Origin of the sequence: Pseudoalteromonas sp. GCY, assembly GCF_016695175.1 — a bacterium.
GTDB lineage: Bacteria > Pseudomonadota > Gammaproteobacteria > Enterobacterales > Alteromonadaceae > Pseudoalteromonas.
Genome location: NZ_CP068023.1, coordinates 3,882,501 through 3,997,843 on the forward strand (window position 1 = coordinate 3,882,501; position 115,343 = coordinate 3,997,843).

The window sequence follows — 115,343 nt, forward strand, 5'->3', positions numbered from 1 at the left end:
CAGATGATTGCTTCATATTTTTAAAGAACGTTTCGAAACATTTCGCTGTTTCGAGGGATGTGCATTCTAAGCATTCCCGATTTTTTGTCAACACTTAATTTTGAATTTCTTTAGAAGAAGCTTCTAATTTAAGTTTTACTTGACGCCAACTCGTTGCTGCTTTGCTTTTCAGCGTAGCGCCCCGTGTCAGTGGGGTCGCATTATAGGGCGATCCGATTTTAGTGCAACCCCTTTTTTAAAGAAAATTGCGAAAAAACGTTTGTTCGGGCAAAAATGAAGCGAAACGTCCATAAACCGCACTAAATGATGATTAAATGGACCTTCATAATGTCATTTTATGGCAGCTTTATACAGTTAACGCATTATCTGACGCTAGCACCTCTATATAGTTACAGTATCGTAGTACTGGTTCTCCTTAGATGTTTACGTGATTGGCTCATCTACACTCACCATAATCGTTAACTAAGAGACCCTCGTAACCAGAGAAGTTTATTCACCAAGTTTTAGCTAATCTGCGCGCTTAAATATATCCAATCAAAAGCTTGAACTTAGATAATGCTTGATGAGAGGTTAATTTTGTAGAGTTTGAGTATTATGGTGTGGGTCTATTTGCTTATGTTCATCTGCATATTTACGAAAATAAGCTGTGGTTTAAATCTAAGACTAGAGGTTGTACTGTGCGGGTTATGAAAAAGAAAAAGCCGAGCTATGCTCGGCTTTTTTTGTGTCTTTAATAAGACTAATTACTCTGCAGACTGCGCGTCTTCTTGAACTTCTTCAGTCGCTGGGCGATCTAGTAGTTCAATGTAAGCCATTGGCGCGTTGTCACCTGCACGGAAGCCACACTTAAGAATACGAGTGTAACCACCTGGACGATCCGCGAAACGAGGACCGATCTCAGTGAACAATTTACCAACTACTTCTTTATCACGCGTGCGAGCAAACGCTAAACGACGGTTTGCTACGCTGTCAGTCTTAGCCAGTGTGATTAAAGGTTCAATTACACGGCGCAGCTCTTTTGCTTTAGGCAAAGTAGTTTTGATGATTTCGTGCTTCACCAAAGAACCAGCCATGTTGCTAAACATCGCTTTGCGATGGCTGCTGTTACGGTTTAATTGACGACCACTCTTACGATGGCGCATGACCCTATCCTTCTAACTAAACTAATATAGTAACTTAGATTACTCAGCTAGACTTGCAGGCGGCCAGTTTTCTAGGCGCATACCTAGAGATAGACCACGTGAAGCTAGCACGTCTTTAATTTCAGTTAGAGACTTCTTACCAAGGTTTGGTGTTTTCAGAAGCTCAACTTCAGTACGCTGTACTAAGTCACCGATATATTGAATTTGCTCGGCTTTCAGACAGTTTGCAGAACGTACAGTTAGTTCTAAGTCATCAACTGGACGAAGTAGAATCGGATCGAACTCCGGCTTCTCTTCTTTCTCTTCTGGCTCAGAAACATCACGTAGGTCTACGAATGCATCTAACTGCTCAGCAAGGATAGTTGACGCACGGCGGATCGCTTCTTCAGGATCTAAAGTGCCGTTCGTTTCCATATCGATGATTAGTTTATCTAAGTCTGTACGCTGCTCAACACGAGCTGACTCAACCGAGTACGCAATACGCTCAACCGGGCTGAATGATGCATCTAGCAACAAACGGCCGATTGGGCGCTCATCGTCATCAGAGGATAAACGACTAGACGCCGGTACATAACCGCGACCACGCTCAACACGAATGCGCATGCTGATTTCGCTATTGTCAGCAGTTAAGTGACAAATGACATGCTCAGGGTTGGCGATAGTCACATCTCCGTCGTGCTGGATATCAGCCGCAGTCACAGGGCCTACACCAGACTTAGTCAGGGTAAGGAAAACTTCATCTTTACCTTCTAGAGATACCGCTAGACCTTTAAGGTTTAACAGAATTTCAATGATGTCTTCTTGTACGCCTTCTTTCGCGCTGTACTCGTGCAATACGCCGTCAATTTCAACTTCTGTCACAGCACAACCAGGCATAGATGAAAGAAGTATACGACGTAGAGCATTACCTAGTGTGTGGCCAAAACCACGCTCTAGAGGCTCTAAAACTACTTTAGAACGCGTTGAGCTTACAGCGTCGATATCGACTAATCTTGGTTTTAGGAATTCGGTTACAGAACCCTGCATTTTATCCTCTCTTAACTCTTAACTTTACTTCGAGTAAAGTTCGACGATTAGTTGTTCGTTAATGTCCGCAGACAGATCAGAACGCTCTGGTAGACGCTTGAAAGTGCCTTCCATTTTCTTACCGTCAACTTCAATCCAAGTTGGCTTTTCACGTTGCTCAGCCAACTCTAGAGCAGCGATGATACGCGCTTGCTTTTTAGACTTCTCGCGAATTACTACTACATCTTCAGGAGTAACTACGAAAGAAGGGATATTAACAACACGACCATTAACCATAACCGCTTTGTGGCTTACTAGCTGACGTGCTTCAGCACGTGTGCTTGCAAAACCCATGCGATATACAACATTGTCTAGACGTTGCTCTAGAAGCTGTAACAAGTTTTCACCTGTGTTACCTTTAAGGCGAGCAGCTTCTTTGTAGTAGTTACGGAATTGCTTTTCTAGTACACCGTAGATACGACGAACTTTTTGCTTTTCACGTAGCTGTAAACCGTAATCAGATAGACGACCTTTACGTGCGCCGTGCTGACCAGGTGCTGTTTCTAGTTTACACTTAGAGTCAATTGCTCTTACGCCGCTTTTAAGGAACAGGTCAGTACCTTCACGACGACTCAGCTTGAGCTTAGGGCCCAAATATCTTGCCATGTTCTTTCTCCTAACCTATTGTTATACGCGACGTTTCTTCGGTGGACGACAACCATTGTGTGGAATTGGCGTCACGTCAGTGATGTTAGTGATACGGTAACCAGCAGCATTCAATGCACGAACAGCAGACTCACGGCCTGGACCTGGACCTTTGATGAATACTTCTAGGTTCTTAAGACCGTACTCTTGTGCAGCAACACCTGCACGCTCCGCAGCAACCTGTGCAGCGAATGGAGTAGACTTACGAGAACCACGGAAACCTGAACCACCTGCAGTCGCCCAAGAAAGAGCATTGCCTTGACGGTCAGTGATGGTCACAATCGTGTTGTTGAAAGATGCATGAACGTGAGCCATGCCGTCAACAACCTGCTTTTTGACCTTTTTACGACGAATTGGTGCTTTTGCCATAACTTACCCCACCTTATTTCTTGATAGGCTTGCGAGGACCCTTACGAGTACGCGCGTTAGTCTTAGTACGCTGACCACGTAGTGGTAGCGAACGACGGTGACGTAAGCCACGGAAACAACCAAGGTCCATAAGACGCTTGATGTTTAGTGTAACTTCACGACGAAGATCACCTTCAACAGTGTACTTGCCAACTTCTTCACGAAGGATGTCAAGTGTTTCGTCATTTAACTCGCCGATTTTAGTAGTTTCAGCGATACCTGTCGCAGCTAAGATCGCCTTAGCGCGAGTTTTACCTACACCATAGATGCTTGTTAAACCGATAACAGCATGCTTATGATCAGGAACGTTAATGCCTGCGATACGGGCCACTAACATATCTCCTATAAATAAACTTGATTATCATCTTGCTGGAAAGCCCGTATAGGATACCCAACCGACATTCAAGTTTTACCAAAGAAACAGGCTAAGTAAAGTTACTCAGCCTGCACGACTTAATTTGCTTAGCCTTGCCTTTGCTTGTGCTTTGGCTCACTGCAGATCACACGTACAACACCTGCACGCTTGATTACTTTGCAGTTACGGCAAATTTTCTTAACGGAAGCACGTACTTTCATTACTCAACTCCGTAAACTGACCTTAACGGCCGTAGCCTTTAAGGTTCGCTTTTTTCAGCACAGAATCATATTGATGTGACATCATATGAGTCTGTACTTGTGCCATAAAGTCCATGATGACAACAACGATAATCAGAATCGATGTACCGCCGAAGTAGAATGGCGTTTGCCATGCCATAGTCATAAACTCGGGCACCAGACAGATAAAGGTTATATACAAAGCACCTGCCAATGTCAGGCGTGTCATCACTTTATCAATGTATTTAGATGTCTGCTCACCTGGACGAATGCCTGGAATAAAAGCGCCAGATTTTTTCAGGTTATCTGCTGTCTCACGCGGGTTAAACACCAACGCAGTGTAGAAGAAGCAGAAGAAGATAATAGCCGCAGCTAATACCATCGCATACAGTGGTTGACCTGGAGTCAATACTGCTGAGATAGCTTGTAGCACATCAGCGACCGGACCTTCACCTTGGCCAAACCAGCTTGCTATTGTACCAGGGAACAAAATGATACTGCTAGCAAAGATTGGTGGAATAACACCCGCCATGTTAACTTTTAGTGGTAAGTGCGTGCTTTGAGCAGCAAATACCTGACGACCTTGTTGACGCTTCGCATAGTTTACAACGATACGACGTTGACCACGCTCGAAGAACACAACTAGGTAAGTTACGGCGAATACGATTACCGCAATCAATAACAATGCTAAAATATGCAGATCACCTTGGCGCGCCATTTCTGCTGTCGAACCAATTGCAGACGGCAGGTTAGCTACAATACCAACAAATATTAGAACTGAGATACCGTTACCGATACCACGCTCAGTGATTTGTTCGCCCAACCACATAAGGAACATAGTTCCTGTGACTAAGCTCACTACAGCTGTGAAATAAAAGCCGAAGCCTGGATTCACAACTAGGCCTTCCATCATGTTAGGTAGACCAGTAGCGATACCTATCGATTGGAATGTAGCAAGCACAAGCGTACCATAACGCGTATACTGGCTGATTTTCTTACGCCCTTGCTCACCTTCTTTCTTAAGCTCTATCATCGCAGGATGTATGTGCGTTAATAGCTGCATAATAATCGAAGCCGAGATGTACGGCATAATACCTAGCGCCAATACCGATGCACGCTCAAGCGCACCACCGCTGAACATGTTGAACATCTCAACAATGGTGCCCTTTTGTTGCTCGAAGAATTCGGCAAGTACAGCGGCGTCAATCCCAGGGATTGGCACAAAAGAGCCCAGACGGTAAATAATGATAGCACCCAATACGAATAGTAATCGGCGCTTCAGTTCCGCAAGCCCACTTTGTGCACTTTGCATATCTTGACCTGGTTTAGCCATAGCGTACTTCCTTAGTCTTCTACCTTGCCTCCGGCAGCTTCGATAGCTTCGCGTGCACCTTTAGACACTTTCATGCCTTTAACAGTAACAGCGCGTGAAACTTCGCCAGATTTTACAACTTTTACGAACTGGATGTTCTTTTTAACGATACCAGCTGCCTGTAACGCGTTTAGATCTACCACATCGCCTTCAACTTTAGCGATTTCGAATAGATTCACTTCTTTAGACACAAGAGACTTGCGTGAAGTGAAACCAAACTTAGGTAGACGACGTTGCATAGGCATTTGACCGCCTTCGAAACCAACGCGTACTTTACCGCCAGAGCGTGACTTTTGACCTTTGTGACCACGGCCACCAGTCTTACCAAGACCAGAACCGATACCACGGCCAAGACGCTTACCAGCTGTTTTTGAACCTGCAGCAGGTGAAAGTGTATTCAAGTTCATCGAATTACCCCTCAACCTTAACCATGTAAGAAACTTGGTTGATCATACCGCGAACTGCTGGCGTATCTTCTAGCTCAACAGTGTGGTTGATACGACGTAAACCAAGGCCACGTAATGTAGCTTTATGCTTCGGTAAACGACCGATTGAGCTACGTACTTGAGTTACTTTTACTGTGTTTGCCATGGTGTCTTACCCCAAGATTTCGTCAACGCTAAGACCACGCTTCGCAGCAATACCTTCTGGAGAATTCATATTCTCTAGTGCTGCGATAGTTGCGCGAACGATGTTGATCGGGTTAGTTGAACCGTATGCTTTAGATAGTACGTTCTGTACGCCAGTTACTTCTAGTACTGCACGCATCGCACCACCTGCAATGATACCTGTACCTTCAGATGCAGGCTGCATGTAAACTTTAGAACCCGCGTGGCGACCCTTGATTGGGTGCTGTAGCGTATTACCTTTAAGTTCAACAGTGATCATGTTACGACGTGCTTTTTCCATTGCTTTTTGAATAGCAGCAGGAACTTCACGTGCTTTACCATAACCAAAACCTACTTTACCAGCGCCATCACCAACTACTGTTAGTGCAGTGAAGCTAAAGATACGACCACCTTTAACCACTTTAGACACACGGTTTACCGCGATTAGCTTTTCAGCCAATTCAGGCTGTTGTGCTTTTGCTTCTACGTTAGCCATTGTCTACTCCTAGAATTGCAGACCGGCTTCGCGCGCAGCATCAGCTAGCGCCTTCACACGGCCGTGATATTTAAAGCCACTGCGATCAAAAGCGATTTTTTCAACGCCTTTGTCAGCTACGCGCTCAGCGATTGCTTTACCAACTGCTTGAGCCGCTTCGATGTTGCCTGTGCCTTTAACTGTTTCAACAATTGCTTTTTCAACAGTAGAAGCAGCAGCCAGTACATTACCCTCAGCATTAATTACTTGAGCGTAAATGTGACGTGGCGTGCGGTGGATAACAAGACGTGTTGTGCCTTGTTCGATAATATTTCTACGAGTGCGCTTAGCACGACGTAGACGAGCTGTTTTCTTATCCATCGTCTTACCTTACTTCTTCTTAGCCTCTTTACGACGCACGTGCTCATCAGCGTAACGTACACCTTTACCTTTATAAGGCTCTGGTTCACGGTATGAGCGGATGTTAGCAGCTGTTTGACCAACTAACTGCTTGTCTGCGCCTTTAACAACAATTTCAGTCTGGCTTGGAGCTTCGATAGTGATACCTGTTGGGATCTCGAAGTTCACTGGGTGAGAAAAGCCAAGGGTTAAATCTAATGAATTACCCTTAACTGCCGCACGGTAACCAACACCTACTAGCTGTAGTTTCTTCTCATAACCATCGTTAACACCAACAATCATGTTGTTGATTAGCGCACGTGCAGTACCAGCTTGAGCCCAAGCATTAGCAACTTCACGAGGAGCTGTAGTGATAACGTTGTCGTTTAGTGAAACTTCAACCGCATCGTTGATTGTGCGAGTTAATTCACCGTTCTTGCCTTTAACTTTGATGTCCTGGCCGTTAATTGTAACTTCAACACCGGCAGGAACATTGATTGGAGCCTTCGCTATACGAGACATAGTTCCCCTCCGATTAAGCTACAAAGCCAATGATTTCACCACCAACGCCAGCGGTACGCGCAGCGCGGTCTGTCATCAGGCCTTTAGAAGTTGATACGATAGCGATACCTAGACCACCCATTACCTTAGGTAATTCGTCACGTCTCTTATAGATACGTAGACCAGGGCGGCTAACACGCTGGATGTTTTCGATTACAGCTTTGCCTTCGAAGTACTTAAGTTCGATAGTCAATTCTGCTTTTACGTCACCAGATACTGCGAAGTCAGTGATATAACCTTCGTCTTTAAGTACCTTAGCTACAGCTACTTTCAGCTTTGAAGTTGGCATTGAAACAGATACCTTCTTCGCAGACTGACCGTTACGGATACGTGTGAACAAATCCGCAATTGGATCTTGCAAGCTCATGTCTTACTCCCGTGATTCTATTACCAGCTAGCCTTTTTAAGGCCAGGAATTTCACCGCGCATCGCTGCTTCGCGAACTTTAATACGGCTTAAGCCGAACTTGCGAAGGTAACCATGAGGGCGGCCCGTGATGTTACAACGATTACGTTGACGTGAAGGGCTAGAATCGCGTGGTAAAGACTGTAGCTTTAACACTGCATCCCAACGCTCATCATCAGATGCATTAACATCGCTGATGATAGCTTTTAACGCAGCACGCTTTTCAGCATACTGAGTAACTAATTTAGCACGTTTTACGTCACGTGCTTTCATTGAATTCTTTGCCATAACCCTACCCTTACTTTTTGAATGGGAAGTTGAACGCTTCTAACAACGCACGGCCTTCGTCATCTGTTTTCGCAGAAGTAGTGATTGTGATATCCATACCGCGAACGCGGTCTACTTTATCATAATCGATTTCTGGGAAGATGATTTGTTCACGTACGCCCATAGAGTAGTTACCGCGACCGTCAAAAGACTTTGCGCTAACACCGCGGAAGTCACGAATACGTGGCATCGCGATAGAGACTAAACGCTCTAGGAAATCCCACATACGCTCGCCGCGTAGGGTTACTTTACAGCCAATTGGGTAACCTTCACGGATCTTAAAGCCAGCAACTGATTTGCGTGCTTTAGTCACTAGAGGCTTCTGACCAGAGATTGATTCTAGGTCTGCTACTGCGTTTTCTAGAATTTTCTTGTCAGCTAGGGCTTCGCCCACACCCATGTTAAGTGTGATCTTTTCGATCTGAGGGACTTGCATGACAGAGCTGTAACCGAACTTCTCTTGAAGCTCTTTTACCACTTTGTCTTTGTACACTTCATGCAGTTTCGCCATCGTCTACTCCAACTATTAAATAGTTTTACCGGTAGACTTGAAGAAACGGACTTTTTTACCGTCTTCAAATCTAAAACCTACACGATCCGCTTTGCCAGTTTCGGCATTGAAAATCGCTACGTTTGATACGTCGACTGACGCTTCTTTCTCAACAACACCGCCAGCTTGCTGTAGTTGTGGTACAGGCTTCTGGTGTTTCTTGATGATGTTAACGCCTTCAACAAATACTCGGCCAGTTTCAGTAACAACTGAAAGCACTTTACCGCGCTTACCTTTGTCTTTACCGGCTAGTACGATTACTTCGTCATCACGACGGATTTTTGCTGCCATGATCGACTCCTTATAGTACTTCTGGTGCTAGTGAAACGATCTTCATGAACTTTTCAGTACGAAGTTCACGAGTCACAGGGCCGAAGATACGAGTACCAATAGGCTGTAAGTTATCATTTAAGATAACAGCCGCATTGCTATCGAAACGGATTAAAGAGCCGTCTGGACGACGTACGCCTTTTTTAGTACGCACTACTACTGCGTTTTTAACATCACCTTTCTTCACTTTGCCGCGAGGAATCGCTTCTTTAACAGAAACTTTAATGATGTCGCCAACCGCTGCGTAGCGACGGTGCGAACCACCAAGGACTTTTATACACTGCACTTTGCGAGCGCCGCTGTTATCAGCAACGTCCAGCTGAGTTTGCATTTGGATCATCTTAATGACCTCCGGTGTAGTTACAACTCGCCTAGATTTCGTTCAAAATCAAGGCATTTAGGTTAAATTCCACTCAAAAAACTGTGATTATGTCTTTCAAGGGCGGGCAATTGTATCAGCAATGTCGCATCAAAGATAGTTCAATTTTTAATTAATTTAACGCGTTAACATGACGTACCGATTACAGTTTGGGGATATGGCGGCAAGCAATCGAGAATTCAACCACTTGCGCAAATATTAAACAAAGTTTACAGCGGAAATTTTATTTCGATTATTGTTTAGGCATATCGCTTAGTAGGCTGTGAACAAGTATTTTTCATCCTTTTCTCACAAACAAGCTCAAGCTTTGAGCAAGCAACCATATAGAGCGACGAGAGAATTTTAGAAACCGTGAAGTCGAGATAAATCTCGACCTACGGCTCTCTTTTACTTTTGATGTAATCACCCACACAGCTTACGGTGTCTAACCAATAGCCATTTTTAGGGTCCTGTGAGAAGTCGAGATAAATCTCGACCTACGGCTCTCTTTTACTTTTGATGTAATCACCCACATTGCTTACGGTGTCTAACCAATAACCATTTTTGGGGTCCTGTAAGTAAGGTATAAGCTCGTCTAACATTTTGGTATCAACGGTGTACATGCCTTTTTCGCCCACCTCATGTCCAGCAAGAATTATCCAACTGTTATTTGCCCTAAGGTGCTCCAGTAGCCCTTTTAGTTCTTCAAAGCTAACACCGTCCATTCTCACTCCTGTGAGCTGCGCAAAGTCAGTATAAGTTGGGTGGTTAGCGGTTTCATCTAACCACGTGCGGCCACTGTCAAAATGCTTCGCAATCACCGGCACATAACTTTTTACTTCAGCGCCGCGACCAACAAAGGTATTACCGCAAGGATATGCGAAGCTTCTGGGTGTTACGCCTAAATGCTTTTCAATATATTTTGTGGTGCTTACTACATCGCGTTCTATGTAAGCCAAATCAACCTGTTCGAGTCCTTTATCCTTTTCCCTTAGCCAAGCAAAGTTACCCGTACATAAGTGTTCACTGGTGTGATTGCCTATTTCGTGCCCCTGCTTCACCGCGGCTTGCCACAATGCGAGCTTTTCCTTCACCTGTGGTGGCATAACATAAAATGTGCCTTTCACCTTGTGGCGATTGAGTAGCGGCACTCCCACCTCAACTTGGCTTGGCCTTGCATCATCAAACGTAAGGCTTATTGCGTTACGAGCGTTATTGGGGTAACTAAAGGCTTGGTTGCTATCAGCCGCTATACTAGACGTATTCACGAGCAGAGCGCTTACCATCATGGCAGCCAAACTGAAGTGAGAAACTAAATTAGAAGATAACTTTGCCATTTGCTTTTCCTTATTGTTATTTATCCTTATAACCTATATGAGGCCTTGAGTATGACAAAGTGTTAAATTTTCAACTTGTTATTTGCGACTAAGTCCAACGCAAATGGTACTAATTTAATATTTTTAGCGATACACTAACCCCAATAATTAAAGAGAAAGACAGCGCTGTGTTGAAGTTAGAAGAATACTATCAGGACGTGATCTTGCTCGCCGAAGGCGGAATGAGCAAAGTGTACCTTGCGACCGACAAAAAACTAGGCCGCCGAGTTGCGGTAAAGGTGATATCACTAACTCAGCACACGCAATCAGATGCACTCAACGAAGCCCGCCTGTTAGCGCGTTTTAACCATCCAAACATAGTACAAATTTATGATGTCTTTGAAAGCGATGGCCAAATGGCTTTGGAAATGGAATATGTACAAGGTGCGACTCTACAGCACTACACTAAAACACACGTATTAAATACCGAGCAAAAAGTCGAGCTACTGAGCCATATTGCCGATGGCCTAGCCTCAGCCCATGGCCAGAACATTCTTCACTTAGACTTAAAACCTGGCAATATACTGGTTAATGAACAGAGCATAGCCAAGATAGCCGATTTTGGCATTTCACAATTAGAAGACAACCAAGCCTCTCGCCCACATACCAGTTACGGTAGCCTCACAGCAATGTCACCAGAGCAACTTCGTGATGAGACGCTAGACAGTCGCAGTGACTTATTCTCATTTGGAATAATTGCTTATCAACTGTTAGCAGGACATCATCCTTATTTCGAACAAGCTGACGATGGCAGTGACAAGTCTATTGCTGAACAGATCAAGTTTCAGCCGTTAAAAGCCAGTGCTAAACGTATTTTAGATATTCCCCCTGCACTTGCACAGCTCATTGACCGTTTACTGCAATACGACAAAAACGCTCGCCCAAGTAGCGCTAATGAAGTCAGTCAGCAGCTAAAGCAAATTTTACACGCCTTTAGCTACGATAATAGCGAAGCGACACTGTCACTTGAACAAATAGAGCTACGAGATAGAGCCAGAGAGAAAGCCAAAGCACGTAAAAAGCAATTAGGTATTGCAGCACTTTTCACCTTTTTAGTGTGCTTAGCCGTTGGTGGGTACTGGTATTGGCAGGAAACCAAACCCAAGATCTATATTGCAGCGCTACCAGTAGAATTCAGTGAAAGCACGCAAATATTGAATGCTCACAAACAAATTATTGAATTGGCTATCCAAGATGCAATAAAGCAGTACTTTCTCGACGATTCTAGTCACGTATTGATTGCTAATAGCGAAATAAGCCAAACACAAAAGCTACTCGGTGATACCGCGCCTTTAAAAGAAATCGGCGCAGCTTTGAATGCTGATATTCTAATATCATCCCAGTTAGTCTGTGATGTGAACAGCTGTGACATTGAGTTAAGCACCATCAATGGAGCCAATGCTACGTTAACCAATAGTGTTCGAAATGTCACTTCTAGTGAAAGTTACGGCGATGTTTTTAATGTCACATTATCCTCCTTATACTCATTATCAAAAGAAGAATCTGCACCTGAATTGACTGACAGAAACTTTTTGAACCAATACGCAGAGCTCTATCGTGAAGCACAGTCTGTTAATATTGAAAATCGTACAACGATTAAAAAAATAGAGTCATTAATCCGAATCTCTCCCGACTTTCTTCCGCTTTATTCGATATATACAAAGACTGCCATCAACGCGTTCAAAAATAGCTCAGACAATTTAATCTTACATTCGCTGAGTGAAGTGCTTGAATCTGCTCCCGAAAAGCTTAGAAATACGCCACTTTACCAAACGCATCTTTTGCAACTTTATCAATACTCTCAAAATAATCGAGAAGCCAAAAAAGTATTAGAAACTATCCACAGTTCTTCATTAGATGAGTTCGAAAAACAAGGGCTTCTCAGCTTTTATTTGGATTTACAAGGCGACTACGAAGCGGCATTAATACATACCACTAATGCATTCAAGCTAAGACCAACTTTAAGTATCACAAGAAATGCCGCTTTTCTAAACATACGCTTGGGTCGCTACGAACAAGCACTCAGCTACCTCGAAAAAGCACAACAATATGCACCCAATGATTTTAAAACACTCAAAACAATTGCGGATATTTATTCATTTTTGGGCAAACTCGACGAAGCCAGTACAGCGTATAAAAAGCTAATAGAAAACGAAAAAATCAATACGGCTACCCTGAACAATTACTCCGTTGTTTTAATGCTAAAAGGAGAGCTTATCTCCGCATTAGAATATACATCACAAGCCGTTGAACATGCGCCTAGCAAAGCTGAGTTTTTGATAAATCATGCTGATTTACTAACTTTAACTAACCAACAGCAAAAAGCGGAAGAGGTTTATTTACGGGTGCTTACTCTAGACAACTCAAAAGTCACAAAATTGGTAAAAGCACAAGCACTGGCACATTTGGGGAATTTTCAAGAAGCATTATTACTGGTAGAACAGCAAATTGCGTTAGAGCCAAATTCAGCGGAAGCCTACTATGTTAAGGCGTTGATACAAACTTTATTGCACGAAACCTATTCTGCTATTTCTTCATTACAACGTAGTTTAAATTTAGGCTGGAGTGCCGTATTTTATAGACTAGCGTGGTTCAAACCACTTTGTAACCAACCAGATTTAGCAGCACAGATAGGTCAGCTAAACTATTCCTATCTATGCCAAAAAACTTAAATCAAGAAGGTGGATCAACGTCTTCGATTACAATAACTGGATCTTGAGAAAAATAACGCATTTGTGAATCATTCTTATGTTTTGCTATGAGTCGATAAGCAACCTTAAAGTTATTGTTAGACTGCAAAGGGATTGCAAACCCAGAGTCTAAGTGACCCGCCATTTCCTGAGCAGCGCCTTCTAGAATCGTTTTAGACGATTCAATGCTACTGATACTTACAATCATACTACGACCATCGTTGGCAACAATGCTGCTCACTTGATAGTTAAAGTTGTCTTGTGCATTAACAAATAGCGTACCGTTATCACCGAATTGCCAACCGCTATCAAAGCTTCCAGAGTCAAGTTCATAATATAAGTTAACCGACTTTCCTGATAACTCAGAAACGTCTATAACAACTTCTTCTACATCCTCGTGTTGAAGGTTAGTGATTTTCCAAGGGGCAGTTTTCGCCGCCTCTTCAGAGTGTTCTACAGGTGGTAAAAAACCAGGAGTAACTATATAACTGAGCGACTGTTGCGTCATCTTTAATATCCTTCGTTTGTTTGCAGAGCTATTCGCACTTAATATAAGCACATCAGCTGCACCAATGCCATTACAATAGGTTACAGCAAGCAAAGCGACTACAGTGATTCACCAAAGCCGAAACCATAATCAGCAGGCTCAACTCGATGAGAAGTACTATAAAAGTCATCCGCAATACAGCCTTGCCCAATATGAAGCAAACAAACTCTACTAAGCTCTAGTTAATCGCTCATATACAAGTACGGCTACCTTTAATAATTATGCCATTGTATTGATGCTCTTAGGTGATTTAGAACGGGCACTCGCATTTGCTGAAAGAGCCACTCAGTTGGCGCCCAGCAATGTAGAAATCTTACTTAACTATGCAGACATTTACTCCCTAATGGGTGAGAAGGCGAAAGCCAGTGAAGTGTATCTGCAAATTTTAGCCAGTGCTCCAGCAAGCCAAGTTGAAGTCGTGCGCATTCAAGCTTTGGCACACCTAGGTCGGAACCAAGAGGCATTAATAGCAATTGATGAATATTTGGCAGAGTATCCCGATTCAGCTGAGGCTTTTTACGTAAAATCGTTAATTCAAACGCTGATAGAAGAAAAGTATTCTGCGATGGCTTCACTGAAAAAAAGCATTGATTTAGGCTGGAGCCCGTCTTTTTATCGCCTGTCATGGTTCAAGACACTATGTCACTCACCATCACTTGAATTAAGAATTGGCACAGAACACTTTACCTATCTGTGCCAAGTGCAAATTACGAATTAACCTGGACCATCTGGGTTGTCAATAATCACCCTTGGATCTTGAGAAAAATAGCGCACGGCACCATTTGCAGAATCATTTTGAGCAACAAGTCTGAACTCAATATTTGAGCTGTTATTCCTCACTAGTGTAACAACCCTCGCACCGGGGTTAGCTGAAAGCCCTTTGATATCATTTTCACTTAGCGTATTCGCAACATTCAATGCCTCAATCTTAACCTCAACCGTTAACTCATCTTTTAATGTGCTTGTAAGGTTATAATTGAAGTTATCTTGCGCCTCGATAAAGTAAGTACCGTTTTCAGCAAAGCTCCAGCCAGCTTCATCGGTAACGAGCTTATAGGTTAGAACAGCGCTTTCACCCTGAGCTAATTTAAGTTTAACTGGCTTATCGTCATATATCCAGTTTCCCTCAGCTTTTGGGGTCACCATGTATTCGAGTAAATAAGTAGGTGTACTCATTATTTTATCCTTCCTTTGTTTGTAGAGCTATCCGCATCCATTTAAGCACATGAATAGCAGTAATACTATTGCTGTAGATTACAACTTATAGGCATAAGCCAGTCATAAGCTCACTATAACCGCATATAGATAATTAACTCGCGATGAATATAGAACAAGGGCTACCATCGGCAAGCCCTTGTTAAGCTGAAATGGATTTAAAACAAACAGATGAGCTGATTATTGAAGCGTCATAGAGATCTATCCACCAAACAAACCTTTAAGTTTGTCTTTTACCTTATCCTTAACCTTGTCTTTGGCTTTGTCTTTTGCCGCTTCTTTTAGGTCTAGGTTAGTTTCAACTTTGTGGAATGGACCTTTGATCCGCACTGGAATTTTAAAACCGGTACTGTCATCGCTGCTGGCTTGCCCTTCAATGGTATCAACAATTCCAGTCACCACACGGTAATCAACTAAAGTTTGTGGTAAATCAACGGTGCCCTTACCTGTCACTCGTAGTAACGGGCTTGCCAACGAGAAGTCATCATTTTGACCTACGCCTTTGGTAAAGACAAAGGTGCCAGTCATGGCTGAGAAGTCGGTTTTTTGATCTGGGTCGAAATTGGCATTGAGTCCTTGCGATACCGAAGAGAAATCGCCTTTGAGCATCTCTTTGCCTTTACGGATCATCTCAGCAAGGTTTGCGCCTTTTACGCCACCATCTTTGAACTCAAAACCTAATTTACCACCAAGGGCATTCACAAATTGCTTTTGACTGACACCTTGTGTGTTTAACGCCCAATTAAGACTACCTTTACCCAATACTTTGTCAAAGCCAATGGCATCGGTCAGTAGAGGCTCAGCATTAATTGCCGTTAACGCAAAGTCAGTACTGATGGCATAAGGTTTTGCTGCTGTATTTACAACAACCTTACCTTTACCCTGACCTTCATAGGCTTGGAATTTATCTAGGCTCAGTGTCGCCTTACCTGAGTTAAGTACTAAGCTGATTTGGTTTTCGCCAAGCTTAATTTCTCTCGCACGTAGCCCTGTAGAGGTGATCTTCACATTCGCATTGAGGCTATTAAGTGCTGACAAATCAATTGCAGTGTCATCCCACACGATAGGCTGTGCTGGTGCGCCTTCTGACTCAGGTTGCGTTTGTGGTTTTTCCACAGGTTCTGGCAAATAAGGGTTAAGATCTAACATGCCAAGGTCAACGCTCGCGGTAATATCAGGCTTACCTGAGAGGGTGACTTTGCTTTGACCTTTTATTACCAATTCGTCCAAGGTCGCTTCTAAGGCATTGAGATTAAAGACTTGCCCTTGCATCGTCATTTTAGCGTTTAGGCCAAAGTCGTTGAACGCATTTTCTTTGGCTTTTAGGTCAACCCCCTGCCACTTAGCTAGCGCTTTTACCGAGTCGCCAGTCAAGGCTAATTGACCGCGAATGGTTTTACCTTGCTCTGCAATTTCACCTTTATAGTCAAGGTTGAACAGCACTGATTTTACTTGTTGTTCAACATTAAAGGTTTCACCTTCTACCGCCTTTGCTGGATTATCGAGTGTAGTAACTAGGTTAAAAGTTTGACCTTGAAAAGTCAGCTTACCGTCGACTTCTAGTGGTTGGTACAGTGACGATAGCATCACGCTAATGTCTAAATCAGTTACCTGATATTCAGCGCCTGTCACACCATCAAGGTAAGTCACCGAGCCACCATAAATCGCCACTTCGCCAAGGCTAACATCTAAGCCTTGTGGTAACTGCATATTACCTTGTGAACTGGTTTGCGCCGTTGGCGCGCTTTCTGCACTGGTGGGTAGCAACTGCCAGTTAGCATTACCTTGTTTGTCGGTTTCTAGAATAATTTTAGGATTATTGATCACAAAGCGCTCAAGCTTAGCTTCACCAGACAGCGCACTTAACCACGGAATATGCACGGCAAGTTGCTCCATGGCAAACATATCTGGGCGACTGCCCGTTGCCATGTTGGCAAATCGCACTTGGTTTAGCTCAATGTGCAGCGTTGGGAAAATACCGATGTCAGAGTCGCCATCGATCGACAGTTTTCTACCTGTCACTGACTCAACCTGTGACGTGACTTGGTCAATAATTGCCTGTTTGGGGATTAAAAACGGGGCTGCGATAACAAGAATAATAATAAGCGCGACAATGGCGCCTACGATTTTAACTAGCCGGTTCATTGCTTTTCCTTCGTAAGGCTTGGTTCTCTTTATGATAACGGCTGTAGTCGAATATACCATGAATAAAGGCAAATAATTTGTACTGAGCGATTGCAACCTTTTGACTAATCGGTATGATCCTCGCCCTTGCCAGTTTTTAGCGTCATTAGCTATATTTTACTGGTTGGTTTATTAATCAAACTTGGAGTATCTAACCCGCATGAAGAAACTGCTCATATCACCGTCAAACATGGCCTTGGGCGAACAAGAAAGTCAGATTTATCAAAATATCCTCAAACAGGCCACGGAGATCAGCCTTAATCTGATGGCGGTTAAAGTGGAAAATCACCCTGAAGATTTTCTTGGTTGGTGTTATGAACTGCTTGATGTGGCGAAAAATCGTATCAATTTTGATTTACTGGATGACCATCAATTACCCACAGTGAAAAAGCTACAAGATCTGCTCATCGCAGCGATTAGCTTTTTACAACTCAAAACGTTACGCATTGCGCCTTGGCCTATGGTGGCCGCATTTATTGCCAGTCACAAAGAAGTGATTGCACTAGATGAGCAATTAAAACTGATTGAATACCTTAAACCAATGCGCAGCACTCCACTTAAAGACATGATCAAAGAGGACCGCCTTGCCTTTAGCGGTAAGCATGCTGCAAATTTAGATACCAGCGTGTATCAGTTTGACGTAGAGTGGTTTGCCTCCACCAAAAGTGCAAAAGGCTTTCACCAGTTATTAGACGACCTTCCGGGTGCTTTTGATGAAGCGTTAGCCGCAATCCCGGCAGAAGGTGACGTGACGCTCGAGCATTACCAATCATTTATGGTCGGGTATTTAAGTGCCTTTGCTGGCAGCGAGGAGAAGCCAACGCTTGCACCAGCTACTCGCCTATTAGCAATGCGTCGCCCTGATGTGTTCACGCCAATAACCTCGAGCAAACTTGACGCTTTGTGCCAAGCGCTTGGTGTTGCTAAACTTAACAATCGCGATTTTGAGCGTTACTGGACCGATGTCGTCAGCACCATTAAAGCAATGCCATGGTATACGATGGCTGCTCCTGTGGATGAGTTTGAAACGCAACTTGCTGAAATTAAAGCGCTGCTACCATGCCTGTTTTATTACGCGGATAAAGACACCGCCACTAACTCCAATTACTTTAAGCTACTGCATAAACCTCAGCGCAGCGGCACCAGTGGTGGCAAAAAAGCAGTACGCCGCGGTAAAGAGTCAGCAGAAGTGTTAGTCGACCGCGCACTCGCGGATGAGTCTATTCCAGAGCATATTCGCGCCAAACGTGACTCGATAGTCGCTGAAGTGGAAAAAGGCCGCAGTGTTGATGAAACCATCAGCCTAATGCGCACCATCTTTGGATAACTAACCTAAACTTCAATAACGGCTAGCGCAATCCATAGCTTGCATTAATACTGTGCAAGCTATGGTTCTTTGCACCAGCCATGTGCAACATTTATGCAAATCACTCTGTCCTACTTTCGAAACTCAGAAATTAAATTCCAATATTTTTAATAACATAGAATAAATTCTCCGCCATTTCCTGACATTGGCCTCCCCCTTGCACTTACTCTTTGCAGAAAATGCAATGACAACAACCGAATAATAACTCTGCGTTCAATGGGGAAAACAGAATGAAAAACAAACCTTTGCTTATGCTACTCGGCGGCCTGACTGCGTGCTTTTGTGTCTCTGCTCAGGCGGAAGTGACAGCGAATATTGCGGCAAGCTCAAATTATTACTGGCGTGGTATCACCCAAACTGATGACGGCGCAGCGGTGTCTGGCGGCTTGGATTATAGCAATGAGTCAGGGTTTTATGCAGGCACTTGGGTCTCTAACATCGACTTTGGCGACTCCGCCAGTTACGAAATGGATCTGTACGCAGGTTACGCTGGCGAAATCAAGGGCATGAGTTTTGATTTCGGTTATATTCACTACGCCTATCCCGATGCCAGTGGAGATATTGATTTTGGCGAGATTTACGCCGCGCTTGGCTGGCAATACTTTACGTTTAAACTCAGCCACCTAGCTACAGCGCAAAGCGACTCAACCACAGAAGAAGACATGCTATATGCCGAAGTGTCGGCCAGCTTCCCCATTTTTAAAGATAGTGAATTAACTCTACACATTGGTCGCTCCAGCGGAGACACAGTGCTTGAGTGGACAGGAGAAGACGACGCTTATATGGATTACGGAGTGAGTTTATCTACGCAAGGTTTTACCTTCGGATTAGTAAAAACCGACCTAGACAGTAGCGACGATATTAAAGCATATGTAAGTTATGGATTAGATTTTAATCTGTGATGACCAAAGGTGAGCGGTCCTGTGACAGCCGCATCACCTTATTTTTTACTTGCTGCAACACGTAGGGCCGAAAGGCCCTTTTTTATACTTTATATTATTAGTAATTCAAAAGTTTCCAAGCAAGGCTTTCACCGTCTCCCTCAGTAGTCAGCAGCTTGTTTTATAAATCAAAACAGGATCTTAATCCTTTTGCTCGATTGAACTAAATTCTAACCACACCTAATAAAGACTTAAGATAAGTGAAGCGCGAATAAGCTGTTCAGCAGTGAAGCAAACAAAAAGTTTACACTTAAAAAAACAAGCGATAACATTCAGACCCCGTTTTAGGAAAAAGGATATTAATTAAATGAAATCATTAATAGCTACCGCTTTTGTGACTCTCGCATTAACGTTTGCCCATAGTGCACTTGCAATGTCGTGTCATTGCAAGTCAGGGTCATGACAGTTGATCATGGCTCTATCAGCTTCTCGTGTTCAGGTGGTGGCCAAATTCAGTGTGTTTTAAATCCTCCAATGAATATAGACTAAAACTATCCCATATAGCGCTGCTATATGGCATATAAGGATTATGATGAAAGTAAAATTAACCTTAGTATTGTCTCTTGCTATTGCTATCAGTGCAGGTGTTTATGTCTTGAGCTCTGAGACAAACTCCCCCATGACGTCAATTAGCCAAAATACTGAAATAGCACCCAGCCTAAACTATTCACCAAGTGAATCCAGCACAAAAATAGCAGTCTCTAGTACTCAAGAAAATAAGATTAAAAATGATCCCCTTGATTCAGCTACACAAACAGAAGCAGTAGTTCAAGAAAATATCACGGAACGCGCTGCCCAACCACTAAGTCTCGTCAGTTTCAATGGGCAATTTATCAATAATAACACACAGCAAGAAAGTCTTTATCGGTCTCGCTTAGAATCTTTCTTTAGGGCTGATACCAATGAAATACTCAAACAGATGAGCCTTGTCGAGTACTCAGATTTAGCAAATAACCGTGAAGCGAAACTTCAAACTTTTATACAAACACGGTTAGAAGCAGTTCATATACTAGATGAAACATTCAAATGTGCAGCAAGAGTTTGTATGTTAGAACTTGTGGTCGGTTCTGATAGCAATACTGATGTGCTCAGCAATATGTCTGAGTTCGATAAAAACTATTCATTTCAGAGCAAACAAACAAACGAGTATGGAGAAACGACTTTTAAAGGGCTATACATTGCAACCGATGATCCCAGCAAATTGACATTAACAGACTAACCTGGGATTCGGGTTACTACTGTTTTTAATAAAAAGTTTTAGTCCTAACAGCAGTGAATTCACTTTCAAAAAGTTTTAAGCATTTTTCAGAACGTGTATTCACATCAACGATCTGGTGTTGGTGAGATGACTTAACGATCCGTCAACTTTATCGCCAACACCTATTTTCCAACGTTTGCTGCTCTACCCTCTATCAACAGCGGCATTTGAGTATAGCTGCACTTGCTTAATCGTACAGTCTATCCTCAATAATTCTTAAGGCGCTGATTTATGGCACGCTATGCCCGGTAGACGCCGTCCAAATGCGATACCACTGCTCGCGACTCATGCTAAGTGACTGTGAAGCAAACGCGCTGGCAACTCGAGTAATATTTCCCGTTCCAAGCACAGTAGCAGGTTTCGATGGATGCATGGCAAGCCATGCGTAGATCACTTGATCAATTTCAGTGCTACCAATCTCTTCACCCACTTGCTTTAGCACCGCACGCAGTCGTTTGGCTTTTTCATCTTCGCTGGTGAATATCCTGCCCCCTGCCAGCGGCGACCACAGCATAGGGTTCATACCTAGTTGTTGGCACTGATCAAGCGTGCCATCGTCAAGCGCTTTCATCTCATAAGGTGAAAACTCAATTTGGTTGGTCACTAAAGCGAAATCGAGCCTCGATTGCAATAAGCCAAGCTGGCTGGGTGTAAAGTTCGAGACCCCAAAATGCAGCACATCGCCGTTTTGTTTGAGGGTATTAAACGCATCGGCAACTTCATCAGCATCCATCAGATAATCCGGGCGATGAATCAACAGCACATCTAGCCTATCCGTGCCGAAATGCTTTAGTGACTGCTGCGCTTGGGCAATGATATGCGCCTTACTCGAATTATAGTGGTTCGCCTTTCCCGCTAATCCCAAGCTCGGAAATGCGGGCTTAATGCCACATTTAGTGATGATCCGAATGTGCTCTCGAATACTAGGCTCAAGCGCTAAGGCTTTGCCAAACTCCGCCTCACACTGATACTCACCGTAAATATCAGCATGATCAGTATCGCGTATTCCAAGCTCAATCGCTTGCTTTAAAAAGCGTAAATTTTCTTGCGGCGTAATTTGCCAATCTAATAGCCGCCAAAACCCCAATACTAATGGGTCAAGTACGCGGGTGTTTGCGTTCATAACGTAATTCCTACTTTTGCAACCACTTGCTTGGCTTTCTCGACAGCACTTTCAGCCGAGTCTGAGCGCGCTAACGCCACACCCATTCTGCGCTTGCCACTCACCTCTGGTTTACCAAACAAACGAATATCCGTTAGTGGCTCTGCAAGCGCTTGTGCAAGATTGTTGAACTGTAATTGTGTTGATCCCCCTTCGACAAGGATCACGCTAGATGCTGATGGCCCATAGAAGTGAATAGTGGGAATAGGCAAACCTAAAATTGCCCGAGCATGCAGCGCAAACTCACTTAAATCTTGCGAGATAAGCGTGACCATGCCGGTATCATGTGGCCTTGGTGAGACTTCGCTGAAGTAAACTTCATCACCCTTAATAAAGAGTTCAACGCCAAACAGACCCCGACCGCCCAGTGCTTCCGTGACTTTTTCAGCCATCGCTTTACTGCGCTCTAGCGCGAGTGCTGACATCTGCTGCGGCTGCCAGCTTTGCTGATAATCACCGTCTTGTTGCACATGTCCAATTGGCTCACAAAAACTCGTGCCATCGATATGGCGTACGGTTAGCAGCGTAATTTCATAGTCAAAATCAACAAAACCTTCCACAATCACTCTGCCCTGACCTGCACGCCCACCCTCTTGAGCGTAGTGCCAAGCCGCTTCGATATCCGCGGCACTTTTAATCACACTTTGCCCTTTACCTGACGAGCTCATGATAGGCTTAACCACACACGGCATGCCGATACGCGCGACAGCAGCATTAAAGTCTGCCAAGGTGTCAACAAATTGATAGGGTGAAGTGGCAAGCCCAAGCGTTTCAGCGGCAAGACGGCGGATCCCTTCGCGATTCATGGTCAGTTGAGTCGCTTTGGCGGTTGGCACAACCGTGTAACCTTCAGCCTCTAATTCCACCAGCTTATCCGTCGCAATGGCTTCGATTTCCGGCACGATATAATCAGGTTGCTCTTGTTCAATAATCGCTTTGAGTTTTTCACCATCCAACATAGACAAGGTATAGCTGCGATCTGCCACTTGCATCGCTGGCGCATTGTCGTAGCGATCTAAGACTATCACTTCAGCACCTAAGCGCTTAAATTCGATAACGACTTCCTTTCCTAACTCGCCACCACCGCAGAGTAATACTTTGCAAGCAGTTGCCGAAAAGGGCGTGCCCAGAGGTTTGATTTTCATGATGATTCCTTGGTTGGTTTGATGCCCCATGGTAGCGACTTTTTGTCATATGCAAAAGCTGAGAAGACGGCAATCCAATTCAAAATCACAAAATACACATTTCAAACACATTCTTTACATATTGTACACAAAGAGTATTTTTATATTTAAAGGATTACTTCAATGACCGCCCAGTCTCCTATTGATTACAGCACTCAGCCGCAGATCTTATTAACGCAAGCATTCAGCCAATACGCCAATAAAGTCGCACTGGTATTTAACGGCACGCAAGTCACCTATCAAACACTTGAAGAGCGGGTAACACGAGTCGCCGCGAATATTCAGCAACAAGCGAACCTGAGCCAATCTCAATCGCCTTATGTGGCACTATATCTCGAGCGTGGCATTGATATGGTCGTGGGGATCTTAGCGGCAATCAAATCAGGATTGGGTTATATCCCTATTTCCACTGAGGCACCCAAAGCTCGCTGCGAGTTTATTCTTGAAGATAGCCAACCGGCGCTTATCGTCACCCATGGGCATTATCAATCGCTGCCACAATTTGGCCACACACCTCAAGTGTTGATCGAATCTCCTGCAACGCAATCCTTTGTTACTCCTGATTATAAAATGAGTGATATTGCCTATGTGATCTACACCTCGGGCACCACTGGCACGCCAAAAGGCGTAGAAGTACCTTACCAAAACTTACTTTATTTAGCCGAGTCACAAATTGGCCGCTTTGAACTAGACCAACTTGACCGCGTTATGATGTTTGCCTCTTATATTTTCGATGCCAGTGTATTTGAGCTGCTCGTGCATATCATGTTGGGCCAAACTGTATTTGTAACGACAGAAACCGAGCGACGAGATGCCAAAGCGCTAAGCCGATTGATCTCAAAAAATGCGATTCAATTTGGCGCTATCCCTCCTGCATTGCTGGCTTTGATGGATCCCCGAGATTTGCGCTCTATGCGCAAATTAATCGTCGCTGGAGAAACCCCAAATCTAGAAATGCTATCTCGACTTTCAGAAGTCACGCGAGTGTTTAACGGTTATGGTCCTACCGAATATACCGTGTGCACCTGCGCCAATGAATATACCAATGCCGACTCCGAATTTAATATTGGTCAACCCTTTGTGAATACCAGACTTTATGTGCTAGATGAGCAATTGCAACAAGTAGCCGATGGCGCTATCGGTGAGCTCTATATTAGTGGTGCGGGTTTAGCAAAAGGATACTTAAACCGTCCAGAACTCACAAAATCTCGATTTATCGCAAACCCCTATTATCAAGCAGAAGTAGACCCTGTGCACTTCGCTAGACTTTATAAAACTGGCGACTTAGTAAGTTTTGACGGTGATAATTATCATTTTGTTGGTCGTAATGACAACCAAATTAAGCTACGCGGATTTCGTATTGAGTTAGGTGAAATAGAAAAAGTTGTTGTCCAACATGAGGCGGTAAAACTTGCAAGCTGCCAAGTAGTACAACGAGGTAATGCTAAGTTCTTGGTGGCATTTATCGTTCCTCATAGTAAACCTACAGCAGACCTTGGACAACATATCAACCAGTTAGCAGAAAAGTTACTGCCAGACTATATGCTGCCTGATCACTATCAATGTTTAGACGCACTACCCATGACCGAAAATGGGAAGGTAGATAGCCGCGCACTCGCTAATTACGAATTAAGTAGCCAACAAGACCAAGCGCAAGATCAGCTTAGCCAAGAACAACAAGCTTTTTTAGCACAGTTTCAAGGTTTCTGTTTGCCAGGCCTTGGCTGGCAACAAGATTTTTTCCAACAAGGTGGTGACTCCATCTCTGCAATCAACCTTAGCAACCAGTTATTTCAGCAGCTCGGCTTAAGCGTGCCAACACACCTAATTTATCGCTATCGTAGTGCTGGACAAGTATGGCAGGCAATGCAAACTCAACACTTTGAAACCATTGCGATTCCAAAGCGCGGTGCTGATTTTGAGGAGGTCGCCCCGCTATCACTGCAACAACGCGCGATTTGGTTTTTAGCCAAAGCCGACCCAAACGATAAAGCCTATCATGCAAAGTGTACAATCACCTTCAGTGGCGATCTAAATGTACCTGCACTACAAGGTGCATTACAGGATATCGTTGATAACCATGCGATTTTCCGTACTAGCTACGACTTACATGAGCCGCTGCAGTATATTGCAAAGCACTACCAGCAAGACGTGCCTTACTTTGATTTTAGTGAGTATCAAGAAGCACAAGCATTAGCTGAGGTCGACAAACTCGTTAATGGTCATATGAATGATATTTTTGCGATTGACCAATTACCGCTGGCACGCTGGGCAATTGTAAAAATTAGCGAATCTAAACATGTACTTATTCATATTGAACATCACTTAGTACATGATGGTTGGTCTTCTAACATATTCCTTGATCACCTCTTTAGTTGTTATAAACAGCGCTTGCATGGCGCAAGCCAAGGTACTTTGCCTGAAATCACACAATACGCCGATTACGCGGCCTATCAGCATCAATGGTTGGGAACAGAGCAAGCCGAGTTGCAACGTCAATTTTGGAAAGCACAACTACAAGATGCACCGAGCCGTATTAACTTGCCAGTTTCTCGCCTCGGCGAAACCGCAACCGAACGTGGTCGCGCACACCGGGTTAAACTGCCTCGTTCGCTATGGAACAATTTAAAAGCCTACAGCCAAGCGCATCAGATCACGCCATTCGCCGTTGCCCTTGCGGCATTAAATATTGTCCTTTCGCGCTTTAGTGGCGATCAGGATATTTGTATTGGTTCTGGCGTTGCAAACCGAGGCTACACCAATGTGGATGATACCATTGGTATGCTCGTCAGCACCGTAGTGGCGCGAGTTCAGCAAACACCAGAAATGTCTGTTGAACAACTGGTACAGCATTGTTTCGAAGTCAGTAACGACATGCTGGCCAATCAAACCCTACCATTTACCGAAGTCGTCGCGGACGTAAACCCTGAGCGCATCAAAGGCGTCAACCCGTTATTCCAGATCTGTTTTAGCTTCCATGATTCACCACTGCCAGAGCTCACGCTTCCGGGGTTAGATGATATTGAGTATTTCGAGGCGATCAGCAGTCAAGCGGCTAAGTTTGAGATTAATATCGTGGTGCTTACCCGTATGGGGCAAGATCAGGATGATTCGGTCACTATGTTATGGGAGTTTGACTTAAACCGCTACGATCCTTGGTTTATCGATGCCTTAAGTGACAACTTTAGTCATATTCTCGCGCAACTTATCAGCGTTGATGGGCAATTACCACTTGAGCAGTTGAGTTTACAAAGCCATATTGAGCACGATGTTCAAATAGCGCAGCACCAAAGCCAAGATTTGCTGTCACTATTTACGCATCACGCGCAGTCTCGCAACCAGCAAACTGCACTTATCACCAGTCAAACGGAGTTAAGCTATCAGGAGTTAAGTACTCGATCAGACAGCCTTGCGGCACGTATTCTTCAGCAGTATGGTACGCTTGAGTATATCGGCCTATATCTGCAGCCCGGCATTGACACTGTGGTTGCAATGCTCGCCATCATGAAAGCTGGCGCCGCTTATGTGCCGCTATCGCCAAGAGCGCCAGCTGCCCGCAATGCTTTTATTATTGACGATGCTCAGCTCAAGTTAGTATTAACTAACACCATAAGTCAGCAAAGCTTGAGCGAAAATGAGCAATCAAATTGGCCACTGTTAAACTTGGATAATACATTCGCGCCTTGCGATATTGCACTTTACCAACCGTCGCCTGATTCTGCAGCCTACATAATTTATACCTCAGGTACGACAGGCCAACCTAAAGGCGTTATTCAAAGCCATAAAAATGTTGCGCGCTTGCTATCTGCCAGTCAACCGCTTTACCACTTTAATAGCGAAGATACTTGGGTGCTTTATCACGATACGATTTTTGACTTTAGTGTTTGGGAAATATGGGGAGCACTGTGTCATGGCGGTCGGTTGTTTATTCCAAGCTACGAAGAAGCAAGAGACAGTTTTGGTTTTGTAAAGCAGTGTGAGCAATTTGCTGTCACCGTGCTTAACCAAACTCCCAGTGCATTCTATAATTTTAGTGACGTTGCCATTTCTGCGGCGGCGTCGCTCGATAGCCTTAGCACTGTGATCTTTGGTGGTGAGCAGCTCAACTACGATAAACTGAGCCCTTGGTGGCAACGCTTTGGTCAGCGTATTCAATTGGTCAATATGTACGGTATTACTGAAACCACGGTACATGTCACCTATCAACCTTTACACCCTAACATGAATACCCAGATTGCTGACATTGGCGTGCCGCTCAATGATATGCAGGCTTGGGTGCTGGATAGTCAGTTACGTCCCGTACCTGTGGGTTGTCCTGGAGAGCTGTTTATCTCTGGTGCAGGTTTGGCGATTGGGTATTTGAATCAACCAGAGCTGAGCGCTACTCGCTTTTTCGAGCTAACGCTCAATGGCAAACTCACCCGCGTTTACAAAACCGGTGATAACGCCAGATTATTACCAAGCGGTCATTTAGAATACCTAGGTCGTTTGGATAACCAAGTGAAGATCAGGGGTCATCGTATCGAGCTTGGTGAAGTCGAATCCCAATTGCTCAGCTGTAGCGGTGTTAAAGAAGCAGCAGTGATCACCTATACACGCCAAAATCAAACAGCGCTAAGTGGCTATGCTGTGATGGAAAACCATGCTTATTTTGACGCCGAGCTATTACTTAACCATCTACGAACGCAGCTGCCAGCATATATGGTACCGGATAGCATCATCCAACTCACGGCGATGCCACTCACCGTAAACGGAAAGCTAGATAGCAAAGCACTACCGCTACCGCAGATGTCATCATCAAACCAATACGCTGCTCCGCGCACAGCGCTTGAACAGACGCTTTGCCAAATTTGGCAAACCACATTAGAACTGGAACAAGTCGGTATCCATGATAATTTCTATCGTCTAGGTGGTAACTCCATCTTAGCAGTGCAGCTCGTGCGCAATGCCCAGAAATGGCACCAGATTGCGATCCCGTTATCAGCGATCATTGCCAACCCATCGATTGCGGCTCTGGCGCAATACCTAGACACCATAGAGCTGGGTGATATCACCCAATCTCAAGACGCACCTGCCACCACCTCTTCGCAGGTGATGGAGCTATAGTCATGGAGTTAACATCTTTACTGAACGACCTTCACGCGCAGCAGTTGCGCGTGTGGGTGTCTGAGCAAAATACCTTGGCACTGGGATATGAGGGTAACGTAGCGCCAACTTTGCTCACGACACTCAAAGCGCATAAAGCTGAACTATTGGCGCTACTAAGCGCCCACCAGATCTGCTCCGAAGCCGCCTTTTTAAGTTGGCCATTATTAAAGCCAGTGCCGCTTTCCAATGCCCAGGCAAGGTTGCTGTATGTAGACAAACGTGCACCAAAGTCCTGTGCTTATCATATTCCAATGCTGGTTGAGTTGAATGATCCAGCGCAGCAACAAGGCATAATCTCGGCACTAGCACAGCTGCTTGTCCATCACCCTATCCTAACAAGTGTGATTGAAACCGATGCTGAGCATTTTAACTGCCGAGCAACCTTACAACCTCTTGCGGTCGAGTATCACCGAGCAACCACTTTGGCTCATGTACAAACACTGGTAAGAGAGCACATTCACACGCCGTTTGATCTCCATACTCAAGCTCCCTTTAGAGTCTGTATTATTGAGCTTGAGCAAAGGCGTTTTATGCTTTTCCTTTGGCATCATATCGTCTTTGATGCTTGGTCAATGCGAGTCATGTTGCGCGACCTAGTTAGCTTGCTACAAGGAGAAAGCATTAAGCCATTAAGCTATTTTGACTTTGCCAAGTGGCAACAAAGGCAAGAACAAAGCGCTGCACACTGTTATTGGCAAACGCAACTTGCAGGCGCTCATGCCACACAAATTGCACCGCTGTTTGCTACACAAACACACGAAACCGAATCGCTCACGCACTATTTTGCACTTTCACCACGGCAAAGTCAGGCATTACGTGCCCTAGCAAAATCATTAAACACCACAGTGTACAGCGTGTTGCTTGCCCATTACTGTTATATTTTGGCACTTCATAGCGGTGAAACAGACATCGTGATTGGTGCGCCATCGGATAATCGAGATCACCCGCAAACGCAAGAAATGATTGGCTTTTTTGTCAACACCTTAGTGCTTAGAGTGAAGCTCGATTATCGCCAAAGCTTTGCCAGCCTCGTGCAACAAGTTCATGAGACCGTGCGCGCCGCAAAACAATACCAAAGTTATCCTTATGATCAACAAGTTGCCTGTTTGAGTGAGGGTAAACACTCACCTCAGCCAAGCCTGATGTTTAGTGTACAGCGGTTCGCCAGCGAGCTTATGGACGAGTTTGCATTACCATTTTCAGCGGTTGATGCTTTTACTAATGAGTCTTTATATAACCCGATTAAATGTGATTTCCGTCTAGCATTTGATGATAGCAATACAAATTTGCAAGGACAGATAAGTCTCGATCCCAATAAGTTTGATGATGCATTTGCACAGCAATTTGCCCACACCTATCAGCAATTATTGGTACAGCAGGCAGAACACAGCGACGTCGCCCTTGAGCAATTATCAACTTCTCACCCAATTACAAAGCCACCAGCGACCACCGTTAAGCAAACTTCAACCCTATCACTATATCAACAATTTTTGGCCTGCGCCTCAGCAGCTCCAGATGCACCAGCATTACAAATCAACGATGAGGTCATTACTTACCAAACGCTCGCTGCGCGTGTTCAGCATCTGATTGTGCAACTCCAAGCACAGTTGACCCACGAGCAAAATCCTGTTGTCGCGCTGATGTTTGAGCGCAGTCCAGAGATGATAGTCGCCATATTAGCAACGCTTGGAGCCGGTGCTGGATATTTACCACTCAATCCAGAGCAAGGCCAAGCACGTAGTGAGTTTATGTTGCAAGACAGTGGTGCTAACCTGCTACTTTGTCATCAAGCAACCTTGAATACGGCTATGTGTTTTAGCGCAATCACTGAGGTGCAAAACATTGACGAGTTAGCGCAACAACCAGCTCCTGTTTTCAATTCAGATCAAGCACACTCACCGTGCCATTCATCACTTGCATATATTATTTATACTTCTGGAAGTACCGGCAAACCAAAAGGCGTTATGGTAGAGCAGCGGCAAGTTCAGGCTTTGGTTCAAAGCGCAACTGCGGCTTACGATTTTAACTCAAGTGAAAAAACACTGAGTCTGGCTCCATACTTTTTCGACGCGTCCGTGGAGCCACTCTTTTTAACGCTGCTCAATGGTGCTTGCTGGGTGATCATGAATGAGGCAAGAGCAAAGTCGCCAGCCATGATACGTGACGCGCTCGTTAGCCAAAGGATCAGTCACTTAGTCACCGTTCCAGCATTTTTAAGTGCCATCGGTACGCCGCCCGACCACCATGCCCTACGGCGTGTGATCACGGGTGGCGAGTCTTGTGACCGTAATCTCATGGAGGCATGGACGCCTCTTCTTCATATTGAATATGGTCCGACCGAAACCACAGTAACAGCAACAGCAAACCACCAGCCGCTGCAATCACGCTATTTCAATAATATTGGCGCACCACTGGCTCATGTTGATATTCAAATCGTTGATGCCAATCTCAAGGCGCTGCCACTCTTTTGTCAAGGAGAGATCCTTATTGGTGGCGCGAGTGTCGCACGAGGCTATGTTAACCTTGCAGAGCAGACGGCATCGCGCTTTATTAACTGGCACGGAACACGTATGTATCGCACGGGCGATCAGGCGCGGTATCTGGCAAACGGCGAGATCCAATTTTTAGGACGTGCCGATGAGCAGGTAAAAATTCGTGGATATCGCATCGAGCTACAAGAAATAGAACACTTACTTAACCTGCACCCGCAAATCAACCAAGCTTGCGTCAAAGTACAGCAAAACAACTACCTCATTGCTTATTTCACTGGCGACCAAACGCTCTCTCACACCGAGATTGTGAAGTGGCTACAACCACAATTGCCAGATTATATGCTGCCAAGTGCTACGTGTTGGCTAGAACAATTGCCTGTGCTGGCCTCTGGTAAAGTGGACAGCCGCAGCTTACCAAGCGTCGCTCTAGTATCACAGACACCATACCGAGCACCACGCACGCCATTAGAGCAGCAACTTTGTGATCTATGGCAGACGCAACTTGAAGTTGAGCTAGTAGGTATTGATGATGACTTTTTTGCCTTGGGCGGCCATTCTCTAAGTGCAATGACATTGGTCGCTAAAATGCACTCTAGCTGTAACGTTAACATCAGTTTGAGTCAATTTTTGCAAAGCAAAACGATAGCGCAACTGGTATCACAACAAGCTAGCAACGCCAGCGAGCCTTTAGCGGTCACATCAACATCACAATCACTTGATGAAATCATCGTGCCCGCGCAGCAGCAAGCGATGCTCACCAGCGAGCAATTAGCGACACAATCTGGCGCTTTTCATATTCCTTTACAGCTTAAATGCCCAAGTGAGCTACAACAGCAAGCCTTACAACACGCAATCTATCAACTGGTTGAGCGTCATGCTATTTTGCGCACCCGCTATACTCAACAGCAACAAGGTCGCTGGGCATATAAAGATGAGCAAGGCGTGCCAAAATGCGAAACTCTAATACACACGCCGCATAGTGAATTTATCGCTCAGACATTTGACCTTGAAAATGATGCACCGCTGCGGCTCGGACTGTACCACCAAGATGATGAATTTGGCGTGTTACTGGTATTTCATCACATAGCCTTCGACGGCTGGTCTACACAAGTATTGTTGGATGAGCTGAACACGCTGCTATCGGGACACACGCTTACCCCAACCTCACTGCAATTTCGCGACTATGCATATTGGCAATCAACACAACAATACGACGATGCCGCAGCGTTTTGGCAGCAACACTTGATTGATATTGATGTCACCCCATGGCCAAGCGATGAGCCAAGACAGGCTTTGTTTGACCATCAAGGTGAAGCATTCCCCTTTACTCTCTCAACAACACTAACTGCTGAGTTAAGGGGGCTGGCAAAATCACATCAGGTATCTATGTACAACCTACTACTGTGTGCTTTTCAGCTCGCATTATGTGCATGGGATAGTCGTGAAAGTGTTGTCGTTGGCTCCCCCACTGATAACCGCGATTCGGCATTTAAAGATACGCTAGGTTACTTTGTTAATACCTTACCGATGCCGCTGCGTGTCGACTTAAATAAGAGTTTTTCTGACTATCTAAGACAAAGCCAAACGCTGTTACTTGCGGCAAAATCTCACCAACAATTGCCACTAGAGTCAATTGCCGCGCAACTTGGGGTGATCCGAGAGGTGGGTGTATCGCCACTGTTCCAAGTGTTTTTTACCTTTGATCAGTTCTCACTACCAACAGCGCAATATCAACATTTTGAAGTCGCCAGCGACACCGCCCAGCAAAACCAATATCACCCAGCCAAGTTTGACTGGAATTTGGTGATTAAAGATATGCCAGACCAACTGATTGGTCAGCTTATTGTTGCTCGCAGTCGTTATCAGTCTTCCCGCTGCCAACAATTTGTGCACTTTTTCTGCCGTTATCTTGAAAATCTCTGTCAGTACAACGAGAAGCCTTTACTGCAATGCCCTTTGGTTAGTACTGAGTATCTACAGCAAGTCATCTCAAAAACTCGATTATCACAACCAAATGACGCTTTTTTAGTGCAATTTGCGAAGACAGTAGCAGCGTATCCAGAACGCACAGCATTAAGCTTCACCGAGCAAACCGTGAGTTACCGCGAGCTAGACTTGTTTTCTGATCACTTAGCAGCACAGTTGATTGCAACCAATGACGAAAGCGAGCCAGTTGCACTTTATTTTGATAAAGGTATAGAAGCCCCCATTGCAATGCTAGCGGCGCTAAAAGCGGGCATGCCCTTTGTCTCACTCTCAGCCAATCATCCAGTTGCTCGTCGCCAAGAGATTATGGCAAAAGCGCAGGCAAAACTGCTCCTTAGTCGCACACCACTCAGCTGGAATACATTGCCAACACTGACTCTTGATGTACAGACATTACAGCAAAGTGCTCAACTACGGCCATTCTCAGCCAACAATCATGCAACAGACAAGCTGGCTTACCTCATTTTTACTTCGGGGACGACGGGAGAACCAAAAGGGGCGATGCTGTCTTACCAAGGCCTTGCTAACCTCTGCACCGAGAAGTGCAACATCCATAAATTAGAGGGAAATACTCAGGTAGTCACTAGTCAATATGCTGAATATGTTTTTGATGCCTGTATTTGCGAGATATTTCCAGCCCTAGCTGCCGGCGCTAAACTGGAAATCATTCCAGAGCCAATACGCAAAGATCCACAACAGCTGTGCCGCTATCTCAAAGCTAAACAGGTCAACGTCGCGTTTATTCCTACTGTATTTATCAATCAGTTTCCAAAGTGGATAGCGGATATTAACTTAACCGTATTGTATTCCGGTGGTTCTCGTTTAGACCCAGTCAGCCACAAGTTGGCAGAGCATCATTTCAATGAATATGGATTAAGTGAAACAAGTGTCACCGCAACACTTAGTGAAGTGTACCCCAATACACCTATTACTATTGGTAAGCCTATTCGTAACACTCGATGCTATGTGTTGGACCCTTTTATGCGGATTTTACCGGACGGCGCGTTAGGTGAGCTATACATCGCCGGTGATTGTGTCGGTTTGGGCTACTGGCAGTCACCAAAGCAAACGGCAAAACACTATATTGACTATCACCTTCGCTGTGACAACAACCACTTTTCTGACGAAAAGCTCTACCGCAGCGGAGACTTAGTGCGTAAAAATCAGCAAGGTGAATTCGAGTTTGTTGCCAGAGCTGACAAACAGTGGGATTTACATGGTCACCGCGTCGAGCCAGGCGAAATTGAATATAAACTTAAAGCGCACCCAGATGTTGACCATGCCGTTGCACACTTATATTTAAGTGAAACAGGCAAAGTGCTGTTGGGTTATGTCGTACTTAACGCCAACACTGAGTGTGATGTAAACGACCTTCGCCAATGGTTGAATCAACAACTCCCAAGCTATATGCAGCTTGCTGCGATATCACAGATTGACGCACTTCCAATGACAGTAAATGGCAAACTTGATACCACACAGCTCATCATTCCAACGCTGCAAGATAGTATTACCTATATCGCGCCAGAGACGGAACTACAACAACAACTCGCCAATGCTTGGCAGCAAGTACTTGAAGTCTCAGAGATTGGCCTACAACACGACTTTTTTGCTTTGGGTGGCTCATCCATACAGGCAGCACAAGTTACCGCTCTGTGTAGTCAAGCGCTCGGCAACGAAATTGCCGTTGCGACCTTACTGACTTACCCACAACTTGACGCATTTGCCACGCAAGTAGAACAACAGCTAAACGCGTTCGCCAGTAGCGAAGACTGCGAATTTGAAATGGAGTTATAACGCATGATCGAATCATTTATTTATGAACTAAAACAAAGTGGGATAAGCGTTTGGCAGCAAGAGGATAAATTAAAAATTGCTAGCAACGTGAATTTACAAGGCCAAGCAATTGTTGAACAGCTAAAACAGAATAAGCCACAGTTGTTACGCTACCTCACAAGGCAAGGCATAGATAGCAAAGCTCGTTTTGATGAACTGTCTATCTTGCCATTGGAAACGCGATGCGCTCCGCTTACGCTTGGGCAGCAACAACTACTGTTTACGCAAGAAGTGAGCAACGCGGCAAGTACTTATCATATTCCATGCCTACTCAAAATCGCCAAGCACTGCGATATTGAAAAACTCACAGCAGCAATAGAACAACTGGTGATCCGCCACAGTGCGCTAGATATGGTTGTGGCCTACGATCACCAAGGAAAAACGATACAACAGCCTGCCAATGAGGCGTTTGTCGTGACGCATCACGAGCTTGGTAATCTAAACTTGTTTGAGCAGTGCGAGCATTTCTTTAACGAGCCGTTTAGCTTACAGCATTCTCGACCATTTCGTGCCTATGTCATCACCTCGAAGGAGCTGCAACATGTGTTTTTTGTCTGGCATCATATCGCCTTTGACGGATGGTCTTTGGGACTGTTTTTACAAGAATTGACGTCACTCTATGAGGGAGAGAATCGACCTCTGAGTCTACAATTTAGTGATTATGCTTATTACATGGCAACACCCGGCCAACTTGAACGACAAGCAACAAGTCAACGTTATTGGCAAACTCAATTGGCTGATTACGAACCATTAAAACTTGCGCAAACTCAGTCGCGTCCAGCCACCTTTGATCATCGCGGTGCGGTACAGAGCATTGTGCTAGATGAAAATACGACGCTAAAGTTACAACAAACAGCGAAAACGCACCGCATTAGTATTAATACACTTGGGCTTGCGGCCTGGTATCACACCCTTGCACTGCTCAGTCATCAACGTCAATTTGTTGTTGGTATTCCTAGTGAAAACCGCCCTACGGCACTGCAACAAAACATACTTGGATATTTTGTTAACTCATTGCCGATTAAAGCGGATATCGACATGACGATGTTACTTGAGCGCTGGTTCACTCAAGTTAATCAAGTCGTTAATCAAGCCAAGCAACATCAGGCCTTGCCGTTTGAGGCCATTAAGAATAGCTTAGACGTACCGCTCGACACTAGTATGCACCCGATATTTCAAACGTTGTTTAGCAGTAGTCAGTTTGCCCCTGAGCAACATCATACCTTATGGCAAAGCGTTGACCTTGATCTAACCCAGCAATGCCAAGCGAAGTTTGATTTAACATTACACTTGAGTGCAGGGAAGACCACAGAGTTAGGGTTAACTTATGCCACGGCACTTTTTTCCAGCTCATACGCGCAGCAGATCCTCGAGTTATATCAAACGGTTTTACAGGCATATCTAACAGTTGAAAACGCCCAACAGCCTCTTTATAGCCTACCTTTATTGAGTAACACGGCGCAGCAAAAACAATATCAATTAAGTGGAATGCAACACGCTTATCCGAGCGTGGCAAGTATCACCGACCAGTTTGCTGAAATAGTAGCGCGCCATCCAGATAAAGCCGCTATCAGTAATCGCCATCAAACCTTGAGCTACCAAGCGCTTGATAATCAAGCCAAGCAACTTGCCAATGCAATCTTGGCAGTCTGCCCTGAACCCAAAGTCGTTGCACTCTACATGCGAAACGACATTGAATTTGTGATTGCCATGTTGGCGGTACTAAAAATCGGCGCTGCATACACAACACTATCGCTCAAAGACCCAGTAGCGCGTCATCAATATCAACTGAGTGATAGTAATGCCGACGTAATAGTCACCTTGCATGAACATAGCCAAACATTGGCAACATTCAACCACAACAATATCACTGAAGTTTTCTGTGATACGAGTCTGGCAGATACTGATATCACGGCGGATTTTGAACCTATGTGCATCGCACCTAGCGAAGTCGCGACGATTATTTATACCTCAGGTACGACAGGAAACCCTAAAGGCACATTGCTTTCTCATGCCGCAATTAGCGCTTTGGCACTCGATAATCATAGTTACCAGCATCAGCCCCAAGATAGCTTTATTCAACTCGCAAACCCTGCCTTTGATGCCACCTTATTTGAAGTATGGAGCGCATTACTCAACGGTGCCGAGGTTCACTTGGGCTATCAGGACAGCCTTAATTCTGCAGCACAGCTCAGTGCAACATTGCAGACGTTGAATATTACTTCGCTGTTTCTGACCCGCTCACTCTTCGACACTTTGTTGCTGCAAGACGAGCATATTTTTGCTTCTCTGACTCATTTACTCGTGGGTGGTGAAGCATTAACAGAGTCGATGGTAAATAAATTGCTGGCGTCTACATCTTGTCCTAAACACTTTATCAATGTTTATGGTCCAACTGAGTGCACCACATTTACCACAGTGCAAACGATGTCTAAGCAGCAATCGGAGATAGCAATCGGCAAGCCAATCCCAGGGCGAGCGGTGGCTGTAGTCGGTCGCAATAACGAATTACTGCCACTTGGTTGCCCTGGCGAGTTAGTGGTCTGTGGGCATGGCGTGGCTGAGCGTTACCTCAATAACCCAACACTCAACAGCGAAAAGTTTGTATCCCTCAATCTGTTTGGCTCAATGCAAAAGTACTATCGTACGGGCGACTTAGTGTATTGGAATGCACAACAGCAACTGTGTTATATCAACCGTGGCGACCAACAAGTCAAAGTGCGTGGCTTTAGAATTGAGTTGGCAGAGATCGAGCATCACCTTAATCAGCTAGCGGATATAGATACCTGTGCAGTTATTGCTAAAAAGCAGCAGACTCAGACCTTGCTGCATGCTTATTTGGTAATCAAACCCGCGGCCGATCAAGCTGCGGCACTCAGCCACTGTAAAACTCAGCTTACCAAGTTACTTCCTAGTTATATGATGCCACATAGCTTCACTGTACTTTCGGCGTTACCGTTAACGCTCAACGGCAAACTCGACAAAACTAAGCTGCCAGAACCTGAGCTAAAGCAGCATCAACTCGTTGTGCCACAAACCAACACAGAGAAGGAGGTACTGGCCATTTGGAAGGATGTTTTAGGCCAGAATCCACTTTGTTGTGCGACGGCAGTAACTGAGCAAGGTGCCGACTCCATTAGTTTATTAAGCTTTTGTGGTACGGCAAGCAAGCGTAATTGGCAGCTAACTCCACAACTTATCCTTGAACACCTATCAGTGCAGCAACTGGCAAGATTTATTGATAATCAGACCCGACTTGATTTTGCCACCATGAGTGAAGACCAAGCAATTGACGCTGCACTTGCCCATGAGCATTTCGCTCCTTCACGTTTTTTCAATGCACCGCAGAGTGAGTTTCTGCTTCACCTCATGCCCGCAGCAGCAACCGCAGATAGCTTTGCACCTCTGTGTGAAAAACTTGCGCCCGACCTGCGCATTCACGCATTAGAAAATATCAAACTGTTCACAGGCAAACACATCAGCTTGCATACTATGGTGCGCTATTATGTTCAGCGTATTACGGAGGTATCGCCAACTGGCCCACTTTACTTGGGCGGCTTTTGTGAAGGTGCGGCATTGTCACTGGAAGTGGCGCGTTACTTGGCCGAAATGGGTAGAGAAATTGTCCACTGCTTTTTGATTGATCCCGTCTTACCAAGACTTACTTCAGCAGCGCGTCAGGCCGCCGAAGAAGAGTATATCCGCTCGCAAGACGATGACGCTAAACCCATCGCCCGAGCATTTTTAGACTTTACCCAATACTTTCAAACCGCGACGGCGTTTACCTTCCCTGTGAGCTTCTTTATCGCCGATCATGTCAGTGATGAGGCCATTCCACTTCCGGCACTGAGGTTGATCCATCAAGTGGAAGACATACCTGCGCTGTATAAGCGGACGTTTGCAAGTGACAGAAATGGTTTTGAAAATTTACTTGCCAATGCAGACTATATTGCGCTTGAAAGTGCACACGATGAAATCATGACCGACGCTAAAGACTTATCCATCATCGCGTCACACATTAATGCGTTAATGCAGCAAACGAATAGCGCCGCAACCACAGTGGAGCAACGCGCATGACTCGTTCACAATTTGCTACACGATACGGTATCCACCTTGGATTAACTATGTTTGCCAGTATGCTGGTGCTCCCTATTTTTACGCCTTACATGCTGAACTTAGGCCTAGCATTGCAAGATGTGGCCTTAGCTATGGTGGTCATGGCTATCACTATCGTGGTGTTTGAAGTACCTAGTGGTATTACGGCAGATGCCATTGGTCGCCGCAAAGTATTTTTAGCTTCTTTAGTGTTTGCCGCTGTATGCAACTTACTTTTATTGTTGAGTGAAGACTTTTGGCACGTCTGCTTAGCCATGGCATGTTGGGGATTAAGTCAGGCGTCGTTAACTGGCACGCTCAACGCATGGTTTGTTGAAACTTATCAAAAGCTTGAAGGAGACGAGCCATTGAATAAAGGGTTCGGTAAAGTGTATGGTATTGGCTATCTTATCGGCGCCAGTGCCGCTTTATTTGCCGCCCTCTTTTTGGCGTTTGCGACTAGCCCAACACAACAACTCAACCACTTGTATCAAGCCTTAATCTTGATTTCGATAGCGGTATTGTGTGTGGTATTTGCATGTACTTTTGTCGTGGTGAAAGAGTCAACGAGACCTCTGCAAGACGTAGTTGAGAAAGGACTGATTAGCCAAGCTAAGGCCATGCTGGCAACTTGTAAGCAAAGTGGTATGCAAAGGCTGCTGTTGGTGATTGTTTTTGCAATTCCTGTTGCCAGCAGCATAGAGAAGTTTTGGCCTGCCCTAGCAGAGCGCTATAGTAGTACACCAGTTGACTCTATTGCGTGGATATTCCCAGCAATGATGGCAGCTGGATTTGTATTAAATGGCGTCGCTGCTGCGATCAGCGCTCCGATCTGTTCTCTATTTGGTCAACGCTTAGGGTATGTAATGGCGTTCGCTCATTTGGCCAAATTCGCTTTTGTGCTGCTGCTTGCTTGGGTTACGTCACTACCATTACTGATTGTAGCTCTGCTGTGCTTTTATCTTTGTATGGGGCTAGCGCAACCGGCACAACTGCAACTACAACATCAACTAAGTAGCGATAACGTGCGAGCCAGTGTGGAGTCAATAATGTCACTGACCACTCGCTTTGGTGGCTTGCTCGGCTCTGCATTAACCGCTTTACTGTTGGGCTACGTCAGCCTGACTATCAGCTGGATAATATTAGGCGCAATTTCACTCGTTGCTATTATGCTGTGCTGCTCGAGCACAATCAATCAACCGGAAGCTGAGCTCGTTGCTGCGCAGTCGTAACAGACTACGCAGCGATACACATAAAAACGAGAATCTAATCTATCGCAACTTTGCCATGCCAAGGAGTATGGCTTTTCAGCTGCAGTGTAAGTTCATCGCCATGCGCTAGGCTCCCTACCCCTTTTGGCGTTCCTGTTAAGACAATATCTCCTGGCTGAAGCGTAAAGTAACGAGCAATGTCCTTTAGCAACTCAGTGATTGGAAAAATCATTAAGCTAGAGTCGCCATGCTGTTTAAGCTCTCCATTTTGCCAAAAACGATATTCAATACACTCAGCAAAGGTGTTTTCATCACATGGTACAAAAGGCGTCATTGGGCAACTATTATCATAGGCCTTTGCCCGCTCCCATGGGTGCCCTTGTGCTTTTAGCTCACTTTGTAAGTCTCGTAATGTCAAATCGAGTGCCAGCCCAATTCCAGCGATATGCTTGAGAGGCGCAGGGGTTTTTGCATCAATTTTGGTGCCTACCAATAGTGCAAGCTCGGCCTCATAATGATGTTCGCCAAGTGCGGCGTCCAACATCATTTTATTATTAAATGGTACTAAGCTCGTTGCTGGTTTGATAAACAACAACGGACTGCTTGGAATGGGATTATCTAGCTCTTTGGCATGCGCTACGTAGTTTCTACCAACACAAACGATTTTTCCCGCTGGTAGACTTATTTTATTGTTTTCATTATCAATATGTTGATACATTTCACCCTCTCTGTACTGCCATAAGCTCCGGTTATGGAGCGTACCATAACCAAAGCGTCGTGCTAGCAAGTTATCATATAAACGGTATTATTCCGGTTTACAGACCCAGCGCACCATATCCTTAATTGAGGGTTCCTTGCCATACATCACCATACCCGCTTTAAACAATCGTCCTGCGGCAACACGGATAAGGTAGCAACCAAGTAATGCGCATAACACTTGCTTTACCGAAACATATTGCTTCGACACCCCTGTTACTTGCAATAAATCTGGCATAACTTTCCTTTAAAAACGAATGAGGGCTTTCGAAAAAGCCCTCTCCTACCTATGTATCGATTAGAGTGACTTGATGTTATCGGCGGTTTTCTTATCAATCAGTTTTACAAACGGATCAACTCCCGCAAATTTCGGTAACTCTGTTACTTTCAACTCAATCTTATTTTCACCCGATGTGATCGCGTGTTTTTGTAGATATAGCAGCGTTTCGTCACTTTGAATGTTGTTCGGATCGGCAGAGAATAAGGCTATATCAATCTCTTGATTAAGCGGGATTTCTTCTTCGTTACCTTCCCCATCTGCATGCTTTTTCGCCGCCTCAACCGTTAAGGTCACCGTATGTAGCTCTCCCGCTTGCGTCGCTTCTTGCACTTCAACACCCGCAAGCTTAAGCTCATACAACGTAATCGCATTGAACTGATCTTCGATAAATACTTGTTCTTGCTCTGAAGCCCCCGCTTTTAAGTAAGTCAAAAAGTCGAGTGTCGTTGGGTAGATATCTGTTCTAAAACGATAGTCATTTAAGAAGCTTCTTAATGCGCTATTGAGTCGCGTTTCTCCAAGTAAATCGTGCAGCGCTAACATCACAACAGAACCTTTATTGTAGTGAATGTACTGCTGACCGACGGTTCTGGATAGCGCCCGCTCTTCATACGGATCAGAACCTCGTCCACTTAAATAGGTGTCTAGTTCATACTTCAAGAATTTACGAAGATTATGCTCGCCGTACTTTTCTTTCATCACCATAATGGCAGAATATTGCGACAACATTTCCGACAGGATATTTGACCCCTCCACATTAGCACCAATCACCTGATGCGCCCACCACTGGTGTGCCAGCTCATGTGACGTCACATAGTAAGGTACATTGATATTGTCTGGGTTACGGGTGTCCGTCAAAAAGCCAATATTTTCCGAGTACGGCACTGTATTGGCAAAGCTTTGCGCAAAGTCTCGGTAACGAGGAAACTCAATAATACGCATTTGCTTGTGTTGGTAAGGCCCAAACTCTCGAGTGAAATAATCAATAGAGTCTTTAGTCGACTGCAGCATAGTGTCGACATTCCAAGCATGATCTTTATGGTAGTAAACCTCGAGCGCAATGCCTTTGTACTCTTCTCGTTTCACCTCAAGATCCATCGACAAGATGTTATAGAAGTGCAGCATTGGAGCATCCATTTCATAGACATAGGTCGTGCGGCCGTCTTTGCTGTGTTTTGATTGCAAATAGCCCGGCACCATCGCAACTTGCGATGCATCCGTCGTCACTGTTGCGGCGAATGTGACAAAATTTTCCGCAAACAATGGCTCATGATGATAGTGTGTTTCTTCAATCTTATTACCACGTTTTAGTGGTTCAAGGCCGCGCTGGCGACGCTCACTTTTGTCTTGAATTTGCTTATAGATGCTATAACCAAATGTCGGGAACAACGTCGCGTTATCGATGAAAGTACCATTGTTCACCAAGGTTTCATCATTGCTTCTATCTACAAAGCCAAGTGTTTGCCGTACAACTGACATCGTAATTTCACGCTGCTCACCCGGTGTCATTGGTTGTGAGAGCTCAAGCCAAGCATGCTTAAAGGTTTTATCCTCTTCACCAAGCGTAGCGCCAGCCATTTCAACTTGCCACTCTAATGTATGATCAGGTTTATTGACCAAGAAGCGAGTAATCTCTTTATCTGAGCGGTTTTCAACCAACAGCTTTACCTGCGCTTCAATACGACGTGTCTTTGGAAATATCTCAGCATTGAGCTGTACATCTAACGTGACTGGTACAGGGTCATCTCGATACTGGGCAAATTGTTGCTCATATTGCTCTGCGATATCTTCAGCTTCATCTTGCGTAATAAACTCATTGACCACTTGCGTGTTGTAGTAAATATAGCCACCACTACCCACGAAGATTAAAGCACCACAAGCCAATAACGCTTTACCAGCGTTACCTAACTGATAGCCCATCAGTGCAATACGTGCTTTCAGCGTTTGCCCCGCACCACGAGGCCAAAGTGCATAACTTAGTGTCGCTAACATCATGCTAAAACCAAACCAGTACAAATTGTACCAATGTGCCGCACTGAGGAAATGACCATAACCATTAATATCTGAGTACGGCACTGAGGAAGTTTCGCCTAAGTGATACATATTGTGCTCAAAGCCAAAGTTGCTCAGGACTATCGAAATAATGAAGTAAACGACATATATTCCCATACCCATATATTTGCTTGGACTCATCACCTGAATCAAAAATGCTAAGGTGGTTTGGAAGGCAAAACCTAACACATATAAATATCCCAAGCGCACAATATACTGGGCGAGATCTATCTGTGTCACACCCGACAATAATTGATAGCTAATGGTGATCAAGCTACCAAATACACATAGCAGCGTCATCACCGCTACTAAGGCTATGTATTTAGAGCCCCAAAATACCCAGTTTGCAACAGGATAAGAGTCAACAATATCTCCCATTCGCGAATCACGGTCATGCCATACCAGCTCAGCGCTGTAATACACCAACACAATGACCAATAATTGCCAGAAGCTGCCGTGGATAAGCTCCACCATTCTAAAGGTCACTGGCCATACTTCTGTGCCATACCAATTAAATGAGCCAACCAAGGCAGGTATTAAGGTTGCCACCGCCAAAATTAATAACACTAAGAATGGATAGCTTTTAAGCACTTGCTTTACTTCAAAAGTGGTTCTGGTGCAAAAGTGCACCCAACTACTACCTACGCTCGCTTTAAAATCAAAACGATTCAGCAATGCCGACGCTTGGCTACCATCTTCTTTGGCTTTACTCTTAGTTTTTTGTTTTTGCGGTAAATAATGAGAAGTATTTAAGGCTAAAGCACCTAAACTGAGCAGTGCAACTGACATCCAAATTAAGCGGTTATAGAGCAGTTCATCAACTAGGCTAATGACTGACGTATTGCGATCTGCAATGGTCCAATATTCTGATTGCGCCGAAATAGCTGATAGGCCAAACATGTCTAAATACGCAGCAATAGTACGGTATTCAATGTCTGAAAAAATACTATTTGCCACAAGATAAGTCACAAACAAACCCACAGCAACTAAGTACATTGCTATCATGGTTCTAAATTTTTGCGCCACCAGCGCAAATAGGCTCGCCATAAAGAACAGTGAAGGGGCCGCGATGACAAATAGTGGCGTTAGGTAATAGTTGAGTTTATTAGGCCCAATCAGTTCGGTATCTAGCCAACCGACTAAACCACCAATGCCTGAGCCTACCCAGATCCCCACTAAACACATTGAAAATACTAGTAAAGTAACAAGATAAGCGCCGAGAAAACGACCCAATCGGTACTGAGCTAAGTGCAAAGGCTTACTCAAAATAAGCTCACTGAACTTACTTTGATCGTCTCTTATTACCGCACTACCAACAAAGTTAACCACCAAAAAGATGGAAAAAATGGTCATGATGGCAACGGTTTGCAAGATGGCATAGGGCGAGTTTACATTGACGTTACTGCCACCACCAATCTGTACTGAGTCCGAAACTGACGCAAAAAAGGTGAGTAAAAATAGAATCAGAGAAGTCACATAAAAGGAAGGCTGACGGACAAAGTACCGTAGCTCAAAACGCATCATTTTAAATAGCATCTGCCTACTCCTTACGCTGCTTGATTATTTCGATGAGTATGCAGAGTAGAAAAATAGACGTCCTCTAAATCGGCTGGTACCGCTTCAAAGCCTTCAGGTGCTTGATCAGCAAATACATTAAGTAAGGTCTGGCCCGCGAATAAGCGCTTAGAAATAACCGGTAAGTTTTGCTCTACTTCTTTCGCTTCTGCAAGTGTGACCGACTTACGCCAGATTTTCCCCTGTAGCTGCTCAGTGAGTGCAATAGGATTACCTTCAAGTAAAATTTGTCCGCTCGCCAATACAGCCATATTCGGACATAGCTCAGACACATCCTCTACAATATGCGTTGATAAGATAACTACTTTACTCTCACCTAAGCCAACGAGTAGGTTGTGAAAACGATTACGTTCTTCTGGGTCTAGTCCCGCCGTCGGTTCATCCACAATGAGTAAATCAGGGTCGCCAAGCAGTGCCTGTGCAATACCAAAGCGTTGACGCATACCTCCAGAAAATCCGCTTACCGCATTTTTACGGTGATCATATAAGTTAGTTTGTGCGAGCAATCCGTCCACGGCTTCTTTACGTTCTTTTTTATTATTCAACCCTTTTAAAATTGCCATATGATCCAATAAATCATACGCACTAACACGTTGGTAAACACCGAAATCTTGCGGCAGATAGCCTAGACGTGCGCGAAGTGCCTTGGGCTCTTTTAAGACATTCACACCATCGAACTGTATGGTGCCAGCATCCGCCGACTGTAATGTGGCAATCGTGCGCATCAACGATGATTTTCCAGCGCCATTAGGTCCGAGTAAACCAAACATTCCCTTTGGAATAGTCAGGTTTACACCTCTCAAAGCATGAACGCCATTGTCATAGGTTTTTGAAAGTCCTGAGATTTCGAGCATTTTTATTTCCTGTCCGGATTTTTATTATTGTCCTTTTTATAACATTTCCCTAGGTTAGTGACAATTAACATAAACATATCAATTGCAAATAAAAGTAAACACTGAAACACTAAGAAGCATTCTTAGTTTACAACACCCAAGGAAAACTAATATGCAAGATCACGCCAACCACCCATTGACGGATTTTATTGAATACCCTCACGAGGAAATGCTAAGTCGTGCGGAAGCATTCTTGGAGAACAGTAAGAGACGTCATAGTATCCGTGCTTTTAGCGACCGCCCAGTACCGCAAGAAATCATCGAAACTTGCATCAAAGCAGCGGGCACTGCCCCTAGTGGTGCAAATCACCAGCCATGGCATTTCGTGGCGATTGGCAGCGCAGAAAAGAAAAAACAGATCCGAGCTGCAGCCGAAGACCTCGAGCGTTCGTTTTACCAAGGCCGTGCGGGAGATGAGTGGCTGGACGCGCTAAAGCCTTTGGGCACAGATGCACAAAAACCCTACTTAGAACATGCACCTTGGCTTATCGCTATTTTTAGTCAGAAAAAAGGTGGGATCCACGCGGAAGACAAAAATACCAACTACTATGTCCATGAATCGGTTGGGATAGCTACTGGGTTTCTTATCCAAGCTCTGCATAATGCAGGACTTGCCACACTGACCCATACACCTAAACCTATGAGCTTTTTAAGCGAGTTGTGCGGTAGAGATAAAGATAACGAACGTCCTTATATGTTATTGATTGCGGGTTATCCAAGTGATGATGCAACTATTCCAGAGCACGCAACAGTGAAAAAATCACTCGCCGAAATCGCTTCGTTTATTTAAAAGTTTGGATCAGCTAACTATCGCTGTACAGCTAGCTGATCGCCTTCGTTTAGGCCACTGATAACAATCGTTTTATTACCAGTCTCTTCGCCCAACCTGAGGTAGCGTTTGTGAAGCTGGCCACTTTCTATTACCTCAACCATCGCCAATTGACCATACTTGCTGATCATATTAGTTGGAATTTGGATAACCGCCTGCTCGCCAAGCACAAGTTCAACCAGCGCGTACATGCCAGGCACCACATTTTTCAGCAAAGGCATATCCAATTTAATAATAAAGCTGCGCGCTTGACTGTCGGCAATCGGCACCATTTCCGACACACGCGCGGTTTGGCTTATGTCTAGCGCAGGTATGCGTACCTTAATCTCGCTTCCTAACTGAATATGCTTAACTTGGCTCTCGCGAATTGGCGCTTCAATCTGTAATTGTAATGGATTGAATAGCGATATAATGGCGCCACCGGGACTGACCATGCTGCCCGGCTCTTGTAAGCGCGCCACCATTTTACCCGAAATAGGGGCTGTGATTTGCGTGTAACCCAGCGCGACTTCAGCGCTACGATACGCTTCTTGCAATGCCTTATCTTGCGCTTGTAACTCGTTCACTGTGGCTTGCCACTCATCCACTTGGTTAATCGCGATAAGCCCTTTTTCATTAAGAGATTTATTGCGTACTAACTGCTTAGTTGCTTGCTCTAGCTTGGCTGAATTTGCCGCTTGCTGCGCTGCCACTCTTTGCAGCTCTGCTTTAAGCTCTGCATCATCGAGTGTTGCTATCAGCTGTCCCGCAGTGACTTTATCACCGGCTCTGACGTTAAGCGTTTTAAGCTCCGCCAATAACCGACTGGACACTAACGTATTTTCTTTTGCGACTACGCTCGCAGGTACTTGTTCAATCATCGCAATCAGCGACTTTTGCACGGTATAACGTGCTCCTTGATAAGCTGGAAGTTCGGACTTATTGCCCGGAGCTAGCTTATTTTGGAATCCACCAGCAAGCCATACGACCATCAATAATAGGCAAAAAATAGCAAGAACAGGAATAAAGATTTTATTACGAGACATGAGAAGACTCCTGAACTGATGAGGTATTAAGGGGTTGATTAGGTGTCGATGATGATTTGAATACTAAATAGTAAACGATAGGCACGACCAACAGTGAAAATAACGTTGAAGCAATGATCCCGAAGATAATAGCAAGGGCGAGGCCACTAAAAACGGGATCTAAGATAATCACTAAATTGCCTAATAACGTCGTACCTGCTGTAAGTAATACCGGTCGCATTCTTACACTTCCCGCCGCAATCAATGCATCGATAAGTGCCATACCAGCCGCTCGAGACTGATTAATAAACTCCACCAAAATCAGGGAATTTCTCACCACTATTCCGGCCAGCGCTATCATCCCTATCATCGCGGTCGCTGTAAATAACACGGGCTCTGGCGCACCTGAAACCACACGCTCACCAAACTGGTTGAGTAACCAAAAACCCGGCATAATCCCTATCATAGTGAGGGGAATAGCCGACATAATGATAAGTGATAAGCTACTAGATGCCGTTTGTACCCGCAGGATGATAAATATCGCCACCAGTGCAAATGCAAATGCGATCCCCATATCTCTAAACACATCTATGGTAATGCGCCATTCACCTTCGCCTTTAAAGGTATAATGGGTTCCCTCAAACATTGACCAAGTGACTCCTCCGCCACTGTGTAAAAAGGTGCGAGATGCCCAATTGCTCGGTGTTATCTGTTGGTTTTCATCCGCAACCACATCGGCAATCACCTCAGCTGGCGTGCGGCCATTTAGCTCCGCAAACACATAAATCACCTCTTGTAGGTCTTTTCGAAGGATCACGGGAGCCGTAGGAATAGATGTTAATTCGCCCAGTTCACCAATCGCCACAAGGGGTCTCGCAGCCTGCTCTAAGCCGTATTCTTGAGTGGTTTTAGCCAACTCCTGACGACCACGAACTTGCATCGCCAATACGTTTTGCCATTGATTACGCTGCGCGTAACTCACACCTAACTCGATGGGCACCGTTGCGACCTCACCTTGAGTATATAAAAAGCCTGCTGACATGCCGCTGCTTGCAACCACTAACGATTGATTAATATCCTCTGTGGCCACACCTGATAACGCAGCCTTTTGTTTATCAACCACAAACCGCTTTAGCCATGTTGGCGAAGCCATTGAGGTGTCAACCTCAACCACATGTGGCTCCTGCCTTAAACGATGTGCTAACCTCTGGGCTGCTTGCTCTTGCGTTTCACGAGCAACAAACGGATCTGCATAAACCTCAGCAACGAGTGTACTTAATACCGGAGGTCCCGGCGGCACTTCCACCACTTTTACTTGCGTCAAAGTTTGGTTAAAAGGCTGAAGCTTTTCACGCAGTCGCATGACGATGGCGTGAGATTGATGTTCGCGTTCACGCTTATCCACCAGTAACACCCTAAGTTCGGCAAGATGCGTACCACTACGACGATAATAGCCTCGCACCATACCATTAAAATCCATACTGGAAGGCTTGCCGACAAAAGCGGCGATGTCGGTCACTTCAGCTTCTGACCAAACGATTTGCTGTACTTGCCTCGCCATTGCGGCCGTTTGCTCAAGGCTGGTTCCCTCTGGCATATCTATCAGTACTTGGATTTCACTTTTATTGTCAAACGGCAGCAATTTCAGTGGTACGGCCCTAAAAATAGGAAGGCTCACACTCGCAACAAATAACCCTAACACGCCCCATAAAAACCACTTGGCTTTGCGTGGGTTTTGTAAAATTGGCAGCATGATTTTGCTGTAGTACGAGTCTTGAGGCGCGACTTCACTTGTTTTTGAATCCGCTTTGAGTAACTTTTTAGACAGCCAAGGCGTCACTAAAAAAGCCACTAACGTCGAGGCAATGACACTAATGGGGACGTTAAATGCCATGGGTGCCATATATGGGCCCATCATGCCAGTAATAAACGCCAATGGAATAAACGCCATGATGATAGTTAACGTTGACATCAAAAGCGCAGATTTGATCTCGACCATAGCAGCAACAATATTATGATCTGTATCAGCCGCCGCGCCGCGATGAATAAAGCGGCTAATATTATCAATCCCAGTGATTGGGTCATCGACTAACAATCCCAGCGACAAAATAAGCGCAAACAAGGTGACCCGATTAATGGTGTAACCAAACGCAAAGTCCAACCCAAGTGTAATGCCATAGCAAATTGGCACTGCAAGACCAACAACGATGGCAGGCCGCCAACCTAAAAATACACCGACAAATACCACAACGGTAAATACCGCAAAGGCCAAGCTAGAGGTAAGATTATTGACTTTGTCATTGGCCGTCTCGCCATAGTTTCTTAGTACTTTTACCGATACCTCAGCCGGAAGGAGCTCCTGTTGTAGCTGGGTTACAAGCGCTAAACTTTGCTCTGCAACCGTTACCGCATTACTTCCCTTTTGCTTCGCCACGCCAATCGTCACTAATGGTACATCAGCCTGGCTGTCGCTGCTTGTTAACCACTGATAGCTATCGGGCTCACTAGGACCATCAATAACCCGAGCAACTTCTTTTAAAACAATGGCACGACCATTAATTACATTCACCGTGAGACCTTCAAGTGCCGACTTATTACGAAGGACATCACCTGATTCAAAGGCAATTGTGTTACTACCTGCCGTTACTTGCCCGACTCGTGTCACTAGATTACTACTTTGGATAGCACCTAAAACATCCATTGGTGTTGTTTGATGTGCGGCAAGCGCAGCTAAGTTCAACTCAACCCTAAGTGCTCTCGTGCGCCCGGTAATAACCGTAACCTCGCTGGTATCTGCAATGCTCTGTAATTGGATAGATAGCTCTTGTGCAAAGCGCGTTAGCGCGTAGTCATCATATAGTTGTGGCTTTGAACTTGTCAGTCCCAGCATAAGAATCGGAACGTCATCGACTTCTATCGGACGGATCTGCCACTGAGTGACAATTCCGGGCATAGTATGCTGGTTGGCATACAGCTTAGTGTAGGTGTTGAGGATGGCTTTTTCTCTGTCTTCACCCACATGAAATCTTAAAGTAACAACCGTACCGCCGGTTTGGGTCGTAGAATAGACGTGTTCAACGCCTGGAATTTGCAGCAGTAACTTTTCAAGTGGAGTGGTGACCAATCGTGCCACTTCTGGTGAGGCAGTATTTGGTACCGACACATGAATATCCAGCATAGGCACCACTATTTGTGGTTCTTCCTCTCGTGGTGTCATTTGCAATGCAAATAATCCAAGTACCACAGCGCACAAGAAGATAATCGTTGGCAAGCTGCCTTGTAGAGCATACCGAATAACACTATCTAACTTTTGCATCTTAGTCGTTCCTGTTACTCTGCACTTGAGGCGCAGAACAGCTGATATAAACTCTCAAGTAGTACAGCGACTCGGCTATCTTTAACATGATAATAAATCGTCGCTCCCTCACGCCTAGTCGCCACGATTTGTGCCTTTCTCATGCTTGCTAAATGCTGTGATAAGGCAGACTGCGCTAACGGCACCATTTCATTAAGCTGGCTAACACTGAGCTCTTGCTTTTGCAATGCACACAAAATCATCAAGCGATTTTTATTCGCCATAAGCTTTAACAAGGCTTCTGCCTGTTCGGCATTTTGCGCCATTTGCTGCAGTTCCATGTTGACTCCCAAAAAAATAATGCGCTTAAAGTATAGACACAAACATTAGCAATGTCTAATATTAGAAATATCTAATATTAAAGGTAACACTCATTATGACCTTACATCCGCTACTTAGATTAATCGCTGGTGTTATGTTTGCCATTTCTTTGCTGCTCACACATTTTGTCAGCCCACATTGGGTTTGGTTTAGTGTGTTTATTTGTGTCAATTTAGTGCAGTCTGCTTTTACTAACTGGTGCCCTATGATCGTTATATTGAAGAAACTTGGCATTCAGGAAAGGTGAGTCATAATGAAACCGATAACCCAATAAGGAGCTACATATGCTGATATCTGCCCAAGATGTACTAAAGACAGTAAAGCCTAATCAACGCTGCATTGACGCGGTACAAGCAAAATCAGAGATTGCACAAAACAATGGTCTGGTTATCGACGTGAGAGAGCCAGCTGAACATAGCCAAAAGGCAGCCAACGGCGCAGTAAATATCCCAAGAGGATTGCTAGAGTTTAAGCTTCCAGAGCTGGAAAAAGACGCAGACAGGCCAATTTATTTACACTGTGCCGCTGGTGGCCGTGCTATTTTTGCCGCAGAGCAACTAACTCGTATCGGTTACACCAATGTCAGCGTAATTACCTGCAAAGCTGAAGTGGTGTGTGACACTTTATAAAAAAGGAGTGCTGTGCAGCACTCCTTGCACTTTTCTTATGCGCGGTTTGGAATAATTTTTATTTCTACTCGGCGGTTTTGTGCCTTACCTTGCTCGGTGCTATTGCTCGCGATTGGCTGAGACTCACCCATGCCCTCTGCGTATAATCGCGCAGGTAGTACTTGCTGTGATAATAAATACTGCTTTACGCTATTCGCGCGCTGTTCAGACAAAGTCTGATTGAAGCTCGCTGAACCAGTAGAGTCTGTATGCCCGACAATCGTTAAGAATGTCTTATCGTACTGCTGCATCACGCGTGCAATGCCTTGAAGTGTATTGTAAAAACCAGGGCTGATAGCTGACTTACCTGTCGCAAAGGTTATGTTTGATGGCAACACTAAGCGCATTTGGTCACCCTCACGAACCACCTCAACACCCGTGCCAGCAAGCTCTTGATTAAAAGCGGCTTCCTGCTTGTCCATATAGTTCCCAATCGCGGCACCTGCAATTGCCCCAACCGCAGCACCAATGGCAAGACGCTTATCTTTGTGGTTACCAGTAGCTTTACCTAACACCGCACCGGTTGCAGCACCAATCGCCGCACCTTTACCTGTGTTATTCATTTCACATCCAGACAAAGCAACCACAACGGCTGCACCAATTAACATATTTCTAGCAATCATCTTCCCACCTGAGTTCGTTTCAACTTGATTGTCTATATTGTTGCAATAAACAATTAACTCTGGCTGAAGCCTTGTTGGTTTTTTTAAGGATGAGCAGGGACTAAGTCGCTTATATGCTCAGAAACTGGTGGCAGTTTATATTTTGCAACCACAGCATCAAGCTGCTTTCTCTCAGCCAATTGCTTCATCGTTAAACGAATGGTTTGTGCAAGCTCGGTGCCACTGAAGCGTTTGCTCATCGCCATATGTCCATAAATCGGCTGAGCGTGGTGATAGGAGACTTTTTTCAACTTTTCAATGGGCTGACCAAGCACTTCCATCGCCACCTCAGCGGTGTCTTCAACTGCGATCACAAGGTCAACACGTCCTTTAAGCAATAAATCAAACGCGACTTGCTCACTAAACACAGGGACTTTATTGAGCTGACGGTCTTCATCAAAGCGAGGGTAAAAAACGCCGCCACGCATCACCGCAATCCGCTTGGTATAAAGATCCGTATATTGTTCCACCCGAATATCGCTGTCTTGCTTAGCATAGAACACAAACGAAGATGTCAGCGCCATGTAGGCGGGTTCGACAAAGTCGATTAACTTTTCTCGTTGAGGCGTACGGATCAAGCCACCCATGACGTCTACCTCACCTTGCGCTATCATCCGCATACAGCGTGAGAAAGGACAGGGAACGGCATTTATTTGATAATCAACACCAGCCTGAGCCTGCACCGTTGCTAATATATCTAAGATTAAACCTTGCACTTCACCATTGTCTTCAATAATGCTATACGGTGGTGCGTGATCAACAGCGACATTAATTTGCTGAGCAAAACAAGAGAAGTTCGCCAACAAAAAAAGTAAACACGGCGATAAAAAAGTCATTCGCATAATACTTATCCAACTGAGGCGCCCCAGCACCAAAAGTCATAAATATGTCATATAAAAGTGTGAAGATATAAGGTTAACAATATCACAAGGTACACTATGTTTCTGAAAATATTTTACCAGTTTTTGTTATTAGGATGTACGAGCTTTGGAGGACCTGCAGCCCACCTTGGGTTCTTTAAAAAACACTTTGTCGATAACTTAAAATGGCTGAGTAACGAGCGCTATGCCAGTATGATCAGTTTGTCACAAATACTGCCAGGACCAGGTTCTAGCCAAGTCGGATTCGCGATTGGTTTAGAAAAAGCTGGAATACTAGGAGGGATCGCCGCCTTCTTAGGGTTTACGCTACCGTCTTTTTTGCTCATGATCATGCTGGCATTAACCGCTGAGCAGCTTTCTGGCACTGCGTTGAATGTCATTGATGGGTTGAAATTGTTTGCTGTTGTTATCGTTGCCGATGCAGTACTGAGTATGGCGAAAAGCTTTTGTAAAACCACAGCACTCAAATTCGTCGCATTTTTCGCCACACTCACACTGTTGATGCTGCCGAACTTAAGCGCGCAATTGGGTGTGCTTATGGTGCTTGTCGTCGCGGGTTACTTTTACTCATTCAGCAATGCGCCAAGTAAACCGAGTCAATCAAAAAGCCAAATCAATTGGTCTGTATTTGCGCTATTTATTGGCCTATTCACGTTAACCTTTGCCGCGCTACCAAATCAACTATTTGCCGAGTTTTATCAAGCAGGTGCTTTGGTTTTTGGCGGTGGTCACGTCGTGCTGCCGCTACTACAAACCAGTGTTGAGGGAGTCGCGCAAGAAACCTTCTTAACGGCTTATGCTGCCGCGCAGGCCATTCCAGGACCTATGTTTACCATCGCAAGCTTTTTAGGCGCCGTTGTCGACAATACCCATCCCATTTTGGGCGCAGCGATTGCAACGCTCGCTATTTTCTTGCCGGGCCTACTGTTAATGTGGGCTTTTAACCAACAGTGGCAATCGCTTATTGCATTACCACGGTTTGCGAGCATTAGCGCGGCCTTAAATGCCGGTGTTGTGGGAATTTTAGCCGCCGCATTTTATCAACCGATTTGGCTTTCTGCGGTGCATAGTCTGCTCGATATCATCGCGGTGGTATTAGGGTTTGTAGCACTCAAATGGCTAAAGCCCGCTATATGGCAGTTGCTTATCGCCTTTATGGTGTTTGGGGTTATCGCTGGAAGTATGTAGGTCACGCTTGGGTGACCTAGCTGATTATTCTGAAGTTGCGTCAGGTTTGCTACCGGCGCGTACTTTCACGCGGTGTGCGCCAAAGTAATCACTCACGCTTTGATATGGACGTAACCCAAATGCTGGCATTACGCTTAACATGTAGTCCAAAATATCGGCTTGTAGGTGCTCATAAAACACCCAACGTTTATCGCGACTAAAACAGTAAAACTCCAGAGGCAAGCCATGTTGCGTGGGGGCAAGCTCCCTGACCATACATAAACAATCTTGATTGATGGCATCATGCTGCTTCAAGTAGGCCTCTGCATAGCGTCTAAATAAACCTAAATTGGTGATATCGCTTGGTACCTCTTCAAGCTTTTCCAGTAGTGGATATTGCTCGGTTAGCGATGTTCGCTTTTGCTCAGCCAACGGCTCAATGCTAGTAAAATCAATATGAATGGCGCGTTTGATGCGGCGTCCTGCTGACTCTTGCATTGCACGCCAGTTTTTAAATGAATCAGAGATCAACATATAGGTTGGTATGGTGGTGACGGTGTTATCCCAGTTACGTACCCTAACGGTATTTAAACCAAGATCAATCACCTCGCCGTCTGCACCAAATGCGTCAACTTGGATCCAGTCACCAGTGGTTACCAGTCGGTTGGCTGCTATTTGAATACTCGCAACCAATCCCAAAATCGTATCTTTAAATACCAAAATAATGACTGCCGCGATAGCACCAAAACCGGAAAGAATATAAGTCGGTGATTTATCCACCAAGATACTCACCACCAATATAGAACAAACTATAAATATCAGTAGCTTAATTACTTGAATAATCCCTTGGATCGGCACCTCTTTGGCGAATGGAAAGAGGTTATAAACGCCATTACCTAAGTTGACTAAACTGCTAAATAAAAACCCTGATGCCACCACCAATATGACATACACTAGTGTTTCCATGACTACAAATACCCAAGCTGGCGCGACAAATAGACGCTCGTGGTAGGCGGAAAAAACCAGTAAACACAATACAAAGGCAAAGCGGCCGCTAAATTTACTTAACTGAGGGGCAAGGTGACCAATTTTACGCGGTGAAATATGGCGCGCGAGGTTCTCTACATTGGGTAGCACTAAACGGCGGATCACCCAATATAAAAACAATAACCCAACAACCGCGACACCATTGGTGAATAAAGCACTGATCACAGTGCCTTGCGGTAACTCTTTTAACCACGGTTGAACGACATCATGAAGGTGATCAAACTTCATAGCTGTTTTAGCTCCTCATTGAGCGTGTCATTTGGCTCAGTCGAATGCAGCCAATGCGCTTCGAGTTGGCAATCTTTGCGTTGCCAAACTTCATTCATAAAAGATTGAAACTGTACACGATAAGCTTTATCGGCTTGATAGTTACCAAGTGGCACTTTCTCCATCGCGATGTAGTCTATTTTTACATCAATTGCATCCAAGCGTCCAAGCGTAAATGCACGGCAAATATGCTCACCCTCTAACTTATAAGCCAAAGTCGCGTTGAGCATGCCGTCAAATTGCTCAGATAACACTTCTAGGGCAAACGCTACACCACCCGCCTTTGGTTTGAGCAGATGCTTGAACGGACTATTTTGATGCGTATGTTTGGCTTTAGTATGACGAGTACCTTCCACAAAATTAATTACCGTTGTGGGATGATCACGAAAATTGCGACAACTGGCTTTGGTACGCTCTACATCCATCCCTTTAAGCTTAGGGTTTTTGGCGATCTGCGCTTTACTCGCACGTTTCATAAATGGCATACCCATCGCCCATGCACCAGTACCAATAAAAGGCACGTATTTTAATTCATCTTTTAGGAAAAATTTAGGTGCAGGTAGTACCTCCATGGCACTCAGCACAACGATATCAAGCCAGCTAAGATGATTGGAAATTAACAAAAACCACCCTTGAGCGTGTAATTCTTTTGGCAAGCTCACTTGTATTTTGTCGCACGCGATGCGCAAACCAAGGTAATTGCCTTTACACCACATACCGTAAAAAAAGTGCAGTGCTGTAGAGATAAACTTAACTGGCACAAGCAATTTTATGATGCCAAACAATAGCACCAATAAACCACACACAAAGGTATTCACCAGCAGCCACACACTGGCCGATAGCCCGAGAAACCACTTAGGTAGTATTTGTTTTAACATCACAACATCCTTCTACTACTTTTTATTGGCAAGCTCCACAAGTTGTGCGTCTTTGGCTTGCCACAAGGCGTTTAATTCGGATTGGAAACGCACTCTAAATTCGGGATCATTCGTGTAGTCGCCAACCAAGTTTGCACTGACCGGCATTACTTCCACCTGAACATCTACTGACTTCACTTTACCGGCGATAAAGTCTGCAAAAGTTGGTACACCACCGGGGTAGTAAATGGTAACGTTCACTACTTTGCTGATTTGCTCACCCATGGCTTGCATCACAAATGCGATGCCCCCTGCTTTTGGTTTAAGCAGATGCGTAAATGGGCTTTTTTGCTTACTATGCTTGGACTCGGTGTAACGCGTACCCTCAACGAAGTTTACAATACTCACAGGCATTGTTTTAAACTTTTCGCATGCTTTTCGCGTCGTTTCTATGTCTTTACCACGCAATTTAGGGTTTTTCTTTAATTGCGACTTGCTGGTTCGCGTCATAAAAGGAAAATCGAGCGCCCACCAAGCAAGACCTAGAACAGGTACGTAAAGCAGCTCTTTTTTCAAAAAGAAATTCAAAAACGGGATTTTGCCATGAAGCACTCGCTGCAACACTAAGATATCCACCCAACTTTGGTGATTGGCGATAACCAAGTACCAGTCTTTGCGTTTTAGCTCATCCAATCCGCTAACATTGAGCGTATACGGCGCAATGAGGTTTTGGCTCACTGAATTACACGCGACCCAGTTGTTTGCGCACGCTTTAGCGATGTAGCTCATGGCTTTTTGCAATGGTGGGATGGGCAGTAGCTTAATCAAGCCACAAATAAAGATCGGTATAAACCAAAATATAGTGTTAACGGCATACAGCAAGATGCTGATCACTTTACGAATAAACGACATTCATTCCCTCATCGTGTTTTACGGCAGAGCTGTATCATACCTTGAAAATCACACACAATTAAGCCGACCAGTTGGTCGGCTATAATTTATTCCATTTCACTATTTGAAAATCAATCTTCGAAGTAAGTATAACCTTCAAGTCCAGCGTTTAACTCTTGTAGATACTGAGCTTTGATTGACTCTGGCAACGACAAGGCCGCGACCTGCTGTGCATAGTTCTCAGATAGCACTGCTTTGTCATAATGAACAAAGCGCAGTACATCTTCAACACTGTCGCCCTTGATTGCATTAGTGAGTTTATAGCCCTCATCACAAAGCTCAACGTGTACTGAGTCTGTGTCACCAAATAAGTTATGTAAATCACCCAATATTTCTTGATAGGCCCCCACCAAGAACATCGCAACGTGATATTGCTCTCCCGGCACATACTCAGGAATGGGTAAACTTGACTCGATACCTGCGCCCTCAACATAACTGTTGATTTGACCGTCTGAATCACAGGTAATATCCTGAATAATCGCCCTTTGTGTCAACGGCTGATTGAGCTTGTCGATAGGCATCACCGGAAATAGCTGGTCAATACCCCAAACATCCGGCAGTGATTGGAACAAGGAGAAGTTCACAAACAGTTTATCAGCCAGCTTTTCATTGAGGTCGTCTAGTACTTCTCGGTGTGCTCTCGCATTCTCATTTAAGCATTCACGCACTTTATGAAGTGTCGTGAAGTAAAGCTGTTCAAGCTGCGCCCACTCTTGCATGCTGATCAAACCATGTACGTATTGGTCGTGTGCATCGCTGAACAAGTGCATAGCGTCATGATAAGTTTCTAAGGCCATGCGAGGAGTCAGTTGTGACAGTGAATGCCATAACTCTTGTAATACCAATGGGCTGGTATCTTGTGGTTGCACCGGTTCGACTTGATTTGGCGCTTTTTCTACGTCGATCACATCCGTGATAAGCATCGCGTGATGGGCAGTTAATGCTCGGCCAGATTCAGTAATAATATCCGGATGCGGAATGTTATTGAGCTCCGCAATATCATGAAAAGCATGCACCACATTTTTCGCGTATTCCGCCACCGTATAATTCATTGAGCATGAACTACGAGAACCTGAGCCTTCGTAGTCCACTCCGAGGCCACCGCCAACATCAACGATACGCAGCGGAACACCTAGTTGGTATAGTTCAGCATAGTGACGCGCACACTCTTTAAGCGCACGTTGAATATCGCGAATATTGGCAACTTGCGAGCCGATATGGAAGTGTACTAACTGCATTAGGTGCAAACGATTATGCGACTTAAGTAGCTCAACCGCTTGCAGTACTTGGCTAGCAGTAAGACCAAACTTGCCTTTTTCACCACCGGTATTTTGCCACTTGCCTTTACCAACTGAATTAAGACGAATACGAATACCAATCGACGGTTCAATGCCTAAATCGTCGATTTCCTGTAATAAGGTATCCAGTTCAGAGAGCTTTTCAACGACTATGTTTACCTGATGGCCCATCGCTTGACCAATACAAGCTAAGCGCAAGAACTCACTGTCTTTGTAGCCGTTACAGACAATGGTAATAGGTTGATGTGCCACACCCAAAATTGCCATCAGCTCAGGCTTAGAACCGGCTTCAAGACCAACAAGACCGCTTGGGTGAGCCAATAACTTACTGACAACCGAGCGCTGCTGATTCACTTTTATTGGGTAAACGCAGGTGTACTGACCTTGGTAATCACGTTGAGTTCGTGCGGCAGTAAATGCTTGAGTCAAGGTATCGACACGATGTTTTAAAATGTCGGTAAAACGCACCAAAACCGGCAAAGTTAGCCCCTGCGCTTTAAATTGCTCAGTTAACTCTGGAAGAAGAATTGGTGGCTTAGTGCGATCACCATCAGGAAACGCCACTAACTGGCCCTGTTCATTGATATCAAAATAGCCGTCACTCCAGTGGGTAACGTTATAGATAGAACGTGCTGTTTGCAGACCCCAAGTCATTGCTGCTCTCAATTAATTCTTTATAAAGCTTCATTCTAATACGCGAGGCAAGTCAATGCGACCTAAAGTTGCGTTTTCATTAGCTTACAAACCTGATAAATAGCCCATGCTTGATTAGGGCTAATATGAGGCAAAGTACAAAATGTTGACTAAAATTGATTGAGCAAAGGCGCAAGCACTGGCAAAATTGCCTTAATTTTTATCAAGTGTGAACACAATCATGGCAAACTTAGAAGCAAACCGTTGGTTTACAGAAATTAGCGACCGCGATGGCAGCGCTTTTTCACTTAGAGTCAACAAAAAATTAGACGAAATCCAATCACCATTTCAAAAAGTAGAAATGTTTGAAACGACGGATTTTGGTAACCTGATGATCATTGACGGTTGCACTATGGTGAGCACGCGTGAAAACTTTTTCTATCACGAAATGATGAGTCACCCGGCGCTATTCTCACACCCTGCACCTAAAAATGTTGTGATCATTGGCGGCGGCGACTGTGGCACATTGCGTGAAGTATTAAAGCACCCTGGCGTTGAAAAAGTAACGCAGATTGATATCGACGAAGTTGTAACGCAAATGTCTTTGAAATACTTCCCTGAGCTTTGTGAGTCTAATGACGATCCTCGTGCAACTGTGATGTTTGATGATGGCATCAAATATATGCGTGAAGCCGAAGCAGAGTCTATCGACGTTATCATCGTTGATGGCACCGATCCTGTTGGCCCTGGTGAAGGTTTATTCAACCACGCATTCTACAAGAGCTGTTTAGCAGCGCTTCGCACTGGCGGTATCATGATCCAGCAGAGTGAATCACCACTGATGCACATGCCGTTGCTACTAGAAATGCGCGATGCAATGTTGGAAGTAGGCTTTGTTGATCTGCAAACCCTGCCTTTCCCACAGCCAATCTACCCAAGCGGCCTATGGTCAGCGACGATGGCACGTAAAGATGAAAAGTTTGCCGGATTCCGCGAACAAGACGTTGATAACGCAACATTTGATACTGAGTACTACAACACAGGTATTCATAAGGGTGCATTAGCAACACCTAACTTTATGAAGCGTGCTTTCGAAAAGTAGACCGAATCAAAACATAAACTTAATTGTTAAAGTGTAGTAGCTCATACCTGACTCTGCAGCCTTGATGATTAGGTTAATATTTCACCTACCTTGAAGTTATGAGCGAACAGCAGACGTTCGCTCTAGCTCGTTTTTAGACAAAAACGTTTTAGGTCGTCGGCTGTATTAGGCGAATTTCGCATAGAAATTTCTATGGGTTAGCGCCGCCAGCACGCGCGGCTTTGTAGTGAAGGTGAAGCCGCAACAGAAAAGCCGTCGCTGTGCCTGACCTTGTTATGACTACTTCGCTCGCTTGATGACACATGTTCCAGACCTAACAACGACATTGGTAGCTCGTTTTGCCATAACTGCTCAAATATATCTTTTTGCAAAGGCAACAACTTTAGAGCGCCTTGCCCAGAGATGAGCCAATAATTACTCCAAAACTCATGATAAGAGCTGCCGCAACAAATGCCGCTAACACAATCAGGCCAGTTTTCTGGGCTTTTGGTACTGAGCTCCACCAATTTTTAATTTCATTAATCATAAATCTTCCTTAAAACAACCGCACGCGAAGTTACTTAGCCATAACATTTTAGTATTTATGCGACACGCAGTTTGTGTTGCATAATCACTTGTTGGACTGAGCCGCTACCTGCTCGGTGTGACAGAGTTGGTGTTGTTTATGCTATAGCTTACTTAGAAAAAATAGGCTTTTTGGAGGCTCTCACTTTCCTAGCTAGTGTTATGTAAGCTTTCCCTGCATTGCTCAGCGCTTATTATGTATTCATTACACCTAAATTTGCCTTAATAAGCAATTATATTTTTTACTCGTACAGAGGCAGCTAGCCTGAGCAATTAAGCAGGTTAACTAATTGATTTTGAGCAGCTATCGAGCTGCTAACTCGTTCGGTCTACTTTGGTCGTTGTTGCATCTAACTTGAATACGCCAATTAGCCGCAAGATACCTGCTCGACAATGCTGCAAGGCCAATGCTGTATCAGCGTCACGTTTTCTGTCTTTGCCTTCTCAACTTCACCTGTGTGTGATTCTTGTGACTTTATTAATGCTAACTTTCGCTTGCGACATGCATTAGCTACTCATTTACTACAAAGTGGTGCAGATATTAGAACTGTGCAAACTCAACTTGGTCATTCCGATGTGAAGACAACGCAAATATATACTCATGTTTTACAGCAAGGCGCAAACGGTGTTGTTAGCCCTTTGAGCAAAATTTTCTAGCTTGTTTTGGGGCAAAAACGAGTTACGCCTGCGGGTTCGTTTCTGACTCATACACAACGGTCCTATTTGATTGAATCTCGTTAATAAAGACTAATAGATCACATTAAGACTTATTCAGATAAAGGGCTTAATTGCCCTTTATTTTTTCCAAAAACAACCGCTTTTGTTCTGGGGTTGCCTGTTGCCACCAATAGTCCAACATGCCAACCACATCTGGATGTGCTGATTTAGGCGCCGCTGGCGTAATTGCTCGTGTGGCAGTGCTTGGCGTTGAATAACGAGGAGCAGTGGGTGTTGAAGGCTCACTTGCTATCATCGCCGTTAATTTAGGTCTTTCTTGTGTCACCACCAATGTTGTCGCTAACGATTCGTTGGGTGCTTGCAACATAATCAACGGCTGATCTGCAAATGCCTTTGCCGCAACCACATTGTCAGGTCGGTTAAATTCAACCTGATACTCGCCGTCTTGATCGATACTTACTTTCGCCCAGAATGGCTTCGACTCTATGGTTTCGTGGTCGTCATAGCCCACTTCATACAAGTCGGTGTAACGCATTTTGACCGCATACTCCCCTTTTGCTAAGTCCAACTCTCGCACTTTGGAGAAGAATGAGTGTTCAATGGTTTTATCATCAACTTGCAAGGGAATAATTTCTTCAGGAAAACTTAGCAACGCAGCCTGTGAAAGCGGTGACAACAGTAAAACAGCGGTCGCAAGCGTATATTTTAAGCGCATCTATTCACTCCTTCGTGAGTACCAAATCATTATACCTTGATGAGATTACTGCATACCTGCTTATATCTCTACCCTTTTAATTGATGCGCTTTAGAATAAGGCATCAAATCTATTGAGTCTCCTTGAGAGTTAGCTATGCTAGAGCAATTCAATATGCAGATAAGGAAGGACCATGAGTTCAGAAACTATTTTTACCAAAATTATTAATCGAGAGATCCCAGCAGACATCGTTTACGAAGATGAACAAGCACTCGCGTTTAGAGACATTAATCCACAAGCACCATTTCACGTCTTGGTTATTCCTAAAACAGCAATTGCGACCATCAACGACGTGACTGAAGAAAATGCTCATCTTGTTGGTCATTTGTATGTTGTTGCCGCCAAATTAGCGAAAGAGCACGGCTTTGCAGAAGATGGTTATCGTGTAGTGATGAACTGTAATGATCACGGTGGTCAAACCGTATATCACCTTCATCTACATGTATTAGCTGGAAAAGAAATGGGCTGGCCGCCTTATCAAAATACGAAAAAAGTACCAATTTAGATTATTCTCTGTTAAGCAATGTAAATGAGTAAGTTATTAACGAAAATCGTTAAAAGCTTACTTATTTCAACAAATTACATTTAAATACATATTCTGTACATAATTTCGATTTATTATTTCACTTTGTTATATAGCGGATTTCTCTATCTTGTACTAAAAATTCTAATACAAAAGGTCTGAATCCCATGTTAGCATTGAGAAATCGGAAAAATTAGAGTGTGTCCTAAAATGAGCAGTAGTGCTTTTTTGTTATTAGATAAAGAACCGGTTAACACCATTGGTATCAATGTGTTACAACCTTTGTTAAAAACTCAGGGGTTGGATGTTACGACTGGAACTGATATCTCAGATGTGCCTGAAGGCACTCGATTACTTTTCATCGAAACCGCAGTGAACGATTCTTGGGGTAAATTAAAAGAACAACTAGTCAACCTCAAAGTTAAATGCGATATCGTACTATTCAACTTAGATGAAAATCCGGAGCTGGCCAATCGTGCGCTGCTAAGCGGGATTCGTGGTGTATTCTACACGACAGATAATGCCGACGTGCTAATGAAAGGGATCCGTTTGTTGCTTGAAGATCAACTGTGGTATCGCCGTGACGTGATGTGTAATGTGTTAAATCGCATGCTGCAATTTAATAAAGATGCATTACATAAACTAACCGAAGGTGATATCGAACCTGTGAAACTCACTAAGCGAGAAAAAGCAATTATCGCGCTGATGAGTAAAGGTGCGAAAAACAAAGAGATCGCTGAAGAGCTAAATATCAGTCCACATACGGTGAAAACGCATTTGTACAGTGCATTTCGTAAAACCAAATGTCGTAACCGTATCGAACTCCTTTCGTGGGCTCAGCAGAATATTCCTGACGAGATCCGCTAAGCTTCATATGTCTTTAACCTGCTGACGTAAGTTGGCGGGGAAAGACAACGCTGACATCGCGATATCGAGGCTTCAGCTTCATACAGGCTTTACTGCCTTGGCGAATACCTCTATGCTAAGTTTTTTCGCAACTGAAAGCAGCCTTAGGTACATGCTCGACCCAAAAACCCTCTACCTAACTAGTCTCGTCATGACGGCAATGATGGCGCTCCTTACCTTTTTAACGTGGCGAGCAAATAAAAGCACACCCGGAACGCTGCTCTATATTTTTTACCCTTTGGTTTTGCTCTGTGCGATTTCTTCCTTTGCATTACACGGCTATTTTGACAACTGGGAAACTATTCCCATTGCTAATACCTTGCTGTTCGCGGCTTCCATTATCCACTGCATGGCGATAAGGCAATTTTTAGGGATTAAAGGCCCATCCTTTAAAGTGTTTCTCGGCGTTACTGCTGGGCTTTTCATTTTGTTGATGTACAGCAGTATTTTCTCACCAAATTTGAGAGATAGGATCCTTATCTCGGACTTACAACACTTAGCTGAAGCGACACTCCTGCTCTATTTCTTTAGCCGCTTTGCACGAAATAAATACCCTAACGGCAGCATAGTCTATATCACTATTTTACTTATTATATTAGTGATCTTTACTGGCAGAACCCTATTAATGGGAGAAGTAACGCATTTCACGCTTTTCAAAGAGAACTGGTTTACCATCACTATTTTCTTCAATGGCGTCCTTGCCCCTATTTTTTATGCCACGGGCATGGCGCTGTTATGTAACGAGCAAAGAGAACAAAACCTTAATAAACTGGCATTAAAGGCACAACAAGACCTTGAGCTACGCGGCATGTTTTTATCAACGATCAGTCATGAGATACGAACTCCGCTTAACGGTATCTTGGGTAGCGCCCAACTGGTATTGGGACGCACCAAAGATAGTCGCAACAAGGCCTACTGTGAGGCCATCGTAAACTCGGCTGAATCGTTAAACTTACTGATTGATAAAGTACTAGACTACGCCAGTTTGGAGCAAAGTGATGAAGCCTTATACGAAGAGGACGTTGAGCTTAGAAGTTGGCTACAAAACCTTTGCTTATTGTTAAGCCCGCTTGCCGAGCAAAAGAAGCTGCACTTTGAACTGGTGTACGAACTGCCCGATCAGGTGTGCTATTACTTTGACCAACAAAAGCTGAGACAAATTCTTATCAACCTTGTTGGTAATGCCATTAAGTTCACCGACAAAGGGGAGGTAAAGCTCAAAGTTGAGATTTTAAAAGACCAACAAATTGAGCATAAAGTGCGTTTTAGTATCACGGACTCAGGGCCAGGTATTGATAGTGAAGATATTAATAAGCTGACCGAGCCGTACGTACAAAGTAGTGCAGGTAAAGTTAAGGGTGGTACCGGCTTGGGGCTTGCCATTACCAGTCGCCTACTCAACCGTCTGAATTCACAGCTAAATATCCAAAGTGAGCTTAACAAAGGCAGTACATTTAGTTTTGATTTACTGCTAAACATTGGCGAACTGAGCTTAGTGGAGCAGCGTCCGCAGCACGATAACTGTATCACCGGTTTAAAAGTACTGTTGGTAGAAGACCTAGATCTCAACCAAAAAATCGCTATTGAGTTTATGGCAGAAGATGAGCATAAGGTTAAATTGGCAACCAATGGCAAAAGCGCCATCGAGATGCTAATACAGCATCATTTCGATGTGGTGTTGTTAGACATGAACTTACCCGATCTTTCCGGGCAAGAAGTATTAAAGCAGCTACAAAATTGTGAGCATAAAAACAAACGCACTCCTTTCCTAGCCTTTACCGCAAGCCTTAGTCCTGACGAGGTTAAAGAATATTTGGCGCTTGGTATTCGCGATATTGTTGGCAAACCGATAAAGCAAGAAAAATTACGCCAAGCGCTTAGTGAGTCACAGTCTCCGAAAAAGGCCAGTGTGAGCGTGGAATTGCCCGATATCCTATATGATGAAACGGCTGTAAACGCCCTAAAGTCAGGATTTAGTGAGGATGAAGTCTCTTCGATTTACAATGAATTTGTGTTGTCAGCCCGCAATAAACTCATCCATATTCAGCAGTTATTGGAACAGGACACAGATCAATGTATCAGGCAGCTTCACCGCCAAGCCAGCACCGCCTTACAACTCGGGTTTAATCGCTATGGTTCAAATTTGAAAAAAGCAGAACGCCGCTTACTGGATGGCAAATCTTGCCATGATGAACTCACAGAAGCCATGACGCTATGGCAAGACAGTCTCGCGGCCTACCTTCAGTTTGTCCGCAAAGAGGCTATGGGTTAAGCGTCATTAAACGCATGTTGTTCGACATCATAATAAAACTTGTTCATGCTTAGTAAGCATTTACATTAACGCTAATTTAACCGAGGCAAACCGCTCGCCTTGGGCAATAACTATAAAATTAAGGGAACATCTATGTCATTTTTTAAATCACCATTAGCCATTGCTATTGGTGCTGCTGTGATTGGTTTGACTCAGCCAGCCAGCGCTGATGATGCCGTTACAGCCACGCAAACAGAAGAGAAGTCAACCAAAGGCTGGGATGTGCTCAACCCACCAGGTGAAAAGCAAACCATCACCATCGATACCAACGAAACCACATGGAGTAACTTAGATGTTAGCCCTGATGGTAAAAGCATCGTCTTTGATATGCTTGGCGACCTTTACATCATGCCAATTGGCGGTGGTAAAGCAACAGCCTTAACATCCGACATGGGCTGGAACATTCAACCTAAGTTTTCGCCTGATGGTAAACACATCGCATTTATCTCCGACCGCGCAGGTGGCGATAATCTGTGGGTGATGGACGTGGATGGCCAAAACCTGCGTCAGGTGTCAAAAGAAGTGAATAATATTGTTCACAACCCTGCATGGTCGCCTGATGGTCAATACATTGCAGTTAAGCAAGGTCAAGTAACGGGGCGTACCATACCAGGTGGCTCTATTCGTATGTATCACATCAGCGGTGGTAAAGGCGTGTTGGTCCGCGAGCGTCTACATGGTGCAAAATCGCAAAAGAACGTTGCAGAGCCTGCTTTTTCTCACGATGGCAAGAAAATCTATTACTCAGTTGATGCTACCTCTGGCGTGCGCTGGGAATATAACAAAAACTCGCTCGACGCTGTTTTCGAAATTCGTAGTTGGGATTTAGCAACCGGTGAAGAAGAGACCGTGATCCGTGGTGCTGGCGGTGCTATTCGTCCAACCGTAAGTCCTGATGGTAAATCTATTGCGTTTGTTAAACGCGAAGATAACGGCAATGAAATGATCGGTGCTTTGTATATTAAAGATTTACACTCTGGCGTCGAAACTCGTGTTTATGCTGGCCTTGATCGCGATTTACAAGAAGCCAATGGCGCACATGGTAACACGCCTTCTTTTGCTTACACGCCGGATGGTAAATCTCTCGTTTTTTGGGCGAAAGGGGTATTCAACCGCGTCAATATTGCATCGCACGAGGTCAACGTCATCCCTACTCGCGTTGTCGCTGAAAAACAAATCACACCGGCACTACGCTTTGCGGTAGATGTCGCGCCTGACACCTTTAAAGTCAAACTTGCACGCTGGTCTCAAATTTCTCCTGATGGTGAAACTGCACTATTCCAAGCGCTTGGCTACCTTTACGTAAAAGACATTGCGTCAGGCAAAGTAAAACGCCTCACTAAGCAAACCGACCACTTTGAGTTCTACCCAAGCTATTCTCGCGATGGCAAGTCTATCGTTTACACAACTTGGAGTGATAAAGATTTAGGCGCAATACGTGTTGTATCTGCAAACGGTGGTAAAGGTAAAGTGATCACCCAAGAACCCGGTCACTATATCTCACCTAGCTTTTCACCAAATGGCAAAAATGTGCTATTTAAAAAGGTAACCGGTGGCTACTTGCTAAGCGGTGACTGGTCAATGCATCCAGGTATTTATCTAGTTAATGCTAACGGCGGTGAAGCAAAACGCATTATTAAAAGCGGTGACAATCCGCACTTTGGAGCAGACTCTGAGCGCATTTACTTCTCAACCATGAGTGATGAAACACATCGCGAACTAAAAAGTGTTAACCTCAATGGTCAAGAAGAACGTAGCCACTTCAAAGGTGATTACGTCTTTGACTTTAAAGTCTCTCCAAATGGTCAATACGTTGCGTTTATCGAGCATTTCAATACGTTTGTTGCACCTTTTACCAGTACAGGTAAAACCCTATCAATTAACAAGGGTGAGAAAGCTTTCCCAGTTAAGCAAGTGTCAAAGTACTCTGGTGACTTCCTAAATTGGAAAGCGGACAGCAGCGCGCTAACTTGGGCATTTGGTCCCACACTTTATCAGCGCAAACTGACTGATACTTTCGCTTTCGTCGATGGTGCATCTGACAACACCGACGAGCTAACCGCTGAAGGCATCGACTTGAGTTTTGAGCAAAAAGCAGATAAGCCTGAAGGTATGATTGCGCTAGTTGGCGGTAAAGTAGTGACCATGCGTAACGCTGAGAACGAACAAGAAATCATCGACAATGGTGTGATCCTAATCAAAGAGAATCGAATCGTTGCAGTCGGTAAGCAAGGTGAACTAGACGTTCCTAGCACAGCTAAAGTAATGGATATTAGCGGTAAAACCGTGATCCCAGGCCTTATCGATGCTCACGCACATGGCAGTTACGGTAGTTATAACCTACAGCCACAGCAAAACTGGAATCAGTATTCTAATCTTAGCTTTGGTGTAACGACTATCCATGATCCATCAAATAACTCTGCCGAGGTATTTTCTATGGCAGAACTACAAAGAACGGGTTTAACGGTCGCGCCACGCACCTATTCTGTTGGACGTATTTTATATGCTGGCCACGCGCCGGGTTATAAAACACCAATCAGTAACCTTGAAGACGCAGAGTTCCACGTTAAACGCCTAAAAGACGCTGGTGCTATTTCAGTGAAGAGTTACAACCACCCTCGCCGTGAGACACGTCAGCAAGTATTGGAAGCGGCGAAGAACATGGAAATCATGGTTGTGCCTGAAGGTGGTTCAAAATTCCAACACAACATGAACATGATAGTCGATGGTCACACCGGTGTTGAACATGCCCTACCGATCCCGAATATTTACTCTGATATCGAACAAATGTGGGGACAAACAAACGTTGGCTTTACGCCAACTTTCGTTGTTGCCTACGGCGGCATCTCTGGCGAAGAATACTGGTATCAACACACTAATGTATGGGAAAACGAGCGCTTGATGAGCTTCGTTCCTGAGTATGTGGTAAAGCCAAGATCAATTCGTCCAAGCAAAGCACCTGAGCGTCACTATAACCATATCAATGTCGCTAAAACTGCGAAACAGCTTCGCGATAAGGGTGTTACTGTACACATTGGTGCTCACGGTCAACGTGAAGGTCTAGCAGCACATTGGGAATTATGGTCAATGGCACAAGGCGGCTTTACACCTTGGCAGGCGCTTCGCAGCGGTACAATCGATGGTGCCAGATATTTAGGTATGGACCGTGACCTTGGTACAATCGAACAAGGAAAACTAGCCGATCTTGCCATCATTGATGGTGACGTGCTGTCTAACATCCGTGATTCAGAGAAAGTTGCCTACACCGTTATCAATGGCCGTATCTACGAAGCGGCAACCATGAATGAAATCGGCAACTATGACAATAAACGTCAGCCTTTCTTCTTTGAAAATGGCGCGCAAACCCAAATGCACCCAGCAACGGCTGAGTATATGGAAGAAAAGGCCCATACCTATCATTGGAAACACTAACACGTAGCACGATTGAAGAGTGAAACGTTAAGTTTACAAGCCCGGCTATCTAGATAGCCGGGTTTTTTATTTTTTGTCTAGATCTTAATCAATACTGTTCTATGCTGTTATAGGTACTTCCATAGCAACAGGGAATTAGGTTATGTCTGGGTTTTCGCAATTCTTTAACTCTCTTAATTTAACTAAAAAGCTGATTTTTGCATTTCTAATCGTCGCGCTCGTGCCATTGATAGTAATTATTTCCATCGCACTCAATACCGCATCGAATGCCATGACAGCGCAAGTATATTCACAACTTGGTGCCGTTAGTGAGATCAAAAAAAGCGCGGTTAATCGCTACTTTAAGACCGTTGAGGATAAACTCGATGCCTTTACGGCAAACCCATTGCTTCCTGTGATTGCACAAGAGTTTATTACCAGCTTTCCTAGCGCTCAGGCCGATATTAACTATGCCAAATTATCTCGATTTTATGATGAAGTGTTCGTACCTAAATTCAATCAAGAAAATCCCGAAGATACGAGCACAGCAAAGCTACTTAGTGACATTTCAGAGTCTGGGCTTGCGCTGCAAGCACGTTACTTAGCAAGCAACCCCTACCCAGTTGGTGAAAAGTACAAATTTTTTGAAACCGGTCACTTAGATAGTTATGACCTTGCTCACCGCAGTTACCATCCATATATGCTTAATATCGCCGACATTTATGAGTTTTACGATATCTTTATCATCGACCCTAGTAATGGAAATATTGTCTATTCTGTATTTAAAGAGGTTGATTTTGCCACGTCACTGGAATCGGGTCCTTATGCCAATAGTAATCTAGCTGCTCTTTATCGAGAACTGAAGGACTCAGCAGATCCGACAATCAGCGCTTTCGCAGACTACAAACAATACCTCCCCTCCTATAATGCACCCGCTAGTTTTATTGCCAAACCTATCGTGGTGAATGGCCAAACCGTTGCAATTGTAGCTGCACAGCTATCTATTGATGCCATCAATGCCATTATGACCGAGCGAGAAGGCTTAGGAGAAAGTGGTGAAACCTACCTAGTCGGTCCCGAAGGACTTATGCGTTCAGACTCCTTCTTAGATCCACAACATCATTCCGTGGTGAATTCATTTCGATACCCTGAGCGCGGCAAAGTGGCAACATTTGCTGTCTCTCAAGCATTAAATAATCAATCTGGACAACAGGTTATTGAGGACTATAACGGCGAAGCCGTGTTATCCGCCTATACACCAGTAAAAGTCTTTAATACCCGTTGGGCACTGCTTGCTGAAATAGACGAAGCGGAAGCATTTGCTCCCGTTACCTCGCTCTCTCAATACCTGATGATTATTTTGGCGGTTACTATAGTGTTAGTGCTAATCGTCGCTTATTGGTTCTCAAAAACGCTCACCAAACCTGTTCACGAGTTGGTAGAAACCATGAAATCAGTTGAACAGGAAGGTAACTTTTCATTGCGAGCGCCCATTCGTAGTCATGATGAAATAGGCAACAGTGCACAGGCATTTAATTCACTACTGGATGCCTTACAGCTTTCTATCACAGAGGCTAATCGCGTCATGAATCAAATGGCCTCGGGCAAGTTTGACGACCGCATCAAAGTACCGTGTCGGGGCGAGCTAGAAACCCTAAAAGAAGCCACTAACCACTGTGCCAATACGTTAAGTCGAGCTATTTCTGAGCTGAATGAAATTTCGATTGATATGGCAAATGGTCGCTTCGATACCAAACTTAATGCCCCCATGTCAGGTGACTTAGAAAAGCTCAAAAATAATATTAACGATTCTTTGGCATCGATTAATTCGACTATGAACGGTATTGTTCATGTGATGACCAATATTGAGCAAGGTAACTTTAAGGAACAAGTCACCGTGCCCGCTAAAGGAAAATTAGCGCAACTTAAAGATTCGGTAAATAATTCCGTACGCAGCCTTAGCAGTGCGATTGACGGTATCAGCACGATTATGTCTGCGCTACGCCAAGGCGACTTTTCTGCGCAACTTGATGCCCCTCTCGCTGGCCAATTGGATACCTTAAAACAAGATATCAACTCCAGCATGGCAAACCTAGACAGAGTAATGAAAGAGATAGGCACAGTGATGGCTGGCGTCAGCAACGGCGACTTTAAACAACAAGTGGACGTGGCGGCAACGGGTCAGCTCGCGCAACTTAAAGATAATATCAATGCTTCTGTGACCGCCGTTGATGTTGCTATCTCGGAAATCTCTACGGTGATGATGGCTATTAGCCATGGTCGATTTGACCGCACCATTCAATCTGCGATGTCTGGCCAGCTCGATAATCTCAAAGGTGATATTAACCGTTCGGTCGAAAACCTCAATCAAGTCATTGAAGAACTCGGCAGCGTAATGGGCGCAATGTCCGAAGGAGACTTTAGTCAAAAAATAGAGTTGCCATTACAAGGTCAACTGCAGCAGCTTAAAGAGAACGTAAATGACTCGACTTTACAGGTCTCTGGGGCTATCTCCGAAGTCAGCAGTGTGTTGGCTAACGTTGCTCAAGGTGACTTAAGTAATCAAGTAAAGGGTGAATATTTTGGCGTGTTTAAGTCTCTTCAGAATGACACCAATACCACAATTAAAAAACTCACCAGTGTAATCGAAGGGATCCAAGCCGCAGCAAATTATGTTGCTCAAAGTGCCGGTGAAATAGCGGCGAGTAACACTGAAATCAGCCAACGCACAGAAGAGCAAGCAGCAAACTTAGAAGAAGCCAGTGCCAGCACCGGCAATATGTTGGACGAACTCACTAAGGTTTCAAACCAATCTGGTGATGCCGTAGGACTGGCAACAAACGCAGAAAACATAGCCAAAGAAGGAGGCCGTTTATCTGCCCAAACCGTAGCTGCAATAATTGAAGTGAACAAAGCCAGTAAAGACATTAATGAGATTGTATCGGTGATTGATGGACTTGCGTTTCAAACCAACCTGCTGGCACTAAATGCTGCCGTTGAAGCGGCACGAGCGGGAGAAAATGGCCGTGGCTTTGCTGTCGTTGCAAACGAAGTACGAGAGCTGGCAGGGCGTAGCGCGGCTTCAGCAAAGCAAATCAAAGAAATTATCTCAAACAGTAATCAAAAGGTAGAGCAAGGGACTGAACTTGCCAATAGTTCCGGTGAAAAGCTGCAACAAATCGTTGGTGCCGTGAGTGATGTAAATAACAACATCATTAAAATCAATGAGTCGACTTCAATGCAGCAACAAGCCATTAAAGAAGTGGATTTGGTGGTGCAAAGGCTAACGGATCTTATTCAAGAAAACTCTGCAATTACCGAAGAAACGATGGCTGCGGCAAGACAAATGGCTGAGCAAGCCCATGAAATGCGCACCCAGTTGAGCTATTTCCGTTTATCAAAGAATGATTACAGCGCCACTGGCAGAGAAGGTGAATTGCTTGTGCATCAATATAATGCATCTTAGGGCCTGTTGAGTTTCGAGTTAGAGCATGCCCAACCAAGTCTTTTAGTTGGGCATATTATGCATGTACCAATGTGTATTATGCCAGCGTAAATTTATCCGCATCGAGGTGGGCTGGAAATTTAGCTTTGTACTGCTGCAAGTCGCTCAGTTTTAGCTTTACGGTAATAACTTCTGCTTGGTCATCTGCTGCCGAAACAAGACTATTACCATTGAAGTCAATCGCTTTAGTACCACCATTATGCGCAGTGCCATACCCATCTTCGCCTACGCGATTTACCGCAAGCACAAAGCACTGATTCTCGATTGCACGAGCAGCCAGTAAAGTATCCCAATGATTTCGGCGTGCCGCTGGCCAGTTTGCAATATTAATCATAACCTCATAATCGTTCTGATTACGCTGAAATACTGGAAAACGTAAGTCATAGCAAATCTGCGGTAAGAATTTAATGCCTTTTAATTCGAACACTTCACGGTGCTCACCAGCAACCACAAAATCGCCTTCATTACCCAAACAGAATAAGTGCCTTTTGTCGTAATGAAGTATCTCTCCATCCGGCTGGCACCACACCATACGGTTGGCCTTTTTATCTCCATGCGGAACCAGTATGCTGCCCGCTACAACAGCCTGAAAGCGCTGAGCGCATTGCTGTAAAAATTCGATGGCTGCATCAGCATAGCGCTCAACATCCAGCTCTTTTACGGCGAAGCCGGTAGCAAATGTTTCTGGTAGCAAAATTAAATCGCTTGGCTCGACATTTTCTAGCAAACGCTCAATATGGGTAAAGTTGGCCTCCGGTGAAAGCCACTGGATATCTGTTTGAACAAGGGTAACGGTTAAAGTTGACATAAGCGTTTTGCAGCCTCTTCTAATGTCTGGTTTTCCTTAGCAAAGCACAATCGAATGACCTTGTCTTCAGGTGCTTGTTGATAAAAAACGCTGAGTGGCACTGCCGCAACCCCAACCTCTTCCACCAGATAGCGACAAAAGGCAACATCATCGAGATCAGAAATTTCACTGTAATCCAAAAGCAAAAAATAAGTCCCTTCACTTGGTAATAGCGTAAATCGGCTTGACGCTAACGCCTTAACCAGTACATCGCGTTTTTGTTGATAAAATCCACTCAGTTCATCAACGTGCTCAGGGTGTTCAGCAAGCATATCTGCCAATGCAAGTTGTGCCGGAGTGAAGCTTGAGAACGTTACATACTGATGGATCTTTCTAAACTCAACAGTCATTTGCTTTGGCGCCACACAGTAACCCATTTTCCAGCCTGTACTATGAAAGGTTTTACCAAAGCTAGAGATCACAAACGCACGCTCAAACAATGCTGGATCAGTTAATGCGCTCAGATGGGGCAAACCATCAAAGGTAATATGCTCGTATACTTCATCACTGATCAATAACAAGTCATGCTGATTTAGCAGCTGTTTTAGTTGCTCTAAATCTGACGACTTCAGCGTTTTAGCCGACGGGTTATGCGGTGTATTGATGATAATAGCACGGGTATTTGAGTTGATACTCGCTGCGACTTGTTGCCAATCAATTTGGTAATGCGGCGCAGTCAATGCAATATGCACGGCTTTTCCGCCAGCAAGTTCAATTGCAGGCTCATAAGAGTCGTAAGCCGGATCGAATACAATGACTTCGTCCCCTTCAGATACTATTGCCTGAATTGCCACGAAGAGTGCTTCCGTTGCACCCGAGGTCACCGTGATCTGCTCTTGTCCTGAAACACTCACCTGATAACGACGTTCAATTAATGCCGCAACTTGTGCTTGCAAGCTCGGTACGCCGGCAGAAGGCGAATACTGGTTTTGACCTTCGCCAACATAGTGGCTCAGTTGTGATTTTAGGTAATCAGGAGCATCAAACTCCGGAAAGCCTTGCGATAAGTTGATCGCACCATGCTCGTTCGCTAATGCCGTCATTTGGCTAAATATACTAATTCCAACCTGAGGTAACTTACTTTTCACTGCAACACTCTCTTTCTTATGGTGCTAATCGTGAGTGGATGCTATCATTGCTCAAAATAGATGTATAGCCGTCCAAACGCATTTAATTTATAGGTGTTAACTATGCACACACAAGCCGCAAAACTCGCGCTTATCGAAGCAGGATCTTGGGTTGCTCAGCAAGGCTGGGTTCCCGCGACTGGTGGTAATTTCTCTATCAAAACAGACTCTGGCTTTGTTGTCACGGCCAGCGGCTTTGATAAAGGTAAATTAACACCAGAACAATTTCTGGAATTAGACACCACAGGCACCATCATTGCCGGAAGTGGCAAGCCTTCAGCCGAAACCGCATTGCACCTAAAACTGTATGAATTATGCGTGGGTGCACAATGTATATTACACACTCATTCCGTTGCTGCGACTGTGTTATCGCGATTTATTCAAGGCAGTCAATTTCAGATCAGTGGTTATGAAATGCAAAAGTCACTGTCTGGCATTCAATCGCATGAAGAAACCTTATCCATTGCCATTTTTGATAACGATCAGGATATAGAGCGACTAGCACAGCGCGTGGCGCAATTTCATCAAACTACACCGGTTATACACGGTGTATTGATCCGAGGTCACGGGTTATACGCAGTGGGCCGTACAGTGCAAGAAACTCGTCGTCATATTGAGGGTTTAGAGTTTTTATTTGCCTGCGAATTAGAACGCATCAAATTGGAGGGGCGCCAATGATCAAAGCCATTTTAACAGATATTGAAGGGACAATTACCCGTATCTCATTTGTTAAAGAGATACTATTCCCGTATGCCGCTGCGCATTTACCGCAATTTATTCGCGACCATCAGCATGACGCCGCCGTTGCCGAGCAAATTAGTGCCGTCAGAGCAGAATTGAATAATGCTAACGCTGATATTGATACCGTGATTGCCGCGCTACTTGAGTGGATCGCCGCTGATAAAAAAATCACGCCATTAAAACAGCTACAGGGTCTCGTTTGGCAGTTTGGCTATACAAACGGCGATTTTACCGGACATTTGTACGAAGATGCCTACCAGTTTTTAACACAACAAAAAGCGGATGGCCGCAACCTCTACGTGTATTCGTCGGGTTCAGTGAAAGCGCAGCAGCTACTTTTTGCGCACTCAGACTATGGTGATATTCGCCCGCTATTTAGTGACTACTTTGATACTAAAGTGGGTGCCAAGCAGGAAGTCTCGGCGTATCAGAATATTATTGCAGCCCTACCGTACGAAGCAGAGCAAATCCTCTTTTTAAGCGATATTGTTGCCGAGCTAGACGCAGCAAAGGCCGCCGGTATGCACACATTACAGCTGTTTAGAGATGCACAAGCAACATCACCTGAACATCCAGTTATATTAAGCTTTGACCATTTTGATGAAGGGGCATTTTCATGAGTCAACTTACTATCTACCAAGAACAGAATCCAAGCCAAGCTTTGCAACAAGAGCAAGACGCAAACATCATCGCATCTTTGCTCGCAGAGCAAGGCGTACGCTTTGAACAATGGCAAGCTAACACCGATATCACAGCTGAAATGTCACAAGACGACATTATTAATGCCTACCAGAGCGATATTGAAAGATTAAAAGCGCAAGGCGGTTATCAAACTGTCGACGTGATTTCACTCGCAAAGGGCAACCCTAGTGCCTCGGAGTTGCGACAAAAATTTCTTTTTGAACATACTCATAGCGAAGATGAAGTGCGTTTTTTTGTTAAAGGACAAGGGCTATTCTGTTTACACTTAAACGATAAGGTTTACCAAGTTTTATGTCAGCAAGGTGACCTAATCTCTGTACCAGAAAATACGCCTCATTGGTTCGATATGGGTAGCGATCCAGAATTTACCGCCATTCGCCTATTCAATAATCAAGAGGGTTGGGTTGCGAAAAGCACGGACTCTGAAATTGCAAAACAGTTTCCATTACTTGATTAATCCAAGTCTGAATACTCACAGTGTTAACGAAGCGCTGTGAGTGCTTGCTTACTCATGCTAGGCTCACAACCTTCAACAAAATACACACCGATATGGTTATCACGATAAGCGTGATTATATTTACCGAAAAAATCTGCTTGAAACTTAAACCCAGCGTCGTCCAACTCAACCAAAAGCTTATCCACCACATCCCACGACATTGTCAGTGGTGAAAAAAGCAGAGTATTTGTGTGCATGCCGATTGGAATTTCGGCCTCAGAGGGCGATATAACTAAGCTATCTGTCGCATCGATAAACAATTGTTCAAACACCTGAGGGGGGCAACTTGCAACTATATGGATGTAGGTTTTTTGCGGGTGAATAGAGTGGCAACTGCATAAGGCCAGTACAACCACACCAATAATGAACCATCCCTTCATTAGCGACTTTCCTTACTTCAAAATCCCCATAGTAGAACAGCTTGTCCCCAAAAACAAAATGAAGATTTTGTGACTACTTCACGAAAAAAGCGGTAAGCAAAACGAATTTACGTGCCAATAGCAGGCTATTAGCACGCAAATTCAACGTGATCAGCACCAAGTCAGTACCATAGAGGCGTTACTTACTTGAAATCAGATAACATAGTTAATCTGATTAGATTTAATACCTGAGGGTACTAAAAAGTATACTGCAATATTCAGCAACAAAACTGCCGCTAATAAAACTTTAAATTACAAAGATCCGGGTAGCTCTCCCCTGCTCTATAATACAAATCATAACTGCAAAGGTTTTTCTAGGAATGCCAGCACTTTCTTAAAGTATTTCAGACGATGTTCCGGTTTATAAAAACCATGCCCTTCATCTTCAAGTAAGTAATACTGATAAGGCTTATCAGCTTTTTTCAGTGCATCAATTAAAGATTCCGCTTGTTCAATTGGCGCTCTTTGGTCCTCACCACCATGTACGATAAGGACAGGAACCTTAAGCTTATCGACATTATAGCTTGGAGAAAATGCCTTTAACTGTTTCTCATCGGTACCAAGTACACGTTCTAAATATGCGACCCCTGAACTACGCTGAGCAACATCACCTTCTTCAAACATCAGTGGTAAATCGTATACACCAACCACACCAACTGCGCATTGGAATAAGTCGGGTTCTAATATTGCACTTTGCAATGCAGAATAACCGCCAAAACTTGCCCCCATAATACAAATCCGCTTTTTATCGACGATACCTTTAGAGATTAAGTCACGGGTTCCATCGATGATGTCATATTGAATTTCCTTGCCCCACTTTTGGTAGCCAAGTACTTCAAATGCATCTCCATAACCACCGGATCCTCTAAAGTTAACTTGTAACACAGCCATTCCTCTGCTCGCTAGCATTTGTACCTCAGGGTCAAACTGCCAATAATCTCTTGGCCCATGAGGTCCACCATGAGGCATAACAATCAAAGGAAGGTTTTTCTTTTCTGCGTTTATTGGTGTTGTTAGATATCCATGAATAGTGAGTCCATCACGGCTTGTGAATTTAACAGGCTCGACTGTAGACATTTGATTTGATTTAATCCAGTTTCTTGCAGACGCAAGATATCTCATCTTGTTGGCTTTGCTATCATAAAGGTAATAATCCCCTGGGTTGGTATCGCTGCTTGCGAATACAACCACTTGTCCACCATCTCTTGTGCTACTTACAATACGTATTTGATTTCCAGGGATCGAGGCTATCAGAGACTTTAGGCGTTGACTCCAATCAGCACTTTCATCAATAAATGCATAGGTAGGATATCCGGGGTCTAATTCAATAGCGAAAGGAGATTTATCAATCGGATCTATCCATACTTTTGTTGGGTCAACCACTTTATCTTGAAAAACATGAGTGAGTTTTTTGCTTTCTAAGCCTAACTTATAGAAGGCCATGGGCTCACCAGCCGTAGATGCTGAAAGATAAACTGAAGTTCCGGTTTTATCGAATCCATGCATCCAGAAATCATCTAAGTTGTTTTCTAATGTGAGCTCTGTCCATTTTGAGTCTGCTTCTTCACGAATGAAAACTAATGAATTGCCATCATCATCCTCAGACACTACGGCACGAACCTCTCCTTGGTGATCGGTCAAAAAGCGGCCCATTTTTCTTGGAGCATTTGTCACTTTGCGTCTGACACCAGTATGAACGTTGACCTCGTAAACTCTTGTGGTAGGCTCTTTCGAGCCAGTCCAAGGATAGGTCACAATCAACATCTTGTCTTCGTCATTGACCAAAGGGTCAAGAATGTAAGATGTGCCATACAGCGGGGTAGCTTTGCGCAAACGAGAACCCGTTTGTTCTTCACCCTGGTAACCCACCAAATACTTAGCACGGCTTCCATCTACATTTACGCCGAATAGCTCACCATGAAATTCAGGGTGATCTTTCCAACCTCTTATATATTCCTTTTCCAATACCACACGGTCATTATTCACCCATTCATAGCGGCCAACTTGAGCATTACCATTGAATCGCACGGCGTGAATGAGTTTGAATTTATCAAGTTGTAAAAAAATTAATGTGTTTTTACCTTCTCTCTTTGTGATAAAGCTAAGATATTCTCCGTTAGGTGATATCTTTACATCTGAGAACTCACTACCTTTACTAAAAGACTCTAGCGGTATTTCCTGTTTAGCGAATACATTAGCAGCTAAGGCCAACAACATCAGAGCAATTAACTTTTTCATCCTGTTTTACTTTCTCCATTTATATCGAAGCACAAAATGGGTACATTTTAACAAGGTTTTGGATTTACGAGTAGTTAAAGTAATTACAAATGTTTAACTTTGTAAAAATACACCTAGGGCAACCTCATCACCCGTAAACAACCCCGTATCCAACACCCATCCGGTGATCAAACTCGCTGGCGTAACATCGAATGCCGGGTTGAATACCTCAGCATTGTTGGGTGCCCATTGGCAATCACCAAAACTACCACTGACACCTGTTACTTCGCTTTTGGCGCGTTGTTCAATTGGAATGGCTGCGCCATTTGGACAGCTGCTATCTAATGTTGTGATCGGGGCAACCACATAAAAAGGAATATTATGGAAATGGGCTAACACCGCGAGATTATAAGTGCCGACTTTATTGGCGAAATCACCGTTTGCCGCAATCCTATCTGCACCCACAAAGATTTTATCGACTTTACCCGCCGCCATTAAACTCGCAGCCATATTGTCACAAATTAGCGTGTATGGGATTTGCCATGCGTCTAGTTCAAACGCGGTAAGCCTACCACCTTGTAACAGTGGCCTAGTCTCATCAACCCAAACATGAATATCACCATGTTGTTTTGCAGCATGATGAATTACGCCAAGTGCTGTGCCCACACCTGCCGTTGCCAGCGCACCAGTATTACAGTGGGTAAGAATGTTGTCTCCCGCATTCACAAGCTCCGCGCCTATGTTTGCCATACGGTCGCATAGCGCAGTGTCTTCTTCAAATAACTGTTCAGCGGTTGTGATCACTTGTTGTTGCCAATCATTCGCTTGTAACGCTTCACGCAATCTTGCCATGCAGTGCATTAAATTCACCGCAGTAGGGCGCGTGGCTTCAAGTTCATCTATCGAACGGGCAATGGTGTCTTTACCTTCTCCCTGTTCGGCGAGATAGCCAATTAACAAACTTGCCGCTAAACCGATAAGCGGAGCGCCGCGAACCTTAAGTGTCAGAATGAGCTCGCTCATCGTCGCAACGTCGCGGCATTCATGCCACACCTGTTGATGTGGCAGTAAGTATTGATCCAATACCTGTACCACGCCCGATTCGAATTTAAGACTACGTGCAATTAAGGTTTTCATGACATCCCGCTCTTTCAAAGTGTACTAATAATATTTTACATCAAGATCTAAAGAAGTATAGACATCTAAACATTTAAAAATATAGAATGCTAACAGCAAATATCCACAAGGTGCAGAAACATGTCGAGCTACATTGAATTTGATGCAGAAAAAGTTATTGATTACATTACGAATTTAGGAAGCTTCTTTGATAAAGATGCAACTTTATCTTGTTATGAATTTGGTGATGGCAATCTGAACTTGGTTTTCCGCGTACAAGATACGCAAGAAAATAGCATCATCGTCAAGCAAGCTTTACCTTACGCTCGATGTGTGGGTGAGAGCTGGCCGCTTACGTTAGACAGAGCCAGAATTGAAGCCAGTGTATTACAGCGCCATGGTGAGATCTGCCCAGATACCACGGCAAAAGTGCTGCACCATAATACAGAGCTTGCGCTAACCGTGTTGGAAGATCTTGGTCATCTACGCATTTTACGCGGTGAATTAAACCAAGCGAACACCTTTGCAAGACTCAGCAAAGACGTCGCAAATTATCTAGCAAAAACCAGCTTTTACCACTCAAGCTTTTACTTAACACCGAGTGAAAAGAAAGCCCTAGTCACCGAGTTTACTAATCCCGAACTGTGCGCAATCACAGAAGATTTATTCTTTGACGACCCATACCGCGATGCTGAAAGAAACAACTTTCCTGCTGCATTACAACCGTCTGTGGAAATGCTGAGAAAAAATAAGGCGCTATTAGTTGAAGTTGCAAAACTCAAAGCCCAATTCCTCAATGCACCAGAAACCTTACTTCACGGTGATGTCCATACAGGCAGTATTTTCGTCGACGCCGGGCACACTAAGCTAATCGATCCAGAGTTTGGCTTTTTTGGCCCAATAGGCTTTGATTTAGGCTCATTTATCGGCAATTTATTGCTCAACTACTGTGCCCAACATGCTCGCATTAACGCTCTGCCAAAACGTCGAAATATGCAGGTGTATTTACTCGATAGTATCGCCACCACTCTATCGAGCTTCTATGTAACTTGGCTTGAACTGGCGAAAACACAAACACGCGACCTGTCGTTGCAAGCAGAAGGCTACGCAGAATACTTTCTCACTAAAGTATTGCAAGACGCGGTTGGTTATTGTGGGTGTGAATTGATCCGCCGCACCATTGGTCTCGCCCATGTTGCAGACATAGATGCGATTGAAGATGAAGACGCGCGCTTAGCGGTACAACAGCGAGCACTACACTTAGGTGAACAGCTCATCATTAATGCCAATAAATGCCGAACGACCGATGATGTGTATCAGCTAATTATTAGTTTTGTAAACTAAACAAAGCTTAGAATCACAGAATGAAAAAGCCCAAAGTCTCTGCTTTGGGCTTTTTTATTAAATGGATAAACGCAATTACTTACGCGCTTGATTCATCGTGGTTTCAATATATTTGTCGATTTGCTCTTCAAGCACAAATAATGGCACAGAGCCATGACGTAAGATTTGATGGTGGAACTCACGGATATCAAACTGATCGCCCAGTGCTTTTTCTGCTTTGCGACGTAGCCGCTTAATGGTTAGTTCACCAATTTTGTATGACAGTGCTTGAGCTGGCCACGAAATATAACGATCAGTCTCCGTTTTAACATTATGTAAGGACAAGGCAGTGTTGTCTTTCATAAAGTTCATCGCTCGTTCGCGGCTCCAACCAAACATATGCATGCCGGTGTCTACAACCAAACGAGCCGCTCGCCACATCTCGTAGGTTAAACGACCAAAATCACTGTAAGGGTCTTGATAGAACCCCGCTTCGATACCCAAAAACTCAGAATATAACCCCCACCCTTCACCAAAAGCTGAAATGTATTCGTTACGACGATATTCCGGTAGGTAATCAAGCTCGGCATTCAAGGAGATCTGCAAGTGGTGACCAGGCACGGCCTCATGTAGAGTCAATGCTTCCAATACATATAACGGGCGCTTATCCAGCGCGTAGGTATTTACCCAATAATAACCTGCATCAGTATCACTGCGTGCCCCCGAATAACGCCCAGTCGTGTATTTAGGCGCAATGCTCGCAGGCACTGGTGCGACACCATAAGGCTTTCTTGGTAATGTATGGAATAGCTTAGGTAGCTGAGCATCCATCTTCTTTGCTATATATGCAGCTTCTTTAAGTAACGCTTCGGGGGTTTTAGCATAAAACTGTGGATCGGTTCTTAAGAACTGCACAAAGTCGGCAAAAGATCCCTTAAAGCCTACTTTTTTAATAATTTTTTCCATCTCCGCACGGATCCGAGCCACCTCTTTGAGACCAAGTTCGTGGATCTCCTTAGGCGTCATATTCGTGGTGGTATAGTATTTCGCTCGGTTCGCATAAAACGCTTCACCATTTGGTGTAGAAGAAATTCCAATTTCGGTCCTAGCCGCAGGACGATACTCATTGACAAAGAAATTAAGGTAATCTTGATATGCTGCGATCACATCGCCTTTAATAATTTTTTTGGCACGTTGTTGCAGTGCTTTAAATTCGGCATCAGGCAAACCCGCTTGATTTTGTGTAAACGGGCCATAGAACTCGGATTTTGTCACATCATCAACGATATAAGCTTCTATAGAACTTTCATAACCTTCAAGCACAGCTTTCGGCTGAGTCAGGCCAACCGCTATACCTTCTTTCATCCAGTCGATATTTTGCTTAAAATAGCGTGGAACCTGCTGCAAACGTGCCAAATATAGCTCGTAACCAGCACGTTTCTTAAAGTCATGACTCGAGATCATAAAAGACAGACCGGAATGAAAGCCGTATTCCGAGGTGAGCGGCATATAGTGGCTATGAAAACGATATTCATCGACGCTATTCTGCACTTGTGCACGCAAAATAGTGAGATTGATTTGATTTTCCTCACTTAGCGCTGAAGTGTCGATATTGTCGAGCTGAGCCAAGAACTGTAGACGCTGCTGATTTGCGGTCGCCAACTTTTCTGCACTGAGGTTTGGTAGTAGAAACTCTGCTTTTGTATCACTGCGACCATAGGCATTGTTATCACTTCTAAATTTCATAACGCTGCCAGCTATTTGAGTAAACTCAGCGTTATTGTCACTTCCGGTAATAGCACAACCAGATAAGGCGACAGTTAAATAAACGGCGACGCTTGAACGCTTAGTCCACAGCTTTAATTTCGGTGATAACACGCTGACTTCCTCAATACTTTGTTGTTACTCAGCTCGCGGTAAAATAGCCAAAAGATAATGATTATCCATCGTTCTGAGCTTTTGTTATAGTGAAATGAACTTTCTGCTAGTCAAAGTAGGAGAGTCAGGTAACAGATGCAACTTAATTCGACAGAATCACGAATATCTCAGATCGAATACAATTTACCCAACCTAGTAAAAATTGATGAGAAAATCAGCAATTCAACAAAAAAATGTAAATTTTCTATTTCAAAGACAAATTTTTTACTTTTAAATTCGGACGATACAGATTAATGTAGGTCTAGTGCAATTAGGACAAGAGTTACACCGAAGGAGCTGGTGGTAGTTCATTAACGTTTGATAATTAATTGTTGTGGTAAATGAAATGATGTTCCATGATCCCATGGCTGTTGCCCAAGAAAAAATGACACAGGTGTGCCTGTTTTTAGAGCAACATCATTTGCCGCCTACGCCTTTAAATTATCAGGTCGCTTATACCCATATTAGCGCCACGAACAAAGATCTCGACTGTGCCATCAACAAAGCCATCAAAGCGCACACAAAAATAGACTGCGTATTCATTGAGCAACTCTACTATCAGTTTCTAGATCAAGGTCAAAAAACACAATCTGAACTGCTTGAAGGCGTTGATTCTTTGGTGACTGAATTACACGAAAATGCAGAAACCTCACAAAAGCAGGTTATTCGCTTTGCCCAACAAGTCAGTCAATGTGTGCATAATTTAGATGAACACAACATTCAAAAGAGTAAGCGCGCACTATCAACACTCACCAAACAAACTGAGCTATTGCTAAAACAGCACAAACAATTTAAACAAGCGTTAATAAAATCGCGTTTAGAGTATGAACGTAATCAAAAGTTACTACTCGACTTGCGTAAACAACACTTATTAGACCCACAAACGGGTCTTTATAAGCGTCACTATCTTCATCAAAAAGTGTCCCTATGGCAATCGCAGCAAAAATCCGTCTGTGCGCTTTCTATCCAAGTTGATAACCTTGACGAGTTTTCAACGCGGTTTGGTGATGTTGTGGGTGAAGTTGTGCTTAATCGTATCGCCAATAATATCAAACGTTATGTCGTTGAAAGCGGCTTACCTGGTCGCACAGGTAAAAAAGAATTCACGGTTATCCTTGCCGATGTAGACTTAGATACCGCGAGTGTTATCGCGGAAAAAGTGCGTAAAGGTGTAGAGCGATTAAAGTTTGTCAGCGCGAAAGGGAAAATTCCATTACCCAATGTATCTCTGGCCCTTGGGATAGCCCAACTTGCACCAGAGCAAGACTTTAATGTGTTGGCAAAACGCGCAGGTTACGCTGCACAGAAGGCACATTCTCTCGGCCAACACTGTTATATTAGTCACTGATCCGCAATATCCTCTTTTGTTTGCATTTTCAACAATACAACACGGATAAGAAATTGCACCTACGGCTACCAATCAAGTACACTAGCAAGCATAGTTGCAGAGTAATGATGGAACCCACATGAAAGAGTCACAAGACAATACTACCCACTTTGGATACAAAACAGTCGAGACCGACAAAAAAGCCTCTATGGTTGCAGACGTATTTCATTCTGTAGCTGCAAAATACGACATCATGAATGATCTGATGTCATTCGGTATCCATCGTTTGTGGAAGCGTCAAACTATTGCCTGCTCAGGTGTACGCGCTGGTCACAAAGTACTTGATCTTGCTGGCGGTACGGGTGATTTAACCGCAAGATTTAGCGAATTAGTTGGTGATAAAGGACAAGTTGTTTTAGGTGATATTAATGACTCAATGCTTAAAGTCGGCCGCGAAAAATTACGCGACTCGGGACTTGTTGGCAATATTGAATACGTTCAAATGAACGCAGAAATGCTGCCATTTGACGATAATACTTTTGATGTCATCACTATTGCCTTTGGTTTACGTAACGTAACTGATAAAGATAAAGCATTGCGCTCAATGTACAGAGTACTAAAACCAGGTGGACGCTTACTGGTACTTGAATTTTCAAAGACCGATAACGAGGCGCTGGCAAAGCTGTATGATATGTATTCATTTACACTATTACCTGCAATGGGCAAATTAGTTGCAAATGACAGTGAGTCTTATCGCTACCTTGCAGAATCTATTCGCATGCACCCAGATCAAGAAACGCTAAAATCCATGATGGATGAAGCCGGTTTTGAACAAACTGACTACCAAAATATGACCGGAGGCATCGTCGCCCTTCATCGCGGCTTTAAATTCTAGGAGTTGCTGTGTTAGCTTCATTACTTGGCGCCGTACTTGAGACGGCTTTAAACAAAGGCCTCGAACTCTCTCCTGAGCTAAAGCATGTGCTAAGTAAAGGCCAACATAAAGTACTCAGTGTTGATATTCGAGATCAGAATACTTGTTTAGCCGTTACTTACACAGGCATTAACATTCATGTTTTATGTCCTTTTGATGGCGAAGCCGATTGTTCAATTAGTGCCGATTTACCAACCTTGCTTGAGCTCAAAGATCCAAGCCAGCTCACTGCGCTTATCCGTCAAGATAAGCTCGATCTTGAAGGGGATTTGGCGCTAGCACAACTATATAGTAATGCATTAGCAACACTTGATATTGATTGGGCGGAACACCTCGCCAAATATGTCGGTGATGGGCCCGCACAAGTTGCCGTAGATGCTTTTCGTAAGTTAGCGCATCGCGCAAAGCAAGATGGACAGGTAGCCAAGGCAACCCTAACTGGGTTATTTCAAGATGAGTTGAAAGTTGCGCCTCACCCGCTCGAGTTTCAACAGTTTAAGCAGCAAGTGAGAACACTAAATAATCAAGTCGAAAGCTTAAATCAACGTCTCAGCGCATTACTTCAGCAAAACAAAGGAAATTAGGTTGTCTTTACTTCGCTTGCATCAGATCACCAAAACATTTTTAACCTATGGTTTAGACGAAATCGTCCCTGCGCATAAGCAGCCTTGGTACGGTAAACTCGCTCGAGCGAGTTTGTTTTGGCTGCGTAACAAGCATAAAGACAAACCGGTAGGCACACGCCTACGTCTGGCGCTACAAACTTTGGGGCCGGTGTGGATCAAGTTTGGTCAGATGCTTTCGACCCGCCGAGATTTGCTGCCACCAGATATTGCCGAAGAACTGGCATTTTTGCAGGACCAAGTTCAACCATTTGACCCCGCGATGGCGCAAAAGCTCATTGAGCAAGCGCTAGAAATCGACAATATTCATGAATACTTTGCTGAATTTGAATCAAAACCGCTGGCTTCAGCCTCGATAGCGCAAGTACATGCTGCCAAGCTACAACACAAAGATGAGTTAAAAGATGTCGTGATCAAAGTTATTCGTCCCGATATCGAGAAACAAATCCATGCAGATCTCTCTTTAATGGAGCGTTTCGCTAAAATCGTTGTCAATTTACTCAGCGAAGGAAAACGCCTGCGCCCAGTGGAAGTTGTTAGGGAATACAAAAAAACCCTACTCGACGAGCTAGACTTGATGCGAGAAGGCGCGAACGCAATTCAACTCAGACGCAACTTTGAAGACTCAGATTCACTGTATATCCCTGAGGTATATAGTGATTATTCACGTAAAAACGTGCTGGTGATGGAACGCATCTACGGTATTCCGGTTTCAGACACCGAAGCCTTGTTAGCGCAAGGCACCAATATGAAATTGCTGGCCGAGCGCGGCGTGGAAGTCTTTTTCACACAGGTATTCCGTGACAGTTTTTTCCATGCAGATATGCATCCTGGCAATATTTTTGTCTCTCGTGAAAACCCTCATAACCCTAAGTATATTGGCATAGATTGCGGTATAGTCGGCACCTTAAACCGCGAAGATAAACGCTATTTGGCCGAAAACTTTATCGCCTTTTTTAATCGTGATTATCGTCAGGTGGCACAGCTTCATGTGGATTCTGGTTGGGTTCCTGCAGATACCTGCGTAGAAGAGTTTGAGTTTGCCATTCGCACTGTATGCGAACCCATTTTTAACAAACCGCTTGCAGAAATCTCTTTTGGTCATGTGCTAGTAAATTTGTTTAATACGGCAAGACGGTTCAACATGGAAGTACAACCACAGCTAGTATTATTGCAAAAAACTCTGTTGTATGTAGAGGGCCTAGGGCGCCAGCTTTATCCGCAGTTAGATCTGTGGAAAACGGCCAAACCTTTTTTAGAGCATTGGGTGCAAGAACAAGTTGGCCCTCTCGCGGTGGCGAAAAAGCTATATGCGAACTTACCATTTTGGGCTGAAAAAATGCCTGAACTGCCAGATTTAATTTACCAAAATCTCAAGCGCCGCCCTCCTCCAACTGTCACACAAAAAGCAGATACTGCGACTAAGCCTCTATTATTGGGCTTAGCAGCGAGCAGTTTTGCAATTATATCGGGATTGAGCTTTATTTTTGACAAGCCTGTCGCAAGTAGCCTACTTGCGATTATTGCCGTGCTAGTATTTATTGGCGCATGGCGTAAAACAGGGTGATTTTTTGCTCGCTAGGCGTATAATCATTATTCATAAGCAGTAAGTATCAATGGAGTTATTATGGGATTCGGTGGGATCAGTATTTGGCAATTACTTATTATTTTAGCCATCATTGTTTTGTTATTTGGAACTAAAAAATTACGCGGTATTGGTAGTGATTTGGGTGGTGCAGTTAAAGGCTTTAAAAAGGCAGTATCGGATGAGCAAACTGCGACCGACTCTGAGCCAGAAAAGTTAAAAAATACAACAACTGAGCAAGCACAACCTATATCAGAGAAAGAAAAAGATAAGGTGTAATTCAACATGGGTATGTGGGAGTTAGTGGTCGTTCTTATCGTTGGCCTAATTGTACTTGGCCCCGAACGTCTTCCCGTTGCAATCCGCACCGTAGCGAGATGGATAAAAACGGTAAAATCTGTCGCCAATTCAGTCAAGGCTGAAGTGAGTGAAGAATTACGTGTTCACGAGCTACATAATAATTTGAAGAAAGCGGAACAACAGGGAATGCAAGATTTGGCCCCCGAACTCAAGCAATCCGTTCAAGAGTTACAAGATGCGGCTGAATCAGTCAGACATTCTTATAAATCAACCGAAAATAATAAAAACAAAGACTAATCAATCTAGCAGTTAGATAGTTCAGTCAAAGGCTAGCTTTGGGTAATGAGACGCCCAAGCCGCTCCTTTTTGTTATATCTAACTGGAATTATATTCGTACGAGTCAAGTTACATGACAGAATCAGCCCAAAGTGGATTTATAGCTCACCTTGTTGAGTTAAGAAACCGCTTAATGAGAGCGTTATTGAGCGTTTTCGTTATCTTTGTTGCTTTGGTGTACTTCGCCAATGACATCTATGCCTTCGTTGCAGCACCGCTTGTAAATAGCTTGCCTAGCAACACAACCATGATCGCTACAGATGTTACAGCGCCGTTTTTTGCTCCCTTTAAATTAACGCTTTTTGTGTCACTATTTGCCGCTGTGCCTTTTATTTTGCATCAGGTGTGGGGCTTTATCGCACCCGGGTTATATAAACACGAAAAACGTATGCTCATTCCTATATTACTTTCTAGTGTGCTGCTATTTTATGGCGGAATAGCATTTTGTTACTTTGTTGTCATGCCTATCATACTTGGCTTTTTTACCAGTGTGGGGCCAGAGATGATGACATTGTCACCGGATATTAGCAGTTACCTTGGCTTTATCCTTAAGCTATTTTTTGCTTTTGGCATCGCCTTTGAAATTCCAGTCGCCATTATGCTTATATGTTGGAGTGGCATGACAACCCCTGCGAGCTTAAAAGAAAAACGCCCTTATGTTGTCGTTGGTGCTTTTGTCATCGCAATGTTTTTAACTCCACCAGATGTTCTATCTCAAACTTTATTAGCGTTACCTATGCTACTCTTGTTTGAATTGGGGCTCATTCTAGCCAGATTTTACAGCGCTAAACCACAACAACAGGAGTCTGAACAATGAAAAAAACCATGATACTGTTCGCACTAGGGTTTTCCTCTTTATGCGCCGCAGAGCCGATAAATACGCAGGCACTACAAGCTTGTACTCTGATTGAAAATGATTTTAAACGACTCATGTGCTACGACAATGTGATTGCTAATAAACCAATCACGGAAACACATTCAAGCAAAGCGCCCGTAAACAAAGATCAAATAAACACAGCGCGCAATGAAAAAAAAGTAGAGTTGAAAGAAGATGGCTTTGGTTTAGAGCATAAAGTTAAAGCGGCAAGCGAAGAAATCGAAGAAATTACAGCTAAACTCGTAAAAACAACCACTCAAGGCCGCGATAAAATGGTATTCACCTTGGACAATGGTCAAGTATGGCGGCAAGTTTCTTCAGAAACTTTTTTCGCCAATGAAGGAGACACATTAATTATTGAACGCGCGTCTTTTGGCTCTTTTTTAATGAAGAAAGCGGGCTCAAACCGTACAACGCGAGTTAAACGAGTTAACTGATGAACACGATGTTCGATGCTGGTGTAAACCTCACCAGCTCGCAATTTTCATCCGATTTGGCCAAGGTAATTGCTAGAGCCAAAAACGCTGGCATAGAATCAATGCTCGCCATTGGCTGCGATTTAACAAGCAGCGAACAAAGTATTTTACTCGCTGAGCAATACCAGCTTTATTGTACAGCAGGAGTCCACCCTCACGACGCAAAAGATGCACCTGACACCCTCTACGATGACCTCCTCACTCTTTTAAAAAGTAGTGACAGGGCTATTGCTGTTGGTGAATGTGGCTTGGACTTTAATCGTGACTTTTCACCAAGGCCGATACAACAAAGCGTGTGCTTGACGCAACTGCAGTTAGCAGAAGCTATTGATTATCCTGTGTATCTACATGAAAGAGACGCGCACGATGCGCTATTTTCGTTACTGCAAGAAGTTAACGTTCATGGAGTATTACACTGTTTTACTGGTAACCATAACGCACTACGACGTTACTTGGACTATGGGTTAATGATAGGCATCACAGGTTGGGTTTGCGATGAACGTAGAGGCCAAGCACTACAAGATCTAATCCAATACATCCCCCTAGACCGTTTGCTGTTGGAAACTGATGCGCCCTACCTACTACCAAGAACAATTAGCCCAAAACCCAAGTCTCGCCGCAATGAACCAATGTATTTATCTTATGTGGCTGAGCAAATTGCACACCTAAAACAATGTCCTGTCACGGAAGTGATGAGCACAACTTCGGCTAATTTTAAACAGCTGTTTGTGAGGTAAAGCCAGTAATGCGCATTGTGTTGTCTTTACTTATATTGATATACAGCTCTGCTGTATTTTCTGCCGTCACTATTTCAGAGTCATTTAAGGTAGAACACCAAGTAAAGCTAAGTTACACACTGAGTAAATATGCATCGTTAAACGAACTGCTTGCAGCTCCTGTCGAATGGCATAGCAGCACCCAAATCCCTACAGGCCTTCGACCTGTAGCGAAGTACTTATGGTTAAAAATAGCGCTGCACAATACCAACAACTCGCTCACACCAGTGTTGGTAAGTATAAACAATAATCTCATCGATGCGGTAACTGCCTATCATGTCAGGCCGAACCATCCAATATTCAGTTTAGATATGGGCGATGCCTTGCCACTGATTAAGCGGCCACTCAAGTATGAATCTCTAGTTATTCCGCTTGAGCTGCAGCCACAAACGCAAAGCCATTTATACTTACAGATCAGTGATGAGGGGGTTATCACGGCTCCTCTTGCAATTTGGGAGCCGAATGAATACCTCCAATTTAAGAGTAAATTTAATCTTATTTTTGGAATTTTAGCAGGCTTTGTACTAGCACTCGCCTTAACCAATGCCACGCTCTATTGTGTTACAAAAAAAGGTTACTTTTTATGTGCCACTTTGTTTATCACTACAGTATGGCTTTTCAATGCACATATCTATGGCTTTGGTTATCGCTACTTTTACTCTTCATGGCAGTGGTTTCAACAGTATGGTCAAGGCATGATGATGTTATTGCTCAGCGCACTGCTGTTGCCCGCTTTGAGTTATTGCTCAGGAAAGTCACTGCTTGCGCACCCAAAGCTGACGAAAAGAAAGGCCATTCTAGCGACATTGTGCTTGTTTCTGCTCATTGCTTTTTTACCTGTTTCTCAGTCTCTCCTGCTAGCGCTTAGCATCAGCTTTATTGTCTCGGTATTGATTATCTATACGCTCGCTCGTGTTAACCACAAGAGCCGAAATATCTTAATCGCAATCGCGCTCTGCCACTTTATCGTAATCAGCTACCCGTTTACGGTTGAGCTGGGGGTTCAGTCCGGCAGCTTTTTGAACCATTTGGGTTACTTTGGTATTTTTGTCGTTGAAGCCACGTTGCTAAGTTACCTGCTCATACGTCTATATATATTTCAAAGAGATGAAAAGCTGGCCAAGCAACAGCAACGGCTAGCTCATACTCAAGCTGAAGATGCCCTATTAAAAGAAAAACTTAAACTACAAGAACAGGCCCAGTACGACTTAGAGTCCAACATTGAGGAACGCACTTTTGAGCTTCAAGTCACATTAAGGGAACTTGAGGATAAAAACCGAGAGCTGGAGCGCATGAACATGGAAGATCCACTCACAAAAGTGAAGAACCGGCGCTATTTCGACAAGCGTTTACAGATGGAAGTACGTCGTTCAAGACGAGAGCAGACAGTATTGAGCCTTGTTATATTTGATATCGATCACTTCAAAAAAATTAACGACAAATATGGTCACTTGGCTGGTGATCAAGCAATTTGCGAATTTGCCAACTTAATAAAATCACACTTGCGGCGACCACATGATGAAGTGTTCCGCTATGGTGGTGAAGAGTTTATTTTGCTACTACCAAACACCCCAGAAGAAGGTGCTGTCGGAGTAGCTGAACGCCTGAGAGTGGCTACAGCAGATCTCAATATCAAATTTGGTGAAGATACGCTTAAGTTGACCACCAGTGCAGGCGTTTATAGTGCAGTGGTTAGCGATCCACATAACCCACAGCTTTACACTGACAATGCGGACAAAGCCTTGTATCAAGCAAAACAGCAAGGTCGTAATCGTGTTGTTACTTTCAAACCCAATCAGGAGAACTAACGTGGCTCAATCAGGACTCGATCTTTTCCCCCTAACTCGCATGCGCAGAATGCGTCGCGATGACTTTTCAAGACGTCTAATGAGCGAAAGTACGCTAACGGTTAATGACTTAATCTATCCAGTATTTGTATTGGATGGTGAATCTAAGCGTGAAGCTATCCCATCAATGCCAGGTATTGAGCGTTTATCTATTGATCTATTAGTTGAGGAAGCCAAGCAACTAGTAGAGCTAGGGGTTCCTGCTATCGCCTTATTCCCAGTAACACCGGCGGAACAAAAATCGTTACTAGCTGAGGAAGCTTACAACCCTGAAGGGATTGCACAAAGAGCGGTACGTGCTATTAAAGCGGCATGTCCTGAGCTTGGTGTGATCACCGATGTTGCATTAGACCCATTCACAGTCCACGGTCAAGACGGTATCTTAGATGAAGATGGTTATGTCATGAATGAAGAAACCGTGGAAGTACTAGTCAAACAAGCGCTTTCGCATGCAGAGGCAGGTGCCGATATCGTCGCCCCTTCCGATATGATGGATGGCCGAATTGGCGCTGTTCGCGAAGCACTTGAAGAGTGCGGTTTTATCCATACTCGTATAATGGCGTACTCTGCCAAGTATGCATCGAGTTATTATGGCCCTTTCCGCGACGCTATCGGCTCTGCGGGCAACCTGAAAGGTGCAGACAAGAAAACCTATCAAATGGATCCTGCTAATTCTGATGAAGCATTACGTGAAGTGGCTTTGGACTTACAAGAAGGTGCGGATATGGTGATGGTAAAACCAGGCATGCCATACCTAGATGTTGTCAGACGCGTTAAAGATGAGTTTGGAGTACCAACATTTGCTTATCAAGTCAGTGGTGAATATGCCATGCATAAGGCTGCTATCGATAACGGCTGGTTGGCTGAGAAGCCTGTTGTACTGGAGTCTCTACTAGCATTTAAGCGTGCTGGTGCAGATGGCATTTTGACTTACTTTGCAAAACAAGCGGCAATTTGGCTGAATGAAAAGTAATACCAATTGAATTAATGCTATTGGTGTGAAGCCTTTAAATTTGAGCAGGTGAAACCCTCACCTGCACTTCCTCTACACCTTATCTGACCAAACTTTCTGCTTTTAAAAGCTCATCGCGATTCATTTTCCAGCTAAAGAAGCGAATAATACGACCGTCATCGAGATATACCTCGGGTAGACTTACAATGCCCAAAGAGCGTAACCTAATCGCCTGAATATGTTCCGTATGGATATAATGGGTTTTACCTAAAAAGTTATAGCTAACCCCCGCCTTATCTATATGAAGAAAACGCTTTCCGGTTAATGACAGTACCAATAATGATAGGGTAAAAAATAGTAAGGTAAGTGTAACTATTTGCAATAATGATGAGGGAATATCTAAGATAGAAAACAGCGCATTACCCAGCCAGATAAGGGACAGTGCCAGTACATAGAAAAGCCAGTTTATTTCCAGTTCTATAGTTCTCATTGAGTATCTCCTTTATTTACCCAACCACAATCAAATTTGAGCCCCCGACGCAATAACGTGACCCAATTTATTGAAGAAAAGCTAATGATAAAGTGCCAATGTTCCTAAAGCAAGAACTTTAAAATTAATAAAACATGAAATAATCGTGACGACTTTTAGACAGGGAATTAATGCAATAACTCTTTGAGTTTAAAAATAAAAAAAGGCCGCCAAAGGCGACCTTTTCATGCAAAATAAGTAATTAATTACTTAGCTGCTTTTTTCTCTTTCTCAGCTGCGATTACCGCGTCAGCAACGTTTGCTGGACATGGTGCATAGTGTGAGAATTCCATTGAGAACTGACCACGACCAGACGTGATAGTACGTAGGTGACCGATGTATCCGAACATTTCAGATAGTGGTACTTCACCCTTGATACGAACGCCCATTGCGCCAGCTTCTTGGTCTTTGATCATACCGCGACGACGGTTAAGGTCACCAATTACGTCACCTACGTTGTCTTCTGGCGTGAACACGTCAACTTTCATGATAGGCTCAAGAAGTTGTGCACCCGCTTTAGGGATAGACTGACGGAATGCGCCTTTAGCAGCGATTTCGAACGCGATTGCTGATGAGTCAACTGCGTGGAAACCACCGTCGAATAGCTCAACTTCAACGTCTAGTACTGGGAAGCCCGCAAGTACACCTTCGTCCATCATTGACTTGAAGCCTTTCTCAACTGCTGGCCAGAATTCCTTAGGAACGTTACCACCAACAACTGAAGACTTGAACGTAAAGCCAGAACCAACTTCGCCAGGCTTGATACGGTAGTCAATCTTACCGAACTGACCTGAACCACCAGACTGTTTCTTGTGCGTGTAGCTATCTTCAACTTCTTTAGTGATAGTTTCACGGTAAGCAACCTGTGGCTGACCAACGATTAGGTCTACACCGTATGTACGCTTAAGGATGTCTACCTTAATGTCTAGGTGAAGCTCACCCATACCTTTAAGGATAGTTTCACCTGAATCTTCATCAGTCTCAACTTGGAATGAAGGATCTTCTGCAACCATCTTACCGATCGCGATACCCATCTTCTCATTACCACCTTTATCTTTAGGTGCAACAGCGATTGAGATTACTGGATCAGGGAAGATCATCGCTTCAAGTGTACATTCGTGCTTAGGATCACATAGCGTGTGACCCGTTTGAACGTTCTTCATACCAACAACAGCGATAATGTCACCCGCTTGCGCTTCAGAAATCTCGTTACGGTCGTTAGCTTGCATCTCAACCATACGGCCGATACGCTCTGTTTTACCAGTTGCAGAGTTAAGGATAGTGTCACCTTTCTTCATGCGACCAGAGTAGATACGGATGAACGTAAGTGCACCGAAACGGTCGTCCATGATTTTGAACGCAAGCGCTTTAAGTGGTGCATCAGCATCAACAGTTGCTACTTCACCAGTAGGCTCACCTGTTTCAGGATCTGTTAGCGGCTGAGGATCAACTTCTGTAGGAGCTGGCAGGTAATCTACAACAGCGTCTAGTACAAGTTGCATACCTTTGTTTTTGAATGCAGAACCACAGAAAGTTGGGAAGAACGCAAGATCACGAGTACCTTTACGGATACACGCTTTGATTTGCTCGAGAGAAGGTACTTCACCTTCCATATACGCTTCCATTAGGTCGTCGTCTTGCTCAACAGCAGACTCAACTAGCATCTCATGGTATTCTTCAACTTTGTCTACCATGTCAGCTGGAACGTCTTGTACTTCGTAGTTTTCAGGAAGACCTGTGTCATCCCAAACGTATGCTTTCTTCTCAAGTACGTCTACAACACCACAGAACTGGTCTTCGATACCGATAGGAAGCGTCATTACTAGTGGGTTAGCACCAAGTACTTTCTCAACCTGACCAACTACGCGGTAGAAATCTGCACCCATACGGTCTAGTTTGTTTACGAAGATTACACGTGCAACTTCTGATTCGTTCGCATAACGCCAGTTAGTTTCTGATTGTGGCTCAACACCACCAGAACCACAGAATACACCGATACCACCGTCAAGTACTTTAAGTGAACGGTATACTTCTACTGTGAAGTCAACGTGTCCAGGAGTATCGATAACGTTTAAACGGTGGCCTTTCCACTCACAAGTTACCGCCGCTGATTGGATTGTAATACCACGCTCAGCTTCCTGCTCCATGAAGTCAGTAGTAGACTCACCGTCGTGTACTTCACCAGTTTTGTGGATTTTACCAGTAAGCTTTAGAATACGCTCAGTGGTGGTAGTTTTACCCGCATCAACGTGCGCGAAAATACCAATGTTTCTGTATTTCGATAAATCTGCCATTGTTTTACTCTATTTAAAGTAGAAAAATTATTCGGCGGGAGTATATCACCTCTTGTAGCGAACATCATCCTTGAAGTCGTCTAAAATGCAATCAATTCGCGAAAAAGTTTCTAATGCGAAACTTTGTGACCCATTTTTACCGTATCGCTTACTGCTAGGCCGCTGTATTTAAGAAAATTCCGTTGTATTTTGTCAATTTCAGGGCGGTGAGCTTGGGTTTTTGTTTAAAATATCTGCTTTCCAAACAAGTTGGCATGCTGGACTTGGAAGGCATCATCTAGCAAAGAAAAATGCGCTATTTTACCCACTTCAATGCTACCAAGTTCGTTGTCCATATTTAAATAAGTTGCGGGTACTAAGCTTGCCATATTGATGGCTTCTAGAAGTGGAATATTGGCTAATTCTGCTAAATTCTTCACTGCTTTTTCAAGTGTTAGTGTACTGCCAGCCAAACTGCCGCTGTGAGTTTTCGCCACGCCATCCTTAACCACCACTGGCATTTCGCCCAATTGATATTCACCATCTTTAAGGCCACCAGCATTAATACAATCGCTGATCAAAGCTACCTTATACTGCCCTTTGAGGCGGTAGATCAATTGTAAAATCGCGGGGTGTAAGTGGATACCATCGGCAATCACTTCAACCAAGGCTTGGCTATCAAGTAACAACGCACCAGCACAGCCCGGTTCACGGTGATGAATGCCGCGCATGCCGTTAAACACGTGGACCCCGCCGCAGGCACCATGTGCTAGAGCGGCATTGGTTTGCGCAAAATCCGCATCACAATGACCTAACATCACCCGCACCCCATGTTTACTTAGGTACTGTGTCATCTTAACGCCATTAGCCTTTTCAGGCGCGAGTGCCACCGCTTTAAGCGCACCATCAGCCGCGCTAATCATTTCATCAATTAAGGCTTCGTCTAGCGGCTTAAAGAAAGCTTCGTTATGGGCACCTTTGTGTTTTTCATTAAAGAACAAGCCCTCACTGTATCCGCCCAGCACCTGAGCACCCGGCATTTTTTGCTTATAAGCAGCTCCCACGACTTTCATCGCCGCAATGGTTTGTGGCCACGTAGTCGTCACCGTGGTAGCCAAAAAACCAGTGACGCCATGTTTGAGCAACGACGTGCTAATAGTTTCTATACTGGAGAGTTTGCCATCAATAACATCACAGCCCTCGCGGCCATGAATATGCAAATCAATTAACCCAGGCCACATATCTAAATTAGAATAACATTCAGTATTATCGGGCGCTTCCGTCACTGGAATAATCGCGTGAAAACGCTCACCTTCTATTACCGCAACGTGCGCTTCAAGGACGCTGGTAGGGGTATAGATACGACGGGGCTGAATATAACGAAGCTGCTCAAGCATGCACTTTGCTCCCAAGTAATGCCGCACCCAATGCGCCACTCGCATCACCATGCTTGGCTCTAACAATATCTGGCACTGATACCGCGGAAAATACATGGGGTTCGATGGCTTTTGGGAGCGCCTCTACAAGTTCATCAATAAGCGACATACCACCGCCAAGCACGATAACTTCAGGGTCATATGCTTTGATTAAATTTGCAAACGCCGATCCCAACAGATCCATATAACAATTAAAAGCATGGCGAGCTTCACTTTCTCCAGCCCGCATCGCAGTGATAACTTGTTCTGAGGTAAGTGTTCGCGTAGTGAAATGTTGATACAAACCGGCAAGCCCTGGCCCTGCGACATAGCGCTCTAAACACCCTTGCAGTCCACAGCCACACGCTAAAATAGGTAGGTGATATTTTTGCTGTAACACCGCAGAAAGCGGATGGTGGCCATATTCTCCGGCGATCCCTTGGGCGCTCTTATATAGCGCGCCATCAATGCAAAACCCTCCTCCGGCACCGGTGCCTATTATTGCCCCAAAGACCTTTTGATATTGCTTACCGGCTCCAAGACTGGCCTCTGATAACGCAAAGCAACGGCAGTCATTTTCTACCGCAATGGGCCGTTCAAGTTGTGCGACGAGATCAGCTTTAACTTCTTTGCCATTGGCGCAAGGGACATTTGCAGATAGCACGCGCTGCTGCGCATTCACTATCCCCGGCATACCAATACCAACCTGTCCTTTACAACCATATTTGTCATCGGCTTGCTGCACCAAAGTTACGATTTGCGCCAAAAACGCCTCATAACTGTGCTTTGGTGTCGCCACACGCCAAGATTCTATACGTTGCAGTTTTTCATCAAACACCGCAATTTCAATTTTGCTCCCGCCAACATCCACTCCATAAATCATACTTCGCTCCCAAATGGATGAATGACTACGCCCTGCACGACTCTATTTACTTCACCAGACGGGCAAGGGTTGTCCGGTGAAATGCCGAGGTTCAGCGCTTTATAGAAACTTAACTGCTGTGCAAACAACATATACAGTAACCCTTGCCACACATCTTCTAAAGGTGACATTTTAGGGCAAAGTGAATGCACCGTCATGGCTGTACCATCACGCAACAATTCAGCAACTAAGTCCTGATCGTACAAGCTGGTATAGCCATCACTTGAGATAAAACATACCACGGCAGTTTTGCTATTGATAAGTGATTTTGGACCATGACGGAATCCAAGCGGTGACTCGCTCACGCTCATTACTTGGCCTGCCGATAACTCAAGCATTTTTAGCGCAGCTTCTTTTGCAAATCCCAGTAAACAACCTGAGCCTAGATACACCAAACGCTCAAATGGTTGTTGTGCAAATGCACGGATATTTTGCTGCTCTGTCGCAGCTAACATGCTTTGCGCTGCATTGATCAACTTATCCAAGGAGCCATCATCCGCAGCAAAAAGTTGTAGCGCTGCGACCATCATTGACGAATAGCTACTCGTCATTGCAAAACTTTGGTCAAGCGTAGGATCCGGTAACAATATACTTGTTGCATTGCTTGCCTGCTGCGCTGCTTGATGCAATTTTCCATCACGGTTGCAGGTGATAAAAAGGTGCTGACTGTTGCTAACCAGCTGTGTTACCAACTCTACAGCCGCAACACTTTCAGGACTATTACCTGAGCGAGCAAACGATACTAATAAACAAGGTTTATCCGTCGCTAGGTATTGTCGTGGTGCAGCAACTAAGTCAGTTGTACTCACTGCTCGTACGCTTTGGCGCATGCGTGCATTAAGATGAGTGGCGATGGCATCACCGATATAAGCGGATGTACCCGCCCCCGTCAAAAGAACCTGAGTATCAGGGTCACCTAGAAAAGGAGCTAACTCCACCAAAAGCTTAGGCTTTATGTTCGCGACCAATTGGGCGGTTTCTTGCCACATCTGTGGCTGCTGACTGATCTCTTTTGCTGTCCAATAGGCATTTTGTGTTTTTAATTGCGTAACTTCAAGTCCTAGAAAAGTGTTCATGACGCTTTCTCCATGGCAAAACATGCATTTGAATAGCGAGCTACAACACGTTGAATTTTGGCAATCACCAACGCTTTGGCGTCCCTTTCTATTTCACCACGGCGTACTTGTTGATATAGCTCTGGAAAATATTGGCTGATAAGCGGCAATGATAAAGTCTGCTGCGCTAGATTCTCGAGCATAGTTGCTAACGCCTTTTGCACCGCGTCTTGATGCCAGTAATAGCGAATGCGATCACTAAAGCTAAATTGGCGCAAGAACCGGAGTTGCTGTGACTCGCCGTGATAAAAACGCTGCCAACTCGTAGGCTCTGCCAGCATGACCTCGTCCACTACCTCAATAAACTGACTATGAACATAGGGTAGTAATTGCTTTTCAATATGGTGAAGCGCGAATAACCCTTCACGCAGCGCAAAGGTCAATTCAGGCCCGACTTTCAGAATGGCAAAGTGGTCAGCTACCAACGACTGATAAGCGCCTGCAGTTTGATAATCTGTCGAATGCGCTTCGAAAGCGATACGGTCAACGGTACGAATAAAGTCTTTTAATGCACTCGCTTCATTCGGTTTGTAGTCAAAAACCTGCGTGTTATCAAACTCAACACCCGGCTGCACCACCATCGCAACCACGCGTTGCCAAGCATCCGTTAATCCTTTATTTGCAAAGAGTTCACGATGGCAAGCTAGGGTTTCTTGCGCAGCAACTTGGCTGGTCGGTTGTAGACTGTCAATCTGTTCATCAGCTCCACCTGGGGGGGGAACTTCAGTACCAATCACATAAACAATATCACTACGACCAAACGTCGCAATCGCGGCTGATTCTGCTGTTTGACACAACAAAGCAGCGCGATTAGCTACAATATCGTCGCTTAACGCGTCAGGATCGTCAGCACAGGGCATGCTGGCATCTAAGTGGATCTTCTTAAAACCGGCCTTCACATATTCTGCGACTAAGTCACACGCTTTGGCCATTGCGGCTTGGCTATTTTCACTCGTCCAACAGACTGGTCCTAAGTGATCACCGCCAAAAATCAGTGACTGCTTATCAAAACCAAGCTCGTCGGCCATCTCTTCAACTTTGGCAATAAAATCCGCAGGACGCATCCCGGTGTAACCACCAAATTGGTTAACTTGATTGGCCGTGGCTTCAATTAATAGCAGCGTATTTTCCTGCTTGGCATATCTTATCGACGCTTCCAGCACCCAAGGGTGAGCTGAACAAATGGCATAAATGCCTGAGTTTTTCCCTGATTTATTGGCTTCGATTAGGGCTTGAAAACGCCGCATATGATCACCTCTTAAGACGTTATTAAATGTACCTCAATTCCGGCGGCAACCAATTGCTGATGAATATCAGCTGGAATACCACTGTCCGTTACCAAAACGTCAATTTCTTCGCAGGCAATAATACGATGTACACCTTTACGATCGAACTTGCTGGAGTCCGTCACCACTATGACTTGCTTTGCAGCTTTACACATCTCACGGTTAAGCGCGGCTTCCGGTTCAAAGTGTGTTGTTACACCAACATCAACAGAGAATCCATCAACACCGAGCACCAGACGATCAAAGTGATATTGCTTTAGCTGATCTTCTGCGTGGCTGCCATAAAACGACAGCGACTTTTTACGCAGTGAGCCTCCGGTCATCAACACCTCAACGTCATCGGCTGCAACGAGTGCTTGCGCCACGTTAAGACCATTGGTCATCACCACTAACTGTTGGTGCTCTGTCAGTTGCTTAGCGACCTCTTCGGTGGTGGTACCAGAGTCCAGAATAATAGACTCATTATTACCAATAAGACCCGCCACTACCTTTCCGAGCTCTACTTTCACTTGGTGATGATGGTCGTGCTTTTCCGTTATGGTGAGCTCTTTGGTTAACCTAGAACTCGCAACAGCACCACCATGAGAGCGAACCAACAATCCTTTTTCATGCAGGGCATTGAGATCATTTCTGATCGTCACGGTTGATACACCAAATTGTTCTGCCAGCTCAGATACTTCAACTCGTTCCATTTGACCAACGAGTTGAACGATTTCGTGGCGTCTTTCGATGGTGTTCAGCATGACACCTCCTTTCGTTTTGGTTAAATTTAGTCTACACAGCTTTCACTTGCTTTCAATTTATTTTTTTAACTTTAAACAAAAACAAACATAAATATCTGTTTTGTAATGATTTAAAGTTAAATCAGAAACAAATCGAAACACAAACGAAAGGATATGAAAGATATTTTTCTTGCGTTCAAAATGAAACTGCCGTAATAATAACCAAAAAATAACATTTCGTTTTTAACAACAAGAGTGAACAACTAAGAGGTTATTATGGGTGATCTAAACCGCCGGCGATTTCTTCAATCAATGGCTGCTATCGCAGCAACAAGCGCAGTGGTTGGCTGCGCAAGTAACAATAATAAGACGCCGCTTACACCAAAGCCACAAGGAAATTCAGTTCAAGGTTTAGTCGTACCGAAACTGGACGTCGTGCGAGTGGGCTTTATTGGTGTGGGTCAACGTGGTGTTGGCGCGGTAAAACACTTTTGCCATCTTGACGGTGTCGAGATCAAGGCCATCTGCGATACGCACCAAGCAGTCGTCGATAGAGCCGTTAAAATTGTTGTCGACAAGGGTTTACCCAAGCCTGCGACTTACGGCAAGAGTGATATGGACTATCGCCGCATGTTGGCACGCGATGATATTGATATTGTAATCATCTCTACGCCTTGGAAATGGCATACGCCTATGGCGGTAGACACAATGGAAAGTGGCAAGCATGCTTTGGTTGAAGTGCCAGCGGCAGTGACCATAGAAGAAGCATGGCAATTAGTAAATACCGCTGAGCGCACACAAAAGAATTGCATGATGTTGGAAAACGTTTGCTATGGTCGCGACGAGCTGATGGTATTAAACATGGTTCGCCAAGGGCTATTCGGTGAGTTATTGCACGGTGAAGCAGCTTATATCCATGAACTTCGTTGGCAAATGAAAGAAATTGAGCATAAAACTGGCTCGTGGCGCACACAGTGGCATACCAAACGTAACGGCAACCTCTACCCCACTCATGGTTTAGGCCCAGTTTCTCAATATATGAATATCAACCGTGGCGATCGCTTCGACTATATCTCGTCCATGAGTTCACCAGCACTTGGTCGTGCAGCCTATGCCAAACGAGAGTTCCCAGCAAATCATGAGCGTAACCAACTGAACTATATTGCTGGAGATATGAACACCAGCATCATTAAAACCATCAAAGGTCGTTCGATTATGGTACAGCACGATACCACTACCCCACGCCCTTACTCCCGCCATAATTTAATTCAAGGTACTAACGGCGTATTTGCAGGATTCCCCAACCGCATCGCGCTTGAAAACGGCGGGAGTAAGAGCTTTCACGAGTGGGATTACGACATGAATGATTGGTACGGTAAATATGACCATCCACTTTGGCAAAAAATGGGGGCTGAAGCAGAGCGCAACGGCGGCCATGGTGGGATGGATTTCTTAATGTTCTGGCGCATTATTTACTGCCTTCGTAATGGCGAGCCGCTAGATCAGGATGTTTACGACGCAGCTGCTTGGTCAGCGGTCTTCCCTCTTTCAATGGACTCAGTTGCAGACAGAAGTAATAGCAAGGACTTCCCGGATTTCACCAGGGGCACATGGCGCACTGCAGCACCACTAGGCATTGTCACATAACTAACCAGAGGTTAAATACGCTATCTATAGCAAGTACTAACAATGCCTGAATAAGCGCCCGTAAAGCGGGCGCAATAATAACAACACTCAACAGGACAACAAGATGAAACACACTCTAAAACTGTGTGCTGTGGGATTGGCCGTGAGCTGTGCCCTGTCCCAATACGCGCACGCACAGGAAACAGAACAGAACAGCGGATCCGACGAGCAAGATAAAGCCAAGCAACAAGTCGAGAAAATTGAAGTACGTGGCGTACGTTCCAGTATCAAAGAGTCACTCTTTCTCAAGAAAAACGCCGTCGGCGTAATGGATGCCATCGTTGCCGAAGACATTGGTAAGTTCCCAGATCAAAACCTTGCTGAAGCGCTACAACGAATGACAGGTATCGCCATTACCCGTAACGCAGGTGAAGGACAAAATGTCACAGTGCGGGGCCTTGGCGGGGACTTTAACGTTACCACCATCAATGGTCGTAGAATGGCATCTGAACACACTAGCCGTGACTTTAACTTCGATTTAATTGCGCCTGAGATGGTTCAATCATTAGAAGTGTACAAGTCACCGCAAGCACAAACGCAAGAAGGGGGTATTGGTTCAGTCATCAATATAAAAACCCGCCGACCGTTAGATATGGATGGCTTTACCCTCGCCGGAAGTGCCAAAGCCATTTACGAAGAACGTACCGGCGATACCAACCCTCAAGCCTCCTTCCTAATTAGTGATACCTTTTTTGACAATACCTTTGGCGCGCTATTCACCGCCGTTTATTCAGAGCGAACACAACGCGAAGACTCCTACGAGGGACAAGGGTTTTACGATCCTGAAGAAAATACCGACGTGCGAGTCCCTGTTGATAGTAACCGAAATGGTGAGCTAGATGAGGGCGAGAAAGTACACCCATCAATGATCCCAGGATATGTACGCTACTCGAACTGGCAAGACGAACGTGAGCGCATTGGTGCAAGCCTCGCGTTACAATGGCGTCCAACGAATGATATTGATGTCACCTTTGATAGCTTATACTCAAGCTACAAAACTGACGGTGAAAAATATCAAATCTCTTTCGTCACCTATGATGAGCCTTGGACGCCGGGGATCCCAGCAGTAGGTGAGTTAAAATTCAATGAAGATGGCAACGTCAACTACATTGAGTTAGTCGACGGCGCGATGGCTGAGCTACTAAATGTCTCTGAGCCTCGCAATACCGACACTTGGCAGGCCGGTCTTAACTTCAAGTGGTATGCTACCAGCGATCTAACGCTTGAATTTGACGTGTCTAAGTCCCGTGCTGAGCGGATCAATGATGGCGACAACCGCTACATCGTGGCGCGTGGCTTTGTTGATACTATCACCATAGATCAAACAGGCGACAATCTCCTGCCAGATGTGACCATGTCACCAGCACTTAATGCCGATCAACCCTTTGGTGCTCACTACAGCTACAACTATGGCACGGAAGTGATCAGTGATGTTGAAGAGTTAAGGCTCGAAGGGACATTTATTCCGGAATGGGAATTTGTCAAAGACATCAAGTTTGGCTTTCATTACGGTAAGCAAACTAAAGCCAGAGACGTGAGCAAATCAAATAACCCATCGATGTTCAGCAATGGTGGGGCTTATTTTAAAAACTCAGATTACGACAGCTTTGATAACTCAAGCGTAGAAAAGCTCGGTGGCCTTAACTTATTTAGACTACCCGCAGATGTACTTGTACCCGCCAACTTTGATAACTTCCTAGATGGTGAGCCGGGCATGCACCCTGCACCGTGGGCCAGCTTCGACTACGACAAACTCTATGCTTTTTATCAATCCATTAATGCCCAAGCCGCAGATGAAAAAATTAGAGCTTCCAAGAGCCCTAAAGATTCCTACGAGCTTTCTGAGTCAACGTTTGCACTTTATTTAGAGACCAATCTAGTCGGCGAGCTGTCGGAAATGCCTTACAACCTAAACCTAGGCGTAAGAGCAATCAAAACCGAGATCACCTCTGATGGCTACGTTTTTGATTACCCAAGTCTGGTATACAACGTAGAAGAAGACGAAGATGGCGACATTATCTATCGCATAGAAGGGGATATTGCCGATTATTACTCCGATTCTTACGTAGAAGATGACTACACTGATGTACTGCCTAGCATGAACTTTAAGTTAGAAATAACAGACTCACTGTTATTTAGAACCAGCGCGGCTAAAGTTATTACCAGACCTAGCATCGATTTTCTAACCCCATATAGCTCAATTAATTTCAGTAAGTTTGAACTTAACCTTGCCAACCCTGGGATTAAGCCACTTAGAGCAGACCAACTTGATTTGGGACTAGAGTGGTACTTCTCTGATTATGGTGCGCTCACCTTTGCAACCTATTACAAAGATATTAAATCTGTTATCGCTCAGGGGCGTGTCGGTACGATAAAAGTGGGTAAATTCATAAAAGACGGCGTTGAAGTTGACGGTCCGGAATTTACCCAAGTATCTCCACGTTCAGAAGCAGGAGCAGAGATCAAAGGTTTCGAAATTGCTTATCAACAGTCGTTTGAGGAATTGCTACCGGCACCTTTTGATGGCCTAGGTATGCAAATCAACTATACATTTACGGATAGTAAATACGACGACCCCGAAAAAGACGAGCTACCGTTCGCTGGAATGTCTGAGCATTCTTACAATGCGGTTATCTATTATGAAAAGGATGACTACCAAGCGCGTATCGCTTACAACTGGCGAGATGATTATCTAAAGTATCCAGATGCATGGGGCGGCCCGGAATGGGCAGCGGATTATGGTCAGTTTGATTTCAGTGCCAGCTATAATCTTACTGAAAATACACGAATTGACCTAAACGTGACCAACCTCACCAATGAGCGTCAATGGTCATACATTAAAACCCAAGAGCAAGTGAGCCACTTGAGCCGTTACGGCCGCAGTATCAGTTTAGGCATTAACACTTCTTTCTAATCAACATGGGGCAACGCGCCCCATTCAAGGAACTTAAGATGAAGAATACAATAATGACACCGATACTGCTGTGCGCCTCGCTATTTACCTCAGCACAAGAGGCTTATATCAGCAGTTACGGTAACGCTTGGGTCAACAACGATATTGACGCCAGCAGGCAATATATAACTCAATCCGGAATTGCCCCATGGCAAGATAAGCAGCTTAGGTTTAATCACTATTTTTATGCCAATAACGTTGGCACCTATACTCTCTATTTACACCTAGAGAAACCAAGTGCACCAAGTACATTACTGGTAACGCATAACAATAAACAAGTGACGCTTATCCTCGATAGACAAAGCCCGACTAAGGTTAAAGTCGGTGACTTTGCCGTGACGCAAGTTGGCTATCAAACTGTCCAAATAGCCGGTGACACATTAGCCAAAGGGCGAAACAGTGCCTTCCCCGCCATCACCGGACTTAGTCTCGATGGTGAGGCCATGACCCCCGCACCTAACTATGTCAAAGAAGACTTTTACTGGGGTCGTCGCGGCCCTTCAGTACACCTTTCCTATACCGTACCTGATAAAAAGGACTATAACTGGTTTTACAACGAAGTAACGGTGCCATCTGGCTATGATCCACAAGGTTCGTATTTTATGGCGAATGGTTTTGGCGAAGGTTACTTTGGTATTCAGGTAAACTCACCCACCGAGCGCCGCGTGCTATTTTCGGTTTGGAGCCCTTACCAAACGGATGATCCGAGCACAATTCCTGACAATCTTAAAATCAAATTGCTAGATAAAGGCGAAGGCGTTTACGTCGGTGAATTTGGCAATGAGGGATCTGGTGGACAAAGCTATTTACGTTATAACTGGCAGCCGGATACGACATATCGCTTTTTAGTTAATATCGAGCCCAGTACGACTTATGAAGGCCATACTGAATATCGTGGCTATTTTTATGCGCCGGAAACTGGTCAATGGAAGCTGATCGCAGCCTTTAGCCGCCCTGAAACCAACACCTATGTTGCAAGACCGCATAGCTTTTTGGAAAACTTTTTACCCGAAGCAGGACAGTTTGAGCGTAAGGCATTTTATAATCGCCAGTTTTTGCGTGACACCCAAGGTAACTGGGTTGAGTTAAATCAAGCTAAATTCACTTATGACGCCACCGCCAGAAAAGGGTCGCGTTTGGATTATCAAGGTGGTGAGGAGCAAAACCGTTTTTACTTACGTAATACCGGTTTCTTCACGGGGCCCACACCTTATCTCAGCGAATTTACTCGCCCTAGCAGCAATGATGCGCCGGTGATCCCATGGCAGTCACTACAGGCACACCCTTAATTTAAATGATAGCTTCTCTCTGGCCGGCCAATGCTACCGTAGCTTTGGTCGGCTTTTACTTCTTCTATACTAACCAAAAACTCTAAATAGCGCCGAGCAGTTGAGCGACTCACCCCCACCAATTCTCCCATTTGGGTTGCAGTAAACACCTGCTTGGGCTGGCTTTGAAATGCCGTACGAATTTTTTCCAAAGTAAGTGGGTCAACGCCTTTAGGTAGTCTAGCCGTACTTTGTACACTCACCTGTTCACTACCAAATAAAGTGTCGACCATAGATTGCGTCACTTCATTGGCACCATCCAAACAATGCTGACGTGCTTCAAAGCGGGCGAGTGCGAGGTCGAGCCGTTCCAAGATCAGCGGTTTGACTAAAAAGTCGCAGACTCCCAAACGGATCGCCTTTTCTAGCGTCGCCACTTCTTTTGCTGCGGTGATCAGCATCACTTCGCTTTTACAGCCTTGCTCGCGTAGCATCTTTAAAAACTCAAGACCGTTACCATCGGGTAGATAAATATCCAATAAAATTAAGTCGGCTTGTATCGCACTCAGCAGTACCGTCGCGGTAGAAACATTGTCGCTACTGGCCACCACCCTATATTGCCCTTGTCTTGCGCTACTTGGTGTTGCCGGTGTCACTAGGTATTGCGCTAATAATTGTGCCACAGCTACTTCATCTTCGATGATCACCACAGAATAAGTCATTGTTATTGCTCTTTTACTTGCTTGGGAATAAAGACCGTGATCCTTGCACCAAGTAATTCAGACTCCCCAACCTCTAAGGTTCCGTGGCAGGAATCAAGATTTGTTTTTACAAGATATAAGCCAACACCATGTTGGTCGCCGGACTTAGTACTAAACTGCGGCGTAAACGCTTCTTCGACGTTACCAATCAGTCCAGTGCCGCTATCTTCAACATCAAAGATAATATCCTGAACCGTTTCATCCACTGTTACGACCACTTTGGCAGGCCGCAACTGTGCCGTCGTTCTTGCCGCTTCGATGGCATTATCAATGAGATTACCTAATATTGAAACTATTCGTTCCAACATCTCTTTTTGATGGATAGCGCACAGCGCACTGTCGGAACTCACCTCGAGTGCCACATTATGCTCTCGCGCTTTATGGTATTTACCGAGTAATAAGCCCGCGATCACTGGCTCTTGTATATAGGTGAGGAGGTTTTCGATTTGCGCTTGTGAGCCTTGGCTTTCTTGACCTATCAGCTCAATCGCTTTGTCATATTGCGCCATTTGGATAAGCGCGCCAATGGTATTTAACTTGTTTGAATAGTCGTGCGTTTGCACTCTCAGCAGTTCTGCAAAAGCCTGTACTTTAGTGAGCTGCTTTGACACATACTCTAGTTCATCGGAGGGCCGCATACTCAGTAAAATACCTTCGTGTTGACCTTGCACTTGTAGCGCAAACCGCGATAACACCAAACGCTTGTCTGCAACAAATAGCTCAAAACCAACCAAAGGGCGATTGGGATTATGCAACAAGAAGTTGCTATGCTCTGGCAACAGATCGCTCAGGTGCAAACCCTGCTTACTCAAGCCGCGAGGCTTTTCGAGAATTTCGCACGCACGTTGATTCAAACGGCGCACGCTGCCATCAGGGTCGAGCGCGATAATCCCCGTACGTACGGTATTCAGTATGGCCTCTTGCTCTGCAAATAAGCGCCCGATTTCATCTGGTTGCAGGCCAAAAATAGCTTGGCGGACACGTCGACCAATCCAAATCGCAGCAATGACACTGAGCAGTAACACCGCTGCAGCTCCAACAAAAACGGCAATGCTGCGCTGCAACACCAACGACTCGACGGATTGCACTAAAAAGCCTACCGACACTAAACCAATCACCTCACCAGCGGGGGAATACACAGGCACTTTACCTCGAATAGACTCACCTAAGCTGCCCTGTGCTGTTGAGATATAACTCTCTCCAGACAGTGCGGCTTGGCTATCCCCTCCGACCATAGTGCGACCAATTTTTTGCTCATCGGGGTGGGCAATACGTCGCGTTTCGGTGTCACCAATGACGATAAAATCTGCGCCAGTTGCCTGGCGCAGCAGCTCAACATTAGTATTGAGGCGTTGGAGCTGTGAGCTATCCCTATCTGCTATGAGTGCCGTCATCACATCTTCACGAACCGCCACCGCCTTAGCCAAAGCCAAGGCTTTTTCTCCCACTTCTTGGTGTAAGCTTTGCGTAATAACCTGATACACCAGTGCGGTAAATAAGCATGCTTGGATCACACACAAGCCCACAACCCAAGTGATCAGTCGCGTTTCTAAGCGTTTTGGTCTGCGTGCTAATTTTTGTGATTGCGACACACGTATTTCCTCACTGCTGGGTTACTGCGCAACTTTTCGTTGCTGGAAGTACTCTTTTAATGGGATCAACAACACTAACATGGCAAGCGCAAATATGCCTAAAGTTAGTGGCCTCTCCCAAATAAAGCTAATAGAGCCATCCGAAATCATCATGGCGCGGCGGTAATTGCGTTCGATCATATCGCCGAGAATAAACCCAAGGAGCAAAGGTGCCATCGGGAAACTCAATAATCTCAGCACCACCGCCACCAAGGCAAAACCTACCATCATAAACAAATCAAAGGTATTAAATGACACCAGATAAACGCCAATCAAGCTAAAGAATAAAATCATCACCGTGAGAACTGAGCGTGGCAGAGTCAAAGCCTTTGCAAAATAAGGGATCAGTGGCAAATTCAAAATCAGCAGCACAATGTTGCCAAAATACATGCTCACAATTACCGACCAAAATACCGTAGGATTGTCCTGCATTAACGTAGGACCCGGCTGAATACCATAGGCGATCAGCGCCCCTAACATAATCGCAGTGGTGCCAGACCCCGGGATCCCAAGCGTTAACAAGGGCACAAACGACCCAGTACAAGCGGCATTGTTTGCCGACTCAGGTGCTGCTAAGCCGCGGATTTCACCACGCCCAAAACGCTCACGAATGGCTTTGGGTGCCAAATTTCGCTCCGTCGCATAAGCCATAAAACTCGCAATCGTTGCGCCAGCCCCCGGCAATACGCCAATGATAAATCCTAAAATCGAAGAACGCCCCACAACTGGCGCCATTTCCTTCACTTCAGCGCCAGATAATTTTGTTGAGCCAATAACGGGGGTGTCATCATCATTCGAACCTTGATTAGCTTTTTCAGGACGGATCACGTTGATCAGCGCCTCAGACAATGCAAAGGTTGCCATTGCGACCAACAAAAAGCTTACGCCGTCTAGCAAGTCCGCCTGACCAAAGGTAAAACGCTCAGTACCAGATGAAGGGTCTATTCCCACCGTCGACAGCATCAAGCCAAATACGGTCATCATCATGGCTTTTAAAAATTGCCCTTTTGCAGAAAAAGCAGCAATCGCAGTCAAGCCCAAAAACATCAACATCACATAGTCTGGAGACTGAAAGCTTAAGCTCACTTTTGCAAGTAGTGGTGCGGCTATCATGAGCATCAACGCACCAATCGTTCCGCCAGTAAATGAAGCATAAGCGGCAATAGCCAAAGCCTTACCCGCATGCCCTTGTTTTGCCATTGGATAACCGTCAAATGACGATGCCACAGTCCCAGCTACACCGGGAGCATTAATCAAAATAGAGGAAGTCGAACCACCAAAGATTGCGCCGTAATATACGCCCGCCATTAAGATCATACCGGAGTCGGCACCGATGTTGTAAGTGATAGGGATCATCAACGCAATCGCCGTGATTGGCCCTAAGCCGGGCAACATGCCGATAAAAGTACCGACAAAGCAGCCAACAATTACGTACAGTAAGTTTTGCCACATAAAGGCCGTGGACAGGCCAACTAAAATACCGTCTAACATGGCTTAACTCCAAAACTCACCTGGAACCAGATAGATCCCAAGTAGCTGCGTCATAATGGCCCAAAATACGATAACCACAGGCACTGACGCCAATAACAAAATTTGCTTACGTCGCTCACCCATAATTAAAAAGCCACAGCCTAAAAACAAAATGGTCGAGACAATAAACCCGAGCTCCTCAAGCACACTGCTGTAGATAAGCATCAATACAATCAGTGCTGCACATTGGGCTATGGTTGCCTTGGAGATAGTCTCCGCTCCTTCACGTGTATCAGACGCAAGGACGCCTTTAAACAGTGTTGCGGCAATCGACAAAAGACAAACAACAATGCCAATCAGCGCGTATACCTTAGGCAAAGTTGCAGAGTTTACCGCCTCGTACTCTTCAAAAGGCATAATCGGGATTTGCCAAGCAGATACCGCATAGAGTGAAAACAGAATTAAAAACAGCACTGGGCCTAACAATTCTCGGTTTAACATAGTGAATTACCCACTTTTAGGTGGTGCAGTAACCTCACTGCAGCCACCTATTTAATTTAATCAGCGTCTAACGAAACCCAATTCTTCCATCACCACTTTCAGCTGCGCCTCTTGTGCCTCTAGCGCCTCAATAAACTCGTGCTGTGGCTTGAATAGATTCAACCAGCCGTTGCGCGCACGCACCGCTTCCCATTCTTTGCTTTGCACCAGCTTTTGTAATCTCACGGTATATTCGTCAAGTTTTACTTGGGGGAGATCCGGAGCCGCAAAAAAACCACGCCAGTTAACAAATTCCATGTCATAGCCTAAAGACTTCAGGGTTGGGATCTCTGGATAGTCCGCGATAGGCTCTGGCGCGGTAACAGCAAGAATGCGCGCCTGACCACTTTTTGCCATGTCGAGCGCTTCACTTAATCCGGTCGAGAGCATCTTCACCTCGCCAGACAATAAACCGGCCTTGGCTTTGCCACCAGCATCGTAAGGAATGTAACGCAGCTTACGACCATCAACGCCAGCCGCTTTTACTGCTTGTGCTGCAACGAGATGATCCATACTGCCGCGAGCAGAACCACCCGCAACTGTCACAGAGCCGGGGTTTACTTCTAGACGAGCAATCACCTCCTTCCAGCTCTTAAAAGGCGAATCATCATGCACCACGAATGCACCATAATCGGCAATTACGCTGGCAACGGGCGTTAAATCACGATAACTGTAGGGGATCTTACCCGATAACGCGCGCAGCACGATTGGCGTTGAATTAACCATCAACATATCGCCTTTTTTATTGCCCGATTCAATCAAATAAGCAATAGCACGGCCGCCACCGCCGCCCGACATATTCTGAAACGACGCATTGGACTCAAGCCCTGATTTCACTAACGCCTCGCCCACAGCCCGAGCTGTAGTATCCCAGCCACCACCTGGACCACCGGGAATTAAAAAGTGGGTATCCGCTAATACCTGAGTAGACATCATCGCCACGCCAGCCATTGCCAACTTGAGATGCTTTAATGCAAACTTCATAACCTGCTCCCGTTAAAATAAATACTGCAAGCGTGCAGCGAAACCAAATCCTGAATCTTCGTCACCAACCAACGCGGTACTTCCAGCTCCTGAAACATCCGCATAGACAAGGTTAGCCATGAACTTTAAGCTGCTGGAATGGTAATAGGTGCCGCCCAGTGTGTAGGCGTCGACTTGCGTGCCTTGGTTGGCGTTTTCAGCATCCATACTGGAAATACGCGCAACCAACTCCCACGCATTTTTTACCCCTTTAGGTTGCTTAAATACCGCAGAGCCTGCGGAATATTGTTTGTGTTCACCGGTCAGGAAATAGCTCAAAGACAGGTGATAACCCGAAATATCTCCCCCATCTAAAGCAGAAGTAGGGTCGAGGGTATCTAAGTTACGTGTGGCATATTCGGCCTCAAGCATAAAGGCGTTATGTTGATAAGCCAGTTCTAACCCGGCTTGTGATATGCTATCAAGGGCGACTACATCACCGCCTGCAGCATAATCTACAAGGCGCACCTTGGCTTCGCGTACTTCACCGCGAGCAAGGCGATTACCCAGCGTAGCACCGCCCATATCACGGTACGAACCCCAACCACCTAAATGCAGGGTTTTACCGGAAGTGTGTTGCGACCAAGTCAAACGCCCCGAATAGGCTAGTGCCAGACGGTCATCTTGGTCACGCCCAGATGCACCAAAAGCGTCGTTTTTATATACCCCTAATGCATAGCGAAAACCGGAATCTTTAAAATATTGATAAGCCGATGCGCCCCATCGAAAGTAAGGAGAAAACGTATCAGCGATAGAACTGCGCTCTATGGTATTGATGTGTTTGCTGCTGGTGAGCGCATTCAGGGTGATATCTTCTCTTAATTTACCAAACTGAAAGCGCGGGCCGTTGTTCCAGCCGGTATAACGCACTCTTACTGTGACTATCTCGGCATCGCCTTCGGCAAAATCGAGTAGTAACTTGTGCTCCCAATCGCCCTGCTCGCTCTCTACATAGGTGCGGATCCGGCGCGGAAAAAAGTCGCTGGCGGCATCACCCTCATTATCGGCGCTGTATGCACCACTAAAATGGTTAAAATCGAGTTGTACACGCCCACCAAACTCAAGGTTCAGTGATTTATTGGACTGTAATTCCTTTAATTGCGCTTCTAGCTTTGCAACCTTGCTGGCTAGTGCTTCATCTTGTTGTGCCAAAACGGGGCAAGCAGTTACCGCAATTAATGACATTGCTGCAACTGGCTTCATTATTGTTGTTCTCATTGCTCTGTACTCATTTGTCTTAAAAGTATTGTGACTAGCGACTACAACCTGCTATCAAGTACGAGCTTATTGTTAACCCTCAATTAACCATAGATTGCGGAAATAAGTTGATTAAGTTGAGTAAAACGCATTTTGTGCATAAAAATCATGAGCAATATGCACAAAACCCAAAGTAGTGTGGAAATAAATAACGAGTGAAGCGAAAGTATGACTGCTGCGTTAATCAAAATATCTAAGATGTGGATGATGAATTAACCTAGCTTTTCTCTGAAGCTCTGGAGGCGGTGAGCCTACAAAGCTCAATATAGAATAATACTTAGCCCCCTAGAATAAGCAGAAATAAGACATACAACACACCAAAAACCATCACATTAATAAAACAATAAACTCAATAAATTTAAATTTGGTGTAATTCC

The 115,343-nt window shown here is 44.6% G+C and carries 94 protein-coding genes and 2 pseudogenes; 38 read left to right on the forward strand and 58 right to left on the reverse strand.

The window, feature by feature from the left end; genetic code table 11:
* Positions 1-743: 743 nt before the first annotated feature.
* The 18 genes from rplQ to JJQ94_RS22980 all read right to left on the reverse strand — a co-directional run bounded on the left by rplQ (position 744) and on the right by JJQ94_RS22980 (position 10,576).
* Positions 744-1,142 (reverse strand): 50S ribosomal protein L17, encoded by a 399-nt coding sequence (gene rplQ, locus JJQ94_RS22895; RefSeq protein WP_010378290.1) that lies wholly within the window; start codon positions 1,140-1,142, stop codon positions 744-746.
* 39 nt (positions 1,143-1,181) lie between these two features.
* Positions 1,182-2,168 carry a DNA-directed RNA polymerase subunit alpha gene (locus JJQ94_RS22900; RefSeq protein ID WP_010378288.1) on the reverse strand — a complete coding sequence of 329 codons (987 nt, stop codon included), beginning with the start codon at positions 2,166-2,168 and terminating at the stop codon, positions 1,182-1,184.
* 24 nt (positions 2,169-2,192) lie between these two features.
* Positions 2,193-2,813 carry a 30S ribosomal protein S4 gene (gene rpsD, locus JJQ94_RS22905; RefSeq protein WP_010378286.1) on the reverse strand — a complete coding sequence of 207 codons (621 nt, stop codon included), beginning with the start codon at positions 2,811-2,813 and terminating at the stop codon, positions 2,193-2,195.
* A 21-nt stretch (positions 2,814-2,834) separates the two neighbouring features.
* Positions 2,835-3,221 (reverse strand): 30S ribosomal protein S11, encoded by a 387-nt coding sequence (rpsK, locus tag JJQ94_RS22910; protein ID WP_010378285.1) that lies wholly within the window; start codon positions 3,219-3,221, stop codon positions 2,835-2,837.
* 13 nt (positions 3,222-3,234) lie between these two features.
* Positions 3,235-3,591, reverse strand: coding sequence for a 30S ribosomal protein S13 (gene rpsM / locus JJQ94_RS22915; RefSeq protein WP_010378282.1), 357 nt, complete (start codon positions 3,589-3,591; stop codon positions 3,235-3,237).
* A gap of 131 nt (positions 3,592-3,722) precedes the next feature.
* Complete coding sequence (gene rpmJ / locus JJQ94_RS22920) at positions 3,723-3,836, reverse strand: 50S ribosomal protein L36 (protein WP_002959476.1); 114 nt, start codon at positions 3,834-3,836, stop codon at positions 3,723-3,725.
* Between the two features lie 22 nt (positions 3,837-3,858).
* On the reverse strand, positions 3,859-5,187 hold the full coding sequence (gene secY, locus JJQ94_RS22925) for a preprotein translocase subunit SecY (RefSeq protein ID WP_010606805.1): 1,329 nt from the start codon (positions 5,185-5,187) through the stop codon (positions 3,859-3,861).
* Between the two features lie 11 nt (positions 5,188-5,198).
* A complete protein-coding gene (gene rplO / locus JJQ94_RS22930; protein ID WP_010378278.1) occupies positions 5,199-5,633 on the reverse strand; it encodes a 50S ribosomal protein L15 in 435 nt (144 codons plus the stop codon).
* 4 nt (positions 5,634-5,637) lie between these two features.
* Positions 5,638-5,817, reverse strand: a complete 180-nt coding sequence (gene rpmD / locus JJQ94_RS22935; RefSeq protein WP_010378276.1) for a 50S ribosomal protein L30 — start codon at positions 5,815-5,817, stop codon at positions 5,638-5,640.
* Positions 5,818-5,823: 6 nt separating this feature from the next.
* Positions 5,824-6,330, reverse strand: coding sequence for a 30S ribosomal protein S5 (rpsE, locus tag JJQ94_RS22940; protein ID WP_010606806.1), 507 nt, complete (start codon positions 6,328-6,330; stop codon positions 5,824-5,826).
* Between the two features lie 9 nt (positions 6,331-6,339).
* Positions 6,340-6,690: a 50S ribosomal protein L18 gene (rplR, locus tag JJQ94_RS22945; protein ID WP_010378271.1), complete on the reverse strand. Its 351-nt coding sequence runs from the start codon at positions 6,688-6,690 to the stop codon at positions 6,340-6,342.
* Between the two features lie 9 nt (positions 6,691-6,699).
* The gene (rplF, locus tag JJQ94_RS22950) at positions 6,700-7,230 is read right to left on the reverse strand and encodes a 50S ribosomal protein L6 (RefSeq protein WP_010378268.1); all 531 of its coding nucleotides are present in this window, start codon (positions 7,228-7,230) and stop codon (positions 6,700-6,702) included.
* Between the two features lie 13 nt (positions 7,231-7,243).
* A complete protein-coding gene (gene rpsH / locus JJQ94_RS22955; protein ID WP_010378266.1) occupies positions 7,244-7,636 on the reverse strand; it encodes a 30S ribosomal protein S8 in 393 nt (130 codons plus the stop codon).
* A 20-nt stretch (positions 7,637-7,656) separates the two neighbouring features.
* Entirely contained in the window at positions 7,657-7,962 is a 306-nt protein-coding gene (rpsN, locus tag JJQ94_RS22960) for a 30S ribosomal protein S14 (protein ID WP_010378264.1), read from the reverse strand.
* A 10-nt stretch (positions 7,963-7,972) separates the two neighbouring features.
* On the reverse strand, positions 7,973-8,512 hold the full coding sequence (gene rplE, locus JJQ94_RS22965; RefSeq protein ID WP_010378262.1) for a 50S ribosomal protein L5: 540 nt from the start codon (positions 8,510-8,512) through the stop codon (positions 7,973-7,975).
* 15 nt (positions 8,513-8,527) lie between these two features.
* A complete protein-coding gene (rplX, locus tag JJQ94_RS22970) occupies positions 8,528-8,842 on the reverse strand; it encodes a 50S ribosomal protein L24 (protein ID WP_010378260.1) in 315 nt (104 codons plus the stop codon).
* 10 nt (positions 8,843-8,852) lie between these two features.
* The gene (gene rplN, locus JJQ94_RS22975) at positions 8,853-9,221 is read right to left on the reverse strand and encodes a 50S ribosomal protein L14 (RefSeq protein WP_010378257.1); all 369 of its coding nucleotides are present in this window, start codon (positions 9,219-9,221) and stop codon (positions 8,853-8,855) included.
* A gap of 515 nt (positions 9,222-9,736) precedes the next feature.
* Complete coding sequence (locus JJQ94_RS22980) at positions 9,737-10,576, reverse strand: polysaccharide deacetylase family protein (RefSeq protein WP_099030967.1); 840 nt, start codon at positions 10,574-10,576, stop codon at positions 9,737-9,739.
* Between the two features lie 167 nt (positions 10,577-10,743).
* Here JJQ94_RS22980 and JJQ94_RS22985 point away from each other — a divergent pair, with 167 nt between their 5' ends.
* Positions 10,744-13,287, forward strand: coding sequence for a serine/threonine-protein kinase (locus tag JJQ94_RS22985; RefSeq protein ID WP_099030966.1), 2,544 nt, complete (start codon positions 10,744-10,746; stop codon positions 13,285-13,287).
* Position 13,288: 1 nt separating this feature from the next.
* On the opposite strand, the gene JJQ94_RS22990 is transcribed toward JJQ94_RS22985, so the two are convergent.
* Complete coding sequence (locus tag JJQ94_RS22990; RefSeq protein ID WP_099030965.1) at positions 13,289-13,813, reverse strand: hypothetical protein; 525 nt, start codon at positions 13,811-13,813, stop codon at positions 13,289-13,291.
* Between the two features lie 274 nt (positions 13,814-14,087).
* Here JJQ94_RS22990 and JJQ94_RS22995 point away from each other — a divergent pair, with 274 nt between their 5' ends.
* On the forward strand, positions 14,088-14,570 hold the full coding sequence (locus JJQ94_RS22995) for a tetratricopeptide repeat protein (RefSeq protein WP_236596535.1): 483 nt from the start codon (positions 14,088-14,090) through the stop codon (positions 14,568-14,570).
* Here JJQ94_RS22995 and JJQ94_RS23000 read toward each other — a convergent pair.
* Complete coding sequence (locus JJQ94_RS23000; RefSeq protein WP_099030964.1) at positions 14,567-15,028, reverse strand: hypothetical protein; 462 nt, start codon at positions 15,026-15,028, stop codon at positions 14,567-14,569. The genes JJQ94_RS22995 and JJQ94_RS23000 overlap by 4 nt on opposite strands.
* A gap of 240 nt (positions 15,029-15,268) precedes the next feature.
* Positions 15,269-17,212, reverse strand: coding sequence for an AsmA family protein (locus JJQ94_RS23005; RefSeq protein ID WP_099030963.1), 1,944 nt, complete (start codon positions 17,210-17,212; stop codon positions 15,269-15,271).
* A gap of 199 nt (positions 17,213-17,411) precedes the next feature.
* Between JJQ94_RS23005 and JJQ94_RS23010 the strand changes: the two genes are divergently transcribed.
* The 3 genes from JJQ94_RS23010 (at position 17,412) to JJQ94_RS23020 (ending at position 20,777) form a co-directional block, all read left to right on the forward strand.
* Entirely contained in the window at positions 17,412-18,578 is a 1,167-nt protein-coding gene (locus JJQ94_RS23010; protein ID WP_172439957.1) for a hypothetical protein, read from the forward strand.
* A gap of 269 nt (positions 18,579-18,847) precedes the next feature.
* Positions 18,848-19,519 (forward strand): TorF family putative porin, encoded by a 672-nt coding sequence (locus JJQ94_RS23015; protein ID WP_010378243.1) that lies wholly within the window; start codon positions 18,848-18,850, stop codon positions 19,517-19,519.
* A 568-nt stretch (positions 19,520-20,087) separates the two neighbouring features.
* Positions 20,088-20,777 carry a hypothetical protein gene (locus JJQ94_RS23020; RefSeq protein WP_236596536.1) on the forward strand — a complete coding sequence of 230 codons (690 nt, stop codon included), beginning with the start codon at positions 20,088-20,090 and terminating at the stop codon, positions 20,775-20,777.
* A 268-nt stretch (positions 20,778-21,045) separates the two neighbouring features.
* Here the strand turns inward: JJQ94_RS23020 and JJQ94_RS23025 are convergent, their stop codons facing one another.
* Both JJQ94_RS23025 and purT read right to left on the reverse strand, forming a co-directional pair.
* Positions 21,046-21,939, reverse strand: coding sequence for an aldo/keto reductase (locus JJQ94_RS23025; protein WP_099030960.1), 894 nt, complete (start codon positions 21,937-21,939; stop codon positions 21,046-21,048).
* Positions 21,936-23,123 carry a formate-dependent phosphoribosylglycinamide formyltransferase gene (purT, locus tag JJQ94_RS23030; protein WP_099030959.1) on the reverse strand — a complete coding sequence of 396 codons (1,188 nt, stop codon included), beginning with the start codon at positions 23,121-23,123 and terminating at the stop codon, positions 21,936-21,938. The genes JJQ94_RS23025 and purT overlap by 4 nt, the downstream gene beginning before the upstream one ends.
* Positions 23,124-23,285: 162 nt before the next feature.
* Here purT and JJQ94_RS23035 point away from each other — a divergent pair, with 162 nt between their 5' ends.
* The 4 genes from JJQ94_RS23035 to JJQ94_RS23050 are packed head-to-tail and all read left to right on the forward strand — an operon-like array spanning position 23,286 to position 39,948.
* A complete protein-coding gene (locus tag JJQ94_RS23035; RefSeq protein WP_099030958.1) occupies positions 23,286-28,268 on the forward strand; it encodes a non-ribosomal peptide synthetase in 4,983 nt (1,660 codons plus the stop codon).
* A gap of 2 nt (positions 28,269-28,270) precedes the next feature.
* On the forward strand, positions 28,271-34,582 hold the full coding sequence (locus JJQ94_RS23040) for a non-ribosomal peptide synthetase (RefSeq protein ID WP_099030957.1): 6,312 nt from the start codon (positions 28,271-28,273) through the stop codon (positions 34,580-34,582).
* A 3-nt stretch (positions 34,583-34,585) separates the two neighbouring features.
* Positions 34,586-38,698, forward strand: coding sequence for a non-ribosomal peptide synthetase (locus JJQ94_RS23045; protein WP_099030956.1), 4,113 nt, complete (start codon positions 34,586-34,588; stop codon positions 38,696-38,698).
* The gene (locus tag JJQ94_RS23050) at positions 38,695-39,948 is read left to right on the forward strand and encodes an MFS transporter (RefSeq protein ID WP_099030955.1); all 1,254 of its coding nucleotides are present in this window, start codon (positions 38,695-38,697) and stop codon (positions 39,946-39,948) included. The genes JJQ94_RS23045 and JJQ94_RS23050 overlap by 4 nt, the downstream gene beginning before the upstream one ends.
* 34 nt (positions 39,949-39,982) lie before the next feature.
* On the opposite strand, the gene JJQ94_RS23055 is transcribed toward JJQ94_RS23050, so the two are convergent.
* The 4 genes from JJQ94_RS23055 to JJQ94_RS23070 form a co-directional block, all read right to left on the reverse strand.
* Positions 39,983-40,645 (reverse strand): fumarylacetoacetate hydrolase family protein, encoded by a 663-nt coding sequence (locus tag JJQ94_RS23055; RefSeq protein WP_099030954.1) that lies wholly within the window; start codon positions 40,643-40,645, stop codon positions 39,983-39,985.
* 87 nt (positions 40,646-40,732) lie between these two features.
* Entirely contained in the window at positions 40,733-40,921 is a 189-nt protein-coding gene (locus JJQ94_RS23060) for a hypothetical protein (RefSeq protein WP_236596537.1), read from the reverse strand.
* 60 nt (positions 40,922-40,981) lie between these two features.
* Entirely contained in the window at positions 40,982-44,551 is a 3,570-nt protein-coding gene (locus JJQ94_RS23065) for an ABC transporter permease/M1 family aminopeptidase (protein ID WP_099030953.1), read from the reverse strand.
* 11 nt (positions 44,552-44,562) lie between these two features.
* Complete coding sequence (locus JJQ94_RS23070) at positions 44,563-45,444, reverse strand: ABC transporter ATP-binding protein (protein WP_010378221.1); 882 nt, start codon at positions 45,442-45,444, stop codon at positions 44,563-44,565.
* Positions 45,445-45,595: 151 nt separating this feature from the next.
* On the opposite strand from JJQ94_RS23070, the gene JJQ94_RS23075 reads away from it, so the two are divergent.
* Positions 45,596-46,273, forward strand: coding sequence for a nitroreductase family protein (locus JJQ94_RS23075; RefSeq protein WP_010606824.1), 678 nt, complete (start codon positions 45,596-45,598; stop codon positions 46,271-46,273).
* A 17-nt stretch (positions 46,274-46,290) separates the two neighbouring features.
* Here JJQ94_RS23075 and JJQ94_RS23080 read toward each other — a convergent pair whose 3' ends face one another.
* Genes JJQ94_RS23080 through JJQ94_RS23090 form a run of 3 tightly spaced genes read right to left on the reverse strand, consistent with a single transcriptional unit; the run spans position 46,291 to position 50,952 of the window.
* A complete protein-coding gene (locus JJQ94_RS23080; RefSeq protein ID WP_099030952.1) occupies positions 46,291-47,337 on the reverse strand; it encodes an efflux RND transporter periplasmic adaptor subunit in 1,047 nt (348 codons plus the stop codon).
* Positions 47,327-50,632, reverse strand: coding sequence for an efflux RND transporter permease subunit (locus JJQ94_RS23085; RefSeq protein WP_099030951.1), 3,306 nt, complete (start codon positions 50,630-50,632; stop codon positions 47,327-47,329). Before JJQ94_RS23085 ends, JJQ94_RS23080 begins: the two co-directional genes overlap by 11 nt.
* Before the next feature lie 14 nt (positions 50,633-50,646).
* Positions 50,647-50,952 (reverse strand): ArsR/SmtB family transcription factor, encoded by a 306-nt coding sequence (locus JJQ94_RS23090; RefSeq protein ID WP_039493463.1) that lies wholly within the window; start codon positions 50,950-50,952, stop codon positions 50,647-50,649.
* A 134-nt stretch (positions 50,953-51,086) separates the two neighbouring features.
* On the opposite strand from JJQ94_RS23090, the gene JJQ94_RS23095 reads away from it, so the two are divergent.
* Positions 51,087-51,239, forward strand: coding sequence for a YgaP family membrane protein (locus tag JJQ94_RS23095; protein ID WP_010378208.1), 153 nt, complete (start codon positions 51,087-51,089; stop codon positions 51,237-51,239).
* Positions 51,240-51,276: 37 nt separating this feature from the next.
* A complete protein-coding gene (locus tag JJQ94_RS23100) occupies positions 51,277-51,621 on the forward strand; it encodes a rhodanese-like domain-containing protein (protein WP_010378206.1) in 345 nt (114 codons plus the stop codon).
* A 35-nt stretch (positions 51,622-51,656) separates the two neighbouring features.
* Here the strand turns inward: JJQ94_RS23100 and JJQ94_RS23105 are convergent, their stop codons facing one another.
* Entirely contained in the window at positions 51,657-52,283 is a 627-nt protein-coding gene (locus JJQ94_RS23105) for an OmpA family protein (protein WP_010378204.1), read from the reverse strand.
* Between the two features lie 83 nt (positions 52,284-52,366).
* Complete coding sequence (locus JJQ94_RS23110) at positions 52,367-53,164, reverse strand: substrate-binding periplasmic protein (protein ID WP_099030950.1); 798 nt, start codon at positions 53,162-53,164, stop codon at positions 52,367-52,369.
* A gap of 96 nt (positions 53,165-53,260) precedes the next feature.
* On the opposite strand from JJQ94_RS23110, the gene chrA reads away from it, so the two are divergent.
* Positions 53,261-54,391 (forward strand): chromate efflux transporter, encoded by a 1,131-nt coding sequence (gene chrA, locus JJQ94_RS23115; protein ID WP_099030949.1) that lies wholly within the window; start codon positions 53,261-53,263, stop codon positions 54,389-54,391.
* A gap of 24 nt (positions 54,392-54,415) precedes the next feature.
* On the opposite strand, the gene JJQ94_RS23120 is transcribed toward chrA, so the two are convergent.
* From JJQ94_RS23120 to speA, 4 genes are all read right to left on the reverse strand, one after another.
* Positions 54,416-55,645, reverse strand: coding sequence for a mechanosensitive ion channel family protein (locus JJQ94_RS23120; protein ID WP_099030948.1), 1,230 nt, complete (start codon positions 55,643-55,645; stop codon positions 54,416-54,418).
* The gene (locus tag JJQ94_RS23125; RefSeq protein ID WP_099030947.1) at positions 55,642-56,562 is read right to left on the reverse strand and encodes an acetyltransferase; all 921 of its coding nucleotides are present in this window, start codon (positions 56,560-56,562) and stop codon (positions 55,642-55,644) included. Before JJQ94_RS23125 ends, JJQ94_RS23120 begins: the two co-directional genes overlap by 4 nt.
* Positions 56,563-56,577: 15 nt before the next feature.
* On the reverse strand, positions 56,578-57,453 hold the full coding sequence (locus tag JJQ94_RS23130) for an acyltransferase (RefSeq protein ID WP_099030946.1): 876 nt from the start codon (positions 57,451-57,453) through the stop codon (positions 56,578-56,580).
* Between the two features lie 110 nt (positions 57,454-57,563).
* Entirely contained in the window at positions 57,564-59,444 is a 1,881-nt protein-coding gene (speA, locus tag JJQ94_RS23135) for a biosynthetic arginine decarboxylase (protein WP_010606837.1), read from the reverse strand.
* Between the two features lie 220 nt (positions 59,445-59,664).
* Here speA and speE point away from each other — a divergent pair, with 220 nt between their 5' ends.
* Positions 59,665-60,525, forward strand: coding sequence for a polyamine aminopropyltransferase (speE, locus tag JJQ94_RS23140; protein ID WP_099030945.1), 861 nt, complete (start codon positions 59,665-59,667; stop codon positions 60,523-60,525).
* A 382-nt stretch (positions 60,526-60,907) separates the two neighbouring features.
* Here speE and JJQ94_RS23145 read toward each other — a convergent pair whose 3' ends face one another.
* Entirely contained in the window at positions 60,908-61,051 is a 144-nt protein-coding gene (locus tag JJQ94_RS23145; RefSeq protein WP_158299133.1) for a hypothetical protein, read from the reverse strand.
* Positions 61,052-61,404: 353 nt separating this feature from the next.
* A pseudogene (locus JJQ94_RS24465) lies at positions 61,405-61,604 on the reverse strand (IS91 family transposase); the annotation flags it as partial.
* On the opposite strand from JJQ94_RS24465, the pseudogene JJQ94_RS23150 reads away from it, so the two are divergent.
* Positions 61,585-61,746: pseudogene (locus JJQ94_RS23150) on the forward strand (tyrosine-type recombinase/integrase); the annotation flags it as partial. The pseudogenes JJQ94_RS24465 and JJQ94_RS23150 overlap by 20 nt on opposite strands.
* 127 nt (positions 61,747-61,873) lie before the next feature.
* On the opposite strand, the gene JJQ94_RS23155 reads toward JJQ94_RS23150, so the two are convergent.
* Positions 61,874-62,482, reverse strand: coding sequence for a DUF2057 domain-containing protein (locus JJQ94_RS23155; protein WP_099030943.1), 609 nt, complete (start codon positions 62,480-62,482; stop codon positions 61,874-61,876).
* Positions 62,483-62,654: 172 nt separating this feature from the next.
* Here JJQ94_RS23155 and JJQ94_RS23160 point away from each other — a divergent pair, with 172 nt between their 5' ends.
* The 5 genes from JJQ94_RS23160 (at position 62,655) to JJQ94_RS23180 (ending at position 73,138) form a co-directional block, all read left to right on the forward strand.
* Complete coding sequence (locus JJQ94_RS23160; RefSeq protein ID WP_099030942.1) at positions 62,655-63,026, forward strand: histidine triad nucleotide-binding protein; 372 nt, start codon at positions 62,655-62,657, stop codon at positions 63,024-63,026.
* 228 nt (positions 63,027-63,254) lie between these two features.
* The gene (locus JJQ94_RS23165; protein ID WP_010376437.1) at positions 63,255-63,911 is read left to right on the forward strand and encodes a helix-turn-helix transcriptional regulator; all 657 of its coding nucleotides are present in this window, start codon (positions 63,255-63,257) and stop codon (positions 63,909-63,911) included.
* 151 nt (positions 63,912-64,062) lie between these two features.
* Positions 64,063-66,222 carry an ATP-binding protein gene (locus JJQ94_RS23170; RefSeq protein WP_099030941.1) on the forward strand — a complete coding sequence of 720 codons (2,160 nt, stop codon included), beginning with the start codon at positions 64,063-64,065 and terminating at the stop codon, positions 66,220-66,222.
* Positions 66,223-66,354: 132 nt separating this feature from the next.
* Positions 66,355-69,693, forward strand: coding sequence for an amidohydrolase family protein (locus tag JJQ94_RS23175; RefSeq protein ID WP_099030940.1), 3,339 nt, complete (start codon positions 66,355-66,357; stop codon positions 69,691-69,693).
* Positions 69,694-69,835: 142 nt separating this feature from the next.
* Complete coding sequence (locus JJQ94_RS23180) at positions 69,836-73,138, forward strand: methyl-accepting chemotaxis protein (RefSeq protein WP_099030939.1); 3,303 nt, start codon at positions 69,836-69,838, stop codon at positions 73,136-73,138.
* A 76-nt stretch (positions 73,139-73,214) separates the two neighbouring features.
* Here the strand turns inward: JJQ94_RS23180 and JJQ94_RS23185 are convergent, their stop codons facing one another.
* Both JJQ94_RS23185 and JJQ94_RS23190 read right to left on the reverse strand, forming a co-directional pair.
* Positions 73,215-73,985 carry an amidohydrolase gene (locus JJQ94_RS23185; protein ID WP_099030938.1) on the reverse strand — a complete coding sequence of 257 codons (771 nt, stop codon included), beginning with the start codon at positions 73,983-73,985 and terminating at the stop codon, positions 73,215-73,217.
* A complete protein-coding gene (locus JJQ94_RS23190) occupies positions 73,973-75,112 on the reverse strand; it encodes a methionine aminotransferase (RefSeq protein ID WP_099030937.1) in 1,140 nt (379 codons plus the stop codon). The genes JJQ94_RS23185 and JJQ94_RS23190 overlap by 13 nt, the downstream gene beginning before the upstream one ends.
* Positions 75,113-75,214: 102 nt before the next feature.
* Between JJQ94_RS23190 and JJQ94_RS23195 the strand changes: the two genes are divergently transcribed.
* From JJQ94_RS23195 to JJQ94_RS23205, 3 genes are read left to right on the forward strand one after another with little or no spacing between them, the layout of a single operon-like run.
* Positions 75,215-75,829, forward strand: coding sequence for a methylthioribulose 1-phosphate dehydratase (locus tag JJQ94_RS23195; protein WP_099030936.1), 615 nt, complete (start codon positions 75,215-75,217; stop codon positions 75,827-75,829).
* Positions 75,826-76,512, forward strand: a complete 687-nt coding sequence (gene mtnC, locus JJQ94_RS23200; RefSeq protein ID WP_099030935.1) for an acireductone synthase — start codon at positions 75,826-75,828, stop codon at positions 76,510-76,512. The genes JJQ94_RS23195 and mtnC overlap by 4 nt, the downstream gene beginning before the upstream one ends.
* On the forward strand, positions 76,509-77,051 hold the full coding sequence (locus JJQ94_RS23205; RefSeq protein WP_099030934.1) for a 1,2-dihydroxy-3-keto-5-methylthiopentene dioxygenase: 543 nt from the start codon (positions 76,509-76,511) through the stop codon (positions 77,049-77,051). Before mtnC ends, JJQ94_RS23205 begins: the two co-directional genes overlap by 4 nt.
* 23 nt (positions 77,052-77,074) lie before the next feature.
* Here JJQ94_RS23205 and JJQ94_RS23210 read toward each other — a convergent pair whose 3' ends face one another.
* The 3 genes from JJQ94_RS23210 to mtnA form a co-directional block, all read right to left on the reverse strand.
* A complete protein-coding gene (locus JJQ94_RS23210) occupies positions 77,075-77,470 on the reverse strand; it encodes a hypothetical protein (protein ID WP_099030933.1) in 396 nt (131 codons plus the stop codon).
* Positions 77,471-77,803: 333 nt separating this feature from the next.
* The gene (locus JJQ94_RS23215; protein ID WP_099030932.1) at positions 77,804-79,747 is read right to left on the reverse strand and encodes an alpha/beta hydrolase family protein; all 1,944 of its coding nucleotides are present in this window, start codon (positions 79,745-79,747) and stop codon (positions 77,804-77,806) included.
* A 93-nt stretch (positions 79,748-79,840) separates the two neighbouring features.
* On the reverse strand, positions 79,841-80,863 hold the full coding sequence (gene mtnA, locus JJQ94_RS23220) for an S-methyl-5-thioribose-1-phosphate isomerase (protein ID WP_099030931.1): 1,023 nt from the start codon (positions 80,861-80,863) through the stop codon (positions 79,841-79,843).
* Positions 80,864-80,983: 120 nt separating this feature from the next.
* Here mtnA and mtnK point away from each other — a divergent pair, with 120 nt between their 5' ends.
* Positions 80,984-82,186, forward strand: coding sequence for an S-methyl-5-thioribose kinase (gene mtnK / locus JJQ94_RS23225; protein ID WP_099030930.1), 1,203 nt, complete (start codon positions 80,984-80,986; stop codon positions 82,184-82,186).
* A gap of 75 nt (positions 82,187-82,261) precedes the next feature.
* Here the strand turns inward: mtnK and JJQ94_RS23230 are convergent, their stop codons facing one another.
* On the reverse strand, positions 82,262-84,043 hold the full coding sequence (locus JJQ94_RS23230; RefSeq protein ID WP_099030929.1) for a DUF885 domain-containing protein: 1,782 nt from the start codon (positions 84,041-84,043) through the stop codon (positions 82,262-82,264).
* Positions 84,044-84,428: 385 nt separating this feature from the next.
* Here JJQ94_RS23230 and JJQ94_RS23235 point away from each other — a divergent pair, with 385 nt between their 5' ends.
* The 11 genes from JJQ94_RS23235 (at position 84,429) to hemB (ending at position 94,136) form a co-directional block, all read left to right on the forward strand.
* Positions 84,429-85,430 carry a GGDEF domain-containing protein gene (locus JJQ94_RS23235; RefSeq protein WP_099030928.1) on the forward strand — a complete coding sequence of 334 codons (1,002 nt, stop codon included), beginning with the start codon at positions 84,429-84,431 and terminating at the stop codon, positions 85,428-85,430.
* 118 nt (positions 85,431-85,548) lie between these two features.
* The gene (gene ubiE, locus JJQ94_RS23240) at positions 85,549-86,304 is read left to right on the forward strand and encodes a bifunctional demethylmenaquinone methyltransferase/2-methoxy-6-polyprenyl-1,4-benzoquinol methylase UbiE (RefSeq protein WP_010376465.1); all 756 of its coding nucleotides are present in this window, start codon (positions 85,549-85,551) and stop codon (positions 86,302-86,304) included.
* Between the two features lie 8 nt (positions 86,305-86,312).
* Positions 86,313-86,927: a ubiquinone biosynthesis accessory factor UbiJ gene (locus JJQ94_RS23245; protein ID WP_099030927.1), complete on the forward strand. Its 615-nt coding sequence runs from the start codon at positions 86,313-86,315 to the stop codon at positions 86,925-86,927.
* A gap of 1 nt (position 86,928) precedes the next feature.
* Positions 86,929-88,533: a ubiquinone biosynthesis regulatory protein kinase UbiB gene (ubiB, locus tag JJQ94_RS23250; protein ID WP_010376468.1), complete on the forward strand. Its 1,605-nt coding sequence runs from the start codon at positions 86,929-86,931 to the stop codon at positions 88,531-88,533.
* 60 nt (positions 88,534-88,593) lie between these two features.
* Positions 88,594-88,830 carry a Sec-independent protein translocase subunit TatA gene (tatA, locus tag JJQ94_RS23255; protein WP_099030926.1) on the forward strand — a complete coding sequence of 79 codons (237 nt, stop codon included), beginning with the start codon at positions 88,594-88,596 and terminating at the stop codon, positions 88,828-88,830.
* A 6-nt stretch (positions 88,831-88,836) separates the two neighbouring features.
* Positions 88,837-89,148: a Sec-independent protein translocase protein TatB gene (tatB, locus tag JJQ94_RS23260; RefSeq protein WP_010376473.1), complete on the forward strand. Its 312-nt coding sequence runs from the start codon at positions 88,837-88,839 to the stop codon at positions 89,146-89,148.
* A gap of 112 nt (positions 89,149-89,260) precedes the next feature.
* Entirely contained in the window at positions 89,261-90,004 is a 744-nt protein-coding gene (gene tatC / locus JJQ94_RS23265; protein WP_010376474.1) for a twin-arginine translocase subunit TatC, read from the forward strand.
* Positions 90,001-90,501, forward strand: coding sequence for a hypothetical protein (locus JJQ94_RS23270; protein ID WP_099030925.1), 501 nt, complete (start codon positions 90,001-90,003; stop codon positions 90,499-90,501). Before tatC ends, JJQ94_RS23270 begins: the two co-directional genes overlap by 4 nt.
* Positions 90,501-91,277, forward strand: a complete 777-nt coding sequence (locus JJQ94_RS23275) for a TatD family hydrolase (RefSeq protein ID WP_099030924.1) — start codon at positions 90,501-90,503, stop codon at positions 91,275-91,277. Before JJQ94_RS23270 ends, JJQ94_RS23275 begins: the two co-directional genes overlap by 1 nt.
* Positions 91,278-91,285: 8 nt before the next feature.
* Positions 91,286-93,124 carry a sensor domain-containing diguanylate cyclase gene (locus tag JJQ94_RS23280; protein ID WP_099030923.1) on the forward strand — a complete coding sequence of 613 codons (1,839 nt, stop codon included), beginning with the start codon at positions 91,286-91,288 and terminating at the stop codon, positions 93,122-93,124.
* 1 nt (position 93,125) lies between these two features.
* Positions 93,126-94,136 carry a porphobilinogen synthase gene (hemB, locus tag JJQ94_RS23285; protein WP_026001016.1) on the forward strand — a complete coding sequence of 337 codons (1,011 nt, stop codon included), beginning with the start codon at positions 93,126-93,128 and terminating at the stop codon, positions 94,134-94,136.
* A 79-nt stretch (positions 94,137-94,215) separates the two neighbouring features.
* Here hemB and JJQ94_RS23290 read toward each other — a convergent pair whose 3' ends face one another.
* The 7 genes from JJQ94_RS23290 to agaR all read right to left on the reverse strand — a co-directional run bounded on the left by JJQ94_RS23290 (position 94,216) and on the right by agaR (position 102,398).
* Complete coding sequence (locus JJQ94_RS23290) at positions 94,216-94,605, reverse strand: hypothetical protein (RefSeq protein WP_099030922.1); 390 nt, start codon at positions 94,603-94,605, stop codon at positions 94,216-94,218.
* A 245-nt stretch (positions 94,606-94,850) separates the two neighbouring features.
* Positions 94,851-96,938, reverse strand: coding sequence for an elongation factor G (gene fusA, locus JJQ94_RS23295; RefSeq protein ID WP_099030921.1), 2,088 nt, complete (start codon positions 96,936-96,938; stop codon positions 94,851-94,853).
* Positions 96,939-97,162: 224 nt separating this feature from the next.
* Positions 97,163-98,314: an N-acetylglucosamine-6-phosphate deacetylase gene (nagA, locus tag JJQ94_RS23300; protein WP_099030920.1), complete on the reverse strand. Its 1,152-nt coding sequence runs from the start codon at positions 98,312-98,314 to the stop codon at positions 97,163-97,165.
* Positions 98,307-99,215: an ROK family protein gene (locus tag JJQ94_RS23305; RefSeq protein ID WP_039493393.1), complete on the reverse strand. Its 909-nt coding sequence runs from the start codon at positions 99,213-99,215 to the stop codon at positions 98,307-98,309. Before JJQ94_RS23305 ends, nagA begins: the two co-directional genes overlap by 8 nt.
* Positions 99,212-100,330 carry an SIS domain-containing protein gene (locus JJQ94_RS23310; RefSeq protein ID WP_099030919.1) on the reverse strand — a complete coding sequence of 373 codons (1,119 nt, stop codon included), beginning with the start codon at positions 100,328-100,330 and terminating at the stop codon, positions 99,212-99,214. Before JJQ94_RS23310 ends, JJQ94_RS23305 begins: the two co-directional genes overlap by 4 nt.
* Positions 100,327-101,616, reverse strand: a complete 1,290-nt coding sequence (locus JJQ94_RS23315) for a D-tagatose-bisphosphate aldolase, class II, non-catalytic subunit (RefSeq protein WP_099030918.1) — start codon at positions 101,614-101,616, stop codon at positions 100,327-100,329. The genes JJQ94_RS23310 and JJQ94_RS23315 overlap by 4 nt, the downstream gene beginning before the upstream one ends.
* Before the next feature lie 11 nt (positions 101,617-101,627).
* Positions 101,628-102,398, reverse strand: coding sequence for a transcriptional repressor AgaR (gene agaR / locus JJQ94_RS23320; RefSeq protein ID WP_099030917.1), 771 nt, complete (start codon positions 102,396-102,398; stop codon positions 101,628-101,630).
* Positions 102,399-102,653: 255 nt separating this feature from the next.
* Between agaR and JJQ94_RS23325 the strand changes: the two genes are divergently transcribed.
* The 3 genes from JJQ94_RS23325 to JJQ94_RS23335 all read left to right on the forward strand — a co-directional run bounded on the left by JJQ94_RS23325 (position 102,654) and on the right by JJQ94_RS23335 (position 108,305).
* The gene (locus JJQ94_RS23325; protein ID WP_099030916.1) at positions 102,654-104,024 is read left to right on the forward strand and encodes a Gfo/Idh/MocA family oxidoreductase; all 1,371 of its coding nucleotides are present in this window, start codon (positions 102,654-102,656) and stop codon (positions 104,022-104,024) included.
* Between the two features lie 103 nt (positions 104,025-104,127).
* Positions 104,128-106,977, forward strand: coding sequence for a TonB-dependent receptor (locus tag JJQ94_RS23330; protein WP_099030915.1), 2,850 nt, complete (start codon positions 104,128-104,130; stop codon positions 106,975-106,977).
* Between the two features lie 38 nt (positions 106,978-107,015).
* Positions 107,016-108,305, forward strand: a complete 1,290-nt coding sequence (locus JJQ94_RS23335; protein WP_099030914.1) for a DUF3472 domain-containing protein — start codon at positions 107,016-107,018, stop codon at positions 108,303-108,305.
* On the opposite strand, the gene JJQ94_RS23340 is transcribed toward JJQ94_RS23335, so the two are convergent.
* Genes JJQ94_RS23340 through JJQ94_RS23365 form a run of 6 tightly spaced genes read right to left on the reverse strand, consistent with a single transcriptional unit; the run spans position 108,302 to position 114,912 of the window.
* A complete protein-coding gene (locus JJQ94_RS23340; RefSeq protein WP_099030913.1) occupies positions 108,302-109,006 on the reverse strand; it encodes a response regulator in 705 nt (234 codons plus the stop codon). The genes JJQ94_RS23335 and JJQ94_RS23340 overlap by 4 nt on opposite strands.
* Positions 109,007-109,008: 2 nt before the next feature.
* Positions 109,009-110,637 (reverse strand): sensor histidine kinase, encoded by a 1,629-nt coding sequence (locus JJQ94_RS23345; RefSeq protein WP_099030912.1) that lies wholly within the window; start codon positions 110,635-110,637, stop codon positions 109,009-109,011.
* Positions 110,638-110,658: 21 nt separating this feature from the next.
* A complete protein-coding gene (locus tag JJQ94_RS23350; RefSeq protein WP_010606897.1) occupies positions 110,659-112,167 on the reverse strand; it encodes a tripartite tricarboxylate transporter permease in 1,509 nt (502 codons plus the stop codon).
* Between the two features lie 3 nt (positions 112,168-112,170).
* On the reverse strand, positions 112,171-112,647 hold the full coding sequence (locus JJQ94_RS23355; RefSeq protein WP_099030911.1) for a tripartite tricarboxylate transporter TctB family protein: 477 nt from the start codon (positions 112,645-112,647) through the stop codon (positions 112,171-112,173).
* A gap of 60 nt (positions 112,648-112,707) precedes the next feature.
* A complete protein-coding gene (locus JJQ94_RS23360) occupies positions 112,708-113,670 on the reverse strand; it encodes a Bug family tripartite tricarboxylate transporter substrate binding protein (protein ID WP_099030910.1) in 963 nt (320 codons plus the stop codon).
* Positions 113,671-113,682: 12 nt separating this feature from the next.
* The gene (locus JJQ94_RS23365; protein WP_099030909.1) at positions 113,683-114,912 is read right to left on the reverse strand and encodes an OprO/OprP family phosphate-selective porin; all 1,230 of its coding nucleotides are present in this window, start codon (positions 114,910-114,912) and stop codon (positions 113,683-113,685) included.
* Positions 114,913-115,343: the final 431 nt, after the last annotated feature.

Excerpts from the sequence above, each read along its gene's own strand:
- JJQ94_RS23330 (WP_099030915.1), top strand. The coding sequence starts at position 104,128 with ATGAAACACACTCTAAAACTGTGTGCTGTGGGATTGGCCGTGAGCTGT.
- JJQ94_RS23210 (WP_099030933.1), bottom strand. The coding sequence starts at position 77,470 with ATGAAGGGATGGTTCATTATTGGTGTGGTTGTACTGGCCTTATGCAGT.
- JJQ94_RS23185 (WP_099030938.1), bottom strand. The coding sequence starts at position 73,985 with ATGTCAACTTTAACCGTTACCCTTGTTCAAACAGATATCCAGTGGCTT.
- JJQ94_RS23275 (WP_099030924.1), top strand. The coding sequence starts at position 90,501 with ATGAACACGATGTTCGATGCTGGTGTAAACCTCACCAGCTCGCAATTT.
- rplR (WP_010378271.1), bottom strand. The coding sequence starts at position 6,690 with ATGGATAAGAAAACAGCTCGTCTACGTCGTGCTAAGCGCACTCGTAGA.
- JJQ94_RS23355 (WP_099030911.1), bottom strand. The coding sequence starts at position 112,647 with ATGTTAAACCGAGAATTGTTAGGCCCAGTGCTGTTTTTAATTCTGTTT.
- rpmD (WP_010378276.1), bottom strand. The coding sequence starts at position 5,817 with ATGGCAAACACAGTAAAAGTAACTCAAGTACGTAGCTCAATCGGTCGT.
- JJQ94_RS23290 (WP_099030922.1), bottom strand. The coding sequence starts at position 94,605 with ATGAGAACTATAGAACTGGAAATAAACTGGCTTTTCTATGTACTGGCA.
- JJQ94_RS23095 (WP_010378208.1), top strand. The coding sequence starts at position 51,087 with ATGTTTGCCATTTCTTTGCTGCTCACACATTTTGTCAGCCCACATTGG.
- JJQ94_RS23180 (WP_099030939.1), top strand. The coding sequence starts at position 69,836 with ATGTCTGGGTTTTCGCAATTCTTTAACTCTCTTAATTTAACTAAAAAG.
- mtnK (WP_099030930.1), top strand. The coding sequence starts at position 80,984 with ATGTCGAGCTACATTGAATTTGATGCAGAAAAAGTTATTGATTACATT.
- JJQ94_RS23025 (WP_099030960.1), bottom strand. The coding sequence starts at position 21,939 with ATGAACGCAAACACCCGCGTACTTGACCCATTAGTATTGGGGTTTTGG.
- JJQ94_RS23040 (WP_099030957.1), top strand. The coding sequence starts at position 28,271 with ATGGAGTTAACATCTTTACTGAACGACCTTCACGCGCAGCAGTTGCGC.
- JJQ94_RS23020 (WP_236596536.1), top strand. The coding sequence starts at position 20,088 with ATGATGAAAGTAAAATTAACCTTAGTATTGTCTCTTGCTATTGCTATC.
- rplE (WP_010378262.1), bottom strand. The coding sequence starts at position 8,512 with ATGGCGAAACTGCATGAAGTGTACAAAGACAAAGTGGTAAAAGAGCTT.
- JJQ94_RS23110 (WP_099030950.1), bottom strand. The coding sequence starts at position 53,164 with ATGCGAATGACTTTTTTATCGCCGTGTTTACTTTTTTTGTTGGCGAAC.
- rpsH (WP_010378266.1), bottom strand. The coding sequence starts at position 7,636 with ATGAGCTTGCAAGATCCAATTGCGGATTTGTTCACACGTATCCGTAAC.
- JJQ94_RS23050 (WP_099030955.1), top strand. The coding sequence starts at position 38,695 with ATGACTCGTTCACAATTTGCTACACGATACGGTATCCACCTTGGATTA.
- JJQ94_RS23075 (WP_010606824.1), top strand. The coding sequence starts at position 45,596 with ATGCAAGATCACGCCAACCACCCATTGACGGATTTTATTGAATACCCT.
- JJQ94_RS23055 (WP_099030954.1), bottom strand. The coding sequence starts at position 40,645 with ATGTATCAACATATTGATAATGAAAACAATAAAATAAGTCTACCAGCG.
- nagA (WP_099030920.1), bottom strand. The coding sequence starts at position 98,314 with ATGCTTGAGCAGCTTCGTTATATTCAGCCCCGTCGTATCTATACCCCT.
- rpsN (WP_010378264.1), bottom strand. The coding sequence starts at position 7,962 with ATGGCAAAGAATTCAATGAAAGCACGTGACGTAAAACGTGCTAAATTA.
- JJQ94_RS23205 (WP_099030934.1), top strand. The coding sequence starts at position 76,509 with ATGAGTCAACTTACTATCTACCAAGAACAGAATCCAAGCCAAGCTTTG.
- JJQ94_RS23350 (WP_010606897.1), bottom strand. The coding sequence starts at position 112,167 with ATGTTAGACGGTATTTTAGTTGGCCTGTCCACGGCCTTTATGTGGCAA.
- JJQ94_RS22990 (WP_099030965.1), bottom strand. The coding sequence starts at position 13,813 with ATGACGCAACAGTCGCTCAGTTATATAGTTACTCCTGGTTTTTTACCA.
- rpsD (WP_010378286.1), bottom strand. The coding sequence starts at position 2,813 with ATGGCAAGATATTTGGGCCCTAAGCTCAAGCTGAGTCGTCGTGAAGGT.
- JJQ94_RS23130 (WP_099030946.1), bottom strand. The coding sequence starts at position 57,453 with ATGTCGTTTATTCGTAAAGTGATCAGCATCTTGCTGTATGCCGTTAAC.
- tatB (WP_010376473.1), top strand. The coding sequence starts at position 88,837 with ATGGGTATGTGGGAGTTAGTGGTCGTTCTTATCGTTGGCCTAATTGTA.
- ubiE (WP_010376465.1), top strand. The coding sequence starts at position 85,549 with ATGAAAGAGTCACAAGACAATACTACCCACTTTGGATACAAAACAGTC.
- rplF (WP_010378268.1), bottom strand. The coding sequence starts at position 7,230 with ATGTCTCGTATAGCGAAGGCTCCAATCAATGTTCCTGCCGGTGTTGAA.
- JJQ94_RS23280 (WP_099030923.1), top strand. The coding sequence starts at position 91,286 with ATGCGCATTGTGTTGTCTTTACTTATATTGATATACAGCTCTGCTGTA.
- JJQ94_RS23315 (WP_099030918.1), bottom strand. The coding sequence starts at position 101,616 with ATGCGGCGTTTTCAAGCCCTAATCGAAGCCAATAAATCAGGGAAAAAC.
- mtnC (WP_099030935.1), top strand. The coding sequence starts at position 75,826 with ATGATCAAAGCCATTTTAACAGATATTGAAGGGACAATTACCCGTATC.
- agaR (WP_099030917.1), bottom strand. The coding sequence starts at position 102,398 with ATGCTGAACACCATCGAAAGACGCCACGAAATCGTTCAACTCGTTGGT.
- chrA (WP_099030949.1), top strand. The coding sequence starts at position 53,261 with ATGTTTCTGAAAATATTTTACCAGTTTTTGTTATTAGGATGTACGAGC.
- JJQ94_RS23120 (WP_099030948.1), bottom strand. The coding sequence starts at position 55,645 with ATGAAGTTTGATCACCTTCATGATGTCGTTCAACCGTGGTTAAAAGAG.
- rpsK (WP_010378285.1), bottom strand. The coding sequence starts at position 3,221 with ATGGCAAAAGCACCAATTCGTCGTAAAAAGGTCAAAAAGCAGGTTGTT.
- JJQ94_RS23360 (WP_099030910.1), bottom strand. The coding sequence starts at position 113,670 with ATGAAGTTTGCATTAAAGCATCTCAAGTTGGCAATGGCTGGCGTGGCG.
- tatC (WP_010376474.1), top strand. The coding sequence starts at position 89,261 with ATGACAGAATCAGCCCAAAGTGGATTTATAGCTCACCTTGTTGAGTTA.
- JJQ94_RS23170 (WP_099030941.1), top strand. The coding sequence starts at position 64,063 with ATGCTCGACCCAAAAACCCTCTACCTAACTAGTCTCGTCATGACGGCA.
- JJQ94_RS23105 (WP_010378204.1), bottom strand. The coding sequence starts at position 52,283 with ATGATTGCTAGAAATATGTTAATTGGTGCAGCCGTTGTGGTTGCTTTG.
- speA (WP_010606837.1), bottom strand. The coding sequence starts at position 59,444 with ATGACTTGGGGTCTGCAAACAGCACGTTCTATCTATAACGTTACCCAC.
- JJQ94_RS23155 (WP_099030943.1), bottom strand. The coding sequence starts at position 62,482 with ATGCGCTTAAAATATACGCTTGCGACCGCTGTTTTACTGTTGTCACCG.
- mtnA (WP_099030931.1), bottom strand. The coding sequence starts at position 80,863 with ATGAAAACCTTAATTGCACGTAGTCTTAAATTCGAATCGGGCGTGGTA.
- JJQ94_RS23325 (WP_099030916.1), top strand. The coding sequence starts at position 102,654 with ATGGGTGATCTAAACCGCCGGCGATTTCTTCAATCAATGGCTGCTATC.
- speE (WP_099030945.1), top strand. The coding sequence starts at position 59,665 with ATGGCAAACTTAGAAGCAAACCGTTGGTTTACAGAAATTAGCGACCGC.
- JJQ94_RS23090 (WP_039493463.1), bottom strand. The coding sequence starts at position 50,952 with ATGGAACTGCAGCAAATGGCGCAAAATGCCGAACAGGCAGAAGCCTTG.
- rplX (WP_010378260.1), bottom strand. The coding sequence starts at position 8,842 with ATGGCAGCAAAAATCCGTCGTGATGACGAAGTAATCGTACTAGCCGGT.
- JJQ94_RS23100 (WP_010378206.1), top strand. The coding sequence starts at position 51,277 with ATGCTGATATCTGCCCAAGATGTACTAAAGACAGTAAAGCCTAATCAA.
- JJQ94_RS23340 (WP_099030913.1), bottom strand. The coding sequence starts at position 109,006 with ATGACTTATTCTGTGGTGATCATCGAAGATGAAGTAGCTGTGGCACAA.
- JJQ94_RS23085 (WP_099030951.1), bottom strand. The coding sequence starts at position 50,632 with ATGCAAAAGTTAGATAGTGTTATTCGGTATGCTCTACAAGGCAGCTTG.
- JJQ94_RS23335 (WP_099030914.1), top strand. The coding sequence starts at position 107,016 with ATGAAGAATACAATAATGACACCGATACTGCTGTGCGCCTCGCTATTT.
- JJQ94_RS23065 (WP_099030953.1), bottom strand. The coding sequence starts at position 44,551 with ATGCTATTTAAAATGATGCGTTTTGAGCTACGGTACTTTGTCCGTCAG.
- tatA (WP_099030926.1), top strand. The coding sequence starts at position 88,594 with ATGGGATTCGGTGGGATCAGTATTTGGCAATTACTTATTATTTTAGCC.
- JJQ94_RS23070 (WP_010378221.1), bottom strand. The coding sequence starts at position 45,444 with ATGCTCGAAATCTCAGGACTTTCAAAAACCTATGACAATGGCGTTCAT.
- JJQ94_RS23270 (WP_099030925.1), top strand. The coding sequence starts at position 90,001 with ATGAAAAAAACCATGATACTGTTCGCACTAGGGTTTTCCTCTTTATGC.
- JJQ94_RS23005 (WP_099030963.1), bottom strand. The coding sequence starts at position 17,212 with ATGAACCGGCTAGTTAAAATCGTAGGCGCCATTGTCGCGCTTATTATT.
- JJQ94_RS23045 (WP_099030956.1), top strand. The coding sequence starts at position 34,586 with ATGATCGAATCATTTATTTATGAACTAAAACAAAGTGGGATAAGCGTT.
- JJQ94_RS22900 (WP_010378288.1), bottom strand. The coding sequence starts at position 2,168 with ATGCAGGGTTCTGTAACCGAATTCCTAAAACCAAGATTAGTCGATATC.
- JJQ94_RS23015 (WP_010378243.1), top strand. The coding sequence starts at position 18,848 with ATGAAAAACAAACCTTTGCTTATGCTACTCGGCGGCCTGACTGCGTGC.
- JJQ94_RS23310 (WP_099030919.1), bottom strand. The coding sequence starts at position 100,330 with ATGAACACTTTTCTAGGACTTGAAGTTACGCAATTAAAAACACAAAAT.
- JJQ94_RS23235 (WP_099030928.1), top strand. The coding sequence starts at position 84,429 with ATGATGTTCCATGATCCCATGGCTGTTGCCCAAGAAAAAATGACACAG.
- JJQ94_RS23125 (WP_099030947.1), bottom strand. The coding sequence starts at position 56,562 with ATGTTAAAACAAATACTACCTAAGTGGTTTCTCGGGCTATCGGCCAGT.
- JJQ94_RS23035 (WP_099030958.1), top strand. The coding sequence starts at position 23,286 with ATGACCGCCCAGTCTCCTATTGATTACAGCACTCAGCCGCAGATCTTA.
- rplN (WP_010378257.1), bottom strand. The coding sequence starts at position 9,221 with ATGATCCAAATGCAAACTCAGCTGGACGTTGCTGATAACAGCGGCGCT.
- rplO (WP_010378278.1), bottom strand. The coding sequence starts at position 5,633 with ATGAACTTGAATACACTTTCACCTGCTGCAGGTTCAAAAACAGCTGGT.
- JJQ94_RS23195 (WP_099030936.1), top strand. The coding sequence starts at position 75,215 with ATGCACACACAAGCCGCAAAACTCGCGCTTATCGAAGCAGGATCTTGG.
- JJQ94_RS22995 (WP_236596535.1), top strand. The coding sequence starts at position 14,088 with ATGCTCTTAGGTGATTTAGAACGGGCACTCGCATTTGCTGAAAGAGCC.
- JJQ94_RS23145 (WP_158299133.1), bottom strand. The coding sequence starts at position 61,051 with ATGATTAATGAAATTAAAAATTGGTGGAGCTCAGTACCAAAAGCCCAG.
- JJQ94_RS23060 (WP_236596537.1), bottom strand. The coding sequence starts at position 40,921 with ATGCCAGATTTATTGCAAGTAACAGGGGTGTCGAAGCAATATGTTTCG.
- JJQ94_RS23080 (WP_099030952.1), bottom strand. The coding sequence starts at position 47,337 with ATGTCTCGTAATAAAATCTTTATTCCTGTTCTTGCTATTTTTTGCCTA.
- JJQ94_RS23160 (WP_099030942.1), top strand. The coding sequence starts at position 62,655 with ATGAGTTCAGAAACTATTTTTACCAAAATTATTAATCGAGAGATCCCA.
- JJQ94_RS23215 (WP_099030932.1), bottom strand. The coding sequence starts at position 79,747 with ATGAAAAAGTTAATTGCTCTGATGTTGTTGGCCTTAGCTGCTAATGTA.
- JJQ94_RS23000 (WP_099030964.1), bottom strand. The coding sequence starts at position 15,028 with ATGAGTACACCTACTTATTTACTCGAATACATGGTGACCCCAAAAGCT.
- fusA (WP_099030921.1), bottom strand. The coding sequence starts at position 96,938 with ATGGCAGATTTATCGAAATACAGAAACATTGGTATTTTCGCGCACGTT.
- rpmJ (WP_002959476.1), bottom strand. The coding sequence starts at position 3,836 with ATGAAAGTACGTGCTTCCGTTAAGAAAATTTGCCGTAACTGCAAAGTA.
- rpsE (WP_010606806.1), bottom strand. The coding sequence starts at position 6,330 with ATGGCTAACGTAGAAGCAAAAGCACAACAGCCTGAATTGGCTGAAAAG.
- JJQ94_RS23165 (WP_010376437.1), top strand. The coding sequence starts at position 63,255 with ATGAGCAGTAGTGCTTTTTTGTTATTAGATAAAGAACCGGTTAACACC.
- JJQ94_RS23305 (WP_039493393.1), bottom strand. The coding sequence starts at position 99,215 with ATGATTTATGGAGTGGATGTTGGCGGGAGCAAAATTGAAATTGCGGTG.
- secY (WP_010606805.1), bottom strand. The coding sequence starts at position 5,187 with ATGGCTAAACCAGGTCAAGATATGCAAAGTGCACAAAGTGGGCTTGCG.
- rplQ (WP_010378290.1), bottom strand. The coding sequence starts at position 1,142 with ATGCGCCATCGTAAGAGTGGTCGTCAATTAAACCGTAACAGCAGCCAT.
- JJQ94_RS23175 (WP_099030940.1), top strand. The coding sequence starts at position 66,355 with ATGTCATTTTTTAAATCACCATTAGCCATTGCTATTGGTGCTGCTGTG.
- JJQ94_RS23365 (WP_099030909.1), bottom strand. The coding sequence starts at position 114,912 with ATGAAGCCAGTTGCAGCAATGTCATTAATTGCGGTAACTGCTTGCCCC.
- purT (WP_099030959.1), bottom strand. The coding sequence starts at position 23,123 with ATGAAAATCAAACCTCTGGGCACGCCCTTTTCGGCAACTGCTTGCAAA.
- JJQ94_RS23010 (WP_172439957.1), top strand. The coding sequence starts at position 17,412 with ATGAAGAAACTGCTCATATCACCGTCAAACATGGCCTTGGGCGAACAA.
- JJQ94_RS22980 (WP_099030967.1), bottom strand. The coding sequence starts at position 10,576 with ATGGCAAAGTTATCTTCTAATTTAGTTTCTCACTTCAGTTTGGCTGCC.